The 93339-nt window shown below is 69.3% G+C and carries 101 protein-coding genes, 1 tRNA gene and 1 pseudogene; 68 read left to right on the forward strand and 35 right to left on the reverse strand.

All coding sequences use genetic code 11. The annotated features are described in order from the left end of the window. The 4 genes and pseudogenes from ACFKCF_RS49410 to ACFKCF_RS49425 form a co-directional block, all read right to left on the reverse strand. Positions 1 to 301, reverse strand: a pseudogene (locus ACFKCF_RS49410) (hypothetical protein); the annotation flags it as partial. A gap of 136 nt (positions 302 to 437) precedes the next feature. Then, positions 438 to 3233, reverse strand: coding sequence for a Tn3 family transposase (locus ACFKCF_RS49415; RefSeq protein ID WP_394502713.1), 2796 nt, complete (start codon positions 3231 to 3233; stop codon positions 438 to 440). Beyond that, positions 3221 to 3376, reverse strand: a complete 156-nt coding sequence (locus ACFKCF_RS49420) for a hypothetical protein (protein ID WP_394502715.1) — start codon at positions 3374 to 3376, stop codon at positions 3221 to 3223. Before ACFKCF_RS49420 ends, ACFKCF_RS49415 begins: the two co-directional genes overlap by 13 nt. A gap of 577 nt (positions 3377 to 3953) precedes the next feature. Beyond that, the gene (locus ACFKCF_RS49425) at positions 3954 to 4568 is read right to left on the reverse strand and encodes a TetR/AcrR family transcriptional regulator C-terminal domain-containing protein (RefSeq protein WP_394502717.1); all 615 of its coding nucleotides are present in this window, start codon (positions 4566 to 4568) and stop codon (positions 3954 to 3956) included. Between the two features lie 262 nt (positions 4569 to 4830). Between ACFKCF_RS49425 and ACFKCF_RS49430 the strand changes: the two genes are divergently transcribed. The 3 genes from ACFKCF_RS49430 to ACFKCF_RS49440 all read left to right on the forward strand — a co-directional run bounded on the left by ACFKCF_RS49430 (position 4831) and on the right by ACFKCF_RS49440 (position 7047). Continuing rightward, complete coding sequence (locus ACFKCF_RS49430) at positions 4831 to 5799, forward strand: NAD(P)-dependent alcohol dehydrogenase (protein WP_394502719.1); 969 nt, start codon at positions 4831 to 4833, stop codon at positions 5797 to 5799. Positions 5800 to 5893: 94 nt separating this feature from the next. Beyond that, positions 5894 to 6370, forward strand: a complete 477-nt coding sequence (locus tag ACFKCF_RS49435) for a DUF6326 family protein (protein WP_394502721.1) — start codon at positions 5894 to 5896, stop codon at positions 6368 to 6370. Between the two features lie 269 nt (positions 6371 to 6639). After that, positions 6640 to 7047: a hypothetical protein gene (locus tag ACFKCF_RS49440; protein WP_394502723.1), complete on the forward strand. Its 408-nt coding sequence runs from the start codon at positions 6640 to 6642 to the stop codon at positions 7045 to 7047. Here the strand turns inward: ACFKCF_RS49440 and ACFKCF_RS49445 are convergent. Then, entirely contained in the window at positions 7017 to 7628 is a 612-nt protein-coding gene (locus ACFKCF_RS49445) for a dihydrofolate reductase family protein (protein WP_103964965.1), read from the reverse strand. The two genes, ACFKCF_RS49440 and ACFKCF_RS49445, sit on opposite strands and share 31 nt — an antisense overlap. An 88-nt stretch (positions 7629 to 7716) precedes the next feature. Here ACFKCF_RS49445 and ACFKCF_RS49450 point away from each other — a divergent pair, with 88 nt between their 5' ends. Genes ACFKCF_RS49450 through ACFKCF_RS49460 form a run of 3 tightly spaced genes read left to right on the forward strand, consistent with a single transcriptional unit; the run spans position 7717 to position 9025 of the window. Then, positions 7717 to 8052 (forward strand): ArsR/SmtB family transcription factor, encoded by a 336-nt coding sequence (locus tag ACFKCF_RS49450; RefSeq protein ID WP_394502724.1) that lies wholly within the window; start codon positions 7717 to 7719, stop codon positions 8050 to 8052. Beyond that, positions 8049 to 8567, forward strand: coding sequence for an SRPBCC family protein (locus ACFKCF_RS49455; protein WP_394502726.1), 519 nt, complete (start codon positions 8049 to 8051; stop codon positions 8565 to 8567). The genes ACFKCF_RS49450 and ACFKCF_RS49455 overlap by 4 nt, the downstream gene beginning before the upstream one ends. Next, positions 8564 to 9025 (forward strand): VOC family protein, encoded by a 462-nt coding sequence (locus ACFKCF_RS49460; protein ID WP_394502728.1) that lies wholly within the window; start codon positions 8564 to 8566, stop codon positions 9023 to 9025. Before ACFKCF_RS49455 ends, ACFKCF_RS49460 begins: the two co-directional genes overlap by 4 nt. A gap of 48 nt (positions 9026 to 9073) precedes the next feature. Here the strand turns inward: ACFKCF_RS49460 and ACFKCF_RS49465 are convergent, their stop codons facing one another. Both ACFKCF_RS49465 and ACFKCF_RS49470 read right to left on the reverse strand, forming a co-directional pair. Beyond that, complete coding sequence (locus ACFKCF_RS49465) at positions 9074 to 10273, reverse strand: tyrosine-type recombinase/integrase (protein WP_394502730.1); 1200 nt, start codon at positions 10271 to 10273, stop codon at positions 9074 to 9076. Between the two features lie 29 nt (positions 10274 to 10302). After that, positions 10303 to 10677 (reverse strand): carboxylesterase family protein, encoded by a 375-nt coding sequence (locus ACFKCF_RS49470; RefSeq protein ID WP_394502732.1) that lies wholly within the window; start codon positions 10675 to 10677, stop codon positions 10303 to 10305. 126 nt (positions 10678 to 10803) lie between these two features. On the opposite strand from ACFKCF_RS49470, the gene ACFKCF_RS49475 reads away from it, so the two are divergent. From ACFKCF_RS49475 to ACFKCF_RS49500, 6 genes are all read left to right on the forward strand, one after another. Further along, a complete protein-coding gene (locus ACFKCF_RS49475; protein ID WP_394502734.1) occupies positions 10804 to 11484 on the forward strand; it encodes a hypothetical protein in 681 nt (226 codons plus the stop codon). A gap of 135 nt (positions 11485 to 11619) precedes the next feature. Then, positions 11620 to 12111, forward strand: a complete 492-nt coding sequence (locus ACFKCF_RS49480) for a DUF2975 domain-containing protein (RefSeq protein ID WP_394502736.1) — start codon at positions 11620 to 11622, stop codon at positions 12109 to 12111. Continuing rightward, positions 12111 to 12332, forward strand: coding sequence for a helix-turn-helix domain-containing protein (locus ACFKCF_RS49485; protein WP_394502737.1), 222 nt, complete (start codon positions 12111 to 12113; stop codon positions 12330 to 12332). Before ACFKCF_RS49480 ends, ACFKCF_RS49485 begins: the two co-directional genes overlap by 1 nt. A 146-nt stretch (positions 12333 to 12478) precedes the next feature. After that, complete coding sequence (locus ACFKCF_RS49490) at positions 12479 to 13900, forward strand: hypothetical protein (RefSeq protein ID WP_394502738.1); 1422 nt, start codon at positions 12479 to 12481, stop codon at positions 13898 to 13900. Between the two features lie 37 nt (positions 13901 to 13937). Next, a complete protein-coding gene (locus tag ACFKCF_RS49495; protein WP_394502740.1) occupies positions 13938 to 15146 on the forward strand; it encodes an AAA family ATPase in 1209 nt (402 codons plus the stop codon). Further along, on the forward strand, positions 15146 to 16354 hold the full coding sequence (locus tag ACFKCF_RS49500; RefSeq protein ID WP_394502742.1) for a VWA-like domain-containing protein: 1209 nt from the start codon (positions 15146 to 15148) through the stop codon (positions 16352 to 16354). The genes ACFKCF_RS49495 and ACFKCF_RS49500 overlap by 1 nt, the downstream gene beginning before the upstream one ends. 269 nt (positions 16355 to 16623) lie before the next feature. Here ACFKCF_RS49500 and ACFKCF_RS49505 read toward each other — a convergent pair whose 3' ends face one another. Then, complete coding sequence (locus tag ACFKCF_RS49505) at positions 16624 to 17454, reverse strand: hypothetical protein (protein ID WP_394502743.1); 831 nt, start codon at positions 17452 to 17454, stop codon at positions 16624 to 16626. Positions 17455 to 17852: 398 nt separating this feature from the next. Between ACFKCF_RS49505 and ACFKCF_RS49510 the strand changes: the two genes are divergently transcribed. From ACFKCF_RS49510 to ACFKCF_RS49520, 3 genes are all read left to right on the forward strand, one after another. Then, positions 17853 to 18731: an alpha/beta fold hydrolase gene (locus ACFKCF_RS49510; RefSeq protein ID WP_394502745.1), complete on the forward strand. Its 879-nt coding sequence runs from the start codon at positions 17853 to 17855 to the stop codon at positions 18729 to 18731. Positions 18732 to 18927: 196 nt separating this feature from the next. Beyond that, the gene (locus tag ACFKCF_RS49515) at positions 18928 to 19080 is read left to right on the forward strand and encodes a phosphatase PAP2 family protein (protein WP_394502747.1); all 153 of its coding nucleotides are present in this window, start codon (positions 18928 to 18930) and stop codon (positions 19078 to 19080) included. 233 nt (positions 19081 to 19313) lie between these two features. Continuing rightward, positions 19314 to 20510 (forward strand): FAD-dependent oxidoreductase, encoded by a 1197-nt coding sequence (locus ACFKCF_RS49520; RefSeq protein WP_394502749.1) that lies wholly within the window; start codon positions 19314 to 19316, stop codon positions 20508 to 20510. Positions 20511 to 20563: 53 nt separating this feature from the next. Here the strand turns inward: ACFKCF_RS49520 and ACFKCF_RS49525 are convergent, their stop codons facing one another. From ACFKCF_RS49525 to ACFKCF_RS49535, 3 genes are all read right to left on the reverse strand, one after another. Beyond that, positions 20564 to 21610, reverse strand: coding sequence for a hypothetical protein (locus ACFKCF_RS49525; RefSeq protein ID WP_394502751.1), 1047 nt, complete (start codon positions 21608 to 21610; stop codon positions 20564 to 20566). Between the two features lie 184 nt (positions 21611 to 21794). Then, the gene (locus tag ACFKCF_RS49530; RefSeq protein ID WP_394502753.1) at positions 21795 to 22457 is read right to left on the reverse strand and encodes an alpha/beta hydrolase; all 663 of its coding nucleotides are present in this window, start codon (positions 22455 to 22457) and stop codon (positions 21795 to 21797) included. A 56-nt stretch (positions 22458 to 22513) separates the two neighbouring features. Then, complete coding sequence (locus ACFKCF_RS49535) at positions 22514 to 23425, reverse strand: SDR family NAD(P)-dependent oxidoreductase (RefSeq protein WP_394502755.1); 912 nt, start codon at positions 23423 to 23425, stop codon at positions 22514 to 22516. Positions 23426 to 23485: 60 nt separating this feature from the next. Here ACFKCF_RS49535 and ACFKCF_RS49540 point away from each other — a divergent pair, with 60 nt between their 5' ends. After that, complete coding sequence (locus ACFKCF_RS49540) at positions 23486 to 24439, forward strand: AraC family transcriptional regulator (protein WP_394502757.1); 954 nt, start codon at positions 23486 to 23488, stop codon at positions 24437 to 24439. A gap of 39 nt (positions 24440 to 24478) precedes the next feature. Beyond that, positions 24479 to 25078: a chloramphenicol phosphotransferase CPT family protein gene (locus ACFKCF_RS49545; RefSeq protein ID WP_394502759.1), complete on the forward strand. Its 600-nt coding sequence runs from the start codon at positions 24479 to 24481 to the stop codon at positions 25076 to 25078. On the opposite strand, the gene ACFKCF_RS49550 is transcribed toward ACFKCF_RS49545, so the two are convergent. Together ACFKCF_RS49550 and ACFKCF_RS49555 are read right to left on the reverse strand one after the other, a co-directional pair. Continuing rightward, the gene (locus ACFKCF_RS49550; protein ID WP_394502761.1) at positions 25063 to 25785 is read right to left on the reverse strand and encodes a phytanoyl-CoA dioxygenase family protein; all 723 of its coding nucleotides are present in this window, start codon (positions 25783 to 25785) and stop codon (positions 25063 to 25065) included. The two genes, ACFKCF_RS49545 and ACFKCF_RS49550, sit on opposite strands and share 16 nt — an antisense overlap. 27 nt (positions 25786 to 25812) lie before the next feature. After that, positions 25813 to 26127, reverse strand: a complete 315-nt coding sequence (locus ACFKCF_RS49555; protein WP_394502763.1) for an alpha/beta fold hydrolase — start codon at positions 26125 to 26127, stop codon at positions 25813 to 25815. Between the two features lie 53 nt (positions 26128 to 26180). On the opposite strand from ACFKCF_RS49555, the gene ACFKCF_RS49560 reads away from it, so the two are divergent. After that, positions 26181 to 26843, forward strand: a complete 663-nt coding sequence (locus ACFKCF_RS49560; protein WP_394502764.1) for a serine hydrolase domain-containing protein — start codon at positions 26181 to 26183, stop codon at positions 26841 to 26843. A 73-nt stretch (positions 26844 to 26916) separates the two neighbouring features. Here ACFKCF_RS49560 and ACFKCF_RS49565 read toward each other — a convergent pair whose 3' ends face one another. From ACFKCF_RS49565 to ACFKCF_RS49585, 5 genes are all read right to left on the reverse strand, one after another. Then, complete coding sequence (locus ACFKCF_RS49565; protein WP_192789828.1) at positions 26917 to 27213, reverse strand: antibiotic biosynthesis monooxygenase; 297 nt, start codon at positions 27211 to 27213, stop codon at positions 26917 to 26919. Between the two features lie 202 nt (positions 27214 to 27415). Continuing rightward, positions 27416 to 29032, reverse strand: coding sequence for a GMC oxidoreductase (locus tag ACFKCF_RS49570; RefSeq protein WP_394502766.1), 1617 nt, complete (start codon positions 29030 to 29032; stop codon positions 27416 to 27418). Positions 29033 to 29054: 22 nt separating this feature from the next. Further along, positions 29055 to 29555 carry a carboxymuconolactone decarboxylase family protein gene (locus ACFKCF_RS49575; protein WP_394502768.1) on the reverse strand — a complete coding sequence of 167 codons (501 nt, stop codon included), beginning with the start codon at positions 29553 to 29555 and terminating at the stop codon, positions 29055 to 29057. Beyond that, a complete protein-coding gene (locus ACFKCF_RS49580) occupies positions 29552 to 30610 on the reverse strand; it encodes a dihydrodipicolinate reductase (protein ID WP_394502769.1) in 1059 nt (352 codons plus the stop codon). Before ACFKCF_RS49580 ends, ACFKCF_RS49575 begins: the two co-directional genes overlap by 4 nt. A 39-nt stretch (positions 30611 to 30649) precedes the next feature. Next, positions 30650 to 31408 carry a class I SAM-dependent methyltransferase gene (locus ACFKCF_RS49585; protein ID WP_394502771.1) on the reverse strand — a complete coding sequence of 253 codons (759 nt, stop codon included), beginning with the start codon at positions 31406 to 31408 and terminating at the stop codon, positions 30650 to 30652. Positions 31409 to 31480: 72 nt separating this feature from the next. Between ACFKCF_RS49585 and ACFKCF_RS49590 the strand changes: the two genes are divergently transcribed. Further along, entirely contained in the window at positions 31481 to 32050 is a 570-nt protein-coding gene (locus tag ACFKCF_RS49590) for a CGNR zinc finger domain-containing protein (RefSeq protein ID WP_394502773.1), read from the forward strand. 5 nt (positions 32051 to 32055) lie between these two features. On the opposite strand, the gene ACFKCF_RS49595 is transcribed toward ACFKCF_RS49590, so the two are convergent. The 4 genes from ACFKCF_RS49595 to ACFKCF_RS49610 all read right to left on the reverse strand — a co-directional run bounded on the left by ACFKCF_RS49595 (position 32056) and on the right by ACFKCF_RS49610 (position 33659). Continuing rightward, positions 32056 to 32589: an NAD(P)-dependent oxidoreductase gene (locus ACFKCF_RS49595; protein WP_394502774.1), complete on the reverse strand. Its 534-nt coding sequence runs from the start codon at positions 32587 to 32589 to the stop codon at positions 32056 to 32058. A gap of 101 nt (positions 32590 to 32690) precedes the next feature. Continuing rightward, positions 32691 to 32879, reverse strand: coding sequence for a hypothetical protein (locus ACFKCF_RS49600; RefSeq protein WP_394502776.1), 189 nt, complete (start codon positions 32877 to 32879; stop codon positions 32691 to 32693). Positions 32880 to 32930: 51 nt separating this feature from the next. Next, complete coding sequence (locus ACFKCF_RS49605; protein ID WP_394502777.1) at positions 32931 to 33299, reverse strand: ClpX C4-type zinc finger protein; 369 nt, start codon at positions 33297 to 33299, stop codon at positions 32931 to 32933. Positions 33300 to 33317: 18 nt separating this feature from the next. Further along, a complete protein-coding gene (locus ACFKCF_RS49610; protein WP_394502779.1) occupies positions 33318 to 33659 on the reverse strand; it encodes a hypothetical protein in 342 nt (113 codons plus the stop codon). Positions 33660 to 33983: 324 nt separating this feature from the next. Between ACFKCF_RS49610 and ACFKCF_RS49615 the strand changes: the two genes are divergently transcribed. From ACFKCF_RS49615 to ACFKCF_RS49650, 8 genes are all read left to right on the forward strand, one after another. Further along, the gene (locus ACFKCF_RS49615) at positions 33984 to 35798 is read left to right on the forward strand and encodes a glycosyltransferase family 2 protein (RefSeq protein WP_394502781.1); all 1815 of its coding nucleotides are present in this window, start codon (positions 33984 to 33986) and stop codon (positions 35796 to 35798) included. 68 nt (positions 35799 to 35866) lie between these two features. Continuing rightward, positions 35867 to 36865, forward strand: a complete 999-nt coding sequence (locus ACFKCF_RS49620) for an energy-coupling factor ABC transporter permease (protein WP_394502783.1) — start codon at positions 35867 to 35869, stop codon at positions 36863 to 36865. Between the two features lie 3 nt (positions 36866 to 36868). Further along, positions 36869 to 37624: a cobalt ECF transporter T component CbiQ gene (cbiQ, locus tag ACFKCF_RS49625; protein ID WP_394502785.1), complete on the forward strand. Its 756-nt coding sequence runs from the start codon at positions 36869 to 36871 to the stop codon at positions 37622 to 37624. Continuing rightward, positions 37618 to 38355, forward strand: coding sequence for an energy-coupling factor ABC transporter ATP-binding protein (locus ACFKCF_RS49630; protein ID WP_394502787.1), 738 nt, complete (start codon positions 37618 to 37620; stop codon positions 38353 to 38355). The genes cbiQ and ACFKCF_RS49630 overlap by 7 nt, the downstream gene beginning before the upstream one ends. Positions 38356 to 38450: 95 nt before the next feature. Then, positions 38451 to 38789 (forward strand): STAS domain-containing protein, encoded by a 339-nt coding sequence (locus ACFKCF_RS49635; protein WP_185070501.1) that lies wholly within the window; start codon positions 38451 to 38453, stop codon positions 38787 to 38789. Between the two features lie 48 nt (positions 38790 to 38837). After that, complete coding sequence (locus tag ACFKCF_RS49640) at positions 38838 to 39611, forward strand: SDR family NAD(P)-dependent oxidoreductase (protein ID WP_394502789.1); 774 nt, start codon at positions 38838 to 38840, stop codon at positions 39609 to 39611. A 7-nt stretch (positions 39612 to 39618) separates the two neighbouring features. Further along, positions 39619 to 40383 carry a crotonase/enoyl-CoA hydratase family protein gene (locus tag ACFKCF_RS49645; RefSeq protein ID WP_394502791.1) on the forward strand — a complete coding sequence of 255 codons (765 nt, stop codon included), beginning with the start codon at positions 39619 to 39621 and terminating at the stop codon, positions 40381 to 40383. Positions 40384 to 40738: 355 nt separating this feature from the next. Further along, on the forward strand, positions 40739 to 41359 hold the full coding sequence (locus ACFKCF_RS49650; protein ID WP_394502793.1) for a rhomboid family intramembrane serine protease: 621 nt from the start codon (positions 40739 to 40741) through the stop codon (positions 41357 to 41359). Between the two features lie 3 nt (positions 41360 to 41362). Here the strand turns inward: ACFKCF_RS49650 and ACFKCF_RS49655 are convergent, their stop codons facing one another. After that, positions 41363 to 41887 carry a TIGR00645 family protein gene (locus ACFKCF_RS49655; RefSeq protein ID WP_394502795.1) on the reverse strand — a complete coding sequence of 175 codons (525 nt, stop codon included), beginning with the start codon at positions 41885 to 41887 and terminating at the stop codon, positions 41363 to 41365. 99 nt (positions 41888 to 41986) lie between these two features. On the opposite strand from ACFKCF_RS49655, the gene ACFKCF_RS49660 reads away from it, so the two are divergent. Further along, positions 41987 to 42355 (forward strand): BlaI/MecI/CopY family transcriptional regulator, encoded by a 369-nt coding sequence (locus tag ACFKCF_RS49660; RefSeq protein WP_394502796.1) that lies wholly within the window; start codon positions 41987 to 41989, stop codon positions 42353 to 42355. Here the strand turns inward: ACFKCF_RS49660 and serC are convergent. Beyond that, positions 42334 to 43443, reverse strand: a complete 1110-nt coding sequence (gene serC / locus ACFKCF_RS49665) for a phosphoserine transaminase (RefSeq protein WP_394502798.1) — start codon at positions 43441 to 43443, stop codon at positions 42334 to 42336. The two genes, ACFKCF_RS49660 and serC, sit on opposite strands and share 22 nt — an antisense overlap. Positions 43444 to 43588: 145 nt before the next feature. Here serC and ACFKCF_RS49670 point away from each other — a divergent pair, with 145 nt between their 5' ends. Continuing rightward, entirely contained in the window at positions 43589 to 46174 is a 2586-nt protein-coding gene (locus ACFKCF_RS49670) for an ABC transporter substrate-binding protein (RefSeq protein WP_394502800.1), read from the forward strand. A gap of 19 nt (positions 46175 to 46193) precedes the next feature. On the opposite strand, the gene ACFKCF_RS49675 is transcribed toward ACFKCF_RS49670, so the two are convergent. Then, a complete protein-coding gene (locus ACFKCF_RS49675; RefSeq protein WP_185070513.1) occupies positions 46194 to 47300 on the reverse strand; it encodes a citrate synthase 2 in 1107 nt (368 codons plus the stop codon). Between the two features lie 179 nt (positions 47301 to 47479). On the opposite strand from ACFKCF_RS49675, the gene pdxH reads away from it, so the two are divergent. Together pdxH and ACFKCF_RS49685 are read left to right on the forward strand one after the other, a co-directional pair. Beyond that, complete coding sequence (gene pdxH / locus ACFKCF_RS49680; RefSeq protein WP_394502802.1) at positions 47480 to 48133, forward strand: pyridoxamine 5'-phosphate oxidase; 654 nt, start codon at positions 47480 to 47482, stop codon at positions 48131 to 48133. Positions 48134 to 48143: 10 nt separating this feature from the next. Next, positions 48144 to 49379, forward strand: coding sequence for an MFS transporter (locus ACFKCF_RS49685; RefSeq protein ID WP_394502804.1), 1236 nt, complete (start codon positions 48144 to 48146; stop codon positions 49377 to 49379). A gap of 10 nt (positions 49380 to 49389) precedes the next feature. Here ACFKCF_RS49685 and ACFKCF_RS49690 read toward each other — a convergent pair whose 3' ends face one another. Beyond that, on the reverse strand, positions 49390 to 50007 hold the full coding sequence (locus ACFKCF_RS49690; RefSeq protein ID WP_394502806.1) for a UdgX family uracil-DNA binding protein: 618 nt from the start codon (positions 50005 to 50007) through the stop codon (positions 49390 to 49392). Between the two features lie 102 nt (positions 50008 to 50109). On the opposite strand from ACFKCF_RS49690, the gene ACFKCF_RS49695 reads away from it, so the two are divergent. The 5 genes from ACFKCF_RS49695 (at position 50110) to ACFKCF_RS49715 (ending at position 57372) form a co-directional block, all read left to right on the forward strand. Then, complete coding sequence (locus ACFKCF_RS49695) at positions 50110 to 50814, forward strand: metal-dependent transcriptional regulator (RefSeq protein WP_394502808.1); 705 nt, start codon at positions 50110 to 50112, stop codon at positions 50812 to 50814. Between the two features lie 123 nt (positions 50815 to 50937). Then, positions 50938 to 53160: a SpoIIE family protein phosphatase gene (locus ACFKCF_RS49700; protein ID WP_394502810.1), complete on the forward strand. Its 2223-nt coding sequence runs from the start codon at positions 50938 to 50940 to the stop codon at positions 53158 to 53160. Between the two features lie 16 nt (positions 53161 to 53176). Further along, on the forward strand, positions 53177 to 53956 hold the full coding sequence (locus ACFKCF_RS49705; protein WP_394502812.1) for an alpha/beta fold hydrolase: 780 nt from the start codon (positions 53177 to 53179) through the stop codon (positions 53954 to 53956). Between the two features lie 88 nt (positions 53957 to 54044). Further along, positions 54045 to 55937 (forward strand): hypothetical protein, encoded by a 1893-nt coding sequence (locus ACFKCF_RS49710; protein ID WP_394502814.1) that lies wholly within the window; start codon positions 54045 to 54047, stop codon positions 55935 to 55937. After that, positions 55915 to 57372: a hypothetical protein gene (locus tag ACFKCF_RS49715; RefSeq protein ID WP_394502815.1), complete on the forward strand. Its 1458-nt coding sequence runs from the start codon at positions 55915 to 55917 to the stop codon at positions 57370 to 57372. The genes ACFKCF_RS49710 and ACFKCF_RS49715 overlap by 23 nt, the downstream gene beginning before the upstream one ends. Here the strand turns inward: ACFKCF_RS49715 and ACFKCF_RS49720 are convergent. Next, complete coding sequence (locus ACFKCF_RS49720) at positions 57309 to 57716, reverse strand: MarR family winged helix-turn-helix transcriptional regulator (RefSeq protein ID WP_394502817.1); 408 nt, start codon at positions 57714 to 57716, stop codon at positions 57309 to 57311. The two genes, ACFKCF_RS49715 and ACFKCF_RS49720, sit on opposite strands and share 64 nt — an antisense overlap. A gap of 20 nt (positions 57717 to 57736) precedes the next feature. Between ACFKCF_RS49720 and ACFKCF_RS49725 the strand changes: the two genes are divergently transcribed. Further along, positions 57737 to 58165: a MarR family winged helix-turn-helix transcriptional regulator gene (locus tag ACFKCF_RS49725; RefSeq protein ID WP_394502818.1), complete on the forward strand. Its 429-nt coding sequence runs from the start codon at positions 57737 to 57739 to the stop codon at positions 58163 to 58165. On the opposite strand, the gene ACFKCF_RS49730 is transcribed toward ACFKCF_RS49725, so the two are convergent. Beyond that, on the reverse strand, positions 58162 to 58323 hold the full coding sequence (locus ACFKCF_RS49730) for a hypothetical protein (RefSeq protein ID WP_185070534.1): 162 nt from the start codon (positions 58321 to 58323) through the stop codon (positions 58162 to 58164). The two genes, ACFKCF_RS49725 and ACFKCF_RS49730, sit on opposite strands and share 4 nt — an antisense overlap. 46 nt (positions 58324 to 58369) lie before the next feature. Then, a complete protein-coding gene (locus ACFKCF_RS49735; RefSeq protein ID WP_394502820.1) occupies positions 58370 to 59515 on the reverse strand; it encodes an acyl-CoA dehydrogenase family protein in 1146 nt (381 codons plus the stop codon). A 241-nt stretch (positions 59516 to 59756) separates the two neighbouring features. Between ACFKCF_RS49735 and ACFKCF_RS49740 the strand changes: the two genes are divergently transcribed. The 6 genes from ACFKCF_RS49740 to ACFKCF_RS49765 all read left to right on the forward strand — a co-directional run bounded on the left by ACFKCF_RS49740 (position 59757) and on the right by ACFKCF_RS49765 (position 65940). Continuing rightward, positions 59757 to 61094 carry a hypothetical protein gene (locus tag ACFKCF_RS49740; RefSeq protein ID WP_394502822.1) on the forward strand — a complete coding sequence of 446 codons (1338 nt, stop codon included), beginning with the start codon at positions 59757 to 59759 and terminating at the stop codon, positions 61092 to 61094. Further along, positions 61094 to 61870, forward strand: coding sequence for a class F sortase (locus ACFKCF_RS49745; protein ID WP_394502824.1), 777 nt, complete (start codon positions 61094 to 61096; stop codon positions 61868 to 61870). The genes ACFKCF_RS49740 and ACFKCF_RS49745 overlap by 1 nt, the downstream gene beginning before the upstream one ends. 166 nt (positions 61871 to 62036) lie before the next feature. Continuing rightward, positions 62037 to 63269: a hypothetical protein gene (locus tag ACFKCF_RS49750; protein WP_394502826.1), complete on the forward strand. Its 1233-nt coding sequence runs from the start codon at positions 62037 to 62039 to the stop codon at positions 63267 to 63269. Positions 63270 to 63274: 5 nt separating this feature from the next. After that, a complete protein-coding gene (locus tag ACFKCF_RS49755; RefSeq protein WP_394502828.1) occupies positions 63275 to 64045 on the forward strand; it encodes a class F sortase in 771 nt (256 codons plus the stop codon). Positions 64046 to 64072: 27 nt separating this feature from the next. After that, on the forward strand, positions 64073 to 64732 hold the full coding sequence (locus tag ACFKCF_RS49760) for a hypothetical protein (RefSeq protein WP_394502830.1): 660 nt from the start codon (positions 64073 to 64075) through the stop codon (positions 64730 to 64732). A 62-nt stretch (positions 64733 to 64794) separates the two neighbouring features. Beyond that, on the forward strand, positions 64795 to 65940 hold the full coding sequence (locus tag ACFKCF_RS49765; protein WP_394502832.1) for an acetyl-CoA C-acetyltransferase: 1146 nt from the start codon (positions 64795 to 64797) through the stop codon (positions 65938 to 65940). Positions 65941 to 66311: 371 nt separating this feature from the next. On the opposite strand, the gene ACFKCF_RS49770 is transcribed toward ACFKCF_RS49765, so the two are convergent. After that, complete coding sequence (locus ACFKCF_RS49770) at positions 66312 to 67694, reverse strand: serine hydrolase domain-containing protein (RefSeq protein WP_394502833.1); 1383 nt, start codon at positions 67692 to 67694, stop codon at positions 66312 to 66314. A gap of 70 nt (positions 67695 to 67764) precedes the next feature. After that, positions 67765 to 68220, reverse strand: coding sequence for an Lrp/AsnC family transcriptional regulator (locus ACFKCF_RS49775; protein ID WP_394502835.1), 456 nt, complete (start codon positions 68218 to 68220; stop codon positions 67765 to 67767). An 81-nt stretch (positions 68221 to 68301) separates the two neighbouring features. On the opposite strand from ACFKCF_RS49775, the gene ACFKCF_RS49780 reads away from it, so the two are divergent. The 5 genes from ACFKCF_RS49780 (at position 68302) to ACFKCF_RS49800 (ending at position 74779) form a co-directional block, all read left to right on the forward strand. Continuing rightward, entirely contained in the window at positions 68302 to 69528 is a 1227-nt protein-coding gene (locus ACFKCF_RS49780) for an APC family permease (protein ID WP_394502837.1), read from the forward strand. Positions 69529 to 69597: 69 nt separating this feature from the next. Further along, positions 69598 to 71469: an acyl-CoA dehydrogenase family protein gene (locus ACFKCF_RS49785; RefSeq protein ID WP_394502839.1), complete on the forward strand. Its 1872-nt coding sequence runs from the start codon at positions 69598 to 69600 to the stop codon at positions 71467 to 71469. Between the two features lie 206 nt (positions 71470 to 71675). Continuing rightward, a complete protein-coding gene (locus ACFKCF_RS49790) occupies positions 71676 to 72944 on the forward strand; it encodes an extracellular solute-binding protein (RefSeq protein ID WP_394502877.1) in 1269 nt (422 codons plus the stop codon). 66 nt (positions 72945 to 73010) lie between these two features. Continuing rightward, complete coding sequence (locus tag ACFKCF_RS49795; protein ID WP_394502841.1) at positions 73011 to 73895, forward strand: carbohydrate ABC transporter permease; 885 nt, start codon at positions 73011 to 73013, stop codon at positions 73893 to 73895. After that, entirely contained in the window at positions 73895 to 74779 is an 885-nt protein-coding gene (locus ACFKCF_RS49800) for a carbohydrate ABC transporter permease (protein ID WP_394502842.1), read from the forward strand. Before ACFKCF_RS49795 ends, ACFKCF_RS49800 begins: the two co-directional genes overlap by 1 nt. A gap of 3 nt (positions 74780 to 74782) precedes the next feature. Here the strand turns inward: ACFKCF_RS49800 and ACFKCF_RS49805 are convergent, their stop codons facing one another. Further along, positions 74783 to 75526 (reverse strand): class I SAM-dependent methyltransferase, encoded by a 744-nt coding sequence (locus tag ACFKCF_RS49805; protein ID WP_394502844.1) that lies wholly within the window; start codon positions 75524 to 75526, stop codon positions 74783 to 74785. Positions 75527 to 75652: 126 nt separating this feature from the next. On the opposite strand from ACFKCF_RS49805, the gene ACFKCF_RS49810 reads away from it, so the two are divergent. Further along, on the forward strand, positions 75653 to 76192 hold the full coding sequence (locus tag ACFKCF_RS49810) for an RNA polymerase sigma factor (RefSeq protein WP_394502846.1): 540 nt from the start codon (positions 75653 to 75655) through the stop codon (positions 76190 to 76192). Next, positions 76179 to 76952: a hypothetical protein gene (locus ACFKCF_RS49815; RefSeq protein WP_394502848.1), complete on the forward strand. Its 774-nt coding sequence runs from the start codon at positions 76179 to 76181 to the stop codon at positions 76950 to 76952. Before ACFKCF_RS49810 ends, ACFKCF_RS49815 begins: the two co-directional genes overlap by 14 nt. On the opposite strand, the gene ACFKCF_RS49820 is transcribed toward ACFKCF_RS49815, so the two are convergent. Then, complete coding sequence (locus ACFKCF_RS49820; RefSeq protein ID WP_394502850.1) at positions 76941 to 77963, reverse strand: adenosine deaminase; 1023 nt, start codon at positions 77961 to 77963, stop codon at positions 76941 to 76943. The two genes, ACFKCF_RS49815 and ACFKCF_RS49820, sit on opposite strands and share 12 nt — an antisense overlap. Before the next feature lie 69 nt (positions 77964 to 78032). Here ACFKCF_RS49820 and ACFKCF_RS49825 point away from each other — a divergent pair, with 69 nt between their 5' ends. The 4 genes from ACFKCF_RS49825 to ACFKCF_RS49840 are packed head-to-tail and all read left to right on the forward strand — an operon-like array spanning position 78033 to position 80536. Beyond that, positions 78033 to 78533, forward strand: a complete 501-nt coding sequence (locus tag ACFKCF_RS49825) for a SigE family RNA polymerase sigma factor (RefSeq protein ID WP_394502851.1) — start codon at positions 78033 to 78035, stop codon at positions 78531 to 78533. Further along, on the forward strand, positions 78530 to 79420 hold the full coding sequence (locus ACFKCF_RS49830; RefSeq protein WP_394502853.1) for a PASTA domain-containing protein: 891 nt from the start codon (positions 78530 to 78532) through the stop codon (positions 79418 to 79420). Before ACFKCF_RS49825 ends, ACFKCF_RS49830 begins: the two co-directional genes overlap by 4 nt. A 41-nt stretch (positions 79421 to 79461) precedes the next feature. Beyond that, positions 79462 to 80001 carry a hypothetical protein gene (locus ACFKCF_RS49835; RefSeq protein WP_394502854.1) on the forward strand — a complete coding sequence of 180 codons (540 nt, stop codon included), beginning with the start codon at positions 79462 to 79464 and terminating at the stop codon, positions 79999 to 80001. 31 nt (positions 80002 to 80032) lie between these two features. After that, the gene (locus tag ACFKCF_RS49840; protein ID WP_394502856.1) at positions 80033 to 80536 is read left to right on the forward strand and encodes a hypothetical protein; all 504 of its coding nucleotides are present in this window, start codon (positions 80033 to 80035) and stop codon (positions 80534 to 80536) included. 65 nt (positions 80537 to 80601) lie between these two features. Here the strand turns inward: ACFKCF_RS49840 and ACFKCF_RS49845 are convergent, their stop codons facing one another. After that, on the reverse strand, positions 80602 to 81810 hold the full coding sequence (locus tag ACFKCF_RS49845; protein ID WP_394502858.1) for a pyridoxal phosphate-dependent aminotransferase: 1209 nt from the start codon (positions 81808 to 81810) through the stop codon (positions 80602 to 80604). 161 nt (positions 81811 to 81971) lie between these two features. On the opposite strand from ACFKCF_RS49845, the gene ACFKCF_RS49850 reads away from it, so the two are divergent. The 9 genes from ACFKCF_RS49850 (at position 81972) to ACFKCF_RS49890 (ending at position 89340) form a co-directional block, all read left to right on the forward strand. Further along, positions 81972 to 82044 (forward strand) — tRNA-Trp (locus tag ACFKCF_RS49850). A 79-nt stretch (positions 82045 to 82123) separates the two neighbouring features. Further along, on the forward strand, positions 82124 to 82369 hold the full coding sequence (gene secE / locus ACFKCF_RS49855; protein WP_185070572.1) for a preprotein translocase subunit SecE: 246 nt from the start codon (positions 82124 to 82126) through the stop codon (positions 82367 to 82369). 67 nt (positions 82370 to 82436) lie between these two features. After that, the gene (gene nusG, locus ACFKCF_RS49860; RefSeq protein WP_364855269.1) at positions 82437 to 83198 is read left to right on the forward strand and encodes a transcription termination/antitermination protein NusG; all 762 of its coding nucleotides are present in this window, start codon (positions 82437 to 82439) and stop codon (positions 83196 to 83198) included. A 121-nt stretch (positions 83199 to 83319) separates the two neighbouring features. Then, positions 83320 to 83751, forward strand: coding sequence for a 50S ribosomal protein L11 (rplK, locus tag ACFKCF_RS49865; RefSeq protein ID WP_127939574.1), 432 nt, complete (start codon positions 83320 to 83322; stop codon positions 83749 to 83751). A 59-nt stretch (positions 83752 to 83810) separates the two neighbouring features. Beyond that, positions 83811 to 84530: a 50S ribosomal protein L1 gene (gene rplA, locus ACFKCF_RS49870; RefSeq protein WP_394502859.1), complete on the forward strand. Its 720-nt coding sequence runs from the start codon at positions 83811 to 83813 to the stop codon at positions 84528 to 84530. A gap of 711 nt (positions 84531 to 85241) precedes the next feature. Beyond that, positions 85242 to 86063: an LppX_LprAFG lipoprotein gene (locus ACFKCF_RS49875; protein ID WP_394502861.1), complete on the forward strand. Its 822-nt coding sequence runs from the start codon at positions 85242 to 85244 to the stop codon at positions 86061 to 86063. Between the two features lie 240 nt (positions 86064 to 86303). Next, the gene (gene rplJ / locus ACFKCF_RS49880; protein ID WP_350733418.1) at positions 86304 to 86828 is read left to right on the forward strand and encodes a 50S ribosomal protein L10; all 525 of its coding nucleotides are present in this window, start codon (positions 86304 to 86306) and stop codon (positions 86826 to 86828) included. Positions 86829 to 86900: 72 nt separating this feature from the next. Continuing rightward, a complete protein-coding gene (gene rplL, locus ACFKCF_RS49885; protein WP_394502863.1) occupies positions 86901 to 87290 on the forward strand; it encodes a 50S ribosomal protein L7/L12 in 390 nt (129 codons plus the stop codon). A 145-nt stretch (positions 87291 to 87435) separates the two neighbouring features. Then, positions 87436 to 89340: an ArnT family glycosyltransferase gene (locus ACFKCF_RS49890; protein ID WP_394502865.1), complete on the forward strand. Its 1905-nt coding sequence runs from the start codon at positions 87436 to 87438 to the stop codon at positions 89338 to 89340. On the opposite strand, the gene ACFKCF_RS49895 is transcribed toward ACFKCF_RS49890, so the two are convergent. Further along, positions 89333 to 89734: a nuclear transport factor 2 family protein gene (locus ACFKCF_RS49895; RefSeq protein WP_394502866.1), complete on the reverse strand. Its 402-nt coding sequence runs from the start codon at positions 89732 to 89734 to the stop codon at positions 89333 to 89335. The genes ACFKCF_RS49890 and ACFKCF_RS49895 overlap by 8 nt on opposite strands. Before the next feature lie 87 nt (positions 89735 to 89821). Here ACFKCF_RS49895 and ACFKCF_RS49900 point away from each other — a divergent pair, with 87 nt between their 5' ends. From ACFKCF_RS49900 to ACFKCF_RS49920, 5 genes are all read left to right on the forward strand, one after another. Next, positions 89822 to 90388: a TetR family transcriptional regulator gene (locus ACFKCF_RS49900; protein WP_394502868.1), complete on the forward strand. Its 567-nt coding sequence runs from the start codon at positions 89822 to 89824 to the stop codon at positions 90386 to 90388. Between the two features lie 97 nt (positions 90389 to 90485). After that, positions 90486 to 91487: an ABC transporter ATP-binding protein gene (locus ACFKCF_RS49905; RefSeq protein ID WP_394502870.1), complete on the forward strand. Its 1002-nt coding sequence runs from the start codon at positions 90486 to 90488 to the stop codon at positions 91485 to 91487. Positions 91488 to 91685: 198 nt separating this feature from the next. Continuing rightward, entirely contained in the window at positions 91686 to 92186 is a 501-nt protein-coding gene (locus ACFKCF_RS49910) for a hypothetical protein (protein ID WP_394502872.1), read from the forward strand. A gap of 34 nt (positions 92187 to 92220) precedes the next feature. Then, positions 92221 to 92718 (forward strand): hypothetical protein, encoded by a 498-nt coding sequence (locus tag ACFKCF_RS49915; RefSeq protein ID WP_394502873.1) that lies wholly within the window; start codon positions 92221 to 92223, stop codon positions 92716 to 92718. A 436-nt stretch (positions 92719 to 93154) separates the two neighbouring features. Further along, positions 93155 to 93339: hypothetical protein (locus ACFKCF_RS49920; protein ID WP_394502875.1), on the forward strand; the 185-nt coding region annotated here is incomplete at its 3' end.

Raw genomic sequence — 93339 nt, forward strand, 5'->3', positions numbered from 1 at the left:
ATACAACGCGACGGCGTCCGCCTTGAACTCCGGCGGGTACGACTTCATCGCCACGTGGAACTCCTTGTCTCCGGATCTCCATCATCCGGTACTCAAGGTGTCCACACATCGGGGGCAAGGGCCGTGAGCGCAGGACGGGCTGTCCGCTCTGGTCGTTGTGCCAGATGGCGGTGGTCAGCGTGAGGATCCGCTGCATGACGCGGACGACGACGCCAGCGGGTGTGCGGCCGTGGTGCTGTTCGAGGTTGAGCTGCCCCTTGAACTTGAAGGTCTCGTTGACCGACTCGACGACCTGCCGCACCCAGCCCTGGCCGGTCGGTACTCAGCCTGCCCGAAGCTCCGCTGCCACGGCGCGTTCCCGCAGTTCGGCGGCCTCGGCGCGGGCCGCTTCACCACATCGAGACCTGGCCCCAGCACGTTCGCCAACGGCTGGGCGATCAAGCGGCCAGTTCGACGTCGGTGAAGTCGACCTCTTTCAGCAGGGGATCGAACGGATCCGGCCGGTGACGTAGTTCGTCGATGGCGTACGCGCCGAAGCGGCTGATGTGGGCGCGCAGGTAGGGGGCGATCTGGCCGAGCTGGTCGGCGGTGATCTGCCAGCCTTCGGCGAACAGCTGCCGCGCGACGTCGGAGATGTCCAGGGCGTTGTGGAAGACGACCAGGTTGGCCAGCAGGGTGTTGAATTTGATCAGTTTCTCCTGCTCTTCGGGGTCGTTGTCGGCCAGCACACCGCCGAAGCCGAGCCACTTGGCGAAGCCGTTGTAGGACTCGACCTTGTTGGTCGCCGCGGTGACCCGCGCTCGCAGCGCCGGGTCGGCCAGATACCGGAGCAGGGCGACGGTGCGTACGCTGCGGCCGACCTCGCGGAAGGCCTTGTAGATGCGGTTCTTGCGGGAGTTGGACCGCAGCCGCCGCATCAGTGTGACCGAGCTGAGGCGGCCCTCGCTGATGGAGATCGCCACCTGCATCAGGTCGATCCAGTGCTTCTCGATCAGCTTCCAGTCGATGACGCCTCGGCCGCTCTCGCCGAACAGCTGATCGATGTGCGGGTAGACGATCTTCTCTGAGGCGCGGAAGAAGATCAGGTCCTTGAAGTTGCGGATGCGCGGCATCAGGTCGAACCCGAACAAGGTCGCCAGGGCGAAGACCGGGAAGTTCTGGCCCTGGGTGTCGGCGTGCACCGTAGAGGGCTGGATGTAGGTGTCCACCTGGGTGCCGTCGGCGGCCACCGTGCTGCCATCCCCCCAGGCCTTGACCACGTCCAGCTCGGCGAAGGCATTGATCACATCCGCGATCGCGGCGTTCAGCTTCTTCAGAGTGACGTGCCGGTTGCGGACCATGGACAGCTCGCGGGCGGTGACCCCGGCGATGTGCTTGGCCGCCTCGTACGGGCTGATGTTGATGCCGCCGGTGAACACCGCCGGCGAGTACCGCCCCAGCTTGTCCTTGATCTTGGGGTCGGAGCCGGAAGCGGGGCCGAAGTGGCGATACCAGGTGAGCCAGTGGGCGGTGCGCGCGACGATCGACAGCAGCGAGCGTTCGGGCATGCGCCGCTCGATCTCGGCCGCCAGCCGCTCGGCCTCCGCATCGCTGCCCTTGCCGCGGCGGCGCTTGAGGGTGGGCACACCACCCTCGTCGATGACCAGGTCGGCGTTGTCGAGGTAGCCGGCGTCCAGGTGCGCGGCCGCGCTCAGATGGGCGTCCTTGAGGTGAGCGACGAAACCGGCGGGGGTGTCGGGCAGCCCGACCTTCTCGCAGAAGGCGGCCAGTTTCGGCTGGCATTCTTCCCAGGGCAGGTGGGCGCCCCAGTCGGCGTACTCGTTCGAGCCGAGCACGGCCACGTCGCCGGTGCGCAGTTCCTCGGCCAGGTAGCAGAACACCATCGCCTCGAAGTGCCGGCGCGCCACCATGCCGGGCCGTCTGCGGTCGGTCACCGCGCGCCGCCAGTTGCCCGAGGCGAACGCGATGCCCGACTCCGGGACGTCCTCCTCCACCGCCGGGGGCAGCGGGATGAAGTCGCGCCGCTTGGGTGAGTGCTCGCGGGCGTGCGCCAGCGCGGCCAGCACCGAATCGTCGCTGGAGGTGGCCTTCAGCCGCAGCTTGCCCGCCAGCTCGAACAGCGCCGGCCGGTCCTTCTTGAAGAACCGGTACACCAGCAGTTCGTGCGCGTCGCCGTGGAAGGCGGCCACCTCCTCGATGTCGGCCAGCTGCGCGGCGAACCCGCCGGCCTGCTCCACCGCGGCCCGTACGGTCTGCACCACGAGCGCCGACAGCATCTCGCCCAGCGCCTGGACCTGCCCGGCGTTACCGGCGCACGAGGTCAGCGCCTCCATGGCCCGCGCCACCGCCTCGCGTCCGGCGGCCGAGGTCTCGCTGCCAGGGTCGAGACGTTCCAGCACCTGACGGTAGGTGCCAATCAGCCGCTCGCTGCCCGCACGCTGCCGGGCGCGGATCTCCTCCAACTCCGCCCTGGCCCGCTTGACGTGGGCCACCATCCGCTTGCACAACATCTTGGCCAGGTCATCGCGCGCCCGCATCCGGGCGGTGTGCGTCAGGCACGCCAGCAACGCCACCTGCTTGACCGCGTCATAGCGCGACAAGGTGTCGGCGTCCTGAGCGTCGGCCTCACCCGCGAAATCCGCGATCTTCGACGGCGCGATGCCCTCCAGCCACGCGTCGGTGTCGCCCAGCGCGTCCACCCGATCCAGCCATTTCACCTGCTCGCGGAATCGCGACCAGGTGGCCCGCTGGGCGGGCTTCTTGAGCCGGTTGAACGTCGATTTGCCGTCCGGCCCGACAACGAGCAAACCCTCCATCCGGGCCTGGCCCGCCTCACTCATCCGCCGCAGGATCGTGGCGAAGATGGCGGCGTTCACCTCGGCGCGGATGCTGGTGGCCAGGGCCTCCAGCGTCGTGTACCCGAGCAGTTCCAGCCGGAGCCGGAGCAACTCCTCGATCTCTACGTTGATCAGGTCCGCCGGGTTGTTCTTGGCCTGGGCCGCCTTCCGGATCGCCACCGCGGCAATCGCCCGGACCCGGCCCGCGTCGTACTTCACGCCCTGACGCTGGCGCACCAGCTTGCGATGCGCCTTCGCGCTCGGAGACGACCCGTGGTCTGGCCAGACGTCGTCGGCCAACTCCAGGCAGCGCCGGACGTGGTCGATCACCACCTCGGGGATTTCGTCCGAGGACGGGAAACGCGCCATCTTCTGAAAGCACTTCAACGCCAGCACCAGCGCGAAGCACGACTCGGGGCTGCCGGTGCGCTGTTCGGCCCAGGCCCCTCCTCCGGCAGCGGCGTGAAGAACACGTGCAGCACCCGCGCCGACGTCAGCCGCTTGAACTGCGGGTAGGCGGTCCGCTCGATCCACGTCATCCCAGGGCCGTCCCTCGCCTCGATCCCGGCATCCAGGACGCCGAAACCGTAGCTGTGATCAACCCTGCCGAACGACCGTGTTCATCAAACCTCAACCAAACCCAAGCGGAGCGTCACATCATCCGACAAACAAACCCTCTGAGCAGCGCCTCAACGCTCCACTATCCCTTTCTCCCGTACTTGGTCTGCCCCCCGAGGAGACTCTCGTCAAGAAGACGAGGGTCGTTCAGGTGTTGCGAGCGATGCCTGGTTATGGTCCGGCGCAGGTCGCCGCGCGTTGATGGCGATCTGCGGGGTCGAGGTGAAGTGCCGGATCGGCGGCCTGGAGCAGGCGCAGCGCGAGCGGCTGCTCACCGCGCTTGCGCGGTAGTTGCGGATCCTGCGTCCGGGTCGTCCTGATGAGTGGGTTGCAGGACCAGGTCCTGCAGCCGCTGTCGGAGCTCGGCTTGCTCGGGCGTGAGCCGTCTACTCCTCAACCAAGTTCAACTTCTTGGCCCCTGGTCGCAAGATCGTCAGGAAACCCTCTTATGGATCGGAACTGCGGTGCAGGGGGCCGCGCGACGGTCCGTGAGCGTCGCTATGCGGAGGCTCTCAGGGGCTCCAGGGCGGCTAGGACGAGGTCGAGGCCGAAGATGAACTCCTCCGCCGGGTCGTAGCCGGCAGCGACGAGCGCCGCGGCGGACTCGTTGAGGAAGGGGAACTCGTCAGGAGGAAGCTGGGGCAGGAAGACGTCCTCGGTCATGTCCGCGAACTCATCGGCGGTGTCGAACTGCAGGCTGGCTTCCTGCAGGGCGAAACCGTAGACATAGCTGTTGAGCAACCAATTGGCGTGCGTCGCCATCAAGACCGAGAAGCCAGCCCTCCGCAGGCAGGCGGTGACCGCCTCGCGGTGGCGGAGGTTCGCAGGCCCCGGCGATGTCCGCGACTCCATCAGGCCGATCGCCCACGGGTGGCGCGCGAGAACCTGTCGGGTGGATACCGCCTCCCGTCGCATCGCCGACTGCCAGTCGGTCTCTTCGGGCGGGAGCTCGATCTCCTCGAAAACGATGTCGATCATGGCGTCCAGCAACTCCTCCTTGCTCGCCACGTAGTAGTAGAGCGACATCGCGCCCGCGCCGAGCGCGCCAGCCAGCCGGCGCATGCTCAGCCCGTCGACCCCCTCGCGGTCGGCGAGCCGGACCGCCTCGACCACCACCCGCTGCTTGCTCAGCCCCGCGTCTGACGCGACCTGGCGTTGTTCCCTCGCAGACACGGTTCTCCTCGCTCTCGAACGGCTTGACAATCGTACAGCGTACTATCATAGTACAGCGTACGAAGTACAGCGTACGAAGAACGGTGCACGAGCCTGCGAGAGTCGCAGCTCGGACATGAGGAGGCTCCCGGTGGGAATCGAACAGCGATCGAATGCCGGAGCACGCCTGGTGCCGGGGTCTAGTCCGGCCGGGGCGGCGACGATGCGGGCCGCCGTCCAGCACCGCTACGGCCCGCCCTCAGTGCTCGAGTCGTCCGAGGTCGAGCGACCGCTGCCCGGTCGAGGCGATGTGCTCGTTCAGGTGGGCGCGGCCTCGGTACATCCTGGCGACTACTTCGTGATGACCGGTGTGCCGTACGTGGTGCGCCTGGCGTTCGGGCTCCGCCGGCCGCGTCACGGCATCCCTGGCAGGGATCTCGCCGGCGTGGTGGCAGCGGTCGGGAAGGATGTCACCGCTCTCCGCCCCGGCGACGAGGTGTTCGGCTGGAGCACCGCTGGAACGCTCGCGGAGTACGCCCGCGTCCCGGCGGACAACCTCGTGTCCGCGCCTGCCAACCTGTCGGTCGTGGACGCGGCAGCGGTGCCCACGTCGGCCATGACGGCGTTGCAGGCATTGCGCGACATCGCGAACGTTCGACCGGGCCAGACAGTGCTGGTCACGGGAGCGTCGGGCGGCGTGGGCTCCTTCGCCGTACAGATCGCCAAGGCGTTTGGCGCCGAGGTAACGGGTGTGTGCAGCACCCGCAACGTCGACTTGGTCCGGTCGCTCGGTGCCGACCATGTCGTTGACTACACGAGAACCGACTTCACCCGCACCGAGAAGCGCTACGACGTCATCCTCGACAACGTGGAAGCGAAGCCGCTGGCGGCTGTCCGCCGAGCGCTGACGCCCACCGGCACCCTCATCCCCAACAGCGGACGCGGCGGCCGCTGGCTCGGCCCCATCGGTCGGATCGTCAAGGCGCGCGTGCTGTCCGGGTTCACCCGTCAGCAGCTGAAGCCCTTCACGTCGGTCGCGAAACGCCAAGACCTGCTCACCCTGGCCGACCTGCTCACGACCGGGCAGATCTCGCCCGTCATCGACCGCACCTACCCCCTCGACGAAGCAGCCGACGCCCTCCGCTACGTCGCGGCCGGCCACACCCGAGGGAAGGTCGTCGTCACCGTCTGACGACCGGACCGACGAGAACGACCCAACCCGTGCGTACACACCCAAACCTGCCGCCACACCGGCGGACGGACCGCTCCTCTCGAAAGAAGAACCGATGACCATACGAACGAAAACCCCGAACCTGCTCGACAACCCGCCGATCCCCGTGCAGGCCAAGCTCGCCGCCGCATGGACCAGCTTCATGTTCCTCTACATCTACGTCGACTACTTCCACCTCCACAAGCCTGGCGTCATCGACAACCTCCGCGCCGGCGTCGTCTTTGAGTTCGACATCAGCCCGACGGTGTTGACCATGATGCTCGCGTCCGTGGCGATCCCGGCCCTGATGGTGATGCTCTCCATGACGCTGCCCGCCCAGGTGAACCGCGCCACGAACCTCGTCGTTGCATTGCTCTACATCCCCTACTCGGTGGTCAACGCGGTAGGGGAGTCCTGGGAGTGGGCCTTTTTCTACGGCCTCTCCATCGGAGTCGAGGTGCTGCTCCTGGCCTTCGTCCTGCGCTGCGCCTGGACATGGCCTCGAACCCCCGCCGTCCCAGCCGGTCCCGCGACGACCGACCTTCGACAGTAGGTATCCGTGTAAAGCCCTACGGCGTGAAGCCCGCCGCCGCGGACACCGCCGACGGTGACCAGCTCAGTCGCCGTATGCGCAGAGAACCTGCTCACGAACGGTCCGGTGTGCACATGCCGAAATGCTCAGAAGCCCACCGCCTGGGCGGTTTGGAATCGCGCTCAGCGATCATCAAATTTCCGCAATGGACATCGGAATAATTCACTGCCTGCGTGGCGCGGCCAACGACGCCACCATCGCCGCCGGCGCTCATGGCGGAGACTGGCCGAATGGATTTCACGCCCACAGGTTGGGTCGCTCGCTACGACGGCAGCGGCGCCAACGGACAGACTTGGCGAGCGGTTGAGTCCTGGAACACCAATGGCACGGCGATGGTCATCGACCCTGCCACGGCGAAGCTGACCCCGGCATCGGGCTTACCGGGCTTCGAGCGGCTGGAGGAAGCCAGCCGGGTCGTTGCGGCTTTCCCTGTGCACCCGGGCTGGGGTGCCGGTATGACCGACGGGTGGACCGACAACGTCACTACCGAGCTGGCCGCTCAGCGCTACTTTGCGGATGGTGATGCGAACCCGAGTGGGGCCCCCTCACTTGATCAGTCACTCGCGCAGGTCGGTTGCCAGTCAGCGACAGAAGCGGATCTCTTGCATTACACCGGCCTCTGGGGCGCGCGGCGATAGATCATGTGAGTCACACCGATTCCCTCGATAACCTCCACCTGCTCGAAGCCGATCGGTGCTGTGGCGTTGAGCCCGGCCAGCACAGGCGTGCCGCCGCCGAGTACCACTGGCACGACGTCCATCCGCAACTCGTCGAGCAGGCCGGCCCTCAACGCGTCGGCCACGGTGCCGCCGGGACCGACGCCGACGTCGCGATGCCCGGCCACCTCGCGAGCCCGCGCGATCGCGTTCTCCACGCCGTCACTGACGAACGTGAACGGCGTCGTAGCCGCCCAGTCGGATGGTGGTGGGCGATGGCTGACAACGAACACCGGTACGCCGCTCGGGTGTCGCCCGTCCCAGCCCGCGGTGAGGTCGAACAGGTTCCGGCCGACGACACAGGCTCCGAGCGTCTCCTGGAGTCCGCGCAGGTAGCGGGCCGTTGCCTCGGAGGTGCGGTAGGTCAGCCGGTCCGGATCGGCCGTTGGCGTGGCCACGGTGCCTGCCGTGCACCAGGCGAACAGCTTGTCGAAGCCTGACTGGCCGGGGCCGGAGATGTACCCGTCCAGCGAGACCGACGCCTGTGTGAAGACCTTTCCCATAGTTACCCCCAGAGCATCCGCGATCTTGACAAAGCCGGACACTAGCACATATAAAACCATCAGGTTATGGAACCGGAGGGTTATGGAAATGGTTGCAAGCGACAGGCTGGACGCGACGTTCGCGGCGCTCGCCGACCCCACCCGACGGGCCATCCTGGCCCGGCTCGCGGCCGGTGACGCCACGGTCACCGAGCTGGCCGCGCCGTTCGCGATGAGCCAGCCCGCCGTCTCCAAACACCTGCGCGTGCTCGAACGGGCAGGCCTGATCAGCCGCGGCCGCGACGCACAACGCCGGCCATGCCGGCTGGTGGCCGAGCCGCTCAAGACGGCCACAGACTGGCTGGCCGACTACCGCGACTACTGGGAATCGAGCTATCAGCGACTGGATGCCCTGCTGGACGACATGCAGGACGGCAAAACGTGACCTCCCCGCACCCCGGCCTCGGGCTGCACGTCGTCGCGTCCGGGGCCACCGACCTCGTCCTCACCCGGACCTTCGCCGCTCCCGCGCCGCTGGTCTTCGCCGCGCTCACCGAGCCGGAACTGCTCCGCCGCTGGCACGGCGCCCGCGGCTGGCAGCTCACCGTTTGCGAGGTCGACCTACGCCCAGGCGGTGTGTGGCGGTTCGTCTCAACAGGGCCGGGTGGCTCCGAGATGGAACTACACGGGCTGTTCCGTGAGGTCGTGCCGCCTGTACGCCTCACACAGACCGAGATCCACCGTGACTGGGCCGACGGCGCGGCACTGGTCACTACCGTTCTGGACGAGACAGACGGACACACCACCATGACCGTCACCGCGCAGTACTCCTCGCCCGAAATTCGCGACATGGTCGTGCGCAGTTCCATGCAACGCGGCGCCGGCGAAGGATACGACCGCCTCGCCGCTGTACTCGCCACACTGCCACCACAGCTCCCCAACGAAAGGCACCATCCATGACCGACGCACCCGCCCCAGTCACCGAGATCCCGACCGACCTCCGGGAAGTTCCCGAGGACTCCGGCAACCCGCCTGTACCACCTGGCACGCTGCTGCTGGAACTCGTGCCAGTGCCGGCCACCGACATCGAACGGGCCAAAGCCTTCTACCAAGACCAACTCGGGTTCCGCCTCGACGTCGACGTCAACCCGAAGCCCGGTATCCGCGTCGTCCAACTCACTCCGCCCGGTTCGGCATGCTCGATCACCCTCGCCGAAGGCCTACCCACACTCGACATGCCCCCAGGAACCCTTCGCGGTCTGCACCTCGTGGTAGCCGACATCGAGGCATCCCGCGCTCAACTCGTCGAGCGTGGCGTCGAGATCAGCGAGATCGAGGACTCCGGCGGCGTGCTCTACGCGTACTTCGCCGACCCGGACGGCAATACCTGGTGCCTCCAGCACATGCCCTGGCGCTAGTGGGGGGGTGTGGTTTGGCAGGTACGAGCATCCGAACGATAAGTCCCGTTAGCCAGAACAGCGTTGAGCGGCTTGCCGTGACTTTCCGTTCAAATGCGTCTCGCCGAAGGGTTTTCGCAGGTCATGACGGATGCAGTCGGGTGGCCTGACCGGCTGTGACACGGGCGGCGTACACGCGGTGCGCCTTGCGCTCGGTCGGGCCGGCCTCGGCAAGGGCGGCGCTCTGCTCCAGCGCGGCGCGATGGAGTGTGAGCGGGGCCGTGATGCGGACCGAGTAGCCGTGGCCGCGGCGGATGGTCTGCCCGGAGGCGAGGGCCTGGCGGACGGTTTCATCACCAGTGGTACGCAGGTGATCGGCGAGCAGTCCCGGTCGGTTCTGCCGCGTACCAGCGTGGTGGCGAGCGTGTGGCGCAGGACGTGCGCCGTGGTGGGATCGTCCAGTGCGGCCGTCTGGGCGATCTCTGCGATGATGCCGCCGGCGGCGTGGGCGGTCAGCCGTCCGCCTTTGGCGTTGAGGAACAGGGCGCGGTTGTCGTCGGCTTGGGGCCAGTTGGGGCGTTCATCGAGCCAGCGCTGCAGCTCGGTGCGGAGCTTGGGGTGGATGTCGACCTCGCGGAATTTGCCGCCCTTGCCGTACAGACGCAGCCGGCCCTTGCGGGCCGACATCTGGACGTCGCCGACGTCGAGCCGGACGACCTCACTGATGCGCGCGCCGGCGTAGTACGGGATCAGCGCGATGCACCGACCCCGGGGCGACAGATGCGCCTCCACGGCGCGCAGCCAGCGGATGCGGGCGCGCTCCTCCAGCGCGCGCGGCGCGCTTTTGGGCAGGTCTTCGCGGGCGACGTCGGCCTTGCCCAAGCCTCGGCGGACGTGGAAGTCGTCCAGTGCGGTGAGAGCGGAGTTGACGTAGACGCGGCTGCGCTTGGCGGGGCCGTCGCGCAGCAGCCACATCCGGTAGTCGCGCACCGCCCAGTCCCGCGCCTGCCGATCGGCGAGAGGATCGGCGGAATAGCTGGCGGCGTGATCGGCCAGCCAGGACAGGAACATGCGCACCCGGGAGCGGTAGGTGCGCCGGGTCTCATCCGACAGCGGCGCGCGCTCCAGCGCCGCGGCGTACTCGCCGAGCACGGTGCCGTAGACGGGCGGGAGCCGGGTGGGGCGAGCGCCCGGACGGCGCTTCGTAATCTCGGAAGCGGATTCGGGCTCCTGAGGCAACCCGGATGGCGCAATCTCGGAAGCTTTCACGCTGAGGCGTCTCGGTCGAGATCCAGCCGTCAGAACCAGAGACCGCAGTGGTGAGCGTTCTTCATGTTGATCGGTTGTACCGACTCCGGAGCGAGGTCGAGCGCGCGGTCGGCGGTGTCGAGACGGGGCCAGGTCGTGCTGCCCGCCCCGTCGGGGTCGCCGGTCCGGACGAACCGGGTCCAGTAGCCGACGATCCGAGCGGCCAGGCGCCGCTGGTCGGTGGTGAGACCTGAGCTATCGGGGAAGTCGAACAGGTAGAAGGTCTCGGCTCCGTGCGCGGTCGCGGGGCGGACGTGGGCAGGCAGGGGCTGTCCGCTGGGGGTGGGCGCGGACGGGTCGGCGAAGACGTAGGCGTAGGTGCGCGCTTTCCTGGCGTGCTGCGTGCGGTTCGTGCCACCGTCCATCCGGACGACCTGGCCTGGCACCTGTCCGCGGCCGGCCGTGCTCTCGATGCGCGAACCCCGACCGGCCCGCGGCCATCTCGTCGGACACAGCCGTCGCGACGGCAGGAACCGCTGGACGGCGGCCCGTTGGCCGCTGCGACGATCCTGCACCAGGCGATGCTGGAGATCCGCATGGTGCGCCACGCCCACCTTGCCGGTCAGATCCCGGTCCGGCCTCTGTGCCGGGCGTTCACCGGCGCGGGGGAGTCCATCCGCGCCGCAAGCGCGCATCGCCGGGCGAGCCGGCGTGAGGAGGCATTCCGTCAGCTGGTCGAAGACTGGGTACGGAAAGGAGGACCCGACCTGGCTCCCTGGTTCGCGGGCCGCCTGCGCGATCTCGACGGCAAGGTCCACGGGACGACCCGAGAGTGGGTCAACTCGTTGATGCCGCCGATGGGGCAGGGCTCCGAGCCGGCGGCAGGGCCGGTCTCCGATCTGCCTGCGGGATCAGAGCTGCGGCTGGCCAAATACGTGGCTGCGCACACCCGGTATGAACATCCACACGCCGGCTCGGCTCTGGTCCAGTTGGCCGTGCCGCCCCGTCCTCAGGCTGAGCGGGATGGAGTCTGGGACTTGTGTGGGTTGGAGCTCGAGAGTCCTCGTCTTTTCCAGGTGAGTGGCACCGCCTTCCATGGCGCCACCGATCCACGGTTGACAGGAGTCCCTGAGGCGGTTCGTTCCCTGAGCCTGAGCGGCGGCGGCCTCACCATGTCCGCCGACGAAGCCGAGATGCGGGAGAAGCGAGCCGGCCAAAGCCAGCGGGGGTAGGTGACTTACCTGTGGTCATGGGAGGAGGCGACGGCGTCCCTCCACGGTGCGCAAGCGCCGCCCACCCTCCGTCCCACCTTGCTTCGCCTATCGAAATTCGATAGATTCTCATCGTAACTCGATGGAGGATGGGTCATGGGAAAGCTGGCAGTGCGTGCGCTGCGCGCCGTGCTCGTGGTGTTGCTTGTCGGCACCGTGCTCGTACAGGCATTGATGGTCTGGGTATTGGTCAGCGGGAGCGACCCGGAGGACGGGTCGCTCCCGCTGACCGCGCTGCGCGTGATCACGATTCTGGGCATGGTGTCGGGCCAGGTCGCCCTGGTCAGCGTATGGCGGCTGGTGGCGATGGTGCGACGCGGAACCGTGTTCTCCCACGCCGCCTTCCGGTACGTGGACGCCGTGATCGGCGCGATCGTGGCGGCTGCCCTCCTGTGGTTCGCGGTCACGGCCCTCAATGCGCCGGGCCAGCGGGCCGACCCGGGTGTCACCGTCATCATGGGCGGGATCGGCGTGGCCATCCTGGGGGTCGCGCTCATCGTGCTCGTGCTGCGGATGCTGCTCGCCCAGGCCGTCGCGCGCGACGCCGAAGCGGCGCAGATGCAGGCCGAGTTGGACGAGGTGATCTGATGCCGATCGCCGTCGACATCGACGTGATGCTGGCCAGGCGGAAGATGTCCGTGGGCGAGCTCGCGGACCGCGTGGGGATCACGCCCGCCAACCTGGCGGTACTCAAGAACGGCCGCGCCAAGGCGGTGCGCTTCACGACGCTCGCTGCGCTCTGCGAGGTGCTCCAGTGCCAGCCGGGCGACCTGCTGCGCTGGGAGGCCGAGGACGCCGTGGACGTATGACGTGCCCCAGAGCGGGCGTGAAACGCCTGGCGCCGACCGCTCCTGCCGGAGCCGCCCTTCTCGCGCGGACCGGAAGACGCTACGCTGATCACGATGAATACCTCCTACCTCAGATTGGGGGCCCCGTTCACGCAAGGTGAGTGCTGATGCCGCACTCGACCCCGAACGAGGATCCCCGCCTTACCCTCTGGCTGCGCGTGCGCGAGTTCGCCGTGCCGCCCTCCATGATCGAGTCAGCGACCGCCCGCCGTACCACCGGAGACTGGGCAGCAGCGTGCGCGGCAGCACACGTGGACGTCGATCTCAACCTGCGCCACATAGCGCGCCTCCACGGCCACGAACTGGCCGCCCAGCTCCGGACCGACCTCCGCCACCTGGCACCCGACCTGCTGCGCTGGCACATGCCGAGGATCGCTCCCAACGGCCTGATACGTCCGGGCCTGACCCTCTCGCTGGCCCGGTACCACGAGGGGGACAACGCGGTTCACCTCGTGGCCAGGACTCCGCCGGCCTGGGCGGATGCCGGTCAGCGGTTCAGCCTGGCGCTCTGGGACGGTTCCCGGGCCGGACCGCATCCCCATCCGCACCCTCATCCGCATCGACGCTTCCGCCTCGACCTGCATCGCCACCTGTGGGATGCGCGCCGGGCCGGTGAGCTGCGTACCCGTTCCGAAACGGCGCCGCACGCACGGGGCTGGGCCGTCGATCGGTGGCCGGCCGAGGCCCGGTTGCTGCTGCGTGCCGAGGGGCGGGATGGGGGTACGGTCGCCGTCCGGGTCGGCGGGCGGCGTCAGGTGATCGTCGAGGTGGACGCGTCCCGGACCGGAAACGAAGGACCCGCGCCGCCGCCGGTCCTGCCTGATGCGGCGACCTGGGTGCTGCCCGACCTGGCGTTGCTGCGTGCCGGGCTGATCGAGGCCGACCGGCTGCACCCGCTCGTCGCAGCGGCGCTCGTACCCGGTCATTCGCCGGACGCCCGGCCAAGCGGCCCCGGTCATTCGCCGGACGCCCGGCCAAGCGGCCCCGGTCATTCGCCGGACGCCCGGCCAAGCGGCCCCGGTCATTCGCCGGGGCGCCGGCCAAGCGGTCCCGGTCATTCGCCGGACGCCCCGCCAAGCGGCCACCAGAGCGAGAACGGGCCGCGAACGGTCGAGTGCCGCGGCGCCCAGCACAGGATCGCGCTCGTGAACGGCGTGCTGGTCGCCCTGGATCACGATGCGACCGAGATCCGGCGCGAGAAGCTGCTGGCCGAGTTGACCGGCACCCCGTTGCCCTGTTTGCGGCTGATCGAGGAGGCCCACCGCTCCCCGGAGTGCCTTCTCGACGTCCGCGCGCGGCTGGAGCACGGCGACGCCGCCGGTGCTCAGGCCACCGTGGACGGTCTCCTCGGACCTGGTGCGCGGCTGCCCGAGGGCGCGCTGCGCGACGTGCTGGAGGAGGCGGCGCTGCGGCGGATCGACCACGGGCTGTTCCGCGCCGGGCTCGGGTCGGGGCCAGGACCGGTCGAGCGACCGGATCGCCGCTCCCCTAAGGGCCGGGCACGCCCGCGCCACGCCACATTCCGCTGACGCTTGACGCTTTCCTAGACCTCCAAGGTGATTCATCATGCTTTCTTCTGTTCACGCCGCGCGCCTTGAAGTCGCCGGCGATCTGCTGTCCCTGCTCCGCGACACCACCACGGAGCCACGTACCGACCCGCAGCTGGAGGCCCTGACCCTGGCCGTGGCGGCCGACCTGCCCGTCCTGCTGTGGGGGGAGCCGGGGATCGGCAAGACGGCGGCGCTGCAGCAACTCGCTGAGGCGCTCAACCTGCCGCTCACGACGGTGATCGCCAGCGTGCACGAGCCGTCCGACTTCTCCGGCCTGCCGGTGGTCGGCGACGACCCCGCCGTGCAGGGCGTCCCGATGGCGCCGCCGGATTGGGCCGTACGTCTGGTTCGCGCGGGCCGGGGGCTGCTCTTCCTGGACGAGCTGTCCACGGCACCGCCCGCCGTACAGGCCGCCCTGCTCCGCCTGGTTCTGGAACGGCGGGTCGGGGCCCTGCGGCTCCCGGCAGGTGTCCGGATCGTGGCGGCGGCCAACCCGCGTTCCTCTGCCGCTGATGGCTGGGAGCTGAGCCCGCCGCTCGCGAACCGGTTCGTCCACCTGCAATGGCGTCACGATCACGATGTCGTCGTACGCGGCCTCGGCGGGACCTGGCCGCGCGCGAGCCTGCCGTGGCTCGACCCGGAGCGGCTGTCCGAGGCGGTGACGTTCGCCCGGCGCGCGGTGTGCGGGCTCCTCACCGCCCGCCCCGATCTCGTGCACCGGCTGCCGAACAACGAGGCGCACCGGGGCGGCCCGTGGCCCTCGCCTCGCAGCTGGGAGATGGCGTTGTGCCTGACCGCCTTCGCCACCGCGGCCGACGCGTCCAAGGACGTTCTGTCCATGCTGGTCAGGGGCACGGTGGGAGACGGGCCTGGGCTGGAGCTGCTTGCCGCCATGGATCGGATGGACCTTCCCGACCCCGAGGCGCTGCTGGCCGACCCGGCGACGGCCGAGCTGCCCCAGCGGGGTGACCTGCGCCAGGCCGTACTTGACGGTGTGGTCGCGGCCGTGCGGAAGCGACCGGAGAAGGGCCGGTGGGACGCGGCATGGGCGCTGCTGGCGCGAGCGCTGGAGACCGGCGCCCCGGACCTGGTGGTCGTGCCCGCCTCCACGCTCGCCGCGCTGCGCCGCGCGGACTGGAAGGTGCCGGCCTCGATCGAGAGGCTCGCCGGGGTGGTCTCCTTGAGCAGGAAGGCGGATGAGGTCGCGGCGCGGGTGGTGGGCTGATGGACCTCGACAAGCTCTTCACCGCCCGGTTGTACGCCGCGCGGGCCCGTCCCTATCTGGCGACGGCGCTGTTCGCACTGCATCCGGTGGAGTCGCGGTTCGTGCCCACGATGGCCGTGGACCGGCACTGGCGGTGTTACGTCTCACCGGCGTTCGTCGCGCGGACCCCCGTCGAGGAGCTGGCGAGCGTGTGGGTGCACGAGGTCTCCCATCTGCTGCGCGACCATCACGGCCGCAGCGACCGGGTCGCCCGGGAGCGGGAGCTGACGGGGCGGGGAGAGCGGCTGCGGATGAACATCGCCGCCGACTTCGAGATCAACGACGACGTGTACGGTGACGGGCTGGCCTGGCCTGATGGCGCCGTCCAGCCGAAGATGCTGGGGCTGCGCGAAGGCGAGCTCATGGAGGACTATCTGCGCCAGTTCCGGCTCGGGCCGTACACGCAGGGTCTGGTCTGGCTGGACTGCGGCAGCGGCGCCGACGGGCTCGAGCGGGAGTGGGATCTCGGGCCGGAGGGCGCGAACGGGCTCAGCGACCACGAGCGGGAGGCGGTCCGGTTCCGGGTGGCACAGGGCATCAACGCCCATCCGGGGAACGCGCCGAAGGGATGGCGGAGGTGGGCGGAGGAGGCCTTCCACCCGCCGCAGCCATGGCGGGAGCTCCTCGGCACGGCCATCCGCTCGGCGGTGTCAGGACCCGGCGTGGGCGAGGACTACACCTACGGCAGGCCGCCGCGGCGCTCGGCCGGCCTGCCCGGCGTGATCCTGCCGAGCCTGCGGCGCAGGCCGCCGCGGATCAGCGTGGTCATCGACACCTCCGCGTCGGTCAGCGACGCCGAACTGGGGAGCGCGTTGCTGGAGGTCGCCGCGATCGTCCGCGCCGTGGGTGGGCGGCGCGACCTGGTCAGCGTGCTGTCCTGCGACGCGGCGGCCCGGGTCGCGCGACCGCTGTGCCGGGCCGAGGGGATGACGCTGGTGGGCGGTGGCGGCACGGACCTGCGTGCGGGCATCGCCAAGGCGCTGCGGGCGAGCCCGCGGCCGGACGTCATCGTGGTCCTGACCGACGGACAGACCCCGTGGCCGCAGGAACGGCCGGCGTCCCGCATCGTGGTGGGGCTGTTCTCAAGGACCAAGCGGTCGTACGAGAGCGATCCCGATTACGTGCCGGACACGCCGCCCTCATGGGCACGGGTGGTCGACATCGGTTAGGCAAGTTGGCCTCGGCGGTTCCGGTGCCATCGAGCTACGCGGGGCAGGATTGACCATGGACGGGCGGCCGATTCTCTCGGCAGCGCGTAACGGAAGTCCTGGTCATCTCGGCGATGACCAGGGCTTTTCGCTCGTAGATCATGTTTCGGCGTACGGCGGTTGCCGGGTGATGCCGGCTGATCGTCCCCGCCCTAACGGTCTCACCGGCCGTCGCCAGATCCCCAGGAACGTGCTCAGCCACGGATGAGAGGGCTCGGCCCTTCCTGAGGTCAGAAGGGGCCGCTCTCCGGATAGCCGGCCTTGATGACGGCCTTGCGGGTCTTCGCGTTCAGCTTCTTCTCGCTGATGACCTTGCCGGCCGCCGGCGCGGCGATCTTCACCTTGGCGCCCCAGCCCGAATACTTGGTATCGGTGTGGAAGGCCATCTGGTCATAGGCCGTGGTGTCGTCATCCGGGTAGGTCGTCGTGTCGACGACCGTGCGGGTGAGCAGGTTGTGTTTATCGAAGTACAGCTGGAACTCGACTTTGCCTTCCCCGGCGGACTTGTCGTGCCGGAACTCAGCGAGTGTGGCGGTGCCCTCGTATTGGCCGGTCGCTACTTCTGATGAGTTGTCCAGCATGAACTGCAGTTCTGCCGGAGTGACGCCCACGTTGAGGACGGTGTTTTCGCCCTCACTGGCCTTCGACTGGATCCAGGAAAGACCGGAAGGCAGCGCCTTGGCGATGCCGGCGTTGGTCACGTAGGCGTTTCTGCCCTCGGCGATGACCCGGTAGAGAGGGTTGGGCCGCTCTTTCTGGCGTGAGGACATGCGGACACGCAGGTCGGCGGCCGCCACGTTGCCTTTGCCGAAAGCCAGGGTGCCGACCGTGTGGGTGTTCACCTGCACCTGCATAGCCTGGTCGTCGGCGGTGAAATCGAGAGTGATGCCGCTTGTTTCGTTGATCTTTACGCCTTTGCCCGCGACCAGCTGGGCCTTCAGGGCTTTCACCGGGTTCAATGGAGCGGCCTGCACGGATGCGACGGATGCCGCCTGAGCAGGCACGGCCACCGCGCATACGGCTGCGGCCGTTGCCGCGAGACCTGCGAAGAAAAGTTTCATCAGCTTCCTTGCTTGGGGGATATAGCAGGGAAAAGAGTAAGATAGTGGTGTTGGCGAGATAAGGGATGTCTTATAACAATTGTGCGCAGGCCGGTGATCCCAGTGGGGATAGTCCTCGACGCTGGCAGGGGTGGCCATCTCCAGGAAGGCAAGCCCTGCCCTGCCCGGCACGCTGCGGCGCGACCCGTCGACTTCATATGGCCATCGCCGGCCGTCCTGTTGCTTTCCGTCCTTGGTAGCCATCACGGGCTGAAACAGCGCCGCCGGCGAATTCCGCCTGCCTGTGCCATCGCCTGACCTCGGCGGGTCTGCCCGGCCACTCCCATCACCGGCGGTCCCCGCGCCGCCCCAAAACATCAGGCATGTCGCCATGCCCCAATCCGAACGGACTGTTCCGTATGCCATCTATCTCAAACGGCTCATCGATCTCTCGACCGACATTCGTGCTTGTTCACGGCTCTGGCTCGAGTTCCTTCATGTGGGCTCCCATCCAGCGCGAACTGGCGTTGCTCGGTCACCGCAGCTTCGCCGTCGATCTCCCGGGACATGGCCTCGACGCGCAGTACCCGGTCGCCTACCAGGCCCCGCAGGACCTCGACGCGTGGGCGATCGAGCCGTCCACATTGCGCGGGGTCACTCTGCAGGACAACGTCGACATGGTTGCCGACGTGGTCCGCCGCCTGGCGGAACACGGGCCGGTGGTGCTGGTGGGCGCCAGCCTCGGAGGGACGACCATCACCGGGGTCGGCAACACGATCCCTGAACTGGTGAGCCGGCTCGTCTACATCTCCGCGTGGTCGTGTGTGCAACGGTCAAACCCGATCGAATACATGCAGGAGCCCGAGTTCGCCGCCAACCTGATGGCCCCGCTGGCCTCCCTCAACGTCGGAGACCCGTCTCAACTCGGTGCCGGCCGGGCCAACTACCGCACCGCCGACCCGGCACTGCTCGCCGCTCTCAAGGCGGCGACCATGGCGGATGTCAGCGACGAACAGTTCCGGGCCTTCCTCAACATCCTGCAGCCGGACGAATCGATTGCAGTGATGATGGCCGACGCTCGCGTGCGCGCCGATACCTGGGGCACGATCGCGCGCACCTACATTCGCCTCACCGAAGACCGGTCCCTTCCGGTGGCCATGCAGGACAGGCTGATCGCTGAAGCGAACGCCCTGACGCCTGACAATCCGTACGACATTCACACCCTGGACACGTCGCATGTGGGATTCGTGTTCAGGGCCGGAGAAGTGGCAGCCATCCTCGACAAGCTGACCATTTAGCGGCACGTCAGAACGGAGCAATCGTCCATTCGTAGCCCGGGCGCCGCTCGTGCCTGGTTGGGCCCGGACAACAGCAAAGAGGCCCTCCTGAACGTGGAGGGCCTCTTTTGCGCATGGCATCGGGCTGATCGACTGCTACGTGATCCGTGCCGCAGCGGGGTTGAATTAGTGTGACCATTATCGCGCCTGGTGGCGCGTGATCTTTCCACTGGGCATGGCCGCAGTCGTGCTCATCACAGGGAATCACTATGTGCTCGACATCGCCGGAAGCGCCGTGTTGCTGATCGTCTCCATCGCTGTCGTGTCAGCATGGGACCACCTGGCCGAGCGCCGACGCGCTCGGAATTGAGCGCCTGCGGACAGCCGCGCGGAAAAAAGGGGCACCCGCCCGTCAGGTCTCAGGACCCGCTGCACCAGCCCCGGTGCCCGGCGAGGGGCCGTTTGCATCGCCCACCGCGTCTGGGAGCCGCCATTCGGATCGCGTCGCTCTTTGGTCGCGAGTGTGGTGACGGTGTAGAGGTACTGGGCGGGTCGCGTGCAGATGGGCCCGCCGGCAGGGCATTGCTCCTAGCGTCCCAAAGTATGCGGACAGTGGATGTACTGGTCGTGGGTGCGGGACTGGCCGGCCTGCGTACGGCTCGCCTGCTCGCCTTGCGAGGCCTGGATGTGATGGTGGTCGACCGCCGCAGGTCGCTGTCGACGGGCATCCGTACGACTGGGATCTTCGTGCGGCGCACCCTTGATGACTTCGACCTGCCGGGCCAGCTGCTCGGGCCCGGGGTACGGGACGTCCTGTTGTATCCGCCGTCGCGGCGGGCGCCGATCCGGCTGACCAGCGAGCGGGACGAGTATCGCGTGGCTGACATGGCGGGCGTCTACGAGCATGCGCGCCGGGCGGCGGAGTCGGCCGGGGCGCGGGTTCTCCTGGGCGTACGGTATGTCGGCGCGTCGATGGGCTGGGCGCGGTTCCCCGGTGGTGGGGAGTCTGTGGCGGGGCGGTTCGTGGGTGCGGAGTCGGTGATGGTGCAGTTGGCGGGGGCGGAGCCGGTGGCGGTGCGGTTCGTTGTCGGCGCGGATGGCGCCCGGTCCCGGGTGGCGCGGGATCTCGGTCTTGATGTCAACAGGCGCTTCCTCGTCGGTGCCGAGCTCGTCCATCCGGTCGCGTCGGGGACGACCGCCCCGGCGTTCCACTGTGTGCTGGACCCTCGGGTCGCTCCGGGGTACCTGGGGTGGGTCATCGACGACGGCCGGCATGCGCATGTCGGCGTCGCGGGGTATCCGGGTGCGATGCGTACCGGCGTTCGCCACCTGCTGGACGCTTTTGCCGCGGACGCGCCAGGCCGAGCGGCGCCAGCCGGTCCGGTCGAGCGCAGAGGTGGTCCGATCCCCGTCGGCGGTGTGCTGCGACGGTTGGCGTGCCCCGTCGGGCTGCTCGTCGGAGACGCGGCGGGCGCGGTGTCGCCGCTGACGGCCGGTGGGCTGGATCCGTGCTTACGCATGTCCGAACTGGCCGCGGCGGTCGTCGCTGGGTACCTGCGTACTGGCGACCGGCGCGTGTTGAGCCTGTACGACGGGGGCGCGTTGCGGACCCGGTTCCGCGGCCGGCTGTTGTTGCGCCGCGTGTTCGCCGGTATCCGATCTCCCGCCGCGGCAGAGGCAGCGGTGGCCGTGCTGCGCGGTCGTGCCGGTCGTGCCTTGGCGGCGCGGATCCTGTTCGGTGACGGTTCGTTTCCGGCTGTCAATCCACAGCTTGTGGACGCTGCGATCGGCCATCGCTGACCCGAAGCCGTCGAAGCGGTGCCTGAGGGGTGGCCGCGCATGCAGCCACCTGGTCATTTCAGGGCGTTGAAGTGCGGGTAGATCTGGGACTTCCTGCCGAGCTTGAGCAGCGTCTCGGTCACGTGGCCCTTCAGATCGACGATCCCGATGCCGGACGCGGTGGAGATGAGCAGGTGCTTCTCGTCGTACCAGCCGAGGGTCGTGGGACGCGCGCCCGCGACGACGGGAAGTCTCGTCACGGCCTTGCCGGTCGCCGCGTCCCACACGCAGGCGGCCTTCTCCAGCGGCAGGCAGGCGGTGACGAACCGCTTGCCGGAGGGGGAGAAGACGCCGCGCCCGTCGCCGCCCGGCCTGCCGCGCACCTGGTATTCCCTGGCGGCCTTGCCCTGGAGGTCGTACAGGCGGACGGTCGTGCTGCCGAGCCTGCCGTGCCTGACCAGGAAGCGGGTGCCGTCCTGGTTCCACTCGAAACCGCCGACGGTGACCAGCGCCTTGTGGATCTTGATGAAGCGGGGCGTGAAGTCAGGCAGATCGAGGATCAGGACTCCTGCCGAGCGGTCGCCCTGACGGGCCAGACTGACGGTGAACAGCAGCTTCTTGCCGTCCGGCGACCACCGGGGCCAGCGCATCTGGGGATACTGGGTGCCCCCGTTCTCGGTGCTGGCGGGGGTGTATCCGGTGAGCTCGATCTCGATGTCCCGGCTCTTGCCGGTCTTCCGGTCGGTGATCCGCAGGCGGTTCTTGCCCGGTTCGCTTGGCGACTCAAGGTGCGCGACCGTCCAGCGTCCGTCGGGAGAGACCGCCAGCTCCCCGTAGTCGGTCTTGACGAACCGCCGCCGGTCCGGCTGCCATGCCCACAGGGTGAACGGGTTCCTCTGGGCCTGGAGGTCGGTGGTGGTGTAGGACGTGAACTGGACGGGGCGGCCGTTCAGGTCGGCGACGATCGCGGCCTGACCGTCTCCCGTCCGTGCCGTTACGCCAGGTAACGTGCCTTTCGTCGGCTGGGGTGGGGGCGCGGCAGCCGAGGCTGTGGCTGTGGTGCCGGCGGTGGTGGCGAGTACGAGCGCGCTCACCAGGCTGGACGTGAGACGGCCGAGCATGTGACCTCTCCTGGCTGTCGGGGAAAGGGGAACTTACCGCTGATCATGGTAGGTCCGCCCGGGGCCCGCAGTGGCGGCTTGCCGAGAATCGGTCGGTTTACGGGTGTTCAGGTGCCGCAGCGGGATGCGACCGCTGCTGGAGCAGAGCGAGGAGCTTTCCAGAGGGCGTCGGACTCCCCGCTGATCAACGGGCGATCTCGTCGATGAGGGCGGCCAGGCGGTGAGGCTGGGACAGGAACGGAGAGTGACCGCCGGGGAGCCGGCGGATCTCGGCAGCTTGGGCTGCCATCTGCTCCTGCAGCGAGGGAGGGATGGCCTTGTCCTGCTCCGTGATGATGTAGGTGGACGGGATGTTCCGCCAGGCGGCCGCCTCGACCTTCTCCGCGAACGATCGGACGGTCTGGTCGACCAGCTTGCTCACCGCCTGCTCGGCCTCCGCATCGGGCAGGTCGCCGTAGAGCGAGGTACGCGGGTCGCCGACGAGCGGGAAGAGGCCGTCCGTGTCTTCGGGATCGGGGATGCCGTGGATGGTGTACATCGACTGTCCCTTGTCCGGCATGTAGGCGGCGAGGTAGATCAGCCGATCGACATTGCCCGCTCCGGAGGCGGCCTCGGTGACCGGGATGCCGCCGTAGGAGTGGCCGAGCAGCACGACGGGTCCCGCGATCGACGCCAGTTCCGCGGCCAGCACGGCGGCGTCGTCATGCATGCCCGCGGTGGGACGGTCGCCGGCGCTCGGGAGCGCCGGGGTGCGCGTGGCATGGCCGAGCGCGTGCAACTCGGTCTCGAGCTTCGCCCAACTGCTCGGCTGGTGCCAGGCGCCGTGGACGAGCATCACGGTGGTCATTGATGGCGCTCCAAGGTCTTCATGCGATATGTCCGGACATTTCTTGATGGCGGCGGTCAGCGGGCTGCTGTCGCCGTGAGGGCGTAGTCCCAGAGACGGTCCGCGGCGGCCGGGTCCACCGACCAGGCGGCGACGCCCACGGTCGCGCCCTGGCCGCCCGGCACCACCTCGGCCTCCTGGTTGTGCGAGGAGAAGAACCGGCCGGTCACGCCGTCCAGCAGCGGGGACGCGGCGAGCAGCACCGAGGTGGCGGCGCCCTGCTCCGGGGTCTTGTAGTAGTCCGGGGTCACCAGGTTGCCCTCGTCGTCCATCGCGCCCGCCGCGCGCATGGTGTCGTCGTCGAGGTGCCGCTGCAGGTTGGTGTGGATATAGCCGGGTTCGAACGCGTTCGCGGTAATTCCGTCGGCGGCCCAGCGCCGGGCGGCGCCGACCGCGAGCAGCACGTCGGCCGTCTTCGACTGCGCGTACGCGATCCACGGGTCGTACGGGCGGCGCTCGAAGTGCGGATCGTCGAAGTCGACCGGCGCCAGCAGCTGAGCACCCGAACTCACCATGACCACCCGCGCGGCGCCGGCCTGCCGCAGGTTCTCCCGCAGGCCGGTGATCAATGCGAAATGCCCGAGGAAGTTCGTGGCCAACTGCAGCTCCCAGCCGTTGGCGGCGACCTGGCGGGTGGGCAACGCCATGATCCCGGCGTTCGCCACGATCGCGTGCACCGGCCCGGTCCACTCGGACACGAACGCGCGTACCGAGCCGAGATCGCTCAGGTCCAAGGCCCGCTGGCCGCCGGCGGGGTTGCGGGTGGCGACGGTGACCTCGGCCCCCGCGCCCCGCAGCGCCCGTGCGGTCTCCAAGCCGATCCCGGAGGCTCCGCCGGTGACGATGATCCGCCGCCCGGTGAGGTCGACGCCGGCGAGGATCTCGGCGGCGGTGGTTCTGGCGTCGAACGGGGTGCCCATACGTGTCATGACCGCAACGGTAAGGACCGGGAGTTGGACTCGGAATGGTTCAGGGTCCAACATAGTTGAGTGAGCGTCCAGCAAGCTGATCCCCTCGAAGACGTCCTCGCCCTCGTCGGCACGACCAGCCGCCTGTCCGTCAGGCTGGTGGCGGGCGGTGAGTGGGCGCTGTCGTACGGGCCGCCGCCGGCGGTCAAGTTCGTCGCGGTGCGCCGCGGGCACTGCCTGCTCACCGTCGACGGCGTACCGGAGCCGATCGAGCTGGCCGAGGGCGACTGCTTCCTGCTCACCCAGCCACGCGCCTTCGCCATGGCCAGCGGTCCAGGGCTGCGGCCGGTCCCGGCCGGCCCCGTCTTCGCGGCGGCCACCGACGGCGTGGCCAGGGTGGGGACCGGCGAGGACGTGGTCTTCCTCGGCGGCCGGTTCGACTTCGGCGAGCGGGCCCGCGAACTGCTGCTCGACGTGCTGCCGCCGGTGATCCACGTGCCCGGCCGCACCGCCGAGGCCGCGACCGTGCGCTGGGCGCTCGAGCAGATCGACGCCGAGCTGCGCGACCGGTCGCTCGCCTCGACCCTGGTCACCGAGCATCTCGCCCTGGTCATGCTGATCCATCTGCTGCGCCTGCACCTGGCCGTCGCCGGGCCGGATGCGGTGTCCGGCTGGATGGCCGGGCTCACCGACCCGATCGTGGCCCCGGCGCTGCGGGCCATGCACGCCCGGCCGGCCCACGCCTGGACGGTGGCCGAGCTGGCCGAGGCCGCGGCGGTGTCCCGGTCGACGCTCGCGGCCCGCTTCAAGCGAACCGTCGGGCAGAGCCCGCTGGACTATCTGACCGGCTGGCGGATCGAGCTAGCCACCGACCGCCTGCGCCGCGGCGACGACACCGTGGCGATGATCGCCCGCAGGGTCGGCTACGGCTCGGAGAGCGCGCTGAGCAACGCGTTCAAGCGGGTCACCGGCGCGTCGCCGCGCGAGTACCGCCGCCGCACCAGCCCGGCAGGCGGGGGTCAGCTCGTACGCTGACCGGCCTGACGTGCTCGCCGTCTCTGACATGGTGTGAGCATGGAACCCACCCCACCCGATCGAGGCCCCGGACGCGTCATCATCCTCACCGGGGCCTCCAGCTCCGGGAAATCGACCCTGGCCAAGACGCTGCAGCGCTCACTCGATGAGCCGTTCCTGTATGTCTCTTCCGACCAGTTCGTGGCGAGCGGCATGCTCCCGGAGCGGCGTGATCACGAGGGTCCCTTCTCGTGGTGGCAGGAGATGCGGCCGCGCTTCTTCAAAGGCTTTCACCGGTGCCTGCCCGCCCTGGCGGGAGCGGGCAACGACCTGATCGTGGAGCACATCATCGAATTCCCGACCTGGCGCGAAGAGCTGTCACAGCTGTTGGCGGACTTCGACGCGTTCCTTGTCGGGGTGCATTGCGATCTTGCGGAGCTCGACCGGAGAGAACGCGAGCGCGGGGACCGTCGCATCGGGGAAGGGCGCGAGCACGTCGAGGTCGACGGCATCCACACGTTCGGTCCGTACGACTACGAAGTGGACACCAGCCAGGGCGTCTCGGCCGCACTCGTGGAGTCGGTGGCGACCGCCTGGCGGTCGAGGGGCACGCGGCGCGTGCTGACCTCGGGAGGGTACGCGTCTCACGAGATGGCCTGAGCCAGTGCGTTGCTCCCCTCCGGCGTCACCGGTTCGGTCAGGAAGACGGGTGCCTGGGCCATGAACCGCGGCTCGTCGCCTCGGTGTTCGTCGGCGGCGTGGACGGTGAGGGGATGGACCAGGTAGATGTCGCCCGGCCGGCCCGTCGCGTAGGCGAGCGGGCGGTGCGAACTGGCCGCGTCCACCAAGGGGCCGGCCTCGAACGGGTCCAGCACCCGCCCCGCCAACGTGGCGGCGGCGTCCCGGTGTGAACCGACCCGGATCCGGGTCGGCGCGTCGTCGGGGCCGACCTCCGACAGCAGGATCAGCAGCAGCAGCGTCTCCGGATGCCCGCCGCACAGATAACGGCCGTCCGGCTGGGCGATGCTGGCGTCGACGTGCCAGCCTCTGTCGTCGACGGGCGGGAGGTGCGGGAACCGGATCGGCACATTGCCGAGCGAACCACGCGGCACCCACCCACCGGCTCCGCAGAGCTCGTCGAGCGCCTCGGCGAGCCGTGGGCTGCGGACGATCTCCCCGAACGCGCCCTCACCCGTGAGGTCCGCGGTCCAGACCACCGCTTGCTTCCAGGTGGCCGGGTCCTGCGGTGAAAGGCCGGTCTGCCGCCACAGCAACGCCCTGGCGGCGTCGCCGACCTCGCGCGGAGAGGCCTCCTCCAGCTTGACGAATCCGTCGGAGACAAAGCGGTCAACGTCAATTACACCCATGTCTGGGAAGCTAACAGCCGTGTCCATCTATTTTTCGACAGATGGCACCTGCCCCACGATGTCCGCGATCAGCTGGGGCTGCTCGGCCTGGATGAAGTGCCCCGAGGCGACCTCCTCGTAGCGCCCGTCGGGCAGGCTGTCGGCGTAGCGGCGCTGGTGCTCGCGGACGGCGGCGTGCTGACGCTCCCGCCCTTTTTCCGCGCGGGTCACCGACAGCGCGATCGTCGGGCATTCCGGGAGCCGGGGCGGCCGGGCGCGGAGCTGCGGGATGGCGGCGGCCACCGCCTGTATCTCCTTGCGGGTCTGGGAGATCCCGGCGGGGGTGAAATCCTCGGCGAGCATGGTCCGGTACGTGTCGGAGGAGAACAGGCGCCGGACGTTGCCGCTGAACAGCCGTGCCAGGGCAGGGAAACCTGTTCGACAAGGCCGGCATCCCCAAGGAGCGCTACCGCTCCTGGACGGCGAAGGAGCTGGTGGACAGGGCGGGGAGACTGCCGCGCGAGTTCCCGCCCGGAGCCAGGTACGGCTACTCCAACACCAACTACATCGTGCTCGGCATGCTGATCGAGCGCGTCACCGGCAGGCCGTACGCGACGGAGATCAGGGAGCGGATCCTGCGGCCGCTCGGCATGGGGCACACCCGCGTGCCGGGCGCCTCGCCGGAGGTGCCCGGGCCGCACGCCCACGCGTATGTGCCGGTAACCAAGGGAGGCAGGGTCGTCCCGGTCGACGTCACACGGTTCAATCCCACGATGGCCGGCGCGGCCGGTGAGATCATCTCCACGACGGAGGACCTCAACCGGTTCTACCGCGCTCTGTTCCAGGGCAGGCTGCTTCCTTCCGCGCTGCTGAAGGATATGAAGGACCCCGGCATGACGAAGAAGGCGTACGGGCTGGGGCTGGAGATGGCGCCGTTGCCGTGCGGCACCGCGTTGGGGCGGGGCATGGCGGGGGTGCTGCGGGTTACCTCACGGTGGCGTTCAGCTCGGCTGACGGGTCGCGGCAGGTGGCTCTGTCGATCACTTCATACGCACGGGATCCCGAGAAGGCGGCCGTGACGCTGCTGACCTCCGCGCTGTGCCCGTGAGGCACGTTGCGAACAGTCGGCCCGCCGGGCGGCGGGCCGGTGGTTCACCGTACGGGGACGCCGAGCTCGCGGCCCTGGTAGAAGCCTTCGCGCTCCTCGAGGACGTAAGGACTCATGATCTCCCGGCGCCGGTTCTCGGCCTCGGAGCTCCGCCAGGAGTCGCACGCCTCCTTCGAGTCCCAGAACGACACCCCGGTGATCTCCTGCCCGTCCTCCGACCAGTACGCGTACGCGTGGCGCAGGCCCTCCGGGTACGGGTCCGGGCGCCATGCCCGTTCGAACTCCTCCAACGCTCCCGGCCTGATGCGGCGCGTCGTCACCCAGACGAAGTGCTCTCTCATCGCAGCCTCCTCGGTGGCTTTCCTTCCACCATAGGCGCCCGGGGAGGCGATATAAGGGAAAATATCATCGTAAAAGGCTGCGGTTTCCATACCGTGGCATGGGATTTGCTTGACGATCGCCTGTAAAGGGCGTCATCATTGATCCAAGCGATGACACGACGCCCAGATTCGAGGCCCGCAGAGATGCGGGCCTCAAATCTTTTCACAGATCAGTGGCGATGATTCTCTCGATGTTCCGCTCGGCGAGGGCCGTGATGGTGACGAACGGGTTGACGCTGGTGTTGCCCGGGATCAGCGCCCCGTCGATGACGTACAGCCCGGGGTAGGCGGTCAGGCGCCCGTAATTGTCGGTCGCCTTGTTGAGGACGGCGCCCCCGAGCGGGTGGTACGTCAGATGGTCGCCCCAGATCTTGTAGACGCCGAACAAATCGGTCCGGTAAATCGTCCCTTCCTTCGAGTTGATTTTGTCGAAAATGGTCTTCGCCATGTCGATGGCCGGTTGTTTCCAGGCCGTCTGCCAGTTCAGGTCCACCTTTCCCGTTGCGGCGTTCCAGCTGAACTGGGCCCGGTTCGGGTTCTTGGTGATGGAGAGGTAGAACGACGCGAAGGTCTCGATCCCGGTGGGCAGCGGGGCGATTTCCGCGAAGGCGCCGCCCGCGGCCCAGTTGTCGATGCCGCAGCACGGGATGGACGACTGGAGGGATCCGGTCGGGTCCCAGAGGTGGTTGGCGCGGCCGCACATGACGTTGCCGTTGTCGCCCCAGCCCTTGCCGATCTCGCCGTTCAGGTTGGGCAGCGCGCCGGTGGCCTTCAGCTTGACCAGTAACTTGCTGGTGCCCACGCTGCCGGCCGCGAAGAACACCCGGTCCGCGGTCACGGTCTTGGTGGCCGTGGTGTCGCCGTTCGTGTTGAGCTGCTCGATGGTCACCGTGTAGGCGCCGCCGGACGCGGGAACGACCGAGGTCACCCGGTGCAAGGGGGAGACGGTGACCCGGCCGGTGGCCGCGGCCCGGGCGAGGTACGTCTTCTGCAGGGACTTCTTGCCGTGGTTGTTGCCGTAGAGGATCTCGCCGGCCAGGGCCGACTTGGTGACCGTGCCGGCGGCCTCCTGCTTCATGTAGTCCCAGTCGTACACGTCCGGCACGAAGGTGAACGGGAAGCCGGAGCGCTGGGCGTGCTTGCGGCCCACGCGGGCGTACTGGTAGCAGTCGGTGGAGTCGAACCAGGCGGGGTCCACGGTGCCGACGCCGAGGCCGGCGTTCGCGCGGGGGTAGTAGGTGTCGTACATCTCGGCGGGGTTCACCGAGGGCAGGATGGCGGCGAAGTTCTCGCGCTTGGGGGTGACGGCCATGCCGCCGTTCACCAGCGAGCCGCCGCCGACGCCGCGGCCCTGGTAGACCGTGATGCCGCTGAACTCCTCGGCGTCCAGCACGCCGGTGTAGCGGGTGATGTCCCGGTCGATGGGGAAGCCGAGGAAGTAGTTGAGCGGGGCTTTCGTCCGGGTGCGGAGCCAGTAGGAGCGGTTGTCCGGCTGGAGCGTGTTGCAGAAGATCTTGCCGTCGGAGCCGGGGGTGTCCCAGGCCATGCCCATCTCGATCATGTGCACGTCGACGCCGGCCTGGGCGAGGCGCAGGGCGGCCACGGAGCCGCCGTACCCGGTGCCGATGACCAGGACGGGCACGCGGGCCCCGTCAGCGATCGGACCGGCAGCGGCGGCGGCCGGGCGGGCGAGGGCCGCCGCGCCCAGGAGGGACCCGGTTCCGATGAGGAAGCCGCGGCGGGAGAGGTCGGGGGTCGGGGACTTTCCGGTGCTGCGCATGCGGTCCCTCACTTCGTGGTTCTCATCTTCGGGGGGTTGGCGATGAGCCGCCGGTCAGCGTGCATGCGGTGTCGAGGCCCAGTACGTGGTTGAGGCGGCCGAACGCCAGCCACGAGCCGAGGCACATGCTCAGCTCCACGATCTCGAGCTGGCTGTAATGCGCCGTCATCCGGGCCCAGAACTCCTCGTCCAGGCCGTGGTGGTCCAGGGCGTACCGCTCGGCGTACTCGGCCGCCAGGCGGGTGCGCTCGTCGAACGCGTCGGTCGTGCGCCACTCCGTGACCGCGTCGGCGAACGTGTCCTCGACCTTCTGCCCGTCCCGTTCCGTACGCCAGTCGAGGCAGAAGGCGCACCCGTTGATCTGCGCGATCCGCAGCCGCGCGGCCTCGAACTCGCGCAGTCCGAGGGTCGTGTGAGTGTACACCGACATCGAGAACTTCGAGGCGGCGATCCCGATGCCGGGGACCATCTCGCCCCACACGTACGCGATCGGGTCCTGGCCTGCGGGGATGTCGATGTTCACGGTCGTTTTCCTCCGAGCTTGCCGGGTCGCAGCGGGACGTCGAGCGCGTCGTACAGTCCGGGCCCGGCGTCCGCGAGCCAGTCGATGGCGCCCACGAGCCGGGCGACCGCGGTGGCGTTCCCTCCGGCGGACAGGTTGCCGCCCTCGTCCGTGGCCTCGACCGTGACCTCGATGCGCGGCCGGCCCTCGATGATCACGCGGTGCGCGCCCACGCCGTTCGGAGGTGTCGGCCAGTCGGGCGCGCAGGACGGGTGGATGCGAGTGACGTGCTCGACGACGATGCGGGGCTCGCCCTCGACGATGCCCTGCACCTCGAACCGGACCGCGCCCTGCGTCCCGGCCTCGAACTCGCCCACCGTGGCGTCGAGCGCGCGCCGGTCCCGGGTCTCGCGGATCTCGTCGAGCTCGACGCCGAGCGCCCTGGCCATCAGCCGTACCTGGCCGCCCCACACCATGGTCGGGACGGTCGGCGCGATCATCGGCGGCTCGTAGTCCATCGGCTGGCCCATGCCGACCAGGTACCGGACGGAGTCGGGCTGGTCGTACGTGGAGTAGTCGAAGATCTCCTGGCAGCGGATCGCGTCGATGGTGGAGCCAAGCCCGCTGATCAGCAACGGCAGCACGTCGTTGCCCCAGCCGGGGTCGATCCCCGACACGAACAGCGAGCCGCCGCCCTCGCCGATGGCGGCCAGCACCGGCTCGCGCAGCTCGGGCGGGGCGTTGCGCTGGTCGTAGAGCGCGTAGAGGGAGGGGGTGACGACGACGGCCCCGGCTCGGATCGCCCTGGTCACGTCGGCGAGGGCCTCCTCAGGACGGAGGTCGCCGGAGGCCGCGTAGACCACCGCGCGTGGGCTCGCGCCCAGCACCCCGTCGACGTCGTCGGTGGCGGCGACCCCGAGCTCGTGACCGAGCCCGCCGAGGTCGCCGGCGTCCTTGCCGACCTTGTCCGGATCGTGGACGAGTACGGCTGTGAGCTTCAGCCCCGGATGGGCCTCGACCGCACGGATGGCCGCGCGGCCGACGTTGCCCGTGCCCCAGACAACCGTGGACATCATGGGCGGAGCGTAGCAAGCGCTTGGTTAGTCGTACAGAGGTCAGCCTCGTACGGCGCACAGCAGCCGGTTGTTCCCCCGCTGCCAGAGCGTGCCGACCTCCGCGAAGCCGGCCTCCTGGAGCGCCTCGACGTGATGCGACAGCAGGTGCGACTCCGAGCCGTGGTGCGAGGCCCCGGCCGTGGTGCGACGCGCCTCGTTGAGCTCGGCGAAGGCGGGGTCCGCCTCGACCGCGTCCCACCAGGCCCGCCAGCCCTCCGGCGGGTTCGCGCCGAACGCCCGCTGCGTCTCCCTGTCGTGGACCGCGCGCTCAAGGCGGGCCAGGGCGGGGGCGGCGTCGTCGGTGTCCATGTGGTCGCCGTTGAGCAGCAGCCCGCCGGGCCGCAGCACGCTCGCCACCTCCGCGTACATGCCCTTGAGGTCGGCGGCGGAGATCCAGTGCAGCGCCGTCGTGCTGATCGCGGCGTCGGCGGGCCCGTCCAGCCCGAGCAGCTCGGTCCAGCCGCCGGTACGCAGGTCCGCCGAGACGAACGTCAACTGCGGGTAGGCGGCCCGCCCGAGCCCGAGCAGCAGCGGGTCGGCGTCCACCGAGATCACCTTCGCCTTGGGCAGGCGGTCGAGCAGCCGGGCCGACAGGGATCCGGGGCCGCAGCCCAGGTCGATCACCACCGGGTCCGGCCGGTCCAGCGCCTCCACGGCGTCGATCAGGGCGGTGAAGCGCTCCTCGCGGTCGGGGAGGTAGCCCTCCTGCTGGCGGTCCCAGCGCGCGATCCACTCCAATGCGGCATCGTGAGTGAGCACGTACGTCTCCTTGTGACTGTCGTTTAAGCTTTGGACAGTTACAAGCTAGAACATGAAGGTGTAACCGGTCAATTGGATTACAACAGTCACACGGATGGCGTGGTCAGGGCCACGGTGGCGCTCGTCAACGCGCTGACCCCCGGCGAGCAGCGGGGACGCGCTCATCCGGCGCCGGGCAGCGCCGGTGCCGCCGCAACCGAGAGCCTGCGTACGGTCTATCCGGATCACCGCGAGGTCACCGACTCGGAGGGCGCCGAGCTGGCGGAGGTGGCCGCCCGCCTGCGGACGGTGTTCGCCGCCGTGGCCGCCGACGACATCGACGCCGCGGCCACCGAGGTCAACTCGCTGCTGGAGGAAAGCCACGCCAGGCCGATGCTGGAGCGGCACGACGGCGAGCCCTGGCACCTGCACTTCCACGGCCCGGGCGGCACACTGGCGGGCGAGTGGGCGGCGAGCTGCGCCACTGGGCTCGCGATCGTGCTGGGCAGCGAGTTCGGCGAGCGCCTCGGGGTCTGCACCGCGCCGCACTGCGACCGGGTCTACGTGGACGTCTCACGCAACGGCACCCGGAGGTTCTGCTCCACGGCCTGCCAGAACCGCGTCAAGACGGCCGCCTTCCGCGCCAGGAGCCGGGCCGACTGACGGGGCTAGAGGATCCTGATCGGGGCGCCGGCGAGGAAGGCGTCGATGTCCTCGACGGCCTCGCGGAAGTAGGTGGCGTAGTTGAGCTCCGTCACGTACCCCAGATGCGGCGTGGCCAGCACGTTGGGCAGCGTGCGGAACGCGTGGCCGGCGGGCAGCGGCTCCATCTCGAACACGTCCAGCCCCGCTCCCGCGATGCGCCCCGCCCGCAGGGCCGCCACCAGCGCCTCCTGGTCGACGATCGCCGCCCGCGAGGTGTTGACCAGGTAGGCGGTCGGCCGCGCGGCGGCCAGGTCGACCGACGCGTTGCGCATGCCCGAGGTGATGAGCAGCCGCAGGTTGGGCAGGCGGTCGAGCACTTCGGCGGGGAACGGCGTGCGCTCGCGCATGATGACCACGATCTCGTGGTCGTGGAGGGCGGCGACGAGGTCGTCCTGGGTGGTGAAGTGGTCGCGGAAGCTGGTGGCCCGCACCCTCGACCAGTCGGCCAGGCCGAGAGCCACTCCCTGGTAGTCGTCAAGCACGGCGCAGCGCAGCATGGCCAGCAATCCTACGGAGGATCCGATCCCCCTGCTGCAGCTCCCCGGATGCGGCCGGGGAGCTGCAGCCCGTTCATTGGGCAGCGAGCGTGCTTATGGCCTCACTTCGTGAAGCGGGCTCGGTCGCCCTGGATGCCGCCGCCTTCCTCCGCTCTGGTCGCTGCGCTCCCGCCGCTCCTCCAGGCGGCGGCGCTCCCTCGCTCTGCCTCTTCGTGCAGCGCCAGGATCAGGATCAGCTCCAGTTGGAGCTCCTCCAGATCGGGCGCGGTGAGTCCGTCTAGGACGCGCATGTCGGGCCTCCCTGACCATAAGACGCCCCACACGTCACAACGGTTCACATTTTAGGTCTCGCTTCTGAACCGTTCCCACGCGGATTGCCGCGTCATGCCGAGCGAGGTGCCGATGCGTTCCCAGCTGACGTCCCTGCCGCGAAGATGCGCCACCCAGTCGCGCAGGTTGTCGTCCACCTGCGCCTGCACGGCGGCGATTTTCGGAAGATGCTCGAGTATTTGCTCCTCTGTCATGGTCTCCCACATGGGGAGGCGGGGCTCGGTAGAGGTGGCGAGGCGCTCCTGCGCGAGGATTTCATTGCACAGATCGACGCATTGGTCACAAATGTGCACACCGGGACCGGCAATCAGCTTCTGCACCTCCGCGCTCTTCTTGTGGCAGAAAGAGCAGCGGAGTTTGTCCTTCCAGTCGTCAGGCATGGCCTGACGCTAACACCGTCAGGCCGCACCTGACAACCCCATCTGCTCCTGCAGGATGGCCTGACGCTCTTCGGCGATCTTGCGGCAGATCGTCACGTACGCGTTCAGCACCTTGCCGTACATCCCGCGCGCCTGTTCGAGCTGGGCGCGCAACTCCAGGACGCGGTCGGTGTCGCCGCGTTGCTCGGCCTCCGCCAGCAAGGTCCGTGCCTCGTCCACGATCTCCTCGGCCCGCAACCTCGTACGGCGGAGCACGGCGGAGCACTGATGCAGCTCTTCCAAGCGAGCCGCGCAGACGATGAACTCAGCAGAGTGCACGGGCGAGTCGTCCGACGCCCGCCTGCGGAGATCCGATGTCATTTCCCGCCACCTCCCGGTCAAGGTTGCCTAACTGTAGACGCGCAAGGCCCACGAGAGGATCACCGGGCAAGGTCCGGAGGGGGCTGAATGATCCTGGCGGAGAGGTTTCTATTCCTCGGTAGGAAAACCTCATTCCTGAAACTCATTCGGTCGAGGATAAATGTGGTACTGCCAGGGCCTATTAGTGGAATGCCGTATATCTCCGTTGGCTGCAAAAGCAGGGGGTGAAGACATACGATCGGCCCTCGCCGGGCCGGGACTCGTCACATACTGAAGCGAGACGGCAGCGCAACGTGACTCTCTGAAGTGGTGGCGGTGGTGGCGATGTCTGCAACGGGGAACGGTGACGACGCGGTCGATGTCAGCGTCGTCATCCCCGCACACAACTGCCGGGCCTACCTCGACAGATGTCTCACCTCCGTGCTCGTGCAGCGCGTCAGGAAGGAGATCGTCGTCGTCGACGACGGCTCCACGGACGGCAGCGCCGAGCTCCTCGATCTCTACGCCGCCTACCACAAGGCCAGCGTCAAGGTCGTCCACATCGACGGCAGCGGCGGCGCGGGCCGGCCGCGCAACGTCGGCATCGAGCACGCCTCGGGCCGGTACGTGTTCTTCTGCGACGCCGACGACTACCTCGGCCCCGAGGCGCTGGAGCGCATGGTCGCCATGGCCGACAGGAACGGCTCCGACATCGTCCTCGGCAAGATCGTGGGCCACGGCAGGCGGGCGCCGGTGTCGATGTTCCAGCAGAGCGCCGACCGGGTGACCATCGGCGACAGCAACGTCTACAACAGCCTGTGCTGCTTCAAGCTGTTCAGGAGGGAGCTGCTGGAGCGCCACCGCATCAGGTTCGGCGAGGGCATGCTCGTGGGGGAGGACATCCTCTTCACCGTCCACGCCTACTGCCACGCCGGGGCCGTCTCCGTGGTGGCCGACTACGACTGCTACCACCTGGTGTCCAGACCCGACGGCACCAGCATCATGCAGCAGCGCGGCAGCAGGGACCCGCTCGCCTGGCTGGCCATGATCAGGGCGCCGATCCGGCTCATGGCCGGGCACGTCGAGCCCGGCCCGCTCCGCGACCACCTGCTGCGCCGGCACTTCAGGCTGGACGTGTTCGCGCAGCTCGGGCAGGTGTTCCTGGAGAGCGACGACGTGCGGCGCAAGGACATCGCGCGGGAGGTGGCCGCCCTGTGCGACGAGTGGTACACCCCCGGCGTGCACGAGCTGCTCGACAGCGTCGACAGGCAGCGGGTGGCCGCGCTCGACGACATCGAGCGCCTCGTGCGCCTGGCCCGCATCGAGGGCGCCGCCGTGCGGCGCAGGCTGACCGGGCTGTCCTGGGACGGCGACCGCCTCGTGGTGACGGGAACGGCCGGGCTCGACGGCATCGGCGGGGACGACGGCCTGGCCCTGGTGCTGCGCGCGCGGCACGACCCGGCCGCCGAGGTGGTCGTCCCGGCCGAGCGCAAGGGGAGCGAGTTCACCGCGCGGGTGGACGTGTCCGCGCTCGGCTCGGGGATCTGGGACCTGCGGGTGGCGGTCGAGGTCGAAGGCGTGGTGCGGCTCGGCAGGCTCGGCGCCGAACGCGACAGCGGCGTCAACCGCCCGCCGCCCCGGCTGATGGGCGCCGTCGTGGCCCTGCCGTACTTCACCAGGGACAACGGCAACCTCAGCATCGACGTCGGCGGCCACGTGGTCGGGGTGCCCGGCTCGGTGCGGCTCATCAGGACGAGGTGGGCGCTGGGGCACCGGCTGATCGTCGACGGTGAGGTCTGCGTCGCGGGCGCCGCCCCCGCCGCCTCGGCGGTCAAGCGGGTCGTCTGGCGCGAGCGGCGCAGCGGCCGCGAGCGGGCCGAACGCGCTGTGGCGCTGCCCGGCGGCGGTTTCGTGGCCAGGCTCGGGGTGGGCTGGCTGCCGCCCGGCACCTGGGACGCGTACCTGGAGCTGGATCTGGGCGGGCCGCCCGCGCGGTTCAGGATCGAGACCGACGCCGAGACGGTGGCGGCGCCGCGCCGGTGGTGGGGAGCGGCCGTGCTCAGGAGCGTGCGGCCGTACGCGACGTCGGGGAAGGGACGGCTGAGCACCGTGGTGCGGCGGCTCACGGCGAAGATGATCATCCGGAGAATCATGCGCTAATGCCATCCATATGCAGGTGCAAGACGATGTCCTAAAGTAGGACCGTTTGCTCTTGCAGGAGGTGTGCCGTGCACGTACCAGATGGCTTCTTCAATGCGGCGACATCCATTTCGGCCGGGGTCGTGGCGGCAGCCGGGGTCACCGTCTGCCTACGCGGGGCCCGGCGCGAGCTCGACGACCGGACCGCTCCCATGGCCGGGCTCGTCGCGGCCTTCATCTTCGCCGTCCAGATGCTCAACTTCCCCGTCGCCGCCGGCACCAGCGGCCACCTGCTGGGCGGTGCGCTGGCCGCGATACTCGTCGGGCCGTACACGGGGGTGCTGTGTATGGCCGTGGTCCTCCTCGTACAGGGCGTGTTCTTCGCCGACGGCGGGCTGACCGCGCTCGGCATCAACATCACGATCATGGGCATCGTCACCGTGGTGGTCGGCTGGGGGGTCTTCCGGCTGGTGACGAGGCTGTCCGGGGGACGCGTGGCGGTGGCGGCGTTCCTGGCGGCGCTGGTCTCGGTGCCGGCCTCCGCGCTGGCGTTCACGCTGCTGTTCTGGATCGGGGGGACCGCGCCGATCGAGGTGGGCGCGGTGGCGGCGGCCATGGGAGGCGTGCACGTCCTGATCGGGATCGGCGAGGCGCTGATCACGGTCGTGACCGTCAGCACGGTCCTCGCCGTGCGGCCCGACCTCGTGTACGGCGCCCGTGGCCTGACCAGGCCCCTGGTCCTGCGCGGCGCCGAGGGCACGAGCACCACCGTGGGCGGGCAGGAGCCGGTCGCCGCCCCCGGCAGGCTCAAGCCGTTCCTGCTCGGCGGGATCGGCCTGACGCTGGTGCTGGCCGGGGTCGTGTCGTTCTTCGCCGCGTCCTCGCCCGACGGGCTGGAGGCGGTCGCCGAGAACAAGGGCTTCCTCGGCCAGGCGACCGACCACCTGGTGACGTGGGGGCTGGCCGACTACGGCGAGGTGGGCGGCATCCCCGTCGGCGTGGCCGGGACCATCGGAGTCGGGCTCGTGCTGCTCATCGCCGGGGCCGTGGCCTACGCCGCCCGCGGCCGCGACGCGGCCAAGGTGTGAGGCGTGGGCGCGGGACACCATCACCAGCTCTACCTGCCGGGCGACTCGGTCGTGCACCGGCTGCCGCCGCAGTGCAAGCTGCTGGCCGTCTTCGCCTTCGCGATCGTCGTGGTGGCCACGCCGAGGGAGCGGTTCTGGGCGTTCGCGGTCTACGCCGCGCTGCTGGGAGCCGTGGCGGTGGCCGCGCGGGTGCCGGTGACGTACGTGCTGCGGCGGATGGTGATCGAGGTGCCCTTCGTGCTGTTCGCCTTCCTCATCCCGGTCATCGGGCTGGGGGAGCGGACCACGGTCCTGGGGCTCTCGCTGAGCGTGCCGGGCCTCTGGGCGGCCTGGAACATCCTGGCCAAGGCGACGCTCGGCGTGATCGCCTCCATCCTGCTCGCGGCCACCACCGAGCCGCGGGTGATCCTGATCGGCGCCCAGCGGCTGCGGCTGCCGGCACTGCTGGTGCAGATCGCCATGTTCATGTTGAGGTACATGGACGTGATCGTGGACGAGATGCGGCGGATGCGGGTGGCCAGGGAGTCGCGCGGGTTCGAGGCGCGTGATCTGCGGCACGTCCCGGTGATCGCCCGCTCCGCCGGGGCGCTGTTCATCCGTTCGTACGAGCGGGGCGAGCGCGTGCATCTGGCCATGCTCAGCAGGGGATACACCGGCAAGATGCCGATGATCCAAGATATTTCGGCATCTGTACGCCAATGGGGCATCGCGCTGGCCCTGCCGGCCGTGGCCCTCGCAGTATGGGGACTCTCGTGGTGAACTCTCTCGACGTCAGGCAGCTCGCCTACGCCTATCCCGACGGCACGCAGGCGTTGTTCGGCGTGGACCTGTCGATCGCCCGCGGCGAGCGGGTGGCCCTGCTCGGCCCGAACGGCGCCGGCAAGACCACCCTCGTCATGCATCTCAACGGCATCCTCACCCCGGGGCACGGAAGCGTCACCGTGGCCGGCACGCCGGTGCGCAAGGACACGCTCAAAGAGGTCAGGCAGCGCGTCGGCCTGGTCTTCCAGGACCCTGACGACCAGCTCTTCATGCCCACGGTCGGGGACGACGTCGCCTTCGGCCCGGCCAACGCGGGCATGCGGGGCGAGGACCTCGACCGCGTGGTCAAGGACGCGCTGGAGCGGGTCGGCATGCTGGAGGCCATCGACCGGCCGCCGCACCATCTGTCGTTCGGGCAGCGGCGCAGGGTGGCGGTGGCGACCGTGCTGGCCATGGCGCCGGAGATCCTGGTGCTCGACGAGCCCTCGTCCAACCTCGACCCGGCCGCCCGCAGGGAACTGGCCGAGATCCTGCGCTCGCTCGACGTGACGGTGCTCATGGTCACGCACGACCTCCCGTACGCGCTGGAATTGTGTGAACGTTCGCTGATCCTTTCCGGCGGCGTGATCGCCGCCGACGGCCCCACGCGCGAGCTGCTCTCGGACGCGGAACTGCTGGCCGAGCACCGCTTGGAGCTTCCATACGGATTTGCGATCCCTGCGGTGTGAGGGCATTTATCCGCCTCCCGGCCGCCTCTTCATAGTTTGTGCATGCCCGGGACCCGGGGATGTCGAAGTACAGTGGCTCATCGAGGAGGGGCCAAATGAAGCTGCGGCTTGCGCGACACGCCCTTGGCGATGCCGTGGTGGTGGCCGTTGAGGGAGAGCTCGACCTGTTCACCGCACCGTTCTTGCGCGACGAGGTGCGTGACGCGATCAAGCAGGACAGCGCCAGGCTGGTGCTCGACCTTCAGCAGCTGTCGTTCATGGACTCCAGCGGCCTGTCGGTGCTGATCGAGGCCTGGCGGCTGGCGACGGGCGAGGGCGGCGGCGTGTCCCTGGCGGCGCCCCAGGCGCCCGTGGCGCGCATTCTCCGTACGACGGGGCTCGACCGGCGCATCAAGGTCTATGCCGACGTCGACAGCGCTGTGGGCGAGATTTGACGCCCCCCGAGTAGAACTTCATTCGGTCGGCGGGTTAGGGTCCGGGATATGGACGTGAACGGATCTGCAGCAATCATCTCCGGCGGCGCCAGCGGCCTCGGCGAGGCCACGGCCCGCGAGCTGGCCCGCGCGGGCGCCACGGTCGTCGTCGCCGACCTCAACGAGGAGCGCGGCAAGACCGTCGCCGACGAGATCGGCGGGGTGTTCGTCAAGACCGACGTGTCGGACGACGAGCAGGTGCAGGCGGCCGTGGACGCCGCCGTCGCCACCGGCAAGCCGCTGCGGGTGGTGGTCAACAGCGCCGGCATCGGCTGGGCCGAGCGCACGGTCAACCGTGACGGCAGCCCGCACAACCCGGCCACGTACCGCAAGGTCATCGAGGTCAACCTGATCGGCACGTTCAACCTCATGCGCATCGGCGCCGCGGCGATCGCCAAGACGGAGCCGGCCGACGCGGACGGGCAGCGGGGCGTGGTGATCAACACGGCCTCCGTGGCGGCGCTGGAGGGCCAGACGGGGCAGCTGGCGTACTCGGCCTCCAAGGGCGGCATCGTGGGCATGACGGTGCCCGCGGCGCGCGACCTGGCCGCGATCGGCGTACGGGTCAACACGATCTGCCCGGGGATCATCGACACGCCCATCTACGGCTTCACGCCCAACTCCGAGGAGTTCAAGGCCAAGCTGGTGGCACCGGTGGTGTTCCCCAAGCGCATGGGGCGGGCCGACGAGTTCGCGCACCTGGTGCGCTCGCTGGTCGAGAACGACTACATGAACGCCGAGGTCATCCGCTTCGACGGCGGCATCCGCTTCCAGCCCAAGTGAGGTCTCGTTGTCTGACGAAGTGCTCGTCGAGGAATCCGAGAACGTCGCCGTAATCACGATAAATCGCCCTAAAGCGCGGAATGCCGTGAACGGGGCGGTGGCGCGGGGGATCGCCGAGGCGCTGGACGCGCTCGACGCCCGACCCGACATTTCCGCCTATGTCCTGACTGGTGCCGGCGGCACCTTCTCCGCGGGCATGGACCTCAAGGGGTTCCTGTCCGGCGACTTCCCGGTGGTCGAGGGGCGCGGCTTCGGCGGCCTCGCCGAGTCGCCGCCGAAGAAGCCGCTGGTGGCCGCCGTGGAGGGGTACGCGCTCGCGGGCGGGTTCGAGCTGGCGCTGTCGTGCGACGTCATCGTGGCGTCGTCGGAGGCCAAGTTCGGGCTGCCGGAGCCCAGGCGCGGGCTGGTGGCGGGAGCGGGCGGCGTCATGCGGCTGCCGCGCCGGATCCCGTACCACGTGGCCATGGAGATCGCCCTGACCGGCGACCACTATCCGGCGGCGCGGCTGTACGAGCTCGGGCTGGTCAACCGGGTCACCCCGCCGGGGGAGGCGTTGGAGGGGGCGCTGGAGCTGGCCCGCAAGATCGCCGCCAACGCGCCGCTGGCGCTCGCCGCGACCAAGAAGGTGATCATCGAGTCGCAGGACTGGTCGCTGGAGGAGATGTTCGCCAAGCAGGGGGCGATCGTCGGGCCGGTGTTCGGCTCCAAGGACGCCATGGAGGGCGCGGCCGCCTTCGCCGAAAAGCGCGCCCCCCGCTGGACGGGCGAGTAGCCGGGCCGGCGACAGGCCCCTTACGGGCGGGAGAGCACCCCACAGCCGCCCTCCCGCCCAGCCGCCACCCCGCTGTCCCCGCCCGCGTCCGGAGCGCCGCTGGGCGCCTTCCCGCCGCCTCCTCGGCACCGTCCGCCACCCCTCCTCCGAGGGACCTCAGCCCTCCTCTCGCGGATGCTTGTGTGCGGCGCTGTGGGGCTGCCGTGCCTGCCGCCAGGGCGGTCCGTTGCCCTGCCCGCCACTCCTCCTGCGAGGGACCCCGGGATGCCGGATCCCGTCAAGGGCGGCTTTTAGCGCGTGCATAAGTGTTCCTGGCTACGGTAAAGAAAGAGAAGGCAACGTACCGGGAGAGCGCATGAGCGACTATTCGGGTCCCAGGTTCGAGTCGGCCAAGCGTGGCGCCGGGGCGCTCCTGTCCGGTGCGCTGAGTGCGCTGGCCGTGGTGGTCGCCATGCTGGCCGTGATGTGGGTCGTCGAGGGCGTCGACTTCGTGCTGAACGGCAGGCTCGACCGCGAGTTCGGCATCATCGGCTGGGAGCCCGACGGGCTGATCGGCATCCTGTTCGCCCCGTTCCTGCACGGCGGCTTCGGCCATCTCATGGCCAACTCGCTCCCGCTGCTGGTCCTCGGCTTCCTGGCCGGCCTGCGTGACCTGCGCAAGTTCCTGTGGGCCAGCGTGCTGATCGTCCTCATCGGCGGCTTCGGCACCTGGCTGACCAGCCCCAACGTCTACACGGTCGGCGCCAGCGGCCTGATCTTCGGCTACTTCGGTTTCATCCTGGCCCGCGGCCTGTTCGACCGCAGGCTGCTCGACATCGTCATCGCCGTCGGCGTGGGCTTCGCGTACTGGGGGATCCTGGCGGGCCTGCTGCCCAACCAGCAGGGCATCTCCTGGCAGGGCCACCTGTTCGGGCTCATCGGCGGCGTGGTGGCCGGCTGGGTGCTGCGGCGCAAGCGCGAGATCCCGGCGTACTGACGGTCAGAGATGTGACCGCGTGTGCTCCGCCGGGGAGGTGGACAGCAGGCGGTCGATGTAGGCGAGGCCGATGGCCGAGGCCACGAAGGCCAGGTGCATGATCGTCTGCCACATGATCTTGTCGTTGGGCGTCGACTGAGCCCTGATGAACGTCTGCAGCAGGTGCACCGACGAGATGCCGACGATGGCCGTGGCCAGCTTGACCTTCAGCACGTTCGCGTTGACGTGGGAGAGCCACTCGGGCTCGTCGGGATGGTCGTTGAGGTTGATGCGCGAGACGAAGGTCTCGTAGCCGCCGATGATCACCATGATCAGCAGGTTGGAGATCATCACCACGTCGATGAGCGCCAGGACCGTGAGCATGACCACGACCTCCGGCGACGGCGTCGCAGAGGTGGCCGGCGCGGTGTGCAGGAACACCGTCTCGATCAGGTGCCAGAGCTCCAGCGCGAACTGCCAGACGTACACCGCCTGGGCCACGATGAGGCCCAGATAGAGGGGAACCTGGAGCCAGCGGCTGGCGAACATCAGATAACCGAGGCTCTTCGGCCGTGAGATCCCCTGGCCGGATCTGACTTTTTCGGGCAACAATGTTTCCTACTAATCGAGCCGGAGGAGATTGGTCAGTTGGCGAACCTGGGGTCCCTGGAACGCGCGATCATGGACGTGCTGTGGGATGCCGGGAAACCGATGCGCGTCAGGGAGCTCCTCGTCAGGCTCAACGAGGAGCGCGAACTGGCGTACACCACGGTGCAGACCGTGGCCGAGCGGCTGGTGAAGAAGGGGCTGCTCGAACGTACGCCGTACCGCAACGCCTTCCGCTACGCCGCGGTCAGGTCGAGGGACGAGCACGTCACCGACCTCATGCTCGAAGCGCTCTCGGCCAGCGACGACAGGCTGCCGGTGCTGGCCAGGTTCGCGCAGAGCGTCGAGGAGGAGGACGCGCTCGCCCTCATGGAAGAGCTGTCACGCCGTCAGAGGCGCTCGACCACGTAGTCGACGCAGACCGTCAGCGCCTCGATGTCAGCCGGGTCGATGGCCGGGAACATCGCGACGCGCAGCTGGTTGCGGCCCAGCTTGCGGTACGGCTCGGTGTCGACGATGCCGTTGGCGCGCAGCACCTTGGCCACGGCGGCGGCGTCGACGGACTCGGCGAAGTCGATCGTGCCGACGACCTGCGAGCGGAACTCCGGAGCGGCGAACGGCGTGGCGTACGCCGACTTCTCCGCCCACGTGTAGAGGCGCTGGCTGGACTCGCCCGTGCGGGCGGTGGTCCAGGCCAGGCCGCCGTTGGAGTTCATCCAGTCGAGCTGGTCGGCCAGCAGGAACAGCGTGGCCACGGCCGGCGTGTTGTAGGTCTGGTCCTTCGAGGAGTTGTCGATCGCGACCGGCAGGCTGAAGAACTCCGGCACGTAACGGCCGGTCGCGGCGATCTCCTCGACCCTGGCCAGCGCCCGCGGCGACATGATCGCGATCCACAGGCCGCCGTCGGAGGCGAAGCTCTTCTGCGGGGCGAAGTAGTAGACGTCGGTCTCGGTGATGTCGACGGGCAGGCCGCCGGCGCCGGAGGTGGCGTCCACGAGCACCAGCGAGTCGTCGGAGCCCACGCGCTGGATGGGCATGGCGACGCCGGTCGAGGTCTCGTTGTGGGTGAGCGCGTAGACGTCGACGCCCTCCTCGGCCACGGCCTCGGGGTAGGTGCCCACCTCGGACTTGATGACGCTCGGCTCGCCCAGCCACGGGGCCTTCTTGGTGACCGCCGCGAACTTCGAGGAGAACTCGCCGAACGACAGGTGCTGCGACTTGTCGCGGATCAGCCCGAAGGCGGCGATGTCCCAGAACGCGGTGGTGCCGCCGTTGCCCAGCACGACCTGGTAGCCCTCGGGCAGCGAGAACAGGTCGGCGAGCCCGGAGCGTACGCGGCCGACCAGGTTCTTGACCGGCTTCTGGCGGTGGGAGGTGCCCATGAGGCTCGCGCCGGAGGCGGCGAGCGCGGCCAGTTGCTCGGTGCGTACCTTCGAGGGCCCGCAGCCGAATCGGCCGTCGGCGGGCTTGATGTCAGCGGGAATCACGATGTCAGCCACCTGACCAGGGTACTGATCCCGCGAGCCTGACAAGGGACCGGGGCGGGAATCTGAGAAGAACCCCACAACCAAAAGATCGCAAATGCCGCAGAATGGAGGTACCGGGGACCTGCCATGTTCGGGACGCGAGAGCGGCGGTGGCGCCATGCCCTCTGAACGGGATTCGCGCGAGGTGGTGGAGGGCCTGCTGCGGCGGCCCTTCTGGCGAGACCTCCCGCTGCCCGTGCTGGTCGTCACCGGAGCGCGGGCCGGCGCGGCCGCGCAGTTGGCGGAGCGTTTCAAGGGCCGCCTGCCGTACGCGCGGCCGGAGAAGGGCGCGAGCAGATCGCCGGCCGAGCTCGTGGACGCGCTGGCCGGAGCCAACGGCGCCCTCGGCGGCAACACGGTCGGCAACACCCTGCTGCCCGCGCCGCGCTTCCCGCTGACGGAGTTCGTCTTATGGGCCCGGGCCCAGCGCGACAGGAAGCCGGAGGAGTGGCCGCAGGACAGGTGGCCGCCGTCCCCTGACTCGCGCCCCGGGCAGGAGGAGCTCAAGCATCGGTTCGGCGCCAGGTTCGGGGTTCGCCCCAGCCTGCAGGCCGACAGTCGCAAGCGGTGGGCGGCGGGCGACTTCCTCGTGCGGGCCGCGATCTTCTTCGTGCCGGTCGCCACCGTGGTCGCCTGGTGGCTGGACGCCGGGATCACCGACCTGATCCCGCTGGCGCCCGGCCTGCTCGCCCTGCTGCTGGGCGTCGGCGCGATCGCGTTACAGGCGGTGCGCTTCATCCGTGGCACGGCCTTCTCGCGGTGGTTCCGCCGCCACCAGTACAAGGACCTGCGGCGCACCGCGGGCGAGAGCCGCCACAAGTACGCGCTGCAGCTGATGAAGGCGCCAGAGCCGGAGATCGAGAAGCTGCTGGTCTACGCCATGCTGGAGGACCTGCGCCAGGCCTACCGCAAGTGGCCGCGGATCCCGTGGCCGAGCTGGGGGCGCGGGCTGTACGCCCTGCTGGTGCTCGACGCGGGTGACCCGGTCCACGCGCGGTTCCTGCGGGTTCTCGATGAGGTCCGGTACGAGACGGACATCGTGCCGCCGCTGCTGGTGATCGTCGAGGACCCGGGGCAGCCGGTGCCGCCGCCGGCCGGCCGGGAGCCGCGGAGCATCGCCGAGGATGTCGAGGACTGGCGCTCGCGCGTGGCGTTGCGCGGGCCGGAGCCGCGGCTGCGGCTCGCCGGCGACAAGCTGGTGCTGACGGACACCTACAAACCGCGGCTGGGCGGGGTCAAGGCCCGTGCCGTCGGCTACTGGCTCGCGATGCTGGCGCTGCTGCTCGCCCCGCCGCTGTACGTCTACGGCAGCAAGTGGTTCGGCTGCGGCCCCGGCATGATGTGGGCCGAGCAGCAGTGCGTCGGCCTGAGCGACGACCTCGCCGAGATCGACCCCGACCCGGCCCTCGTGCCCGTCCTCGAGCGGATCAAGCAGCAGAACGAGGCCATCGACACGAGGCAGCGGGTCGTCACGGTCTTCTATCTCGGCGTGCTCACCACGTCGCACCCGGGCGACGACCAGACGGGCGGCTCGGCCGGCGAGCTGTCCGGCATCGCGGCCCGCCAGGGCGCCTACAACCGGTTGGGCAGCTGGCAGATCAGGGTGGAGCTGGCCAACAGCGGGCAGTACTTCCGGCACGCGGAGTTCGCCGCCAGGATGATCAGGCAGCGCGCGGCCGGCGACCCGGACGTGGCCGGGGTGATCGGGCTCGCGTGGAGCAGGACCGAGACGCAGGACGCCATCCGGGTGCTCAGCGACGCGCACATCCCGATGCTCAGCACCACCAATTCGGCCGACCTGACGCCGCTGGTCTACCAGGGCCGTCCCTCGCCGTACTTCTTCCGCATGGCGGCTCCCAACTCCGCCCAGGCGCGGGCGTTCGAGCTGTGGCTGGCGCACGGGCTTCCCGGAGGTGAGCCGGTCGCTCCCCAGCGGGTCGCCGTCCTGGTCGAGCGCGACGCGCAGGACCACGAGCTCTACAGCAGGGACCTCGCGGACGGGCTGGCCAAGGGCCCGTACGCGGCCGCGAGGCAGTACCGGTTCGCCAACCAGGACGAGCTGGCCAGCAAGATCGACCTGGCCTGCCAGGACGGCGCGGAGGTGCTGCTCTACACCGGCCGGGCCACCTACCTGAACACCGTCGCCGACACCCGCGAGCACCAGTGCGCGGACAAGGTGCAGATCCTGGCGGGCGACGACGTCACCGAGAAACTGGCGCAGCTCATCGTCAAGGAGGACTTCCCCAACAAGCCGGTGATCTCGTTCGTCGCCCTCAACGACATGCGACAGGGGCTGGGCGGCAACCGCACCCAGGCGGAGATCGAGAACTGGATCGCGAGTGTCAAGGCGACGGGCGTGTCGCGCGTGCACGCGTGGATGGGCTACGACGCGCTGCTGGCCGTCACGTCGGCGATCAACAAGATCAAGGCCTCGGACGTCGACGAGTCGGTCAACATCGCCGAGAGCGTCGCGTACAACCTGCGCGGGCTCGGCGTGGGCGGCCTCATCCAGGGCGCGAGCGGGAAGTTCTACTTCTCGGAGGACGCGGAGTCGCACGCCGCGCTCCCTCGCGGGCTCTGGCTGTTCTCCACGGATCCCGCCGCGGGTTCCTCTGAGAACGGCCCGGCGCCGCGGGGGAGCTGCACGGTCGACGAAAAGGCCCCGGGCACCGCCGAACTCGAGGTGAAATGCTCGTTCGGCTGACGCGCCGGGGCCGATCCCGTCAGTTCTTGCCGGTGACCTCGGCGGCGCCGGGCACGTCGCTCAAGGGACGCGAGGCGGGGCCGACGTAGTTGGCGCTCGGGCGCACGAGGCGGCCCGTGAGCTTCTGCTCCAGGATGTGCGCGGCCCAGCCGGCCGTGCGGGCGCAGGTGAACATCGAGGTGAACATGTGGGACGGCACCTCGGCGAAGTCCAGCACCACTGCCGCCCAGTACTCGACGTTGGTGGCCAGCACCCGGTCGGGCTTGCGGGCGTGGAGCTCGTCCAGCGCGGCCTGCTCCAGCGCCGCCGCGACCTCGTAGCGGGGGGCGTCGAGCTCCTTGGCGGTACGGCGGAGCACGCGGGCGCGCGGGTCCTCGGCGCGGTAGACGCGGTGCCCGAAGCCCATGAGCCGGTTGCCCTTGTCGAGCTCGCTCTGGACGTACTTCTTGGCGTCGCCGAGCTGCTCGACGCCCTCGATCATGTGCAGGACGCGGGCCGGGGCGCCACCGTGCAGCGGGCCCGACATCGCGCCGACGGCGCCGGAGAGCGCGGCAGCCACGTCGGCCCCGGTGGAGGCGATGACGCGGGCGGTGAACGTGGAGGCGTTCATGCCGTGCTCGGCCGCGGAGGTCCAGTAAGCGTCGATGGCCTTGACGTGCTTGGGATCAGGCTCACCGCGCCAGCGGATCATGAAACGTTCGACGATGGTCTCGGCCTCGTCGACCCGGCTCTGCGGCACCATGGGCAGGCCGAGGCCGCGCGCGGACTGCGCGACGAAGGAGAGGGCCATGACGGAGGCACGGGCGAGCTGGTCGCGGGCCTCCTCGTCACTGATGTCGAGCAGAGGCTTGAAGCCGTAGGCCGGAGCCAGCATGGCCAGCGCGCTCTGCACGTCTACGCGGATGTCACCGGAGTGGACAGGGATGGGGTACGGCTCCGCCGGGGGCAGGCCCGGCTGGAACTTGTTGTCGACCAGCAGGCCCCAGACAGCCCCGAACGGGACACGGCCGACCAGTTCCTCAATGTCGACGCCCCGGTATCGAAGGGCGCCCCCTTCTTTGTCCGGTTCCGCGATCTCGGTCTCGAAAGCTACGACGCCTTCGAGCCCGGGTTTGAAGTCGGACATGCTCGGCCGCCTCCCTTTCCCTTGCCATGTTTGGGCAATGCCTTGATGTCGAGATACCGGCGGGTCAATTTAACCCCTTCCCAGGTCGTGCTCGGTCTCGGGACCCGCCGTAAGGCCAAACCCGCTGGTGAGGGGGGTTGCATGGGATCCACCACGCAAGCGCGCAAGAATACCGTCTCGTGGATGCCACCCCGCGCCCGCCCGTGCTGGCAGGGCTACGCCGAACGTACGAGGGCCGGCCGCTGCTCGAATCCGACCTCGCGTCCGACCCCATGGAGCAATTCACCTTCTGGCTCCAGGACGCGCTCGAGTCCGGCCTGCCGGAACCCAACGCCATGGTCCTGGCCACCGCCTCGTCGGGCGGCCGCCCGAGCGCCAGGACGGTCCTGCTGAAGGGCTACGACGAACGCGGTTTCGTCTTCTACACCAACTACGAGTCGCGCAAGGGCCGCGACCTGGCCGAGAACCCCCGAGCGTCACTGCTGTTCCCCTGGCATCCGATCCGCCGCCAGATACGCATCGAGGGCACTGTGACGCGGATCTCCCACGAGGAGTCGGCCGAGTACTACAACTCCCGTCCGTACGGCTCGCGCATCGGCGCCTGGGCGTCGCGGCAGTCGGCCGTCGTGCGCTCCAGGGAGGACCTGGACGATCGCTACGCGGAGCTGGCCGAACGCTGGCCGGAGAGTCCGCCGGTGCCCGACTTCTGGGGAGGTTTCCGGGTCTATCCGATCGAGATGGAGTTCTGGCAGGGACAACTAGACCGTATGCACGACAGGCTCCGTTATCGGCGGACACGACCCGGTTGGGTCCTGGAAAGACTGGCACCTTAGTGTTCATGGAGTGGCGATCGCGGAGCTGGTCAAGCGTCATCTCGTAGACACCCGGCCGCTCGGCGTGCCCGAATACCGGCGGCTCTGGCTCGGCCAGGCCGTCTCTCACGTCGGCGTCGGGGCGACCGTCGTGGCCGTCGGCCAGCAGGTCTGGGAGCTCACCCACTCCTCGTTCTACGTGGGCCTGCTGGGGATGGCCAACCTGATCCCGCTGATCGTCTTCGGCCTGTGGGGAGGGGCGGTCGCCGACGCCGTGGACCGGCGCAGGCTGCTCATCGTCGGCTCGCTCATCGCGTGGACGGCGACGCTCCTCATCCTCGGGCAGGCGCTGGCCGGCATGGGGAACGTCTACCTGATCTTCGCGGCGGTCGCCCTGAACGCCACCGGCTTCGCGATCACCAGCCCGACCAGGGGCGCGATCATACCCAGGATCCTGGACAAGGAGCTGGTGCCCGCCGCGAACGCGCTCAACTCGCTGGTCTACAGCATGGGCGCGGTCGCGGGCCCGATGATCGGCGCGGTCGTGCTGGCCTCCGGCGGGTTCGCGGCGGCGTACGCGATGGACGGCCTGCTCTTCACCGCGAGCCTCTACGCGGCCCTCAGACTGCCCTCACTGCCTCCATTGGGCGATGTGCGACGTCCGGGTGCCCGGGCGGTGCTGGAGGGGCTCAGCTTCATCGTCAGGAGCCCGGTGCTGCTGATGTCGTTCGTCGTGGACATCATCGCGATGGTGTTCGCCCTGCCGCGCGCGCTTTTCCCGGAGCTGGCCGCCGACAGGTTCGGCGGCTCGGTGATCGCGCTCGGCTGGATGAGCTCCGCCATGGCCATCGGCTCGGTGGCCGGGGCCCTGTTCTCCGGCTGGGTGGGGCGGGTCGCGCGGCAGGGGGTCGCGCTCGTCGTCGTGATCGCCGTCTGGGGCCTGGCCGTGGCCGCCGCCGGGCTGGCGAGCGAGCTCTGGCTGGTGGTGGCGTTCATGGCCGTGGGCGGGGTGGCGGACGTCATCTCGTCGGTGTGGCGGCAGTCCATCCTGCAGCTGTACGCGCCCGACGAGATGCGGGGACGCCTGCAGGGGGCGTTCATGGTGGTCGTGGCGGGCGGGCCCCGGCTGGGCGACCTGCGGGCCGGCGCGACGGCGACGGCGCTGGGGGTGAGCGGGGCCTGGGTGGGCGGCGGCATCGCCTGCGCCGTCGCGGTGCTGCTCGTCGGCCTGGCCGTGCCCGCCTTCCGCAATTATCGGGCTCGCTAAAGGTCAGAGGTCAGACGACCTGGGCGGCCACCTTCAGGTCGGCCAGGAAGCCCGCGTACGCCTGGTCCCTGTCGGGCGCGCGCAGCACGGCGGACGGATGCACGGTGGCCACGGCGAGCGCGTCGCCGAGCGGCACCGGCTCGCCCCGGTGGTGCGTCACGCGGAACTCCCGCCCGAGCAGCGCCCTGGCCGCCGTCGCCCCGAGCACCACGATCACCTCCGGCCGCACGAGGGCCAGCTCCGCGTCGAGCCACGGATGGCAGGCGTTGACCTCGGCGGCCGTCGGCTTCTGGTGGATGCGCCGCTTGCCGCGAAGCGTGAAGGAGAAATGCTTGACGGCGTTGGTGACGTAAACGTCCTCCCGCTCGATCCCCGCCTCTTCCAGTCCTTTGTCCAGAATGCGCCCGGCCGGGCCCACGAACGGGTGTCCCTGCCGGTCCTCCTGGTCGCCGGGCTCCTCTCCCACGAGCATGAACCGGGCCCGCTGCGGACCCTCGCCGAACACCGTCTGAGTGGCGTTCCTGTAGAGCTCGCAGCCCTGGCAGCAGGCGGCCGCGCGCCGCAGCGAGTCGAGATCGAGCTGCTCGGGAAGGAACTCGGCCGCTCCTTTGTTTCCGTCCTTAACCATCGTCGGTCGTTCTCCCAATAGGGTTCCTGTGACTTCTGTGCCCGCTGCGGACGGGCCCAGTCCCCGCCACGACCGGCGTAACATTTGATTGGGAGGACTGCCTTGACCGCACACGGCCTGATCGACACCACGGAGATGTACCTCCGCACGATTTACGAGCTCGAGGAGGAGGGCATCGTCCCCCTCCGTGCCCGCATCGCGGAGCGTCTGCAGCAGAGCGGCCCCACCGTGAGCCAGACCGTCGCCCGCATGGAGCGTGACGGCCTGGTCCGCGTCGAGGGCGACCGCCACCTGTCCATGACCGATCTGGGCCGCACGCTGGCCACGCGGGTCATGCGCAAGCACCGGCTGGCCGAATGCCTGCTCACCCAGGTGATCGGCCTTCCCTGGGAAGAGGTGCACATCGAGGCGTGCCGCTGGGAGCACGTCATGTCGGAGTCGGTGGAGTCCCGCCTGGTGACGCTGCTCGACAACCCGACCGTCTGCCCGCACGGAAACCCCATCCCGGGGCTCGCGGAGCTGGGCGCCAAGGAGCCCCCCGAGGGCGGCGCCGGGGTGCTGACATCGATGTCAGACCTGGCGGGGCCGAGGGACACGCCTGTCGTCGTGCGTCGAATTAGCGAACAAGTGCAAAGCGATCCTGCTGTGATGCTTAAACTCAAGCAAGTTGGGATACAACCCGGACGCGAGGTGACGCTCGCGGCGAGCGACGACGGTGTGCGGGTGACAGGTGACGGTGACGCGAACGACACTCCCGCGGAGCTTCCGCGCGATGTCGCCGCGCACGTTTTTGTCTCCAAGCGCTGACGCGCGCGCAGCGGCTTGGTTGAATCCCTCCTGGGAGGCCCTCCACTCCCCTCTGGCCAAGACTGTTGCAGGAGCGCCCGTGGTCCGCTTTGCGTGCATGCCACCCCAAGGAGTGGTCTCCGGATGAATCGATGGGGGGATCTGTCACAAGAAACGGCTGATCACCTTGGTGCCGGATCTGTGCTCGATCACGCTGAGATGGCGGTGATCGTCACCGACCGTTTCAGCAATCTCCTCTATTGGAACCCCTTCGCCGAGAAGCTCTTCGGCCGTCAGGGCAAGTCACCTTCGCGCGACGCGTCCGTCCTGTCCCTCGGGATCATGGAGAAGGACCACCCGCTGGCGATCGAGCTGGCCAAGCACGTGCTCAAGGGCGGTGTGTGGGAGGGCACGTTCGACGTCAGGCGCGGCGACGGGACCATCATCTACGTACGCGCCCAGGCCGTGCCGCTGCGCCACACCTCGGGCTCGGTGACGGGCATCGTCATCATGGCCCGCGAGGCGCTGCGCAGCAACGAGCGGGAGAAGGACCGCTTCGGCCTGCTGGAGCGCATCGGCGAGCGGCTGGCGGGCTCGCTCTACGTCGAGGAGACGCTCAAGCGGGTCGCCGAGATGCTGGTCCCCCAGTTCGCCGACCACTGCTTCATCGAGCTGATGGAGGGCGACCGGCTCGTCCGCCGGGTCTCCCAGCACGTGCAGGGCTGGACGCCGCCGACGGGCACCTGGAAGCCGGTGGGCGCGGAGATCCGCTACCCCTCCGGCCACTACGCCGACACGGCGCTGCGCCGCCAGGAGACGATCCTGGTCGAGAGCTTCGCCACCAGCAGCTACCCGGCCACCAGCGAGGGCAGCGCCCGTCTGTGCGGCGAGATCGGCATGACCTCCGCCATCGTCGCCCCCCTGCTGGTGCGCGGCGAGACGCTCGGGCTGATGTACCTGGGCCTGTCCAACCTCACCGACCGGCGCAGCCCCCACTACGACGCCTTCGACCGCGACTTCGTGGGCGCCATCGCCACCCGGGTCGCGCTCGCCATCGACAACGCGCTGCTGTTCGAGGAGGAGCGCCACACGGCGGAGTCGTTCCAGAAATACCTGCTGCCCCGGGCGCTGCCGCAGCTCGACGGCCTGCAGATCGCGGTGCGCTACTACCCGGCGGCCCCGCTCGCCTCCCACGGCCAGGGCATCCAGACCCAGGTCGGCGGCGACTGGTACGACGTGATCCCGCTGTCGGCGGGCCGGGTCGGCATCGTGATCGGCGACGTCGAGGGCCGGGGCGCCAAGGCGGCGGCCATCATGGGTCAGCTCAGGGCCGCGCTGCGGGCCTTCGCGCAGGACGACAAGTCGCCGGCCGACATCCTGGCCAGGCTCGACGAGTGGACCCGCATCATCGCCACGCCCGAGCACGACGACAACGGCGCCGAGGTCAGCATCCCGCCCATCGTGACCTGCCAGTACCTCGTCTACGACGCCTGGTCGCGCCAGCTGTCCTTCGCCAACGCGGGCCACGCGCCGCCGCTGCTGCTGGTCGACGGCCAGTGCGTGGAGCTCGACATCGAGGAGGTCGGCCAGCCGCTCGGCGTCCACGCCAAGGGCCTGCACGCCGACCTGGTCTACAAGGAGGAGACGCGCACGCTGCCGCCGGGCGCGGCGCTGCTGCTCTACACCGACGGCCTGGTCGACCGCCGCCCGGGCCGCGACGGCCAGGTGCCGAGCGAGGAAGAGACGCTCGGCGTGCTCTGCGACAAGCTCGCCAAGATGTCCGGCGCCGAGGTCGAGCGCATCGCCGACGCCGCCACGGTGGCGGTGCCCGGCGAGATCGACGACGACATGGCGATCCTGGTCGTCCGCTCCAGCGACGTCGACCTCGACGTCGAGGAGCGTACGTTCCCCGCCCAGCCGATCATGGTGGGTGAGGCGCGCCGCATGGCGTCGGAGGCGTTCTCGAGCTGGAACGTGCCCGAGGAGCGGGCCGAGCTGGCCTGCCTGCTCGTCTCCGAGGTCGTGACCAACGTCGTGCTCCACGCCGCCACCGCCAGCGTGCCCCGCAGGGAGCTGGTCGTGGAGGGGCCGCCGCTGCCGTTCGACGAGTCCTGGGACACGCCGGGCTTCGAGGACGAAGTGGTCGGCGACAAGGAGTTCACGCTGAGGCTGCGCAGGGGCGAGGAGTCGGTCTGGGTCGAGGTCTTCGACCAGGACCTGCGCCTGCCGCGCATCCGCAGCGCGGGGGAGAACGACGAGGGCGGGCGCGGCCTCTACCTCGTCGACCAGCTGGCCAGGCGCTGGGGATCGCGTCCTACCAGGGAAGGCAAAGCCGTCTGGTTCGAGATTCCCACTCGCGGCAGGTGAGTGGTTAGCTGGCCCTATGGAGCTGGCCTTCGAACGACGGGGCACCGGCGCGCCGCTGATCCTCATCCACGGGATCGGCCATCACTGGCAGGGGTGGCTGCCGGTGCTGGACCGCCTGGCGGCCTCCCGTACGGTGATCGCGCTCGACCTGCCCGGCTTCGGCAGATCCCCAAGGCTGCCCGAGGGCATCACGTACACCGCGGAGTCGCTGGCCGACGCGGTCGAGTCGTTCTGCGCGACGCTCGGCGTGCGCGAGCCGCACGTGGCGGGCAACTCGCTCGGCGGCTACATCGCGCTGGAGCTGGCCTCGCGCGGCGTCGTACGCACGGCCACCGCGCTGTCGCCGGCCGGCTTCTGGTCCCGGCCCGAGCTGCTCTACTGCCAGTCCGTGCTGCGCACCCTGCGGGCCTCGGCCCGGTCGATCCCCTCCAGGCACGCCGCCAAGGCGGCCGCGAACCCGCTGCTGCGCGCCGTCTCGACCGGGATCCTCGTCGCCCATCCCTCCAGGCTCTCCGTGACCGCGCAGGTCGCGGCCACGCAGGCGCTGGCCTGGGCGAGCGGCTTCGACGAGACGCTTGAGTCGTTCGCCGGCCTGATGCCGCCCGCCCCGCCGAAGTCGCCCATCACGATCGCGTGGGGCGAGCACGACCGGCTCCTGCTGCGCCGCCAGGCCGTGCGCGCGGCCCGCTGGTCGGGGCAGCGGGTCAAGCTGTTGAAAGGGTGCGGTCACGTGCCCATGAGTGACGACCCCGACCTCGTCGCCCGCGTCATTCTGGAATCCAGCGCTATTTCGTAAATTTATCTGACTCTGCCAAAGGGATGGGATAGGTTCCCAGTATCGAGCGCTCATGAGGGAGCGGCGGTCGATTTCCCGGTATAGCCATATGGCGGAATTCATGGCGGACGACTCCTGGTACCCGCTGTTGCGAGAGTGCCTCCAGCGAACTCATCCTCCCGGGCAGCACGAACTGCCCGTCATTTTTCTGCTCGGATTGGCGGGCACCGGGAAGACCGCGACCCTCGCGCAGATCTCGCGTAGCGTGCGGAAACCGCCCTCTCCGGTGGTCAACCTGGCGCTCCACCCGGCGCACGGCAGCACCGTCGCCAACGTGATCCAGCGGATCGCCTATGATCTGGCGGCGCTCAACAAGGTGCACCTGCCCCGCACGGTCTTCACGCTGGTGGTGCTCGGCCTGGATCCGGAATTATCGCGTGCGCAACTCGAAGATCAGCTGCAGCGGCGTCTTCAGGGCAAGGCACGCATTGATCCCAATGACGCGGCGCAGTGGCGAGATATCGCTTCCTTATTACCGCACATCGGCATCTGGCTGAAGCTGCTGGTTTCTGTCGCAGAGCTTCTCGGACGCCGTCTGGAGGCCGCCGATCGGGTTCACCGCGTGGCCAGGATGTGGCTCTCGGGACGTCTCGGCGGCGACGTCCTGAATCTCGTACAGGAGCAGGAGATCGGCGGGGAGCGGGCTGGGAACGCGTGGGGGATACTCGTCGAGGCGTTTCTCGAGGACCTCGCCCATGCGTGGGCGAAGCCGCGCCACGCGCGCAACTGCCTCCTACTGCTTGACGATGCCGACACCCCGGCAGGTAGTGCCTTCCTGCAGGCGCTCGTCGCCGCCAGGGCCAGGCGCTCCGAAGCCGGCGCGAGCGCGGATCCCCTGGTGGTCGTGGCCGCGTCGAAGACCTGGCCGAAGGGGATGACGGGCTGGGCGTGCCCGGGAACGCCGGGGGCCCGCCGGCCGCCGCAGCTCGCCGCGGCCACGTACGAAGGCTGGCTGAGGCGGCGTGGTGACGGGGCGCAGCGCTGGTGGTATCCCGTGCTCATGCCCGGCTCGCCGACCGGCAGGACCGCGGCGGTGTACGCGCACGCGGTCCACGAGCTGACCGGGGGCTACCCGTACGCCGCCGGCAAACTGGGCGATCTGCTCGGGAACGCCGAGGACGACGACGAGTTCCGCGCCATTTTGCACGAAAAGGACGCCCTGCGCCGTCTGATGCCCGACCACCTGCCCCGGCGCGACCTGCTGATGGCCTGGTCGGCGGCCAGGAACGTGGACGACGCCGAGAACGCGCTGCTCGACGGGACAAGCACCGCCTCGCACCTCCGCCGCGAGCTGGCCGAGCGGTTGTGGCTCACCACGCAGAGCACCGCGGAGAACCGCAGAGGCACCTGGGAGCGCTCCTCCACCGGCGGGGAGGAGATCACCGTCATCCATCCCTGGCTCAGAAGGCTGCTGCTGCACCACCTCGCTGCGGAGCCGGAGCACTGGGACAAGGTCCACGAGACGATGGAGAGCTTCTACCGCAAGCAGGAAGTGGCCGACGACGCTTCGGCCGCCCATCACATGCTGGCCCGCGTGGTGGACGGGGACGATCCGCGTCTGGAGGCCGTCGTGACGTTCCTGAACGAGCGGTTCGGGCAGCTCGACGTGGTCGGCCGCGGCGGCAGCCGCCTGTCGGAGTGGGTCGAGCTCTACGAGCAGGTGACCGCGGCCCCCAACCGCCTGCCCCTCGACCGGCCATTGGCCGCGCTGTACGACTCGCTGGCGGTGAGCCCGGCCGACACGGAACTGCGGGACCGCGCCTCCATGATCAGGACTCTGGTGGTGGCCCGATGGTTCTGGCTTGACCCCATCCTCGATCCATCCGGCCGGCGCGCGACGGAGATCGCGCACGAGTTCAGGCAACTCGCTGGGCTCAGGACGACAGGCCGTTCGATCTTCACCCGAGAGGCCGAGACGTATGAGCGACATCCCCAGCGCTAGCCTCGAGATCGGGCCCTCCGACGATTACGTCAAGCGACGCCGTCGGCGGTCGATCGTCATCGTCGGCCTCGTCGTCGTGCTCGTCGCGGCGGGCCTCTCCTACGTCTTCCGCGCGCCGTCCAGGCTCACCGACGCGAGCGACGCCTTCGCCCCGGGCCTGGCCGACATCATGGAGCGCATCCACGCGGAGAACGACAACGTGATCGCGAAGCATCCGGGAGAGTACGTCACCATCGTGGTGCTGCTCCCGATGTCGGGTGACGTGGCCAAGACAGGGCTGAGCCTCGGCACTCTCCGGCACTCTCTCCAGGGATCGCACCTGGCGCAGCTGTGGCGGAACAGGGAGCAGGCCGCGGCCCCGTACATCAGGCTGCTCGTCGGCGACATCACCCCGGGCGAGTGGGAGGACACGGTCGCGGACCTGGAGGCCCGTGTCCAGAGCGAACGCATCCTCGCCGTCACCGGGCTCGGGGCCAGCGTCGACGCCACCAAACGCGTGATCGACCGGCTCAGCAAGGACAACATCGCGATGGTGGCGGCCCTCATCACCTCCGACGAACTGCAGCGTCACCAGGCGCTGGTACGGGTGGCGCCGCTGAACAGCGACCAGGCGGAGGCGCTCGTGCGCTTCGCCCGGCGGGCCGTTCCCGCGCTGAAGCCGGTCGTCGTCATGGACACCAACTCCGGCGACAGCTACAGCAGGACGCTGAGCTCGGCCTATGACAGGACCCTCGCCCCCGTCCTCGGCGCCAAGAGGCGGGGCCAGGCGCTGACCTTCGACTCTACGGCCAACGCCTCCAGCACGGTCATCGGGAACATCGCTGACACGATCTGCGGTTCGGACGCCAACGCCGTCTTCTACGCCGGCCGTGCCCAAGGCCTGCCCGCGCTGTTACGCGGTCTCAGCCTGTCGCGCCCCTGCGTGCAGCGCGACATCAGCGTCTTCGCCGGGGACGACACCAGCGAGCAGGCCCACCTCGTCAAGAGCCCCATCTGGGAGGACAACGGCGGCAAGATCCGGCTGTACTACACCCCCCTGGCCCATTCCGCGAACGTCACCGACCACGGCAGCCGCGTCCTGCCCGCGATCAAGGCGAGGTTCGGGAACGGCGACGAGAAAGGATACGTGCGGCTGTTCCCCGCGGAATCGCTCGACGACGGCCACGCGATCATGCACCATGACGCCGTGTACGTCGCGATCAAGGCCATCGACAGGTACGCGAAGGACGATCTGGCCAAACTCGGGCCGCAGGAGGTGGCGGCGATGCTGCGCAGCGGCACCATCAAGGTTCAGGGTGCCAGCGGCGACATCGCGATCGACCGCGACGGCAATCCGCTCAGGGAGGAGATCCCCGTTCTGCGGCTCACCCCCTACGGCGCCACGGTTTTCGCCGAGTGGTCGTCCCCTGAGCCGGCGGGGGACATACGCCAGTGATCGAGGTTGGCGGACATGCGGCGGAGCACGTCGACGGTGGCTAGGTACTCCTGCGAGCTCACGCCTTCGAGCACCTGTTGCCGGAACCGACCCACCTTCTCGGAGATCTCGCCGTGCGCGGCCCGGCCCGCGTCGGTGAGCCTGCCGTCCGCCAGCCAGCCCTTGGCGGTCAGGCGCTCCACGGCCTCGTCCACGCCGGTGAACGGCATGGTGTCAGTGCTTCCCAGGGCCGCCCGGTTGAGCACCTGCCACTCCCGGCGGGTGGTGGTCTGGAGCGCCTGCTCCATGGCGTCTTCCAGCAGGTTGTCCAGATGCTTCAGCCAGTGGCCGATAGGTTTGTCCATAGATGTAAGGTAGCAACAATATGTATGAAGACAAGTATGTTGCCGCGGTCGAGCGGGCGATGGTCGCGATCAGGCGGCGGCAGAGCCGGCGGGTGCTGGCGCGGCAGCAGGGCGCCGTGGGGCCGGAGTACGAGGTGCTCGACGTGATCGAGGGCGGCGACGGGTCCGTCACCGTGTCCACGGTCGCGCAGGCGCTCAGCGTCGATCAGCCGAGGGCGAGCCGGCTGGTGGCGGCGGCCGTGACGGCGGGCCTCGTCAGGCGGGAGGCCGATCAGGCCGACGGGCGCAAGGCGTGGCTGGTGCTGACCGAGGCCGGGCGGGCGGCGCTGGAGCAGGCCCATCGGGCCAGGCAGGCGGCGTTCGCGGCGGCCATGGAGGAGTGGCCGGAGGAGGACCGGGCGGAGTTCGCCCGGCTGCTCACCCGCTTCGTCGAAGGGATGTCCGGCTAGGTCTTGGTCTGGCCCCAGAGGAGCAGCATGACGATGATGAAGACGATCATCACGCCGCCGTAGCCCACCGGCCCCAGGCGGATCGCCCGGCGCACGCGGTTGAGGCCCCAGGCGAACAGCAACGCCAGGAAAGCCAGGAGGATCAGGCCGCCGTCCATGCTGTCCAGTATGCGGCGCGGACCGCCTCCGCGCGGTCCTGTGCGGTCAGAAACCGAAGGACCGGCCGATGATCTCCTTCATGATCTCGGTGGTGCCGCCGTAGATCGTCTGCACCCGGCTGTCGAGCCACGCCTTGGCGACCGGGTACTCCATCATGTAGCCGTACCCGCCGTGAAGCTGGAGGCAGCGGTCGATGACCTTGGTCTGCAGCTCGGTGGTCCACCACTTGGCCTTGGCCGCGTCCACCGCGTCGAGCTGCCCGGCGTTGAGCGCCAGGATGCACTTGTCCACGTAGTGGCGGGCGATCTCGGTCTCGGTGGCCAGCTCCGCCAGCACGAACCGGGTGTTCTGGAACGAGCCGATGCTCCGCCCGAAGGCCTGCCGGGTCTTGCAGTACTCGATGGTCTCCTCCAGCACGGCCTCCGCCGCGGCCACCGCCCCCACGGCGATCGACAGGCGCTCCTGCGGGAGGTTGTTCATGAGCTGGAAGAAGCCCTCGCCGTCGCGCGGGCCCAGGCGGTTGGCCGCGGGCACGCGTACGTTCTCGAAGAACAGCTCGGCCGTGTCCTGGGCCTTCATCCCGATCTTCTCGAGATTGCGCCCCCGCTCGAACCCCTCCATGCCGCGCTCGACCACGATCAGCGTGGTCCCCCTGGCGCCCGCGTCGGGGTCGGTCTTGGCCACGACGACGACCAGGTCGGCGTTGATCCCGTTCGTGATGAACGTCTTCTGCCCGTTCACCAGGTAGTGGTCACCCTCGCGGACGGCCGTGGTCCTGATCCCCTGCAGGTCGCTGCCGGCCCCCGGCTCGCTCATCGCGATCGCGCTGATCAGCCCGCCGCTCGCGAAGCCGGGCAGCCACCGCTGCTTCTGCTCGTCGTTCGTCAGATCCACGAGGTACGGCGCCATGACGTCGTTGTGCAGCGAGAACCCGAGCCCGGAAGCGCCGTTCCGGGTGGTCTCCTCGAGGATCACGGCGTTGTAGCGGAAGTCGGTGACCCCCGCCCCGCCGTACTCCTCGGGCACCGAGAACCCGAACATCCCCAGCTCCCCGGCCTTCTTCCAGACCTCGCGCGGGACGATGCCGTCCTTCTCCCACTGGGCGTGGTGCGGCACGACCTCGCGGGCCATGAACTCGCGCACGGTCTCACGGAAGAGCAGGTGCTCCTCGTCGAAGAGGTCTCGCCGCATAGGGTCCTCCCGAATAGAGTTCTGTTACCCGCAGGTATACCCTCTTTCCCCGTACGGCGGATACCTGTGGACACGGCTTCATCACAAGTGCTGGACGTTGCCGCAATCGGCATGTGTTACGGGTGTTTTCGACTCTAAGATCTACCCTCGGTCTATTTGTGACTGATCGGAGTCTCCCGTGAGTCGGTGGCGCAAAGCGTTGATCGCCGGATCGGTCGGATCGGTGGCGGCTTTAGGAATCGTGGTGTTTCCGGGCGTGCCGGCCGCCGCCGCGCCGGCCGACCTTGTCGTCGAGTACAACTGTGTGGCGTCCGGCGCCAACAGCATCGTCAGGAACGGTCCCGTCCGCCTGACCACCAACCTCACCTTCGCCACGGACCTGGTCGTCGGAGACCCGCTCAACTTCACCTGGAAGCTCCACTACGCCAACGACGGCCGGCTGCAGTCGCCCGGCTACTTCCCCGCGGGCGGCCAGGTGCACGCCACCGGCAACGTGCAGCTCAGCAGCAGCTGGCAGGGCATCCTGCAGCCCAAGGGCAGCGCCGACCCCGAGGGCCCGCTCCGCCCCGACGGCTACCTGTCCCTCCCCGAGACCATGAACGACCCCGGCCTGACCGACAAGCCGGGCACCATCACGGTCACGCCCAAGGACATCGAGCTGGACTTCACCCCGCCGGACGGCAGCGTGGTGGTCAACGACGGCGACGACGCCGACAACCCCTCGGACATGGGGATCGTCTACAGCAGCGGCTGGGTGTCGCTGGACGACCGTCCCGGCTCCGAGAACCACGTGCACAACGACCTGCACCAGACCGACCAGATCAACGCCTCCGCCGAGCTGACCTTCATCGGGACCGGCGTGGAGTACATCGGGCCGACCGACAAGGACGCGGGCCCGGTCGACATCTACATCGACGGCACCAAGCGGGCCACGGTCGACCCCTCCCGCTCCGACGACGACGTGCCGGTCAACGACGACCTCGACGGCGGCCAGACGCTGTGGACGTCCGCGCCGCTGAAGTACGGCGAGCACAAGATCAAGATCGTGAACGCCGCCAACAAGCCGGCCTGGCTGGACGCCTTCCGCGTGACGACGAACACGTCTAAGACCCCCACCGGCTACCACGGCGCGAAGTGCCACCTGGCCAGCTCGCCGGTGTCGGTCGTGGTGACCGTACGGGACAAGTCGGGCCCCACCGGCACGCAGTCGCCGCCCGTCAGCCCCACGAACACCTCCACGAACAGTCCGACGACCAACCCGACCAACCCGACGCCCACCGGGACCCACACCACCCCGAACCACCGGACCACCGACATCGGCCTCGGGCATGTGATCGTGATCCCCAGCGCCACCGGCACCAGTTCGGCCACGGCCACGCCCAAGGCCACCGGGCCGACCGCGACCAAGTACTACCGGGCGCAGGTCGCCAACACCCCCAAGGGCGGCGTGGACAGCGGTGAGGCGCCGGATCGCGAGGACAGACCGTACGGGCTGATGGCCGCGCTGGTGATCGGCGGCGCGGGCGGCGGATTGCTGCTGCGCCGGCGCAGGGCCGCGCACGCGGGAGGAGCGCACTGATGACCGAGCAGACACCGATGCAGCGGGCGTTGCCCGGACTGCTGATCGCCGGCTCGCTGGGCGGCGTCGGCCTGGTCATGGTGAGCATGCTCTCGCTGTGGCCCACCACGACGGAAGACGCCTCGGGCACGCTGGCGGCGGCGCAGGACAGGCCGACGCAGGTGGAGGTGGCGAACGCAGGCGCGTTCGTCCTCCCGCCCACCGTGGGCCCCGGCGGCAAGGGCGTCCCCCTGACCCCGGCCCGCCTGGACGCTCCGCCCCCGCTCCCGGCGGTCCCGGTCGTGTCCCCGATCCCCTCGGCCAAGGCCAAGTCCACCCAGTCGAGGCCGACCCGCATCAAGATTCCCAAGATCAAGGTGAACGCGCCCATCGGGGCCGTCACCGTGGACAGCAAGGGCAAGCTCGGCACCCCGCCCCTGACCAGGCCCAACCAGACGGGCTGGTACAAGGGCTCCCCGGTGCCCGGCGAGCTCGGCCCCTCGATCATCAACGGCCACGTGAGCACCCGCAGGGGCCCCGCCGTCTTCGACCGCCTCCGTGAGCTGGCCAAGGGTGACCAGATCTACGTGTACCGGGCGGACGGCAAGGTCACGCGCTTCACGGTGAGCGGGATCGAGCAGGCGAGCAAGTCGACGTTCCCGACGTCGCGGGTGTACGGGAACACGAGCAACGCGCAGTTGCGGCTCATCACGTGCGGCGGGGTCTTCAACAAGACGGCGCACAGCTACACGGACAACATCGTCGTGTACGCGACACTGTCCAAGAAGAAGGGCTAGGGTTTTGGCGGTTTACGGGAACTTGACAGGGTGAGTTCGTAGGATCTCAACCTAACCGTGACCAACGGCTGGAATTCTGGCACGACTGTTGAAACTTGCCTTGAACGGAGATGGACCCGTGCTTATGTCCCAGGCGTGGCGCCGCCTCGCCCATAAGACGTCCGCATTGGGATTGACGGGGATCCTCGCGATCTTCGTCGGCTCCGTCTTCGTGGTCTCCACCCCGACGGCCGCGTTAGCCGCGACCAAGCAGTTCGCCTACACGTGCAGCGGCGGGCCGTTCAGCAACACCTCGATCAGCGTCGGGCTCACCGCGCCCGACACGGCGACGGCGGGTCAGAGCTTCGACCTGACCGTGAACGTCCCCTCGCTGACGCTCACGACGGCCCCCACGACGAGCACCACCGTGCAGGCCACCCTGGCGCTGACGCCTACCGGCGGCAGCGTCTCCGACGCGGGCGCGAAGACGGGCGCGACGGTCACCTCCGGCCAGACGACGGTGCCGGCGGGCAACGTGACCTACAAGATCGCGGTCACCGCCGGGGCGACGGGCAAGGTCAGCCTGAAGCCCGGCGAGCTGAAGCTGGCCATCACCAGCGCCACGACGACCGTCACGACGTGCACGACGACGTCGACCGAGGTCCTGGACGTCACGATCGGGACCGGTGGCGGGGGCGATGACGTCGTCGCCTATGACTGTGACCTCGTCAGCGGCGGCGGCGACGCCGACTATCCGGCCGACGTCAACATCAAGGTCGCCATGACGCCGCCCACCAGCGCCACCGCCAACGCCGACGCCTCGATCACCTGGACCGGCACCATCCAGTCCGGCAGCGACCCGCTGAAGGCCCCCACCGGCTTCCCCACCACCAGCCCCAAGATGTTCGTCACCGTCAAGGCGAGCGGCGCCGGAGTTCCCACCACCGCCACCGGCGAGGCGACGCTGGGCACCGTCACCATCGGTCAGGCCATCACGCTGCCCACCAGCGTCACCGTCAAGATCAAGCCGACCACCACGGGCACCGTCACGCTCACCGCCGGCGACCTGGCCTTCGGCAGCTCGGCGTCCTCGCCCACGATCAAGTGCCTGGCCCCCACGACCGGCCTCAAGACGTACACCTTCACGGTGGGCTCCTCCACCGGCACCCCGACCACCTCCTCCACCCCGACCAAAACCACCTCCAGCCCCAAGCCCACCAAGACGAGCACCGCGACGGTGACCGTCACCCCCTCCAGCTCCACCAAGAAGTCGAAGACCCCCAAGGACGGGGCCGACACCGGTGGTGGCGGTGAGGCGGGGCCCGACGGGCGGATGTTCATCCTGACCGGCACCGCGCTGGTGGGCGCCGCGGCCGTCGGCGGGCTCGTCATGCGGCGTCGTAACGCCACCAGGGGCTGACGGGCATGTCGGGGCACTATCCGTATGGCGGCGGTGGCGGGCACGTGCCGCCGCCCGCGGACAGGGGGAGTGCGGCGCTCAGGACCGTGCTCATCGGGGCGGCCATCGCCGGTGTCGTCACCGTCGTGGCCGGGCTGGTGATCGTGTTCAGCTCCCCCCAGGAGTACGGGCTCGCCAGCAACAACCGCGAGACCCTGAAACTGCAGGCGCAGCCGGACGGGAAGGCCACCGGGCAGCCCGAGCAGGCGCTCTTCCAGGCGGCCCCCGACGTGCCGCCGCCGCTGCCGCAGATCAACCCCGCGCCCCCCATGTTGCCGTCCACGCCCAAGCGGATCGTGATCAAGAGGCTCGGGATCAACGCGCCGATCATGTCCGTCGGGCTGAAGAAGGACGGGACGATCCAGGTGCCTCCGTCCGAGAACCCCAACCTGGCCGGTTGGTACCGGAACATGTCCACGCCGGGTGAGGCGGGGCCGGCCGTGATCCTGGGGCACAAGGACACCAGGACGCGCAGCGCGGTGTTCAGCAGGTTGCCCGAGCTCAGGAACGGCGACACCATCGAGGTCCAGCGCCAGGACAGGACGACCGCGGTGTTCACCGTGGGCGGCATCGAGCAGGCGAGCAAGAAGACGTTCCCGACCCAGCGCGTCTACGGGCCCCAGGAGAACGCTCAACTTCACCTGATCACCTGCGGCGGGAACTACGATCACACGATCGGCCACTACGACGACAACGTCATCGTCTACGCGACGATGACGAGCTCCTATCGAAGCTGACAAGCGCGGAGGCGGGCTATGGGCTGGATGGCCAAGCGGAGACTGCGTACCGGCCCGACGGCGGCCTTGCCCGCCAAGCCGGATCCGGCCGAGCTGCTGCGCATCGTGCAGCTCGCCGACCCCGGCGCGAAGAAGGACGGCGACGACATCGTGGCCACCGACGTGCGGGTGCACGCGCCCGTGGAGGCCGAGCCCGAGCTGACCGGTGGCGAGCTGGAGAAGGTGTGGGCGGTCAGGGTGGCCGCCGAGGGGCCGCTGCCGCTGAACTTCTTCGACCGCTATCTCGCCGAGGGCCTGGCCTTCCGGCTCAAGGGGCTCGCGGTGTGCCGGGGCGAGGTGACCGACCCCGCCGACGAGGAGGAGAGCGGCCCCGCCGTCATCCTCCCGGCGCGGCCGACCGCCGAGGAGCTGGCGCCGCTGCTGGAGCAGGACGAGGAGGACGAGTTCGCGTTCACGGCCGGTGACATCCGGGCCGTGCTCGTCCCGGAGAAGGGGCAGCCGCCCGCCGTGCAGGAGCTCCTGCCCTTCGCCGTCGAGCTGACCGCGATCGAGTTGCGCGGTGACGAACCCGCCAAGCTCGGCGCGCTCGCTCTGGAGCTGGCCGAGGCGCTGAACGGGCTGGTCGTGGACCGCTGGCGGTTCCGGGTGGACACGGCGGAGGACCTGGTGCCGCCCGCACGTGAGTAGAACCTCGTTCTGTTGTAGTCTGCCCCTAGTAACCGAATAATGCTCGGTTTCCAGGAGGCACTGTGGCAGAGGCGTACATCGTCGGGGCGGTTCGCACCCCGGTCGGCAAGAAGAAGGGCGGCCTTTCCACCGTCCACCCCACTGACCTGGCCGCGCACACGCTGAAGGCGCTGATCGACCGCACGGGCGTCGACCCCGCGGCGGTCGAGGACGTCATCATGGGGTGCGTCATGCAGTTCGGCCCCCAGAGCATGGACATCGCGCGAAACGCCTGGCTGTCGGCGGGCCTGCCGGAGACCACCGCCGGCGTCACGATCGACCGGCAGTGCGGCTCCTCGCAGCAGTCGATCCACTTCGCCGCCCAGGGCGTGATGTCCGGCACCCAGGACCTGGTCGTGGCCGGCGGCGTTGAGTCGATGAGCATCGTGCCGATGGGCTCGTCGATCACGGCCGCGCTGGAGAAGGGCATGCCCTTCCCGTTCGGCGAGAAATGGGTCGAACGGTACGGCAAGCAGGAGATCTCGCAGTTCCGCGGCGCGGAGCTCATGTGCGAGAAGTGGGGTTACACGCGGGAGACGCTGGAGCGGTTCGCGCTCGAGTCCCACCAGCGCGCCGCCAAGGCCATCGCGAACGGCTACTTCAAGGACCAGATCGCCCCCGTCAACGGCGTCGAGGACGACGAGGGGCCGCGGGCCGACACGACCCTGGAGAAGATGGCCACGCTCAAGACGCTCAAGGAGGGCGGCCAGATCACCGCCGCCACCTCCTCGCAGATCTCCGACGGCTCCGGCGCGCTGCTGATCGCCTCCGAGCAGGCGGTCAGGGACCACGGCCTGACGCCGCGGGCCCGCATCCACCAGCTCGCCCTCATGGGCGACGACCCGGTCTACATGCTGACCGCGCCCATCCCCGCCACGCGGCGGGCGCTGGAGAAGGCCGGGATGTCGATCGACGACATCGACGTGGTGGAGATCAACGAGGCGTTCGCGCCGGTGCCGCTGGCCTGGACGCACGAGCTCGGCGCCGACCCGGCCAAGGTCAACCCCAACGGCGGGGCCATCGCGCTCGGCCACCCGCTCGGCGGCACGGGCGCGATCCTGATGACCAAGCTCCTGCACGAGCTCGAGCGCACGGGCGGCCGCTACGGGCTGCAGACGATGTGCGAGGGCGGCGGCCAGGCCAACGTCACCATCATCGAGCGCCTCTGAAGGCAGGAAAGGCGCGAGCGCCGCCTCCTGGCGTACGGTGGAGGCGGCGCTCGCCTAACTACCCATCCTGGTAGTTGTCTCAGCGGCCCTTCGGCGGGATGCGCCGGGGCGGCATGATCGGCCGTTGCGGCATCTTGGGCATCGGCCGCGTCACGGGCAATCCGGGAAGGTTCTTTTTCCTGGATGAACGGACTCGCATGAGGAGGCTCCTTTACACAGACTCACGACGCGGCTCGTGGAGGCCGGTCGGCAAGCTCAGCTGCCGCGTCTGGAACGGATGACGGGCGATCTCGCTGCTGAGCAGCGGTGAATCACAGGTAAAGGCGCATGTCCATGACAGTACGGGCCGGCCGTAATCCCGTGCAACCGAATTAACGCCGGGCGGCCATCAGCCGGGCCACCACCACCGCCGCCCCCGACAGCGCCGCCACGAGCAGCATGATCGACAGGGGCGCGGCGAAGTAGGTGAGCTGGGCCCACGTCACCGCCCGCCCGTTCATGAGGAACGAGATCAGGTCCGGGTAGGCCGCCAGCACGGCCACGGGGATCAGCGCGGGCACCAGCCGCCACCAGGCCCGCCGGCCCGCGCGCCGGGCGGCCCAGCGCCGGGAGCGCAGCACTCCCATGACGCCGAGGCCCGCCGCGGCCATCGCGAGCACGCCCAGTACCAGCTCGAACAGCTGCCGGTCGCCCCCGGGCACCTCGGGGGCGCGGCCCTCGCTCAGGGCGGTCAGCCCCTCCATGACGGTGTAGGTGTCGTCGGTCAGCGCGGCCCCGTTGGCCATGACCGCGAAGCCGTAGCCGGTCTTGGGCGAGAGGGCCTCGACGGCGTTGTACGTGAACAGGTTGCCCGAGTGCACGAGCTGCCCGGTCTCCCGCTCGACGCCCCAGCCCATGCCGTAGTCGCGGATCTTGCTCGGCGTGTGCATGGCGTCCAGGCTCTCCCGCTTGACCAGCGGGCGCCCGTCGCCCGACTGCGCGATCAGCCATTTGCCCATGTCGGCGGCCGTGGTGATGACCCCGCCCGAGCCGCTGTCGTTGAGGAAGCCGGACAGCTCGGGACGCGGGAGCCAGGCGCCGAAGATCGAGTTGTAGCCGTCGGCAGGCCGGACGACCTGGTCGCTGACGGCGCTGGACTTCATGCCCAGCGGGCCGAACACCCGCTCCCGCAGGTAGTCGCCGAACGGCCGCCCGGAGGCCACCTCGACCAGCCGGGCGGCCAGGTCGTAGTTGACGTTGCAGTACTCCCACCGGGTGCCGGGTTCGGCGCGGAGCTTGGAGCCGGACAGCCGGGCGGTGTAGTCGGCCGGCGAGGTGGCGCCCTCCACCGCGGCGATGTCGACCGTCGTGTCGGACAGGCCGGAGGTCTGGTTCAGCAGCTGCCGTACGGTGATCGCGGCCGCGCGCGGGTCCGCCATCCTGAACCCCGGCAGCTGCGCCGCCACCGGCTCGTCCAGCTTGATCCTGCCGCGCTCCACGAGCGTCATCACGGCCATCGCGGTGAACGACTTGCTGACCGAGGCCACGCGCATCGGGGTGTTCGCGGTCACGGGACGCCCCTCGGAGTCGTGGCCGTAGCCGGCCGCGTGCACGACCTCGCCGTTGTGCGTCACGACCACGGACATGCCGGGCAGCCCGGTGGACTCCATGGCCTGGCGGAGATAGGCGTCGATGGTCTGGGACGTCGGCTGCGGGGCGGGGGCGAGGGTCAGCGCCGTCGAGAGGCCGACCAGAAGGGACTTCACTGCAATCACGGAGAGAAACCTAGAAAGCCGGCCCCGCCCTCCGGATCGGCCGACCGTCCAGAACCACCCCTGACGAAAGTCAGGTCAGGCGCTCCGGGACGGTGTTGTGCACCTGCTGGAAGATCACCGAGGTGCGGAAGCCGACGATCTCCTTGCGCTTGCTCAGCCGGTCGAGCAGGAACGAGTGCAGGTGGTCCAGGTCCTGCACCGCCACGTGCAGGAGGAAGTCGTCCCCGCCCGCCAGCACGAACACGCTGATCACTTCCGGCATCCCCGCCGCCGACGACTTGAACGCGTTGATCACTGCCCGGCTCAGCGGCCGTACCTGGACCGAGACCATGGCCTGCACGCTCCGGTTGAGCGCGGCCGGGTCGATGTCGGCGTGGTAGCCGCGGATGACGCCGCGCCGGGTGAGCGACCTGACTCGCTCCAGGCAGGTCGAGGGCGCGACGCCGAGCTGCCGGGCCAGCTCCCGGTTGGACTGCCGCGCATCCGTTTGGAGCAGCCGCACGATTTCCGAATCAAGTTCGTCCATGGGTGGATGCTCTCATGTGGTTCCGGCCATTCGTTCGGTTGACGGGGGTTGGTGCCGAATGACTGGACTAGTTTCGGCTGCATGTCAGAACATCGCATTGGTGCCGGACACGGCACGGCCCTGCTGGTGGGGGCGGTCCTGGGGCCGGGGATGCTGGTGCTGCCGCACCTCGCCGCCGCCGCCGCGGGGCCCGCGTCCGTACTGGCCTGGGCCGGGCTGCTCGCGCTGAGCGTCCCCGTCGCGCTGACCTTCGCCGCGCTGGGCGCCCGATACCCCGACGGCGGGGGAGTGGCGAGCTTCGCCGGGCTCGCGTTCGGCCGCCACGCCTCCGCCGTGGTCGGCTGGTGGTTCTACGGCGCCGTCCCCATCGGCACCGTCGCCGGCGCGCTGGTCGGCGGCCAGTACGTCGAGGCCACGCTGGGCATGGACGCCACGCTGGCCGCCTGCCTGATCCTGGGGGCCGCCTTCGCCGCCAACGCGGCCGGGCTGCGCACCTCGGGACGGCTGCAGATCGGCCTCGTCGTCCTGCTCGTGGCGCTCCTGGCCACGGCCGTGATCACCGCCGCGCCGCACGCCGACCCGGGCAACTTCACCCCCTTCGCCCCGAACGGCGCCGCGGGCGTGGCGGACGCGGCCGGCGTGCTCCTGTTCGCCTTCGTCGGCTGGGAGGCGGCCAGCCACCTGTCGGCCGAGTTCGCCGGCAAGGGGAACGGCCTGGTCCGGGCCACCGCGGTGACGCTCGTCGTGGTCGGGATCCTGTACGTGGGCGTGTCGGTCACCTCCGTCGGCGTGCTCGGCCCCGGCATGACCGGCGTGCCGCTCACCGCCATGCTGGAGACCGGCATCGGCCCGGCAGCGCGGCCGGTCACCGGCGTGGTGGCGGTGCTGCTGACCTTCGGCGCGGTCAACACCTACCTCGCGGGGGCCTCCCGGCTGGGCGCGGCCATGGCCAGGGACGGGGCGCTGCCGGGCTGGTTCGCCAAGGGCGGGGCGCCGGGCGAGACGCCGTACCGGAGCCTGGCGCTGCTCGCCGTGCTCAGCGTGCCCGTGCTGGTGTGGGCGGTGGACCTGGACCTGCTCATGCGGGCCACCTCGGCCTGCCTGGCCGTGGTAACGGCGGCGGGCGTGGTGGCGGCCGTGCGGATGCTGCCCGCGGGGCGGCACCGCAACACGGCCGTGGTCGGCGCCGGGCTGTCGCTCGTGGCGCTGGCGTTCTGCGGCGGCTACCTCGTGGTACCCGCCGTGCTCGCCCTGGTGGCGATCGGGGTTCTGAACGCGAACGCTCGCCGTTCGTACAAAATCAAGTGATAGACGGCGCATGGCGCCGTCAGGCGGGCAGTACTCCTAGCACAGGACGGCGCATCGTCGGGAGGTGCTATGACCGAGCACGCCAAGTACGCGGAATCCAGAGAGGTCGGCGAGCAGGCCCGCGAGAAGGAGTGGACGCGGCCCAGCTTCGCCAAGCAGCTCTTCCTCGGCGACTACCGGCTGGATCTCGTGTACCCCGTGCCGACGCTGTCCGAAGAGGCGACCAAGCGAGGTGAGGAGTTCGTCAGGGCGGTGCGGCGCTACCTCGACGCCCACGTCGATCCCGCGCTCATCGAGCGGACCGCGCAGGTGCCCGACGAGGTGGTAAAGGGGCTCGCGGCGCTCGGGGCCTTCGGGATCACGATCGGCGAGGAGTACGGCGGGCTCGGGCTGCCCTACCTGTACTACTGCCGCACTCTCATACTCGTCGGCTCGTACTGCCCGGCGCTGGCCACGCTGCTGTCGGCGCACCAGTCGATCGGGGTGCCGCAGCCGCTCAAGCTGTTCGGCACCGAGGAGCAGAAGCGGGAGTTCCTGCCGAGGTGCGCGGCGGGCGAGATCTCCGCGTTCCTGCTGACCGAGCCCGACGTCGGCTCCGACCCGGCCCGCCTGTCCACCACCGCCGTCCGCGACGGCGACGACTACGTGCTCGACGGCGTCAAGCTGTGGACCACGAACGGCGTCGTCGCCGAGCTCCTGGTGGTCATGGCCAGGACCGGCAAGAAGATCAGCGCGCTCGTGGTCGAGGCGGACTCTCCCGGCATCACGGTCAAGCGGCGCAACGGCTTCATGGGGCTGCGTGGCATCGAGAACGGGGTCACCGAGTTCTCCCAGGTCAGGGTGCCGGCCAAGAACCTGATCGGGCGCGAGGGGCAGGGGCTGAAGATCGCCCTGACCACGCTGAACACCGGCCGCCTGTCGCTGCCGGCCACCTGCGCGGGCAACGCCAAGTGGGCGCTCAAGATCGCCCGCGAGTGGGGCAACGAGCGCGTGCAATGGGGGCGCAAGGTCGGCCTGCACGAGGCCGTGGCCACGAAGATCGCGTTCATCGCGGCGAGCGCGTACGCGCTCGAAGCCCTCTGCGAGCTCACCAGCCGCCTGGCCGACGACCAGCGCAACGACATCAGGATCGAGGCGGCCCTGGCCAAGCTGTACGCCTCGGAGCTGTCCTACCAGGCGCTCGACGAACTGGTCCAGATCAGGGGCGGCCGCGGCTACGAGACCGCCGAGTCGCTCGTGGCGCGCGGCGAGCGCGGCGTGCCCGCCGAGCAGATGCTGCGCGACTCCCGCATCAACCGCATCTTCGAGGGCTCCTCGGAGATCATGCGCCTGATGATCACCCGCGAGGCGGTGGACGCGCACCTGTCGGCCGCCGGGGAGCTGATCAACCCGGAGGCCTCCCGCCAGGAACGCGCCCAGGCCCTGCGCCGGGCCAGCCGCTTCTACGCAAGGTGGCTGCCCACGCTGGTGGCCGGCACCGGCAACCTGCCCGCGTCGTACGGCGACTTCGGCCCGCTGGCCGCGCACCTGCGCTTCGTGGAGCGGACCAGCCGCAAGCTGGCACGGTCCACCTTCTACGGCATGTCGCGCTGGCAGGGCCGGCTGGAGCACAAGCAGTCGTTCCTCGGCCGGCTCGTGGACATCGGGGCCGAGCTGTTCGCCATGACCGCCGTGTGCGTCAAGGCGGAGGAGGACTCCAGGGACCTCGGGCGCCGGCCGTACGAGCTCGCCGACACCTTCTGCAACCAGGCACGACGCCGCGTGGACGCGCTGTTCGACCGGCTCTGGGACAACAGCGACGCGGGCGACGTGCGCCTGGCCGGCTACGTGCTCGACGGCCGCTACGGGTTCGTCGAGGAAGGCATCCTCGACCCCTCCATCGAGGGGCCGTGGATCGGCACGCCGCAGGGCGGGGAGAGCGTCCGGAGAAAGATCCTCTGACGCCCGGTCTAGACCGGTTGTGAGGTTTTCCGGCCCTCAGCGTTTTCAAACTGATACGAGCCGGTATAGACCGGCCCGCTGATCCAGGCTTACGCTGGCGCAAACGCGTCGAGCTGTAGGCTCGCGTGCCCCATCCCCCAGGACGGGGTCCGTTGGCTGGTACGGACCAGCGCCCGTCCGACGAGAAGGCGGTATCTCCAGTGAACATGAAGCTTGTGGGCGGCGCCGCTCTCGGCCTTGCCACGATGCTGGTCCTGTCCAGCTGCGGCTCCGGCGGCTCCGGCGGTGGCGGAGGCGACACACAGGCGTCGGGCGGCGGGCAGGTCACCCTGAAGATGGTCGCCGCCGACTACGGCGACGGCCCCGGCAAGCCGAACTCGGGCGAGACGTTCTGGAAGGGCGTCGTGGACGAGTTCCAGGCCGCCAACCCGAACATCAAGGTCGATGTCCAGGTCATCAACTGGAACGACATCGACAAGCAGGTCGCCACCATGGTCCAGAACGGCCAGGTGCCCGACATCCTGCAGACCGGCGACTACTCCGGCTTCGTCAAGGACGGGCTGCTCTACAAGGTGGACGAGGTGCTGTCGCCGAACGTCTCGGGCGACATGCTGCAGAAGTTCGCCGAGTTCGGCAAGGTCGACGGCACCGCGTACGGCATCCCGTTCGTCTCCTCCGCGCGGGCGCTGTTCTACAACAAGGACCTGTTCCAGAAGGCCGGCATCGCCGAGCCGCCGAAGACGTGGGACGAGCTCAAGGCCGACGCCGAGAAGCTGAAGAAGGCCGGCGTCACGCAGCCGTTCGGCCTGCCGCTCGGCCAGGAGGAGGCCCAGGGCGAGTCGTTCCTGTGGATGCTGGGCAACGGCGGCGGCTACAAGGACGCCTCGGGCAAGTGGGCGATCAACTCGCCGCAGAACGTCGAGACGTTCACGTACATGAAGGGCCTGGTCGACGCGGGCCTGACCACCCCCAACCCGGGCACCAAGGACCGTAAGACGGTCTGGGAGGACTTCGGCGCGGGCAAGGTCGGCATGGTCAACGGCGGCCCCATGTCCATCCCGATCTTCGACGCGGCCGGGCTGAAGAACTACGGCGTCGCGCCGATCCCCGGCAAGAGCGGCCCGCTCGACACCACGCTCGGCGTCATGGACTGGATCATGGCGTTCAACAAGAACGGCCACGCCGCCGAGATCAAGAAGTTCTTCGATTTCTTCTACACCGGCAGCGCCGCGCAGAAGATCTCCGACACGTACAAGCTGCTGCCCGTCACCAACGGCGGCATCCAGAAGCTGTCGAGTGACGAGAAGCTCAAGCCGTTCCTCGACGCGCTGCCGAACGCCAGCTTCTACCCCTTCCAGGACCCCAAGTGGGCCGAGGTGAACCCGGCGATCAAGCAGACCATCGGCGGGGCAGTCAAGGACGACCCGGCCAAGGTCCTCGGTGAGCTGCAGAAGACCGCCGAAGCGGCCGGCTGATACGTCGGGGGCCCGTGCGGCCGGCGCTCTCACCGGTGCCGGCCGCACCGTCTTGGAAGGTTGCTCATGAGAAGGTTGCGCGCCCTGGAGCCCCTCGCGTGGGTCGGGCCCGCCGTGGTGCTGATCGCGCTGGTCGTGCTCTGGCCCGTGGTCGAGATGATCAGGTCGTCGTTCCTCAAGATCAGCCGGTTCGGGGTGGTCCAGGGGGGCAACGGCTTCGCGAACTACGAGAAGCTGTTCGGCGAGAAGGACTTCGCCGACATCATGGTCCGCAGCGTGATCTGGGTGGTCGCGGTCGTCGCGTTCACCGTGCTGATCTCGCTGGCCCTCGCCCAGCTGTTCAATCAGCGCTTCCCGCTGCGCAAGGTGGCCCGGTGGGCGCTGATCGCGCCGTGGGCCGCGTCGGTGCTGATGACGGCGATCATCTTCAAGTGGATGCTCGACCCCGAGGTCGGCGTGATCAACCAGATCCGGCTGAAGCTGGGTCTGATCGACGCGATGGGCGGGGCCTCGGCCGACCAGCTCGGCGACGCCTCCACCGCGATGCCGTGGCTGGTGTTCGTGGCCGTCTTCGTGTCGGTGCCGTTCACCACGTACGCGCTGCTGGCCGGGCTGGCGACGATCCCCGCCGACGTCTATGAGGCGGCCAAGATGGACGGAGCCACCCGGTTCCGGACGTACTGGTCGATCACGCTGCCGCTGCTGCGGCCCGCGCTCACCGTGGCGGCGCTGATCAACGTCATGAACGTCTTCAACAGCTTCCCGATCATCTGGGCCATGACACACGGCCAGCCCGGCTACTCCACGGCCACCTCGACGATCCTCATGTTCATCCTCAAGGGCTCGAACATCGGCGAGTCGGCGGCCATGTCCGTCGTCAACTTCGGCATGGTGATCATCCTGACCGCGATCTTCCTCAAGGTCTCCCGCTGGAACAAGGAGGTGGCGTGATGGCGATCAAGACCCTGCCGTCGCAGGCCACCAGGCCGCGCCACCACGTCAGGCCGGCGGCGCGGCGCAGGATGCCGAAGCTCAAGACCGTGCTCGTCGCGGCCGCCGCCTACGTCATCGCGTTCGTCTTCCTGTTCCCTTACGTGGTGATGCTGCTCACCTCGCTGCGCTCGCAGGAGTCGCTGCGCGAGGTGTCGTTCTGGCCGAAGGAGTGGGTGTGGTCGAACCTCGCCAACTTCTGGACCAGCGGCCTGGCCGGCAACCTGTGGGTGACGCTCAAGGTCGCCGGCGGCTCGACCGTGCTGGTGCTCCTGGTGGCGCTGCCGGCCGCGTACTACTCGGCCCGGCACAACTTCAGGGGGCGCACGGCGTTCCTGATCCTCGTGCTGATCACCCAGATGTTCCAGCCCACGGCCATGCTGGTCGGCATCTACCGCGAGTTCTTCCAGTTCGGGCTGGTGGACTCGATCTGGTCGCTGATCCTCGTGAACGGCGGGTTCAACCTGGCGTTCGCGGTGTGGATCCTGAACGCCTACTTCGCCTCGATCCCGCGCGAGCTGGAGGAGGCGGCGTTCATCGACGGGAACGGGCGCTTCGGGGCGCTGTTCAGGATCACGCTCCCGCTGGCCATGCCCGGCGTCATCACGGCGCTGATCTTCACGTTCATCGCCGCCTGGAACGAGTTCGTGGTCGCACTGACCCTGACCACGACGCCGGAGAACCAGCCGCTGACGGTGGCGCTCAACTCGTTCATCGGTCAGTACCAGGTGGACTGGCAGAACCTGTTCGCCGGGTCGGTGATCGCCACCATCCCGGTGATCATCCTCTTCGCGCTGATCGAGCGTAAGGTCGTCGGCGGCCTCACGGCCGGGTCGATCAAGTAGCGCCTACGCCTTGGGCTGGGGCACCCGTGCCACGCAGAAGACCGTCTGGCCGAACGGTGGCCTGATGAACCGCTCGATGAAGCGGGTCGTCGGGACCACCGTACGGTCGTAGATCTTGACCAGGCGCGGGTCGGGGTAGCCGACGCCGCCCCGGCGCACGGCGGCCCACCAGGCGATGCCGCCCAGGAAGTTGATCGGCTTGAGCACCTCGATGTCCAGGCCCGCCTTGGCGACCGTCGCGCCGAGCGTCTTGGGCGTGTAGCGCTGGACGTGGCCCACCTTGCGGTCGAAGTCTCCGTAGAGCTGCATGTAACCGGGCACCCAGATGATGATCCGCCCGCCCGGCAGCGTGACCCGGGCCAGCGAGCGCAGCGCCTCGGCGTCGTCCTCGATGTGCTCCAGGACGTTCATCATGACGACGGTGTCGACCTTGTCCTCGAGCGGGATGTCGGTCGGCAGCCCGAACTGCAGGACGTCGATGTCGTCGCGGCCCGCGAACCGCTTTTCGAGCTGCTCGACGCAGTAGGGGTCGAAGTCGCTCACGACCAGCCTGTCGAGCCGCGGCAGGAACTGCTCGGCGAAGTGGCCGAGGCCAGAGCCGATCTCCAGCATCGAACGGCCGACATGCGGGGCGACCATGTCCAGCTCGTACTGCCGATAGTTCTTGGCCTCGTCCCCACCCAGGTGGTTCTCCAGGGCCTCGTCACCGGCCGCCGGTTGCACTACACGGTCATACCCAGAAGACATAGTCCCGTTCCTTCTCGGGGGCTCATGGATTGCCCGAGTCTAATGCCCCGATCACTGGTGACGTTCACCCGATACGCGAAAGACCCTTCCCCGGGGCACCTCTGATGGGGTGGAATCTGACTCGCCATGGACGACGACGAGGCGATCGAGCGCTCGCTCGCCGGTGACCAAGCAGCCTATGAGGTGCTGGTCGCCCGCTACAGCGCGCTCGCCCACCGTACCGCTTTCATGCTGGGGGCGGGGGACGAGGCCGAGGACGTCGTGCAGGAGGCGTTCGTCAAGGCGTACCGGCATCTGCCGAGTTTCCGCAGGCACTCGCCGTTCCGCCCGTGGCTGCTGCGGATCGTGGCCAACGAGACCCACAACCTGACCCGGTCGCGGGGGCGCCGCTCCGAGCTGGCCTTACGGTTGAGCGCCACGGCCTCCGTGGCCGCGCCCGACGACCCCGAGGGCACCGCGGTGGCCGGCGACCGGCGCTCCCGCCTGCTGGAGGCGGTGCGCCGGCTGCCCGAGCGGGAACGTCAGGCCGTCGTCTGCCGGTATTTCTTACAGCTGACCGAGGCGGAGACGGCTCAGGTGCTCGACTGGCCCGTGGGCACCGTCAAATCCAGCACGCATCGGGGGCTGGCCCGGCTGAGGGAGGAGGTGGGCAATGAACTCGCGTGAGCCTTTCGACGACCTGGAGGCCGAACTCCTGGCGCTCGGCGACCTCCTCGACGTCCCCAGCCCGCCGCCCGCCGACGTCGCCGGCGCCGTACGCGCCCGCCTGGAGCCTTCTCACGGTGAGGCGCCCGATCCGGCGCACGGCCCCGCCCGGACGCACTCTCCGTCTCCGGTGCGGCGCCGGCGCGCGCGGTGGAAGGTCGTCACGGCCGTCGTCCTCGTCGTCATCGCGATCACGGCCGCGACCCCCCAAGGGCGGGCGGCGGTGGTACGGATCCTGCGCTTCGCCGGGATCGAGCTTCAGATCGGCGACACGCCGCCCAAGGCCGTCGCCAGTGCCACGCCCCTGCCGTACGAGCACACCGTGGCCCCGGACGGCCTGAAGGCCGAGGTGAAGTTCCAGGTCAGGACGCTGAAGGCGCTCGGCGAGCCCGAGCGCACCACGGTGTCCGACAGGGGCCGGGTCGTGTCGATGTTCTGGCCGGGCGGCGTGCGGCTCGACCAGTTCGACGGCGGCCTGGAGCCGGTGCTCTTCAAGAAGCTCGGCCCGCCCTGGCCCGACTACACCAAGGTCGGGCCCTACCAGGCCTGGTGGCTCCCGGGGGCGCACCCTCTCGGCTACCTCAGCCGCACGGACGGCACCGAGATCCCGCTGCGCCAGGCGGGCCCCACCCTCATCTGGCAGCAGGACGCGCTGAACTACCGCCTGGAAGGCGTCAAGACCATGGAAGAGGCCGTCCGCATCGCCACGTCACTCGGGTGAGCTCGTCAGCCACTCGTCCACGCCCGCGAGCAGCTCCTTGCGCACCGGCTCGGGGGCCGCGGAGGACCGTAGGGACTGGCGGGCCAGCTCGGCCAGCTCCGCGTCGCTGAAGCCGTAGATGTCCCTGGCCAGCTCGTACTGGCTCAGCAGCCGCGCGCCGAACAGCAGCGGGTCGTCGGACCCCAGGGCGATCGGCACGCCCGCGTCGAACAGCCGGCGCAGCGGCACGTCGGCGGCCCGCTCGGCCACCCCCAAGCCCACGTTGGAGGTGGGGCAGACCTCGCAGCAGATCTGCCGGTCGGCCAGCCGGTGCATCAGCCACTCGTCCTCCGCCGCCCGCACCCCGTGCCCGACCCGGTCCGCGTCCAGGTCGTCCACGCACTGCGAGACGCTGCGCGGGCCCAGCAGCTCGCCCCCGTGCGGCACGGACAGCAGCCCGCCCCGCTTGGCGATCCTGAACGCCCGCTCGAAGTCCCTCGCCTCGCCCCGGCGCTCGTCGTTGGAGAGCCCGAAGCCCACCACGCCCTTGCCGGCGTACTGGATGGCGAGGCGGGCCAGCGTGTTCGCGTCGAGCGGGTGGCGGGTCCTGTTGGCCGCCACGACCACCGCGACCCCGATCCCGGCGTGCTCGGCCGCCTGGCGCGCCGCGTCCAGCGTCAGCTCCAGCGTCGCCGTCAGCCCGCCGAACCGCTGCGCGTACCCCGACGGGTCCACCTGGATCTCCAGCCACCGCGACCCGGCCGCCGCCTCGTCCTCGGCCGTCTCGCGCAGCAGCCGGTAGACGTGCTCGGGACGGGTCAGCACGGACCTGGCGATGTCGTAAAGCCGCTGGAACCTGAACCATCCGCGCTCGTCGGTGGCCCGCAGCTTGGGCGGCCAGTCCTCCTCCAGCGCGTCCGGCAGGTGCAGCCCCTGCTCCCTGGCCAGCTCGATAAGCGTGGAATGCCGCATCGATCCGGTGAAATGCAGGTGTAGATGCGCCTTGGGCAGCGTGTTCAGGGGCCTTGCCATTTGCATATCTTGCCACTCAACCCCGGGACCGCTTCGCGCGTTGGGGAGGGCGAAAGGGGACCTTCGCTCATGACAGATGACGATGAGGCGGCCTTCGACGAGTTCCTGGCCGCACGGAGCACCTCGCTGCTGCGCACCGCGATCCTGGTCTGCGGAGCGACCGAGCACGACGCCGAGGACCTGGTGCAGCACGCACTGGAGAAGGTCTACCGGCACTGGCCGCGGATCAGGCGCGACAACCCGGAGGCCTACGCGCGCAAGGTCGTCGTGAACGCGGCGATCAGCAAGGCGCGGCGGCGCAAGATCGTGCAGGAGATCACCTTCGCCCGGCCGCCGGAGACGGCCGCCGACTCTCCCGACCTCGACCTGCGCCACGCGCTCATCAGGGAGCTGCGCAGGCTGCCGCCCAAGATGCGGGCCGTGCTCGTCCTGCGCTACTGGGAGGACCAGTCGGAAGGGAACACCGCCGCCCTGCTCGGCTGCTCGGTCGGGACCGTGAAGAGCCAGGCGGCGCGGGGGCTCGCCAGGATCCGCGAAAACATGACTGTCGCAAAGGAAGTGACCAGATGAGGATCGAGGACGACCTCGCGGACGCCATGGGGGCACACGTCGCCGACGTGCAGGCCCCGCCGGACCTGGGCAGGTCCGTACGGCGCCGCAACCGCTCCCGCGTGCTCCGCTTTCGCGTGGCGGGCGCGGCGCTCGTCACGGCGGCCGTGGCGGTGGCCGTGCCGGTGGCGCTGAACTCCGGGGAACCCGCCGGCGGGCAGGCCGCGACCGGTCAGGACCGGGCCGTGGTCCGCAACGACGTGACCGTGCCGGACGTGACGGGCAAGCCTCTCGCCGAAGCCGTGCCCCTCCTGAGCGCGGCCGGACTGCGGGCCGACTGGCCGGCGGAGGAGGTGCGGAACAACCGGGTGATCGCGCAGAAGCCCGCGGCCGGGGAGCAGGTCGCGCCCGGCAGCCATGTCGAGCTCACCCTGGAGCCGCCACCTGTCACGATGCCGCAGGACCTGGGCGATCTGGGGGACGGGCGGGAGTTCGGCGGCATCCGCCTCGATTACCTGCCGGAAGGGCTCGAATGGGGCAAGTGGTCGGGCAAGGACGGGTTCGGCAAGCACAGCTACACCACCACCTTCGACAAGCCGGGCAATGAGCCGGGGCATTACTCCGTACAGGTGATCGTGTTCGAGGGAGAGGCCGCCAGGAGCGCCCTCGCCCGCTTCCCCAAGGCCGGCGGCGAGACCGTGGACATCGGCGGCGAGAAGGCGCGCCTGGCGACGCTCGGCGAGGCCGGCGAGATCGCGTCGGACGGCTCGGAGGGCACGCTCACGATCGCCTGGAGGCTGCGCGACGGGCTCGCGGTCGAGGTGTGCCTCAGCCCCGACTACGTCAAGGAAGTGGACGGCCCGGCCGAGGCCAAGAAGATCGCGGAAGGCATCCGCGCGACCGGCTGAACCCGCGGTACGGATGAGGCCGAACGGGGGATCAACCTTGCATGATCCCCGAGGGGCCTGCCGGCATCGGGCAGGGAGGGCGCGCGGCGCTCACGGCACTGGCGTTCGCGGTGACATCTCTGACCATCTACGCGCTCTTCTCCTCGGGGTTCGGGCGTCCCCGCCCGGCCTCTGTGGAGAGCCCTGTCATGGTCGGGGCCTCCGCCGCCGAGGCCACTCTCGCGGTGGTCTCCGACGATCTCTGGCTCACCTACCTCCCCGCCGGGCTGGCGCGCAGCGGCGGGGGACCGGTCAGGCCGAAGGGGTCGTGGGCCAGGTTCGGCTCGGCCCAGCGGTTCGTGGAGGCCCAGGTCGAGCCCGCCGCCGACTGGGTGAGTCTCACCAGGAGGACCGCCCTGCTCGACGCCCGTCCCGTCACCGTACGCGGCAGGCCCGCCGTGGTCGGCAGATATCCGGACGGTGGCCGGATGATCATCTGGATGGAGCGCGCGGACACGGGGGCGTGGATCCGGGTCAGCGATTCCCTCGGAGGCGAACTGGTGGCAATTGCTGCCTCAGTCAAGGGTCCTGTAGGAGACTAGGAGCCTTTTCCGCGCGTTTCTTGGGGGGTCGATGCGGCGTCTGGCAGCGGTGCTCCTCATGTTCGCGCTGAGCGGGTGCGGCGCCGACGACGTGCCCGCGCCCGAGGCGATCACCACGCCGCCGCCGTCCGCGCACGTCCCGCGCAAGGGCGCCGCGCTGTCGTGCGGCCAGACCAAGGTGGGGCTGCCCGCCATGCCCGAGGGGCTGACCAGGGCGGGCTCGTTCGGCCGCCTGGGGTCGCTCACCCGGCCGCTGGAGGTCAAGGGCGTCATCTGGCGGCGCGAGGACGAGCAGCTGTACGTCGGCGTCGTGTGCGGGGCGCGGACCGCCGAGGAGTTCGTCACGCTGGTCGCCAGCTCGTCGCTGACGGCGTACAAGGGCATGCCGGCGCTGCGCTGGAACACGCGCACCGGCGTGCGCAACTTCATGTGGCTGGAGCGGCCGGGCACCGCGGTCTACATCGCCGCGACGCCCGGCCTGGCGGCCCAGATCAGGAACGTCGCCGCCGGCGTCGCCCTGGACCAGGCCCCCTGAGGCCGGCTACCGGCCCGGCGGCCCGGATCAGGCACGTCGCCCTGGGCCAGGCGCCCTGAGCCCGGCTAGTGCGCCTCGGAGAGCAGCTTGGCCACGCGGCTGACGCCCTCGACCAGGTCGTCGTCGCCCAGCGCGTAGGACAGGCGGAAGTAGCCCGGCGTGCCGAACGCCTCGCCCGGCACCACCGCCACCTCGGCCTCCTCCAGGATCAGCTCGGCCAGCTCGCCGGAGGACTGCGGCCGCCGGCCGCGCAGCTCCTTGCCGATCAGCTCCTTGACCGACGGGTACGCGTAGAACGCCCCCTTCGGTTCCGGGCAGAACACGCCCGGGATCTCGTTGAGCATCCGGACCATCGTCTGGCGGCGCCGGTCGAACGCCGTGCGCATCTCGGCCACCGCCGAAAGGTCGCCGGACACGGCGGCCAGCGCGGCCATCTGGGAGACGTTGGCGACGTTGGAGGTGGCGTGGGACTGCAGGTTGGTGGCCGCCTTGACGACGTCGGAGGGGCCGATCAGCCAGCCCACGCGCCAGCCGGTCATCGCGTAGGTCTTGGCCACGCCGTTGAGGATCACGACCCGGTCGCCCAACTCGGGCACGGCCGTGGCGATGCTGGTGAACTCGGCGCCGCCGTACACGAGGTGCTCGTAGATCTCGTCGGTGACCACCCACAGGCCGTGCTCGGCCGCCCAGCGGCCGATCGCCTCCGTCTGCTCGCGGGAGTAGACGGAGCCCGTCGGGTTGCACGGCGAGACGAACAGCAGGACCTTCGTCCGCTCGGTGCGCGCGGCCTCCAGCTGCTCGACGCTCGCCAGGTAGCCGGTGGACTCGTCGGTCACCACGTCGACCTGCACGCCGCCGGCCAGCTTGACCGCCTCGGGATAGGTGGTCCAGTAGGGCGCCACGACCAGGACCTCGTCGCCCGGGTCGAGCAGCGTCGCGAACGCCTCGTAGACCGCCTGCTTGCCCCCGTTGGTGACCAGCACCTGCGACGCCTCGACCGCGTAGCCGGAGTCGCGCCGGGTCTTGTCGGCGATGGCCTGCTTGAGCTCGGGCAGGCCGCCCGCCGGCGTGTACTTGTGGAAGCGCGGCTCGCGGGCGGCCCGGACCGCCGCCTCGACGATGTACTCGGGCGTCGGGAAGTCGGGCTCGCCCGCGCCGAAGCCGATGACGGGGCGCCCGGCCGCCTTCATCGCCTTGGCCTTGGCGTCCACGGCGAGCGTGGCGGACTCGGAGATGGCGGAGATTCTCGCGGAGATGCGGGGTCGGGTGGACATGGGTCCATGGTCCCATGTGCTCGGTGACCTGGGCGATCGGGATTCGGTTCGACGTACCCGGCAATCCCCCGTATGCTTTCGCTCGGTCCTTCCGCACAGCATGTCGGCGAGCGGTTCGGTCCAGGCAGTGGGTCGATCAGGGTAGTCTGGTCTAGCGACATAGGGCACTGGCGCAATTGGTAGCGCACCGGTCTCCAAAACCGGCGGTTGGGGGTTCGAGTCCCTCGTGCCCTGCGAGTGCGGTCCGCGCAATAATGGGCGTGTAAGCGCGCCGCAAAACTGCGTTGGATACGACAGATTTCAGGTGAGGACTGTGGCGATCGACACGCGCGGCGAGACCGCAGACAAGCCGAGTGGCGAGAAGAAGACGCGCACTTCGCCTGCCCTTTTCTATCGGCAGGTCGTCAACGAGCTCCGCAAGGTCATCTGGCCGACACGCAAGGATCTCATCACCTACACCACGGTCGTTCTGGTATTCGTTCTGATCATGGTGGCGATCGTGTACGGGCTCGACAGTGCCCTGGGTTGGGCAGTCCTCAAGGTCTTCGGCGGCAGCTGATCCAGCCGCCCGCCGGTGACAGCTGACGGAGTCGCCAGTTCGATACGACGAAAGAGGAAGAGTCACCGTGTCCGAGTCTTCAGTTCCGGCCGGCGAGTCTCGCGAGGAGTGGGACGACGAGCTGGAAGAGGCCACTGAGGAGTCCTCCGAGGAGGAGCTCCAGGAGGAGGCCGAGGTCGCGGAGAGCGACGAGGCAGCCGAGGCTTCCGACGTCGAGGACGAGACGGTTCTTCCCGACGTCGATCCCGTCGAAGAGTTCAAGAGCTCGCTGCGTGGCCTGCCCGGTGAGTGGTACGTCATCCACTCCTACGCCGGTTACGAGAACCGCGTGAAGTCCAACATCGAGAGCCGCAACGTGTCGCTCAACATGGAGGACTACATCTACCAGGTCGAGGTGCCGACGCACACCGTCCAGGAGTTCAAGAGCGGCAAGAAGGTGCCGGTCAAGGAGCGCGTGCTGCCCGGCTACGTGCTGGTGCGCATGGAGCTGACCGACGAGTCCTGGGCCGCCGTGCGCAACACGCCCGGTGTGACCGGCTTCGTCGGCCTGTCCAACAAGCCGAGCCCGCTCAGCCTCGACGAGGTCGCCAAGCTGCTGGCGCCCGAGCCGACCGAGGAGACCAAGAAGGCCGCGGCCAAGACGAGCACCGGCCCCGCGGTCGAGTTCGAGATCGGCGAGTCCGTCACGGTCATGGACGGCCCGTTCGCCACGCTGCCCGCCTCGGTGAGCGAGATCAGCCCCGAGTCGCAGAAGCTCAAGGTGCTCGTCTCGATCTTCGGCCGCGAGACCCCGGTTGAGCTCTCGTTCAACCAGGTCTCGAAGATCTAGGACAATCACATACACTGAGACGTTCGGTCGGCCGCCTGATCATGAGGGCGGCCGCTGACGTGTCAGGGCCGCAATCCGCTGGCCCTGGCAGGCATCGCAATCAGGACCCGGAGAAGGACAAATGCCTCCGAAGAAGAAAATCGCCGCTCTGGTGAAGGTCCAGCTCCCCGCTGGACAGGCCACCCCGGCGCCGCCGGTGGGTACCGCGCTCGGTCCCCACGGCGTCAACATCATGGACTTCGTCAAGCAGTACAACGCTGCGACGGAGGCCCAGCGGGGCAACATCATCCCCGTTGAGATCACCATTTTCGAAGACCGCAGCTTCACCTTCATCACGAAGACGCCGCCGGCGCCCGAGCTGATCAAGAAGGCCCTCGGTCTCGACAAGGGCAGCGCGGTCCCGCACCGCGACAAGGTGGGCAAGCTCAGCCGCGAGCAGCTGCGCAGCATCGCCGAGACGAAGATGCCCGACCTCAACGCCAACGACATCGAGGCGGCCGAGAAGATCATCGCCGGCACCGCCCGGTCGATGGGCATCACCGTCGCCGAGTAACACCCTTTCCCAGACGTCGTGGGAGGGCCCTCGGGCCCGCGTACCACTAGGAGTTAGCAATGAAGCGCAGCAAGGCGCACAAAGACGCGGCCGGCAAGGTAGACCGCGACAAGCTCTACACGCCCGTCGAGGCAGCGAAGCTGGCCAAGGAGACGTCGACCACCAAGTTCGACGCCACCGTCGAGGTCGCGCTGCGGCTGGGCGTCGACCCTCGTAAGGCCGACCAGATCGTGCGCGGCACGGTCAACCTCCCGCACGGCACCGGCAAGACCGCCCGGGTCCTGGTCTTCGCGACCGGTGAGCGTGCCGAGGCGGCCCGCGAGGCGGGCGCCGACATCGTCGGCGCCGACGAGCTGATCGACGACATCTCCAAGGGCAACCGGCTCAACGAGTTCGACGCCGTGGTGGCCACGCCCGACCTGATGGGCAAGGTGGGTCGCCTGGGCCGCGTGCTCGGTCCGCGCGGTCTCATGCCCAACCCCAAGACCGGCACGGTGACGCCCGACGTCGCCAAGGCCGTCACGGAGATCAAGGGCGGCAAGATCGAGTTCCGCACCGACCGCCAGGCCAACCTCCACTTCATCATCGGCAAGACGTCGTTCGGTGAGCGCCAGCTCATCGAGAACTACGCCGCCGCCCTTGACGAGGTGCTGCGTCTCAAGCCGTCCGCGGCCAAGGGGCGTTACCTGAAGAAGGTCACGTTCTCGACGACCATGGGCCCTGGCGTCCCGGTCGACCCGAACGTCACGCGCGGCCTCACCGCCGAGCTCGACGCGTAACGCTTTTCTGACTGAGCCTCGCCCGTTTTGGGCGGGGCTCTTTCTTTTTCTACGGCGAGCCGCGCCCACCACCGCCCGCCGCACGGGGAAGCGCCCTGCGTCATGCGCGGGACCGGCTTCCGAGACGGTGCTGGACCGGCCCTCGCCACGGTGCTGGATCGGCCCTCGCCACGGTGCTGGATCGGCCCTCGCCACGGTGCTGGATCGGCCCTCGCCACGGTGCTGGATCGGTCCTCGCGACGGTGCTGGACCGGCCTCCGCCACGCGCTGGATCGGGCGCCCGGATCGTGAGGCGCCTGCATCGTTGGATCCCCCGCTACGGCCGCCCGCGCCTGGCGGCGGCCTTCCCCCTCGCGTGCAGGTACCCTCGCGCTGGGCTGGGCGCCCTGAGTGGCTCGTTTGCGGCTTGAGGCGGGCGCGTACGGGGAAGGGGCCACGCTCACGCGGCGGGCGCGTAGGGCGGCGTCGGTCGCGCTCAGGCGGCTCGCCCAGCCCGGCCAGCCCCGCCCGCCCGCTCCACCCGCCTGGCCCGTCGGGCACCCAGCCCCGCCTGTCGCCGCCTCCGCCCGGCCGCCTGTCGTGCGGGGGTGGAGCAGGGCTGAGGTGAGTTGTGTAGGGAATGTGTGAGGGGTGTGGGGGATAACCCTGGGTTTTCCCTTATTTGTAAGGGGAAGTCGCTACGGCGATGCCACTTAAACGTAGGGTCAAGACATGCTGAAGCGCACGATAGGACTCACCGCGGCCGGTGCCGCGCTCGTTGTGGCGGCGGTCGCCGGTTGCGGATCGAACGCCCAGCCCATCCAGGTCAACCTGGCCGCCTCAGAGGTGCTCGCGCAGGCCGCGCAGAAGACTGCGGAGGTCACCAGCTACACGGTCGACGCCGTGGTGAACGTCACGCACCCGCAGGAGGGCTCAGGCAAGGTGCAGGGGCGCATGCTCTACCAGAGCAAGCCCCAGCTCGCCGTCGACCTCACCCTGGACACCGTCGACATGGGCGGGAGGAGCCTGCCGGGCGGCGTGCGCGCCGTGCTGCAGGGCGACACCGTCTACGTCAAGGTCGAGGCGCTCAAGGACCTCGTCGGCGCGACGAAGCCTTGGATCAAGGTCCCGCTCAGCGAGATGGGCGACTCCTCCCAGGTGAACGACTACCTGAGCAAGATCCAGCAGTTCGACCTGGGCAACGTGACCAAGCTCGTCACGGCTTCGCAGGACGTGAAGTCGGCCGGCAACGAGAGCGTCAACGGCACGGACACCACCCACTACAGCGGCACGTTCCCGGTGGACGCGGCAGTGCTCCTGCTGCCCGCCGACCAGCAGGAGCAGGCGCGTACGAACCTGGCGGAGCTCAAGGACGTCAAGTTCGACATCTGGGTGGCCTCCGACGGCCTGCCGCGCAAGCTCGCGCTGAACGGCTCCAAGGAGGGCGCCACGCTCGACGCCACCCTGCTCTTCAAGGGCTTCAACGAGCCGGTCACCATCGAGACGCCGCCCGCCGACCAGGTCGGAGAGATCCCCAAGGGCACGACCAACTGAGAACGATTTGGAAACTCGGCGGCCAGCACGTACTCTGGTCGTTGCCGAAGACCGCCGGTCGTCGTCAGGTGCCTCAATGCCTGGCGACCGAAGGATCCACATCATGTGGACGGCCCGCGCAGGTGTGATGCGAGTTTCCCACATGGTGTGACCCATGTGCGTGAGCCCCGTGTGCGCCCTGCGCCCGGGGCTGTTCTCATTTTCAGGGCCTTCGCCGGTGGCACATCTGGAAGGAGGCCCATGGCGAGGGCGGATAAGGCGACAGCGGTTGCCGAGCTCAAGAGTGAGTTCGAAGGCAGCGCTGCCGCCGTTCTGACCGAGTACCGCGGTCTCACCGTCGCGCAGCTCAAGGAGCTGCGTAAGTCTCTCGGTGAGAATGCGAAGTTCGCCGTGGCGAAGAACACCCTGACCAAGATTGCGGCCAACCAGGCCGGATTCTCGGGTCTGGATGACCTGCTCGCCGGTCCGACCGCGATCGCCTTCGTCAACGGCGACGTTGTCGAGGCTGCCAAGGGTCTGCGTGACTTCGCCAAGGCCAATCCCCTTCTGGTGATCAAGGGCGGTGTCCTCGAGGGCAAGACGCTCGACGCTACCGAGATCACCAAGCTCGCCGACCTCGAGTCCCGCGAGGTCCTCCTCGCGAAGCTTGCTGGCGCGCTCAAGGCGAAGCAGAGCGCTGCCGCTGCTGTGTTCGCCGCGCTGCCCACGCAGATGGCTCAGCTGGCCGACGCCCTGCGCGCGAAGCGCGACGAGGCGGGCGAGTAGCACGGGGGTTGCCGCAACACCCGCGGTCCCGTTTCTAGTTTCAGCAAGTCCCGAACGTAAGGAAAAAGCATCATGGCGAAGCTCAGCACCGACGAGCTGCTCGACGCGTTCAAGGAGATGACCCTCCTCGAGCTGTCCGAGTTCGTGAAGCAGTTCGAAGAGGTCTTCGACGTCAAGGCCGCCGCCCCCGTCGCGGTTGCCGCCGCCGCCCCCGCTGGTGGCGCCGAGGCCCCGGCCGTTGAGGAGCAGGACGAGTTCGACGTCATCCTCGAGGCTGCCGGCGACAAGAAGATCCAGGTCATCAAGGAGATCCGCGCCCTCACGTCCCTGGGCCTCAAGGAGGCCAAGGACCTGGTGGACGGCGCTCCCAAGCCCGTCTTCGACGGCAAGGTCAACAAGGAGCAGGCGGAGAAGGCCAAGGCTGCCCTCGAGGGCGCCGGCGCCACCGTCACCGTCAAGTAAGACGGTTTCTGTTCGCTGAAAAGGGGCGGGGACATCCTGGTGCCGGATGTCCGCCGCCCCTTTTTCGTGCCCTGAGCCGGGTCGCTCAGGAGATTCTCATGCCCGTCTCATCGCGCCGCGAAGCGGCTTGCCTAGCGTGCGAGCTGTGGTTACCGAAGCTAAGTCCCGTTGGGCGCTGACCGCCCTGCTCATAGGCACCGGAGTGCTCTACATCTGGGGCCTCGGCGCCTCCGGATGGGCGAATTCGTTCTATTCGGCGGCCGTTCAGGCGGGCAGTCAGAGCTGGACGGCGTTCTTCTTCGGGTCCTCCGACGCCGCGAACGCGATAACCGTCGACAAGACGCCCGCCTCCTTGTGGCCGATGGCGCTCAGCGTGCGGTTGTTCGGGCTCAATTCCTGGGCCATTCTCATTCCGCAGGCGCTCATGGGCGTGGGCACGGTGGCGCTGGTGTACGCGTCCGTGCACAGGTTGACCAACGTCTGGGCGGGGCTGCTGGCCGGGGCCGCGATGGCGTTGACGCCGGTGGCCGTGTTGATGTTCAGGTTCAACAATCCCGACGCGATGCTGGTGCTGCTGCTGACCGCCGCCGGATATTGCGTGGTGCGGGCGCGGGAGCGCGGCGCCACGCGGTGGCTGGTGCTGGCGGGGACGGCGATCGGGTTCGCGTTCCTGGCGAAGATGCTGCAGGCGTTCCTGGTTTTGCCGGGGTTCGCACTGGTTTATCTCGTCACGGCGCCGGTGCCGTTCTGGCGGCGGATGTGGCAGTTGTCGCTGGCGGGTGTGGCCATGGTGGTCTCGGCCGGGTGGTGGCTGCTGGCGGTGGCGCTGGTGCCTGCCTCCGAGCGGCCGTACATCGGGGGTTCGCAGACCAACAGCGTGCTGGAGCTGGCGCTCGGCTACAACGGGATCGGGCGGCTCAACGGCGGTGACTACGGCGGGCTCGGCAATCTGAACCAGCAGGCCGGGTGGCTGCGGCTGTTCGACACCGAGGCGGGCGGGCAGATCTCCTGGCTGCTTCCGGCGGCGCTGGTGCTGCTGGCCGCCGTCACGTGGTTCACCCGGCGGACGCCGCGGGTCGATCCGGTCCGGGCCGCCATCTGGGTCTGGGGGAGCTGGCTGATCGTGACCGGGCTGGTCTTCAGCCTGATGCAGGGCATCTTCCACGCGTACTACACCGTGGCCCTGGCTCCGGCGATCGCGGTGCTCGTGGGCATGGGGGCGGCCGTCCTGTGGGAGCGGCGGGCGTACCGGCTGCTGGCGCTGGTCACGGCGGGGACGGCCGTGTGGTCGTACGTGCTGCTGTCGCGCAGCGCGGAGTGGAACTCCTGGCTGGGCGTGGTCGTGCTGGCGGCGGGGCTGGGCGCGGCCCTGGCGATGTTGTTCGCGCGGCGGGCCCTGGTCGTGGTGGCCGTCGCCGTGGTGGCGTGCCTGGCGTCCTTGGCGGGGCCGGCCGCGTACGCGGTGGACACGGCCTCGTCGGCGCACACCGGGGCCATCCCGACGGCGGGGCCCTCCACCGGCGGTTTCGGCAGGGGCTCCGGCGGGCCCGGCGCAGGCGGGGCCCAGGGCGGCGGGTTCGGCGCCGGCGGGCCTACGATCGGCGGCCGGCAGTTCCGCCGCATGCCTGGCCGGCAGGCGTTCCAGGCGCCCGGTGGCCGGGGGATGGGGCGTGGCGGCATGGGCGGGCTGCTCAACGCGGGCACCCCGTCCGCCGAGCTGACCGCGCTGCTGAAGACGGACGCCTCCGCGTACAGGTGGGTGGCGGCGACGGTGGGCTCCAACAACGCGGCCGGCTACCAGCTCGCCACCGGCAGGCCGGTGATGGCGGTGGGCGGCTTCAACGGCACCGACCCCGCGCCGACGCTGGAGCAGTTCCAGCAGTACGTCGCCGAGAAGAAGATCCATTACTTCATCGGCACGGGGATGGGCATGGGGATGGGCGGTCGCAGCACGGGCGGCAGCGACGACGCGGCCCGGATCGCGGCCTGGGTGCAGGAGACCTTCACCGCCACCACCGTCGGGGGGACGACGGTCTTCGACCTCACTTGAGCGAAGCGGCGGCGGCGCGGACCTGGGTGACCGCGCCGGTGTCCATGTAGTCCCTGGTGTGGATGATCCGGCCGTCCCTGATCCTGAGCACGAGGAGGCTCGGGACGGTGATCGACTGCCCGGCGACCGTGATGAACGTGTCCTGCTCCACCAGCACGACCTCCGGGTCGGTCGTCCGGTGGAGCGAGACGCGCCGTACCTCATTGGGCTTGAACGGCAGCGCGCCCCACATCGCCCGGTACCCGGCGCGGATCTCCTCCCTCCCCTTGAACGGCGCCAGCCCTCCGAACGGGAACTCGTGCAGCGCGTCCTCCGCGTAGAGGTCGGCCAGTTCGTCGGCGGACTTGTGGAGCATGGCCGCGTGGTAGGCGGTGACGATCTCTTCGATGGACATGGGAATCCCTCTTTTCACTCAACAGCCGTTGACTCAACGAGCGTAGAGTGAAGGGGTGAGGTCGGTCAACGCAGGTAGAGTCGGGGCGTGGTCGAGAAGGGGCTTGCGCGGGCCGAACGGCGGCGCAGGAGCGAGGAGCGGATCCTGGGGTCCGCCAGGGCGCTGTTCGCCGAGGTCGGGTTCGAGCGGGCCACCATCAGGGCCATCGCCAAGGGGGCCGAGGTCGATCCCGCCCTCGTGATGCAGTACTTCGGCAGCAAGCAGGAGCTCTTCCAGCGGGCCGTGCAGGCGGCGCCGGTCGCGCACGGCGAGCTGAGCGCCGACGAGGTGGTCGAGCAGGTGCTCGGCACGCTCGGCCTGAAGCTGGGCGAGCTGCCGCAGAGCTCCCTGGCCATGATGCGGTCGATGCTCACGCACCCCGAGGCGGCCGTCTCGGCCCGCAAGGTGCTGGGCGAGCAGATCGACCGGCTGGCCCGGGTCGTACCGGGCGAGGATGCCAGGCTGCGGGTGGCGCTGATGATGACGATCATGCTCGGCGTGACCGTCGGGCATCAGCTGCTCGACCTCGACGAGCTGCGCGGGGTGCCGCAGGAGGAGATCGCGCGGCTGCTGCGGCCCGGCCTGCAGGCCCTGGCCGCTCCGGAGGGCTCATAACCGCGCCGTAACAAGTTATTGGAACGGGTTCCAATTCGGTCGGCCGCCGTTACGGTTGAGAGGCCCCTGAGTACCGGCTGCGATCGGAAGGTGTCCCGTGGGAGTCGAAGTCGTGGTCGACGGGCTGACCAAGTCGTTCGGCCGGCAGGTCATCTGGGAGGACGTCTCGCTCACGCTCCCCGCGGGCGAGATCTCCGTCCTGCTCGGCCCCTCGGGCACCGGGAAGTCCGTCTTCCTCAAGACGCTGGTGGGCCTGCTGCGGCCCGATCGCGGGCACATCTGGATCGACGGCTACGACCTGGCCAACTGCAACGAGAACAAGCTCTACGAGCTGCGCCGGCTGTTCGGCGTGCTGTTCCAGGACGGGGCGCTGTTCGGCTCGCTCAACCTCTACGACAACATCGCCTTCCCGCTGCGCGAGCACACCAAGAAGACCGAGTCGCAGATCCGCCAGATCGTGATGGAGAAGGTGGAACTGGTCGGCCTGGTCGGCGCGGAGACCAAGCTGCCCGGGGAGATCTCCGGCGGCATGCGCAAGCGCGCGGGCCTGGCCAGGGCGCTGGTGCTGGATCCGGAGATCATCCTGTTCGACGAGCCCGACTCCGGTCTCGACCCGGTCCGCACCGCGCTGCTCAACCAGACCATCGTCGACCTCAACGCCGAGATCGAGGCGACGTTCCTGATCGTGACGCACGACATCAACACCGCCCGTACGGTCCCCGACAGCATCGGGATGCTGTTCAGGCGCGAGCTGGTCATGTTCGGCCCGCGCGAGATGCTGCTGTCGAGCGACGAGCCGGTGGTGCGGCAGTTCCTCAACGCCAGGAGGCACGGCCCCATCGGCATGTCGGAGGAGAAAGACCTCTCCGAGCTGGAGGCTGAGGCCCAGATGGGGCTCGATCCCGGCCTGCTGCCGCCGATCCCGCCGCAGCTCATGCCGACCGGCAACAGGATCCGTCGTTCGCAGCAGCCGCCGGGGACGTGGCTGGCGGCCAACGGTGTGATCCCGCCGCAGGGGTCGTTCGTGGACGAACGCGGGCGTAACTGGCTGGAGGAGTACCCCCGCCTCGTGAACGCCTACCTCCACGGCGTCCAGTGACCCTCTAGGGCCTTCCGTCAGGCAGGGCGGCGCCAGGCGCTCAGCGGGCAGCTGAGGGCCGCCTGAGGGCATATCGGGGAGATGCGGGCTCGTTGCCCGATTCGTGTCACGTCCTCTACCGTCTCGGTTGGTTCGGGGGCTCCAGGGCGGAGCCGGGGGTTATGATCCGGCGACCGGCTTGGGGAAGGGGTGAGTGACGTGGCAGGACTTGCCGCCCGGCCCGCACGCATCCTGATCGCCGCGCTCAGCGGAGTGCTCGCGGTGCTGGTCGGTACGGGCGCGTGGATCGCCGCGCAGGCGCGCGAGGAGCAGGGCAGGGCAGGCGACAAGCAGGCGGCGCTCCTGGCGGCGGGGACTCACGCGAAGAGTCTGATCGCGCTCGACTACAAGACCGTCGACGCCGACATCAGGCGCATCCTGGACACTTCGACCGGGGCGGCCAGGGCGGAGTACGAGGCCAACGCGGCCAAGCTCAAGTCCACCACGGTCCAGAACAAGGTCGTCCAGCACGGCGTGCTGCGCGCCACCGGGCTGGCCTCCTTGGCCGGCGCCACGGCCAAGGTGCTGGTCGTGGCCGACGTGGAGATCCGCTGGGAAGGCTCCAAGAGCCCGCCGCAGGAGCGGTACTACCGGTGGTCGATGGAGCTGACCAAGGTCGGCGGCGCCTGGCTGGTGTCCAAGGCGGTGCAGGTGGCATGAGGTGCCGCCGTGGTCGAAGGTGGTGGGGGTCCAGGTGAGGACGGCAACGATCGTGCTGCTGGGGATCCTCGTGGTGGTGGCCGGGGTGCTGGTGCCCACGATGTGGTTCAACCTGCGCGACCTGCGGGCGGCCGACGCCGCCGGGACGCAGGCCATGGCGGCGGCCAAGGAGGTGGCGCCCGATCTGCTCTCTTACGACTACCGGACGGTGGAGGAGGATCTGGCCCGGGCGGGGACGCACACGACCGGGGAGCTGACCAAGCACTACAAGGAGCTGACCACGTCCCTGGTGTCCAGGGCCAAGGCGCAGAAGATCGTGCAGACCGTGGCCGTGGCGGGAGCGGCGGTCGAGCGGGCGGAGCCCGATCGCGTAGAGGTTCTGCTGTTCGTGAACACGGGTATGGTCAAGAACCTCCCCGGCGAGGCTGCGCCACAGCAGCAGTTCACCCAGAACCGGGCCAGGTTCGTCATGGTCCGGCAAGGATCTCGCTGGCTGGTGGCCGACCTGTCGACCCTGCTGGGGACCGCCTGACGCCCTCGGCGCGCCGCTTCGTTCAATTGTTACCAAAAATCAGGTTTAGCGAAGCCAATGGAGCGGGTAACTCAGTCACAGCTACACCGGTTGTCGGCATGGGTTCGGCCCCCGGTGTGACGGAGCGTTAACCGCCCCCGTTCGCGGGTATCGTCTTGGGCCTGGCGGTAGGCGCCCGGTCACACAGGGGAGAAAACCCAGCGTCCGGGCCCCTAGACGGCTAAAAGTCGGGCTTGTGGGCTTGACGTTTCCGCCTGAACGGGCGATGCTGCGACCAACGTGGAGCATGAAGCGAGAGCGAAGTGGACAGGCGTGTGCCGTTCGGCTACACTGCCCCTTTGCGCTGCCCTTTGACGACCCGCTCCGCTTGCTCACGTTGCGAGGTTGTCTGGCGTGCGTGTAGTCAGTCCGCCGCGAGCCCTCGGAAGGACATCTGTTGGCAGCCTCGCGCAACGCCTCCGCCGTACCCGCTGGTCCCCGTCGCGTGTCATTCGCGCGCATCCAGGAGCCCCTCGAAGTTCCTGACCTTCTCGCTCTGCAGACCGAGTCGTTCGACTGGCTGCTCGGAAACGAGAAGTGGAAGGCCCGGGTTGAGGCGGCTCGCCAGGCCGGGCGCAAGGA

This window comes from Nonomuraea sp. JJY05 (assembly GCF_043496855.1).
In the GTDB taxonomy this organism is placed as follows: domain Bacteria; phylum Actinomycetota; class Actinomycetes; order Streptosporangiales; family Streptosporangiaceae; genus Nonomuraea.

Bases quoted from the DNA above. Each gene is read 5' to 3' on its own strand.
- ACFKCF_RS49420 (WP_394502715.1), bottom strand. From the start codon at position 3,376: ATGACGTGGATCGAGCGGACCGCCTACCCGCAGTTCAAGCGGCTGACG.
- ACFKCF_RS49430 (WP_394502719.1), top strand. From the start codon at position 4,831: ATGCGGGCCGCCGTCCAGCACCGCTACGGCCCGCCCTCAGTGCTCGAG.
- ACFKCF_RS49435 (WP_394502721.1), top strand. From the start codon at position 5,894: ATGACCATACGAACGAAAACCCCGAACCTGCTCGACAACCCGCCGATC.
- ACFKCF_RS49440 (WP_394502723.1), top strand. From the start codon at position 6,640: ATGGATTTCACGCCCACAGGTTGGGTCGCTCGCTACGACGGCAGCGGC.
- ACFKCF_RS49445 (WP_103964965.1), bottom strand. From the start codon at position 7,628: ATGGGAAAGGTCTTCACACAGGCGTCGGTCTCGCTGGACGGGTACATC.
- ACFKCF_RS49450 (WP_394502724.1), top strand. From the start codon at position 7,717: ATGGTTGCAAGCGACAGGCTGGACGCGACGTTCGCGGCGCTCGCCGAC.
- ACFKCF_RS49460 (WP_394502728.1), top strand. From the start codon at position 8,564: ATGACCGACGCACCCGCCCCAGTCACCGAGATCCCGACCGACCTCCGG.
- ACFKCF_RS49470 (WP_394502732.1), bottom strand. From the start codon at position 10,677: ATGGACGGTGGCACGAACCGCACGCAGCACGCCAGGAAAGCGCGCACC.
- ACFKCF_RS49480 (WP_394502736.1), top strand. From the start codon at position 11,620: ATGGGAAAGCTGGCAGTGCGTGCGCTGCGCGCCGTGCTCGTGGTGTTG.
- ACFKCF_RS49485 (WP_394502737.1), top strand. From the start codon at position 12,111: ATGCCGATCGCCGTCGACATCGACGTGATGCTGGCCAGGCGGAAGATG.
- ACFKCF_RS49490 (WP_394502738.1), top strand. From the start codon at position 12,479: ATGCCGCACTCGACCCCGAACGAGGATCCCCGCCTTACCCTCTGGCTG.
- ACFKCF_RS49495 (WP_394502740.1), top strand. From the start codon at position 13,938: ATGCTTTCTTCTGTTCACGCCGCGCGCCTTGAAGTCGCCGGCGATCTG.
- ACFKCF_RS49500 (WP_394502742.1), top strand. From the start codon at position 15,146: ATGGACCTCGACAAGCTCTTCACCGCCCGGTTGTACGCCGCGCGGGCC.
- ACFKCF_RS49505 (WP_394502743.1), bottom strand. From the start codon at position 17,454: ATGAAACTTTTCTTCGCAGGTCTCGCGGCAACGGCCGCAGCCGTATGC.
- ACFKCF_RS49510 (WP_394502745.1), top strand. From the start codon at position 17,853: ATGCCATCTATCTCAAACGGCTCATCGATCTCTCGACCGACATTCGTG.
- ACFKCF_RS49520 (WP_394502749.1), top strand. From the start codon at position 19,314: ATGCGGACAGTGGATGTACTGGTCGTGGGTGCGGGACTGGCCGGCCTG.
- ACFKCF_RS49525 (WP_394502751.1), bottom strand. From the start codon at position 21,610: ATGCTCGGCCGTCTCACGTCCAGCCTGGTGAGCGCGCTCGTACTCGCC.
- ACFKCF_RS49530 (WP_394502753.1), bottom strand. From the start codon at position 22,457: ATGACCACCGTGATGCTCGTCCACGGCGCCTGGCACCAGCCGAGCAGT.
- ACFKCF_RS49535 (WP_394502755.1), bottom strand. From the start codon at position 23,425: ATGACACGTATGGGCACCCCGTTCGACGCCAGAACCACCGCCGCCGAG.
- ACFKCF_RS49545 (WP_394502759.1), top strand. From the start codon at position 24,479: ATGGAACCCACCCCACCCGATCGAGGCCCCGGACGCGTCATCATCCTC.
- ACFKCF_RS49550 (WP_394502761.1), bottom strand. From the start codon at position 25,785: ATGGGTGTAATTGACGTTGACCGCTTTGTCTCCGACGGATTCGTCAAG.
- ACFKCF_RS49555 (WP_394502763.1), bottom strand. From the start codon at position 26,127: ATGCTCGCCGAGGATTTCACCCCCGCCGGGATCTCCCAGACCCGCAAG.
- ACFKCF_RS49565 (WP_192789828.1), bottom strand. From the start codon at position 27,213: ATGAGAGAGCACTTCGTCTGGGTGACGACGCGCCGCATCAGGCCGGGA.
- ACFKCF_RS49570 (WP_394502766.1), bottom strand. From the start codon at position 29,032: ATGCGCAGCACCGGAAAGTCCCCGACCCCCGACCTCTCCCGCCGCGGC.
- ACFKCF_RS49580 (WP_394502769.1), bottom strand. From the start codon at position 30,610: ATGATGTCCACGGTTGTCTGGGGCACGGGCAACGTCGGCCGCGCGGCC.
- ACFKCF_RS49595 (WP_394502774.1), bottom strand. From the start codon at position 32,589: ATGCTGCGCTGCGCCGTGCTTGACGACTACCAGGGAGTGGCTCTCGGC.
- ACFKCF_RS49600 (WP_394502776.1), bottom strand. From the start codon at position 32,879: ATGCGCGTCCTAGACGGACTCACCGCGCCCGATCTGGAGGAGCTCCAA.
- ACFKCF_RS49605 (WP_394502777.1), bottom strand. From the start codon at position 33,299: ATGCCTGACGACTGGAAGGACAAACTCCGCTGCTCTTTCTGCCACAAG.
- ACFKCF_RS49610 (WP_394502779.1), bottom strand. From the start codon at position 33,659: ATGACATCGGATCTCCGCAGGCGGGCGTCGGACGACTCGCCCGTGCAC.
- ACFKCF_RS49615 (WP_394502781.1), top strand. From the start codon at position 33,984: ATGTCTGCAACGGGGAACGGTGACGACGCGGTCGATGTCAGCGTCGTC.
- ACFKCF_RS49635 (WP_185070501.1), top strand. From the start codon at position 38,451: ATGAAGCTGCGGCTTGCGCGACACGCCCTTGGCGATGCCGTGGTGGTG.
- ACFKCF_RS49640 (WP_394502789.1), top strand. From the start codon at position 38,838: ATGGACGTGAACGGATCTGCAGCAATCATCTCCGGCGGCGCCAGCGGC.
- ACFKCF_RS49650 (WP_394502793.1), top strand. From the start codon at position 40,739: ATGAGCGACTATTCGGGTCCCAGGTTCGAGTCGGCCAAGCGTGGCGCC.
- ACFKCF_RS49655 (WP_394502795.1), bottom strand. From the start codon at position 41,887: ATGTTCGCCAGCCGCTGGCTCCAGGTTCCCCTCTATCTGGGCCTCATC.
- ACFKCF_RS49670 (WP_394502800.1), top strand. From the start codon at position 43,589: ATGCCCTCTGAACGGGATTCGCGCGAGGTGGTGGAGGGCCTGCTGCGG.
- ACFKCF_RS49675 (WP_185070513.1), bottom strand. From the start codon at position 47,300: ATGTCCGACTTCAAACCCGGGCTCGAAGGCGTCGTAGCTTTCGAGACC.
- ACFKCF_RS49690 (WP_394502806.1), bottom strand. From the start codon at position 50,007: ATGGTTAAGGACGGAAACAAAGGAGCGGCCGAGTTCCTTCCCGAGCAG.
- ACFKCF_RS49700 (WP_394502810.1), top strand. From the start codon at position 50,938: ATGAATCGATGGGGGGATCTGTCACAAGAAACGGCTGATCACCTTGGT.
- ACFKCF_RS49705 (WP_394502812.1), top strand. From the start codon at position 53,177: ATGGAGCTGGCCTTCGAACGACGGGGCACCGGCGCGCCGCTGATCCTC.
- ACFKCF_RS49710 (WP_394502814.1), top strand. From the start codon at position 54,045: ATGGCGGAATTCATGGCGGACGACTCCTGGTACCCGCTGTTGCGAGAG.
- ACFKCF_RS49715 (WP_394502815.1), top strand. From the start codon at position 55,915: ATGAGCGACATCCCCAGCGCTAGCCTCGAGATCGGGCCCTCCGACGAT.
- ACFKCF_RS49720 (WP_394502817.1), bottom strand. From the start codon at position 57,716: ATGGACAAACCTATCGGCCACTGGCTGAAGCATCTGGACAACCTGCTG.
- ACFKCF_RS49725 (WP_394502818.1), top strand. From the start codon at position 57,737: ATGTATGAAGACAAGTATGTTGCCGCGGTCGAGCGGGCGATGGTCGCG.
- ACFKCF_RS49730 (WP_185070534.1), bottom strand. From the start codon at position 58,323: ATGGACGGCGGCCTGATCCTCCTGGCTTTCCTGGCGTTGCTGTTCGCC.
- ACFKCF_RS49735 (WP_394502820.1), bottom strand. From the start codon at position 59,515: ATGCGGCGAGACCTCTTCGACGAGGAGCACCTGCTCTTCCGTGAGACC.
- ACFKCF_RS49745 (WP_394502824.1), top strand. From the start codon at position 61,094: ATGACCGAGCAGACACCGATGCAGCGGGCGTTGCCCGGACTGCTGATC.
- ACFKCF_RS49755 (WP_394502828.1), top strand. From the start codon at position 63,275: ATGTCGGGGCACTATCCGTATGGCGGCGGTGGCGGGCACGTGCCGCCG.
- ACFKCF_RS49760 (WP_394502830.1), top strand. From the start codon at position 64,073: ATGGCCAAGCGGAGACTGCGTACCGGCCCGACGGCGGCCTTGCCCGCC.
- ACFKCF_RS49775 (WP_394502835.1), bottom strand. From the start codon at position 68,220: ATGGACGAACTTGATTCGGAAATCGTGCGGCTGCTCCAAACGGATGCG.
- ACFKCF_RS49780 (WP_394502837.1), top strand. From the start codon at position 68,302: ATGTCAGAACATCGCATTGGTGCCGGACACGGCACGGCCCTGCTGGTG.
- ACFKCF_RS49785 (WP_394502839.1), top strand. From the start codon at position 69,598: ATGACCGAGCACGCCAAGTACGCGGAATCCAGAGAGGTCGGCGAGCAG.
- ACFKCF_RS49790 (WP_394502877.1), top strand. From the start codon at position 71,676: ATGAAGCTTGTGGGCGGCGCCGCTCTCGGCCTTGCCACGATGCTGGTC.
- ACFKCF_RS49795 (WP_394502841.1), top strand. From the start codon at position 73,011: ATGAGAAGGTTGCGCGCCCTGGAGCCCCTCGCGTGGGTCGGGCCCGCC.
- ACFKCF_RS49800 (WP_394502842.1), top strand. From the start codon at position 73,895: ATGGCGATCAAGACCCTGCCGTCGCAGGCCACCAGGCCGCGCCACCAC.
- ACFKCF_RS49805 (WP_394502844.1), bottom strand. From the start codon at position 75,526: ATGTCTTCTGGGTATGACCGTGTAGTGCAACCGGCGGCCGGTGACGAG.
- ACFKCF_RS49810 (WP_394502846.1), top strand. From the start codon at position 75,653: ATGGACGACGACGAGGCGATCGAGCGCTCGCTCGCCGGTGACCAAGCA.
- ACFKCF_RS49815 (WP_394502848.1), top strand. From the start codon at position 76,179: ATGAACTCGCGTGAGCCTTTCGACGACCTGGAGGCCGAACTCCTGGCG.
- ACFKCF_RS49820 (WP_394502850.1), bottom strand. From the start codon at position 77,963: ATGGCAAGGCCCCTGAACACGCTGCCCAAGGCGCATCTACACCTGCAT.
- ACFKCF_RS49825 (WP_394502851.1), top strand. From the start codon at position 78,033: ATGACAGATGACGATGAGGCGGCCTTCGACGAGTTCCTGGCCGCACGG.
- ACFKCF_RS49830 (WP_394502853.1), top strand. From the start codon at position 78,530: ATGAGGATCGAGGACGACCTCGCGGACGCCATGGGGGCACACGTCGCC.
- ACFKCF_RS49835 (WP_394502854.1), top strand. From the start codon at position 79,462: ATGATCCCCGAGGGGCCTGCCGGCATCGGGCAGGGAGGGCGCGCGGCG.
- ACFKCF_RS49840 (WP_394502856.1), top strand. From the start codon at position 80,033: ATGCGGCGTCTGGCAGCGGTGCTCCTCATGTTCGCGCTGAGCGGGTGC.
- ACFKCF_RS49845 (WP_394502858.1), bottom strand. From the start codon at position 81,810: ATGTCCACCCGACCCCGCATCTCCGCGAGAATCTCCGCCATCTCCGAG.
- rplK (WP_127939574.1), top strand. From the start codon at position 83,320: ATGCCTCCGAAGAAGAAAATCGCCGCTCTGGTGAAGGTCCAGCTCCCC.
- rplA (WP_394502859.1), top strand. From the start codon at position 83,811: ATGAAGCGCAGCAAGGCGCACAAAGACGCGGCCGGCAAGGTAGACCGC.
- ACFKCF_RS49875 (WP_394502861.1), top strand. From the start codon at position 85,242: ATGCTGAAGCGCACGATAGGACTCACCGCGGCCGGTGCCGCGCTCGTT.
- rplJ (WP_350733418.1), top strand. From the start codon at position 86,304: ATGGCGAGGGCGGATAAGGCGACAGCGGTTGCCGAGCTCAAGAGTGAG.
- rplL (WP_394502863.1), top strand. From the start codon at position 86,901: ATGGCGAAGCTCAGCACCGACGAGCTGCTCGACGCGTTCAAGGAGATG.
- ACFKCF_RS49895 (WP_394502866.1), bottom strand. From the start codon at position 89,734: ATGTCCATCGAAGAGATCGTCACCGCCTACCACGCGGCCATGCTCCAC.